At 69.4% G+C, this 109,375-nt stretch carries 107 protein-coding genes, 1 tRNA gene and 9 pseudogenes; 54 read left to right on the top strand and 63 right to left on the bottom strand.

The genetic code is table 11. From position 1 onward, the window contains the following. The 11 genes from ABT147_RS29345 to ABT147_RS29295 all read left to right on the top strand — a co-directional run. Nucleotides 1–1,436, top strand: a 1,436-nt coding sequence (locus tag ABT147_RS29345) for an aldehyde dehydrogenase family protein (protein ID WP_351411535.1), incomplete at its 5' end; no start/stop codon positions are given. Between the two features lie 41 nt (nucleotides 1,437–1,477). Then, complete coding sequence (locus ABT147_RS29340; RefSeq protein WP_351411533.1) at nucleotides 1,478–2,614, top strand: acyl-CoA dehydrogenase family protein; 1,137 nt, start codon at nucleotides 1,478–1,480, stop codon at nucleotides 2,612–2,614. A gap of 8 nt (nucleotides 2,615–2,622) precedes the next feature. Further along, nucleotides 2,623–3,921 (top strand): aspartate aminotransferase family protein, encoded by a 1,299-nt coding sequence (locus ABT147_RS29335; RefSeq protein WP_351411531.1) that lies wholly within the window; start codon nucleotides 2,623–2,625, stop codon nucleotides 3,919–3,921. After that, nucleotides 3,908–4,426, top strand: coding sequence for a type II toxin-antitoxin system RatA family toxin (locus ABT147_RS29330; RefSeq protein WP_351411529.1), 519 nt, complete (start codon nucleotides 3,908–3,910; stop codon nucleotides 4,424–4,426). Before ABT147_RS29335 ends, ABT147_RS29330 begins: the two co-directional genes overlap by 14 nt. Beyond that, a complete protein-coding gene (locus ABT147_RS29325; RefSeq protein WP_351411527.1) occupies nucleotides 4,426–4,917 on the top strand; it encodes a hypothetical protein in 492 nt (163 codons plus the stop codon). Before ABT147_RS29330 ends, ABT147_RS29325 begins: the two co-directional genes overlap by 1 nt. After that, the gene (locus ABT147_RS29320) at nucleotides 4,908–5,462 is read left to right on the top strand and encodes a flavin reductase family protein (RefSeq protein ID WP_351411525.1); all 555 of its coding nucleotides are present in this window, start codon (nucleotides 4,908–4,910) and stop codon (nucleotides 5,460–5,462) included. Before ABT147_RS29325 ends, ABT147_RS29320 begins: the two co-directional genes overlap by 10 nt. A gap of 12 nt (nucleotides 5,463–5,474) precedes the next feature. Then, the gene (locus ABT147_RS29315) at nucleotides 5,475–6,452 is read left to right on the top strand and encodes a VlmB-like protein (RefSeq protein ID WP_351411523.1); all 978 of its coding nucleotides are present in this window, start codon (nucleotides 5,475–5,477) and stop codon (nucleotides 6,450–6,452) included. Beyond that, entirely contained in the window at nucleotides 6,449–7,528 is a 1,080-nt protein-coding gene (locus ABT147_RS29310; RefSeq protein ID WP_351411521.1) for a fatty acid desaturase family protein, read from the top strand. Before ABT147_RS29315 ends, ABT147_RS29310 begins: the two co-directional genes overlap by 4 nt. Then, nucleotides 7,525–8,529 carry a beta-ketoacyl-ACP synthase III gene (locus ABT147_RS29305; protein WP_351411519.1) on the top strand — a complete coding sequence of 335 codons (1,005 nt, stop codon included), beginning with the start codon at nucleotides 7,525–7,527 and terminating at the stop codon, nucleotides 8,527–8,529. The genes ABT147_RS29310 and ABT147_RS29305 overlap by 4 nt, the downstream gene beginning before the upstream one ends. A 57-nt stretch (nucleotides 8,530–8,586) precedes the next feature. Next, a complete protein-coding gene (locus ABT147_RS29300) occupies nucleotides 8,587–8,829 on the top strand; it encodes an acyl carrier protein (protein WP_351411517.1) in 243 nt (80 codons plus the stop codon). After that, nucleotides 8,826–10,064 (top strand): beta-ketoacyl-[acyl-carrier-protein] synthase family protein, encoded by a 1,239-nt coding sequence (locus ABT147_RS29295; RefSeq protein ID WP_351411515.1) that lies wholly within the window; start codon nucleotides 8,826–8,828, stop codon nucleotides 10,062–10,064. The genes ABT147_RS29300 and ABT147_RS29295 overlap by 4 nt, the downstream gene beginning before the upstream one ends. A gap of 199 nt (nucleotides 10,065–10,263) precedes the next feature. On the opposite strand, the gene ABT147_RS29290 is transcribed toward ABT147_RS29295, so the two are convergent. From ABT147_RS29290 to ABT147_RS29260, 7 genes are all read right to left on the bottom strand, one after another. Then, nucleotides 10,264–11,379 carry a ferritin-like domain-containing protein gene (locus tag ABT147_RS29290; protein WP_502983182.1) on the bottom strand — a complete coding sequence of 372 codons (1,116 nt, stop codon included), beginning with the start codon at nucleotides 11,377–11,379 and terminating at the stop codon, nucleotides 10,264–10,266. A 45-nt stretch (nucleotides 11,380–11,424) separates the two neighbouring features. Then, a complete protein-coding gene (locus ABT147_RS29285; RefSeq protein WP_351411513.1) occupies nucleotides 11,425–12,363 on the bottom strand; it encodes a diacylglycerol/lipid kinase family protein in 939 nt (312 codons plus the stop codon). Between the two features lie 31 nt (nucleotides 12,364–12,394). Then, nucleotides 12,395–12,485 (bottom strand) — tRNA-Arg (locus ABT147_RS29280). Between the two features lie 327 nt (nucleotides 12,486–12,812). Next, complete coding sequence (locus tag ABT147_RS29275; protein WP_351411511.1) at nucleotides 12,813–15,215, bottom strand: Orn/Lys/Arg family decarboxylase; 2,403 nt, start codon at nucleotides 15,213–15,215, stop codon at nucleotides 12,813–12,815. Between the two features lie 358 nt (nucleotides 15,216–15,573). Continuing rightward, a complete protein-coding gene (locus ABT147_RS29270; RefSeq protein WP_351411509.1) occupies nucleotides 15,574–15,951 on the bottom strand; it encodes a hypothetical protein in 378 nt (125 codons plus the stop codon). Nucleotides 15,952–16,153: 202 nt separating this feature from the next. Beyond that, nucleotides 16,154–17,053 (bottom strand): helix-turn-helix domain-containing protein, encoded by a 900-nt coding sequence (locus tag ABT147_RS29265; RefSeq protein WP_351411507.1) that lies wholly within the window; start codon nucleotides 17,051–17,053, stop codon nucleotides 16,154–16,156. Continuing rightward, complete coding sequence (locus ABT147_RS29260) at nucleotides 17,050–17,856, bottom strand: helix-turn-helix domain-containing protein (protein WP_351411547.1); 807 nt, start codon at nucleotides 17,854–17,856, stop codon at nucleotides 17,050–17,052. The genes ABT147_RS29265 and ABT147_RS29260 overlap by 4 nt, the downstream gene beginning before the upstream one ends. Nucleotides 17,857–18,233: 377 nt before the next feature. Here ABT147_RS29260 and ABT147_RS29255 point away from each other — a divergent pair, with 377 nt between their 5' ends. After that, a complete protein-coding gene (locus ABT147_RS29255; protein WP_351411505.1) occupies nucleotides 18,234–18,659 on the top strand; it encodes a hypothetical protein in 426 nt (141 codons plus the stop codon). A 558-nt stretch (nucleotides 18,660–19,217) separates the two neighbouring features. Then, a complete protein-coding gene (locus ABT147_RS29250) occupies nucleotides 19,218–20,459 on the top strand; it encodes a GNAT family N-acetyltransferase (RefSeq protein ID WP_351411503.1) in 1,242 nt (413 codons plus the stop codon). 242 nt (nucleotides 20,460–20,701) lie between these two features. Here ABT147_RS29250 and ABT147_RS29245 read toward each other — a convergent pair whose 3' ends face one another. Further along, on the bottom strand, nucleotides 20,702–21,376 hold the full coding sequence (locus ABT147_RS29245) for a TetR/AcrR family transcriptional regulator (protein WP_351411501.1): 675 nt from the start codon (nucleotides 21,374–21,376) through the stop codon (nucleotides 20,702–20,704). A 115-nt stretch (nucleotides 21,377–21,491) separates the two neighbouring features. Here ABT147_RS29245 and ABT147_RS29240 point away from each other — a divergent pair, with 115 nt between their 5' ends. Together ABT147_RS29240 and ABT147_RS29235 are read left to right on the top strand one after the other, a co-directional pair. Continuing rightward, the gene (locus ABT147_RS29240) at nucleotides 21,492–22,523 is read left to right on the top strand and encodes an NAD(P)-dependent alcohol dehydrogenase (protein WP_351411499.1); all 1,032 of its coding nucleotides are present in this window, start codon (nucleotides 21,492–21,494) and stop codon (nucleotides 22,521–22,523) included. 158 nt (nucleotides 22,524–22,681) lie between these two features. Further along, nucleotides 22,682–23,284: a hypothetical protein gene (locus ABT147_RS29235; RefSeq protein ID WP_351411497.1), complete on the top strand. Its 603-nt coding sequence runs from the start codon at nucleotides 22,682–22,684 to the stop codon at nucleotides 23,282–23,284. A 678-nt stretch (nucleotides 23,285–23,962) separates the two neighbouring features. Here ABT147_RS29235 and ABT147_RS29230 read toward each other — a convergent pair. From ABT147_RS29230 to ABT147_RS29220, 3 genes and pseudogenes are all read right to left on the bottom strand, one after another. Further along, nucleotides 23,963–24,552 (bottom strand): annotated as a pseudogene (locus ABT147_RS29230) (transposase); the annotation flags it as partial. 857 nt (nucleotides 24,553–25,409) lie between these two features. Beyond that, complete coding sequence (locus tag ABT147_RS29225) at nucleotides 25,410–25,748, bottom strand: inner-membrane translocator (protein ID WP_351411495.1); 339 nt, start codon at nucleotides 25,746–25,748, stop codon at nucleotides 25,410–25,412. A gap of 222 nt (nucleotides 25,749–25,970) precedes the next feature. Continuing rightward, nucleotides 25,971–26,597 carry a TetR/AcrR family transcriptional regulator gene (locus tag ABT147_RS29220; RefSeq protein ID WP_351411493.1) on the bottom strand — a complete coding sequence of 209 codons (627 nt, stop codon included), beginning with the start codon at nucleotides 26,595–26,597 and terminating at the stop codon, nucleotides 25,971–25,973. 50 nt (nucleotides 26,598–26,647) lie between these two features. Between ABT147_RS29220 and ABT147_RS29215 the strand changes: the two genes are divergently transcribed. Continuing rightward, complete coding sequence (locus ABT147_RS29215; protein WP_351411491.1) at nucleotides 26,648–27,577, top strand: NADP-dependent oxidoreductase; 930 nt, start codon at nucleotides 26,648–26,650, stop codon at nucleotides 27,575–27,577. Between the two features lie 423 nt (nucleotides 27,578–28,000). Here ABT147_RS29215 and ABT147_RS29210 read toward each other — a convergent pair whose 3' ends face one another. Genes ABT147_RS29210 through ABT147_RS29195 form a run of 4 tightly spaced genes read right to left on the bottom strand, consistent with a single transcriptional unit; the run spans nucleotide 28,001 to nucleotide 30,718 of the window. Next, a complete protein-coding gene (locus tag ABT147_RS29210; RefSeq protein WP_351411489.1) occupies nucleotides 28,001–28,852 on the bottom strand; it encodes an ABC transporter permease in 852 nt (283 codons plus the stop codon). 11 nt (nucleotides 28,853–28,863) lie between these two features. After that, entirely contained in the window at nucleotides 28,864–29,835 is a 972-nt protein-coding gene (locus ABT147_RS29205) for an ABC transporter ATP-binding protein (RefSeq protein WP_351411487.1), read from the bottom strand. Then, on the bottom strand, nucleotides 29,832–30,185 hold the full coding sequence (locus ABT147_RS29200) for a transcriptional regulator (RefSeq protein ID WP_351411485.1): 354 nt from the start codon (nucleotides 30,183–30,185) through the stop codon (nucleotides 29,832–29,834). Before ABT147_RS29200 ends, ABT147_RS29205 begins: the two co-directional genes overlap by 4 nt. Further along, on the bottom strand, nucleotides 30,182–30,718 hold the full coding sequence (locus ABT147_RS29195) for a hypothetical protein (protein ID WP_351411483.1): 537 nt from the start codon (nucleotides 30,716–30,718) through the stop codon (nucleotides 30,182–30,184). The genes ABT147_RS29200 and ABT147_RS29195 overlap by 4 nt, the downstream gene beginning before the upstream one ends. A gap of 165 nt (nucleotides 30,719–30,883) precedes the next feature. Between ABT147_RS29195 and ABT147_RS29190 the strand changes: the two genes are divergently transcribed. Beyond that, nucleotides 30,884–31,048, top strand: coding sequence for a hypothetical protein (locus ABT147_RS29190; RefSeq protein ID WP_351411481.1), 165 nt, complete (start codon nucleotides 30,884–30,886; stop codon nucleotides 31,046–31,048). Between the two features lie 203 nt (nucleotides 31,049–31,251). Beyond that, the gene (locus ABT147_RS29185; RefSeq protein WP_351411479.1) at nucleotides 31,252–31,830 is read left to right on the top strand and encodes a hypothetical protein; all 579 of its coding nucleotides are present in this window, start codon (nucleotides 31,252–31,254) and stop codon (nucleotides 31,828–31,830) included. Nucleotides 31,831–32,029: 199 nt separating this feature from the next. On the opposite strand, the gene ABT147_RS29180 is transcribed toward ABT147_RS29185, so the two are convergent. Further along, a complete protein-coding gene (locus ABT147_RS29180) occupies nucleotides 32,030–32,335 on the bottom strand; it encodes a hypothetical protein (protein ID WP_351411477.1) in 306 nt (101 codons plus the stop codon). A 473-nt stretch (nucleotides 32,336–32,808) separates the two neighbouring features. Between ABT147_RS29180 and ABT147_RS29175 the strand changes: the two genes are divergently transcribed. Continuing rightward, nucleotides 32,809–33,396 carry a GNAT family N-acetyltransferase gene (locus ABT147_RS29175; protein ID WP_351411475.1) on the top strand — a complete coding sequence of 196 codons (588 nt, stop codon included), beginning with the start codon at nucleotides 32,809–32,811 and terminating at the stop codon, nucleotides 33,394–33,396. Nucleotides 33,397–33,569: 173 nt separating this feature from the next. Here the strand turns inward: ABT147_RS29175 and ABT147_RS29170 are convergent, their stop codons facing one another. Continuing rightward, nucleotides 33,570–34,346 (bottom strand): alpha/beta fold hydrolase, encoded by a 777-nt coding sequence (locus tag ABT147_RS29170; protein ID WP_351411473.1) that lies wholly within the window; start codon nucleotides 34,344–34,346, stop codon nucleotides 33,570–33,572. Nucleotides 34,347–34,401: 55 nt separating this feature from the next. Here ABT147_RS29170 and ABT147_RS29165 point away from each other — a divergent pair, with 55 nt between their 5' ends. Next, the gene (locus tag ABT147_RS29165; RefSeq protein WP_351411471.1) at nucleotides 34,402–35,301 is read left to right on the top strand and encodes a LysR family transcriptional regulator; all 900 of its coding nucleotides are present in this window, start codon (nucleotides 34,402–34,404) and stop codon (nucleotides 35,299–35,301) included. A 9-nt stretch (nucleotides 35,302–35,310) separates the two neighbouring features. Here ABT147_RS29165 and ABT147_RS29160 read toward each other — a convergent pair whose 3' ends face one another. Continuing rightward, entirely contained in the window at nucleotides 35,311–35,919 is a 609-nt protein-coding gene (locus ABT147_RS29160) for an NAD(P)-dependent oxidoreductase (protein ID WP_351411469.1), read from the bottom strand. An 845-nt stretch (nucleotides 35,920–36,764) separates the two neighbouring features. Here ABT147_RS29160 and ABT147_RS29155 point away from each other — a divergent pair. From ABT147_RS29155 to ABT147_RS47440, 4 genes and pseudogenes are all read left to right on the top strand, one after another. After that, nucleotides 36,765–37,670, top strand: coding sequence for an aminoglycoside phosphotransferase family protein (locus ABT147_RS29155; protein WP_351411545.1), 906 nt, complete (start codon nucleotides 36,765–36,767; stop codon nucleotides 37,668–37,670). 351 nt (nucleotides 37,671–38,021) lie between these two features. After that, nucleotides 38,022–38,276, top strand: a complete 255-nt coding sequence (locus ABT147_RS29150; RefSeq protein WP_351411467.1) for a hypothetical protein — start codon at nucleotides 38,022–38,024, stop codon at nucleotides 38,274–38,276. A gap of 276 nt (nucleotides 38,277–38,552) precedes the next feature. Beyond that, complete coding sequence (locus tag ABT147_RS29145) at nucleotides 38,553–38,909, top strand: hypothetical protein (RefSeq protein ID WP_351411465.1); 357 nt, start codon at nucleotides 38,553–38,555, stop codon at nucleotides 38,907–38,909. 116 nt (nucleotides 38,910–39,025) lie between these two features. Continuing rightward, nucleotides 39,026–39,169, top strand: a pseudogene (locus ABT147_RS47440) (telomere-protecting terminal protein Tpg); the annotation flags it as partial. A gap of 37 nt (nucleotides 39,170–39,206) precedes the next feature. Here the strand turns inward: ABT147_RS47440 and ABT147_RS29140 are convergent. The 3 genes from ABT147_RS29140 to ABT147_RS29130 all read right to left on the bottom strand — a co-directional run bounded on the left by ABT147_RS29140 (nucleotide 39,207) and on the right by ABT147_RS29130 (nucleotide 41,792). Next, nucleotides 39,207–40,097, bottom strand: coding sequence for a helix-turn-helix domain-containing protein (locus tag ABT147_RS29140; protein ID WP_502983181.1), 891 nt, complete (start codon nucleotides 40,095–40,097; stop codon nucleotides 39,207–39,209). Nucleotides 40,098–40,119: 22 nt separating this feature from the next. Then, the gene (locus tag ABT147_RS29135) at nucleotides 40,120–40,929 is read right to left on the bottom strand and encodes an alpha/beta fold hydrolase (RefSeq protein ID WP_351411463.1); all 810 of its coding nucleotides are present in this window, start codon (nucleotides 40,927–40,929) and stop codon (nucleotides 40,120–40,122) included. A 392-nt stretch (nucleotides 40,930–41,321) separates the two neighbouring features. Next, a complete protein-coding gene (locus ABT147_RS29130; RefSeq protein WP_351411461.1) occupies nucleotides 41,322–41,792 on the bottom strand; it encodes a Rossmann-fold NAD(P)-binding domain-containing protein in 471 nt (156 codons plus the stop codon). Nucleotides 41,793–41,808: 16 nt separating this feature from the next. On the opposite strand from ABT147_RS29130, the pseudogene ABT147_RS29125 reads away from it, so the two are divergent. Beyond that, a pseudogene (locus ABT147_RS29125) lies at nucleotides 41,809–41,856 on the top strand (hypothetical protein); the annotation flags it as partial. A 303-nt stretch (nucleotides 41,857–42,159) separates the two neighbouring features. Next, nucleotides 42,160–42,330 carry a hypothetical protein gene (locus ABT147_RS29120; RefSeq protein ID WP_351411553.1) on the top strand — a complete coding sequence of 57 codons (171 nt, stop codon included), beginning with the start codon at nucleotides 42,160–42,162 and terminating at the stop codon, nucleotides 42,328–42,330. A gap of 622 nt (nucleotides 42,331–42,952) precedes the next feature. Here the strand turns inward: ABT147_RS29120 and ABT147_RS29115 are convergent. Then, nucleotides 42,953–43,822 carry an AraC family transcriptional regulator gene (locus ABT147_RS29115; protein ID WP_351411459.1) on the bottom strand — a complete coding sequence of 290 codons (870 nt, stop codon included), beginning with the start codon at nucleotides 43,820–43,822 and terminating at the stop codon, nucleotides 42,953–42,955. 250 nt (nucleotides 43,823–44,072) lie between these two features. Here ABT147_RS29115 and ABT147_RS29110 point away from each other — a divergent pair, with 250 nt between their 5' ends. After that, nucleotides 44,073–44,588, top strand: coding sequence for a hypothetical protein (locus tag ABT147_RS29110; RefSeq protein WP_351411457.1), 516 nt, complete (start codon nucleotides 44,073–44,075; stop codon nucleotides 44,586–44,588). A gap of 360 nt (nucleotides 44,589–44,948) precedes the next feature. On the opposite strand, the gene ABT147_RS29105 is transcribed toward ABT147_RS29110, so the two are convergent. Then, nucleotides 44,949–45,887, bottom strand: coding sequence for an MBL fold metallo-hydrolase (locus ABT147_RS29105; RefSeq protein ID WP_351411455.1), 939 nt, complete (start codon nucleotides 45,885–45,887; stop codon nucleotides 44,949–44,951). Nucleotides 45,888–45,986: 99 nt separating this feature from the next. Between ABT147_RS29105 and ABT147_RS29100 the strand changes: the two genes are divergently transcribed. Beyond that, nucleotides 45,987–46,988 carry an AraC family transcriptional regulator gene (locus ABT147_RS29100; protein WP_351411453.1) on the top strand — a complete coding sequence of 334 codons (1,002 nt, stop codon included), beginning with the start codon at nucleotides 45,987–45,989 and terminating at the stop codon, nucleotides 46,986–46,988. A 557-nt stretch (nucleotides 46,989–47,545) separates the two neighbouring features. Here ABT147_RS29100 and ABT147_RS29095 read toward each other — a convergent pair. Beyond that, complete coding sequence (locus ABT147_RS29095; RefSeq protein WP_351411451.1) at nucleotides 47,546–47,920, bottom strand: MerR family transcriptional regulator; 375 nt, start codon at nucleotides 47,918–47,920, stop codon at nucleotides 47,546–47,548. A gap of 64 nt (nucleotides 47,921–47,984) precedes the next feature. Here ABT147_RS29095 and ABT147_RS29090 point away from each other — a divergent pair, with 64 nt between their 5' ends. Continuing rightward, a complete protein-coding gene (locus ABT147_RS29090) occupies nucleotides 47,985–48,674 on the top strand; it encodes an alpha/beta fold hydrolase (protein WP_351411449.1) in 690 nt (229 codons plus the stop codon). A gap of 215 nt (nucleotides 48,675–48,889) precedes the next feature. Here the strand turns inward: ABT147_RS29090 and ABT147_RS29085 are convergent, their stop codons facing one another. From ABT147_RS29085 to ABT147_RS29070, 4 genes are all read right to left on the bottom strand, one after another. Then, entirely contained in the window at nucleotides 48,890–49,240 is a 351-nt protein-coding gene (locus ABT147_RS29085) for an ANTAR domain-containing protein (protein ID WP_351411447.1), read from the bottom strand. 287 nt (nucleotides 49,241–49,527) lie between these two features. Then, nucleotides 49,528–49,989 carry a DUF2267 domain-containing protein gene (locus ABT147_RS29080; protein WP_351411445.1) on the bottom strand — a complete coding sequence of 154 codons (462 nt, stop codon included), beginning with the start codon at nucleotides 49,987–49,989 and terminating at the stop codon, nucleotides 49,528–49,530. Between the two features lie 57 nt (nucleotides 49,990–50,046). Beyond that, complete coding sequence (locus ABT147_RS29075) at nucleotides 50,047–50,442, bottom strand: DUF2267 domain-containing protein (RefSeq protein WP_351411443.1); 396 nt, start codon at nucleotides 50,440–50,442, stop codon at nucleotides 50,047–50,049. A 102-nt stretch (nucleotides 50,443–50,544) separates the two neighbouring features. Next, a complete protein-coding gene (locus tag ABT147_RS29070; protein WP_351411441.1) occupies nucleotides 50,545–50,976 on the bottom strand; it encodes an Hsp20/alpha crystallin family protein in 432 nt (143 codons plus the stop codon). A gap of 128 nt (nucleotides 50,977–51,104) precedes the next feature. Here ABT147_RS29070 and ABT147_RS29065 point away from each other — a divergent pair, with 128 nt between their 5' ends. Next, nucleotides 51,105–51,734, top strand: a complete 630-nt coding sequence (locus ABT147_RS29065; protein ID WP_351411439.1) for a type III effector protein — start codon at nucleotides 51,105–51,107, stop codon at nucleotides 51,732–51,734. A gap of 389 nt (nucleotides 51,735–52,123) precedes the next feature. Here ABT147_RS29065 and ABT147_RS29060 read toward each other — a convergent pair whose 3' ends face one another. Beyond that, nucleotides 52,124–52,411 (bottom strand): GNAT family N-acetyltransferase, encoded by a 288-nt coding sequence (locus ABT147_RS29060; protein WP_351411437.1) that lies wholly within the window; start codon nucleotides 52,409–52,411, stop codon nucleotides 52,124–52,126. Beyond that, complete coding sequence (locus ABT147_RS29055; RefSeq protein ID WP_351411435.1) at nucleotides 52,408–53,406, bottom strand: NADP-dependent oxidoreductase; 999 nt, start codon at nucleotides 53,404–53,406, stop codon at nucleotides 52,408–52,410. The genes ABT147_RS29060 and ABT147_RS29055 overlap by 4 nt, the downstream gene beginning before the upstream one ends. A gap of 122 nt (nucleotides 53,407–53,528) precedes the next feature. Here ABT147_RS29055 and ABT147_RS29050 point away from each other — a divergent pair, with 122 nt between their 5' ends. After that, nucleotides 53,529–54,404: a LysR family transcriptional regulator gene (locus tag ABT147_RS29050; protein ID WP_351411433.1), complete on the top strand. Its 876-nt coding sequence runs from the start codon at nucleotides 53,529–53,531 to the stop codon at nucleotides 54,402–54,404. A gap of 33 nt (nucleotides 54,405–54,437) precedes the next feature. On the opposite strand, the gene ABT147_RS47435 is transcribed toward ABT147_RS29050, so the two are convergent. From ABT147_RS47435 to ABT147_RS47430, 7 genes and pseudogenes are all read right to left on the bottom strand, one after another. Beyond that, nucleotides 54,438–54,614 (bottom strand): ABC transporter ATP-binding protein, encoded by a 177-nt coding sequence (locus ABT147_RS47435; RefSeq protein WP_502983180.1) that lies wholly within the window; start codon nucleotides 54,612–54,614, stop codon nucleotides 54,438–54,440. Between the two features lie 165 nt (nucleotides 54,615–54,779). Further along, nucleotides 54,780–55,307, bottom strand: a complete 528-nt coding sequence (locus ABT147_RS29045; RefSeq protein WP_351411431.1) for an ATP-binding cassette domain-containing protein — start codon at nucleotides 55,305–55,307, stop codon at nucleotides 54,780–54,782. Then, nucleotides 55,304–55,390 (bottom strand): ABC transporter ATP-binding protein, encoded by an 87-nt coding sequence (locus ABT147_RS29040; RefSeq protein ID WP_351411541.1) that lies wholly within the window; start codon nucleotides 55,388–55,390, stop codon nucleotides 55,304–55,306. Before ABT147_RS29040 ends, ABT147_RS29045 begins: the two co-directional genes overlap by 4 nt. Before the next feature lie 230 nt (nucleotides 55,391–55,620). Then, nucleotides 55,621–56,031 (bottom strand): nuclear transport factor 2 family protein, encoded by a 411-nt coding sequence (locus tag ABT147_RS29035; RefSeq protein WP_351411429.1) that lies wholly within the window; start codon nucleotides 56,029–56,031, stop codon nucleotides 55,621–55,623. A gap of 2 nt (nucleotides 56,032–56,033) precedes the next feature. Next, on the bottom strand, nucleotides 56,034–56,843 hold the full coding sequence (locus ABT147_RS29030; RefSeq protein WP_351411427.1) for an MBL fold metallo-hydrolase: 810 nt from the start codon (nucleotides 56,841–56,843) through the stop codon (nucleotides 56,034–56,036). A 185-nt stretch (nucleotides 56,844–57,028) separates the two neighbouring features. Further along, nucleotides 57,029–57,523, bottom strand: a complete 495-nt coding sequence (locus ABT147_RS29025) for a MarR family winged helix-turn-helix transcriptional regulator (RefSeq protein WP_351411426.1) — start codon at nucleotides 57,521–57,523, stop codon at nucleotides 57,029–57,031. Nucleotides 57,524–57,719: 196 nt separating this feature from the next. Beyond that, nucleotides 57,720–58,058: pseudogene (locus ABT147_RS47430) on the bottom strand (helix-turn-helix domain-containing protein); the annotation flags it as partial. Between the two features lie 21 nt (nucleotides 58,059–58,079). Here ABT147_RS47430 and ABT147_RS29010 point away from each other — a divergent pair. Beyond that, entirely contained in the window at nucleotides 58,080–58,910 is an 831-nt protein-coding gene (locus tag ABT147_RS29010) for a transglutaminase-like domain-containing protein (RefSeq protein ID WP_351411422.1), read from the top strand. Nucleotides 58,911–58,994: 84 nt separating this feature from the next. On the opposite strand, the gene ABT147_RS29005 is transcribed toward ABT147_RS29010, so the two are convergent. Beyond that, on the bottom strand, nucleotides 58,995–60,485 hold the full coding sequence (locus ABT147_RS29005; protein WP_351411420.1) for an alpha/beta hydrolase family protein: 1,491 nt from the start codon (nucleotides 60,483–60,485) through the stop codon (nucleotides 58,995–58,997). 287 nt (nucleotides 60,486–60,772) lie between these two features. Between ABT147_RS29005 and ABT147_RS29000 the strand changes: the two genes are divergently transcribed. Continuing rightward, entirely contained in the window at nucleotides 60,773–62,062 is a 1,290-nt protein-coding gene (locus ABT147_RS29000) for a sensor histidine kinase (protein WP_351411418.1), read from the top strand. Next, on the top strand, nucleotides 62,059–62,721 hold the full coding sequence (locus tag ABT147_RS28995; protein WP_351411416.1) for a response regulator: 663 nt from the start codon (nucleotides 62,059–62,061) through the stop codon (nucleotides 62,719–62,721). The genes ABT147_RS29000 and ABT147_RS28995 overlap by 4 nt, the downstream gene beginning before the upstream one ends. 435 nt (nucleotides 62,722–63,156) lie before the next feature. Here the strand turns inward: ABT147_RS28995 and ABT147_RS28990 are convergent, their stop codons facing one another. Further along, nucleotides 63,157–64,629 carry an aminotransferase class I/II-fold pyridoxal phosphate-dependent enzyme gene (locus ABT147_RS28990; protein ID WP_351411414.1) on the bottom strand — a complete coding sequence of 491 codons (1,473 nt, stop codon included), beginning with the start codon at nucleotides 64,627–64,629 and terminating at the stop codon, nucleotides 63,157–63,159. A 259-nt stretch (nucleotides 64,630–64,888) separates the two neighbouring features. Here ABT147_RS28990 and ABT147_RS28985 point away from each other — a divergent pair, with 259 nt between their 5' ends. Next, entirely contained in the window at nucleotides 64,889–65,335 is a 447-nt protein-coding gene (locus ABT147_RS28985) for a DUF6086 family protein (RefSeq protein ID WP_351411412.1), read from the top strand. Nucleotides 65,336–65,485: 150 nt separating this feature from the next. On the opposite strand, the gene ABT147_RS28980 is transcribed toward ABT147_RS28985, so the two are convergent. From ABT147_RS28980 to ABT147_RS28955, 5 genes and pseudogenes are all read right to left on the bottom strand, one after another. Beyond that, nucleotides 65,486–68,410, bottom strand: coding sequence for a tetratricopeptide repeat protein (locus ABT147_RS28980; protein ID WP_351411410.1), 2,925 nt, complete (start codon nucleotides 68,408–68,410; stop codon nucleotides 65,486–65,488). Nucleotides 68,411–68,601: 191 nt separating this feature from the next. After that, entirely contained in the window at nucleotides 68,602–68,787 is a 186-nt protein-coding gene (locus ABT147_RS28975) for a hypothetical protein (RefSeq protein ID WP_351411408.1), read from the bottom strand. A gap of 156 nt (nucleotides 68,788–68,943) precedes the next feature. Beyond that, nucleotides 68,944–72,308, bottom strand: a pseudogene (locus ABT147_RS47425) (RHS repeat-associated core domain-containing protein). Nucleotides 72,309–73,630: 1,322 nt separating this feature from the next. After that, nucleotides 73,631–73,939 carry a hypothetical protein gene (locus tag ABT147_RS28960; RefSeq protein ID WP_351411402.1) on the bottom strand — a complete coding sequence of 103 codons (309 nt, stop codon included), beginning with the start codon at nucleotides 73,937–73,939 and terminating at the stop codon, nucleotides 73,631–73,633. A gap of 228 nt (nucleotides 73,940–74,167) precedes the next feature. Then, complete coding sequence (locus ABT147_RS28955) at nucleotides 74,168–74,869, bottom strand: TetR/AcrR family transcriptional regulator (protein WP_351411399.1); 702 nt, start codon at nucleotides 74,867–74,869, stop codon at nucleotides 74,168–74,170. Between the two features lie 112 nt (nucleotides 74,870–74,981). Between ABT147_RS28955 and ABT147_RS28950 the strand changes: the two genes are divergently transcribed. The 5 genes from ABT147_RS28950 (at nucleotide 74,982) to ABT147_RS28925 (ending at nucleotide 80,667) form a co-directional block, all read left to right on the top strand. Beyond that, nucleotides 74,982–76,046 carry an FAD-dependent oxidoreductase gene (locus ABT147_RS28950; RefSeq protein ID WP_351411397.1) on the top strand — a complete coding sequence of 355 codons (1,065 nt, stop codon included), beginning with the start codon at nucleotides 74,982–74,984 and terminating at the stop codon, nucleotides 76,044–76,046. A gap of 113 nt (nucleotides 76,047–76,159) precedes the next feature. Continuing rightward, nucleotides 76,160–77,131 (top strand): GNAT family N-acetyltransferase, encoded by a 972-nt coding sequence (locus tag ABT147_RS28945; RefSeq protein WP_351411395.1) that lies wholly within the window; start codon nucleotides 76,160–76,162, stop codon nucleotides 77,129–77,131. A 140-nt stretch (nucleotides 77,132–77,271) separates the two neighbouring features. Continuing rightward, nucleotides 77,272–77,655 (top strand): ANTAR domain-containing protein, encoded by a 384-nt coding sequence (locus tag ABT147_RS28940; RefSeq protein ID WP_351411393.1) that lies wholly within the window; start codon nucleotides 77,272–77,274, stop codon nucleotides 77,653–77,655. Nucleotides 77,656–78,769: 1,114 nt separating this feature from the next. Continuing rightward, complete coding sequence (locus tag ABT147_RS28930) at nucleotides 78,770–79,411, top strand: RNA polymerase sigma factor (protein WP_502983179.1); 642 nt, start codon at nucleotides 78,770–78,772, stop codon at nucleotides 79,409–79,411. Then, nucleotides 79,408–80,667 carry a CU044_5270 family protein gene (locus ABT147_RS28925; RefSeq protein ID WP_351411390.1) on the top strand — a complete coding sequence of 420 codons (1,260 nt, stop codon included), beginning with the start codon at nucleotides 79,408–79,410 and terminating at the stop codon, nucleotides 80,665–80,667. Before ABT147_RS28930 ends, ABT147_RS28925 begins: the two co-directional genes overlap by 4 nt. A 70-nt stretch (nucleotides 80,668–80,737) precedes the next feature. Here the strand turns inward: ABT147_RS28925 and ABT147_RS28920 are convergent, their stop codons facing one another. The 3 genes from ABT147_RS28920 to ABT147_RS28910 form a co-directional block, all read right to left on the bottom strand. Beyond that, on the bottom strand, nucleotides 80,738–80,914 hold the full coding sequence (locus ABT147_RS28920) for a hypothetical protein (RefSeq protein WP_351411388.1): 177 nt from the start codon (nucleotides 80,912–80,914) through the stop codon (nucleotides 80,738–80,740). A 171-nt stretch (nucleotides 80,915–81,085) separates the two neighbouring features. After that, entirely contained in the window at nucleotides 81,086–82,204 is a 1,119-nt protein-coding gene (locus ABT147_RS28915; protein ID WP_351411386.1) for a fatty acid desaturase family protein, read from the bottom strand. Between the two features lie 7 nt (nucleotides 82,205–82,211). Continuing rightward, complete coding sequence (locus ABT147_RS28910; protein WP_351411384.1) at nucleotides 82,212–83,270, bottom strand: ferredoxin reductase; 1,059 nt, start codon at nucleotides 83,268–83,270, stop codon at nucleotides 82,212–82,214. Nucleotides 83,271–83,357: 87 nt separating this feature from the next. Between ABT147_RS28910 and ABT147_RS28905 the strand changes: the two genes are divergently transcribed. The 3 genes from ABT147_RS28905 (at nucleotide 83,358) to ABT147_RS28895 (ending at nucleotide 85,982) form a co-directional block, all read left to right on the top strand. Further along, a complete protein-coding gene (locus tag ABT147_RS28905) occupies nucleotides 83,358–84,497 on the top strand; it encodes a PucR family transcriptional regulator (protein WP_351411382.1) in 1,140 nt (379 codons plus the stop codon). Between the two features lie 395 nt (nucleotides 84,498–84,892). After that, complete coding sequence (locus ABT147_RS28900; protein WP_351411380.1) at nucleotides 84,893–85,231, top strand: thioredoxin family protein; 339 nt, start codon at nucleotides 84,893–84,895, stop codon at nucleotides 85,229–85,231. A gap of 466 nt (nucleotides 85,232–85,697) precedes the next feature. Beyond that, complete coding sequence (locus tag ABT147_RS28895; protein ID WP_351411551.1) at nucleotides 85,698–85,982, top strand: hypothetical protein; 285 nt, start codon at nucleotides 85,698–85,700, stop codon at nucleotides 85,980–85,982. Nucleotides 85,983–86,041: 59 nt separating this feature from the next. On the opposite strand, the gene ABT147_RS28890 is transcribed toward ABT147_RS28895, so the two are convergent. Continuing rightward, the gene (locus ABT147_RS28890) at nucleotides 86,042–86,881 is read right to left on the bottom strand and encodes a DUF2461 family protein (RefSeq protein ID WP_351411377.1); all 840 of its coding nucleotides are present in this window, start codon (nucleotides 86,879–86,881) and stop codon (nucleotides 86,042–86,044) included. A gap of 344 nt (nucleotides 86,882–87,225) precedes the next feature. Then, nucleotides 87,226–87,582 (bottom strand): hypothetical protein, encoded by a 357-nt coding sequence (locus ABT147_RS28885; protein ID WP_351411375.1) that lies wholly within the window; start codon nucleotides 87,580–87,582, stop codon nucleotides 87,226–87,228. A 200-nt stretch (nucleotides 87,583–87,782) separates the two neighbouring features. Here ABT147_RS28885 and ABT147_RS28880 point away from each other — a divergent pair. Further along, nucleotides 87,783–88,394 (top strand): annotated as a pseudogene (locus ABT147_RS28880) (transposase); the annotation flags it as partial. A gap of 151 nt (nucleotides 88,395–88,545) precedes the next feature. Here ABT147_RS28880 and ABT147_RS28875 read toward each other — a convergent pair. From ABT147_RS28875 to ABT147_RS28860, 4 genes are read right to left on the bottom strand one after another with little or no spacing between them, the layout of a single operon-like run. Then, nucleotides 88,546–89,160, bottom strand: coding sequence for a GTP-binding protein (locus ABT147_RS28875; RefSeq protein ID WP_351411373.1), 615 nt, complete (start codon nucleotides 89,158–89,160; stop codon nucleotides 88,546–88,548). Next, nucleotides 89,108–89,554, bottom strand: a complete 447-nt coding sequence (locus tag ABT147_RS28870; RefSeq protein WP_351411370.1) for a DUF742 domain-containing protein — start codon at nucleotides 89,552–89,554, stop codon at nucleotides 89,108–89,110. The genes ABT147_RS28875 and ABT147_RS28870 overlap by 53 nt, the downstream gene beginning before the upstream one ends. Before the next feature lie 30 nt (nucleotides 89,555–89,584). Then, nucleotides 89,585–90,061 (bottom strand): roadblock/LC7 domain-containing protein, encoded by a 477-nt coding sequence (locus tag ABT147_RS28865; protein ID WP_351411368.1) that lies wholly within the window; start codon nucleotides 90,059–90,061, stop codon nucleotides 89,585–89,587. Then, on the bottom strand, nucleotides 90,042–92,501 hold the full coding sequence (locus ABT147_RS28860) for a sensor histidine kinase (RefSeq protein ID WP_351411366.1): 2,460 nt from the start codon (nucleotides 92,499–92,501) through the stop codon (nucleotides 90,042–90,044). The genes ABT147_RS28865 and ABT147_RS28860 overlap by 20 nt, the downstream gene beginning before the upstream one ends. 416 nt (nucleotides 92,502–92,917) lie before the next feature. Between ABT147_RS28860 and ABT147_RS28855 the strand changes: the two genes are divergently transcribed. Continuing rightward, nucleotides 92,918–94,060, top strand: a complete 1,143-nt coding sequence (locus ABT147_RS28855) for a substrate-binding domain-containing protein (protein ID WP_351411363.1) — start codon at nucleotides 92,918–92,920, stop codon at nucleotides 94,058–94,060. 184 nt (nucleotides 94,061–94,244) lie between these two features. Here the strand turns inward: ABT147_RS28855 and ABT147_RS28850 are convergent. Then, nucleotides 94,245–94,693: pseudogene (locus ABT147_RS28850) on the bottom strand (DNA cytosine methyltransferase); the annotation flags it as partial. A gap of 509 nt (nucleotides 94,694–95,202) precedes the next feature. Between ABT147_RS28850 and ABT147_RS28845 the strand changes: the two are divergent. Together ABT147_RS28845 and ABT147_RS28840 are read left to right on the top strand one after the other, a co-directional pair. Then, on the top strand, nucleotides 95,203–96,294 hold the full coding sequence (locus ABT147_RS28845; RefSeq protein WP_351411361.1) for a DUF4241 domain-containing protein: 1,092 nt from the start codon (nucleotides 95,203–95,205) through the stop codon (nucleotides 96,292–96,294). Between the two features lie 498 nt (nucleotides 96,295–96,792). Then, nucleotides 96,793–97,140, top strand: coding sequence for a hypothetical protein (locus ABT147_RS28840; RefSeq protein ID WP_351411359.1), 348 nt, complete (start codon nucleotides 96,793–96,795; stop codon nucleotides 97,138–97,140). A 53-nt stretch (nucleotides 97,141–97,193) separates the two neighbouring features. Here ABT147_RS28840 and ABT147_RS28835 read toward each other — a convergent pair whose 3' ends face one another. Then, nucleotides 97,194–97,691 (bottom strand): nuclear transport factor 2 family protein, encoded by a 498-nt coding sequence (locus ABT147_RS28835; protein WP_351411357.1) that lies wholly within the window; start codon nucleotides 97,689–97,691, stop codon nucleotides 97,194–97,196. Between the two features lie 49 nt (nucleotides 97,692–97,740). On the opposite strand from ABT147_RS28835, the gene ABT147_RS28830 reads away from it, so the two are divergent. Next, nucleotides 97,741–98,310 carry a TetR/AcrR family transcriptional regulator gene (locus tag ABT147_RS28830; protein WP_351411355.1) on the top strand — a complete coding sequence of 190 codons (570 nt, stop codon included), beginning with the start codon at nucleotides 97,741–97,743 and terminating at the stop codon, nucleotides 98,308–98,310. On the opposite strand, the gene ABT147_RS28825 is transcribed toward ABT147_RS28830, so the two are convergent. The 5 genes and pseudogenes from ABT147_RS28825 to ABT147_RS28805 form a co-directional block, all read right to left on the bottom strand. After that, the gene (locus ABT147_RS28825; RefSeq protein WP_351411353.1) at nucleotides 98,243–98,797 is read right to left on the bottom strand and encodes a transposase; all 555 of its coding nucleotides are present in this window, start codon (nucleotides 98,795–98,797) and stop codon (nucleotides 98,243–98,245) included. The genes ABT147_RS28830 and ABT147_RS28825 overlap by 68 nt on opposite strands. A gap of 34 nt (nucleotides 98,798–98,831) precedes the next feature. After that, nucleotides 98,832–98,963 (bottom strand): annotated as a pseudogene (locus tag ABT147_RS28820) (transposase); the annotation flags it as partial. A 247-nt stretch (nucleotides 98,964–99,210) separates the two neighbouring features. Continuing rightward, nucleotides 99,211–99,714 carry an NUDIX domain-containing protein gene (locus ABT147_RS28815; protein ID WP_502983178.1) on the bottom strand — a complete coding sequence of 168 codons (504 nt, stop codon included), beginning with the start codon at nucleotides 99,712–99,714 and terminating at the stop codon, nucleotides 99,211–99,213. A 205-nt stretch (nucleotides 99,715–99,919) separates the two neighbouring features. After that, nucleotides 99,920–100,276 carry a hypothetical protein gene (locus ABT147_RS28810; protein ID WP_351411350.1) on the bottom strand — a complete coding sequence of 119 codons (357 nt, stop codon included), beginning with the start codon at nucleotides 100,274–100,276 and terminating at the stop codon, nucleotides 99,920–99,922. 303 nt (nucleotides 100,277–100,579) lie between these two features. Continuing rightward, nucleotides 100,580–101,146: a hypothetical protein gene (locus tag ABT147_RS28805; protein ID WP_351411349.1), complete on the bottom strand. Its 567-nt coding sequence runs from the start codon at nucleotides 101,144–101,146 to the stop codon at nucleotides 100,580–100,582. A gap of 544 nt (nucleotides 101,147–101,690) precedes the next feature. Between ABT147_RS28805 and ABT147_RS28800 the strand changes: the two are divergent. Next, nucleotides 101,691–101,916 (top strand): annotated as a pseudogene (locus tag ABT147_RS28800) (carbonic anhydrase); the annotation flags it as partial. A gap of 171 nt (nucleotides 101,917–102,087) precedes the next feature. On the opposite strand, the gene ABT147_RS28795 reads toward ABT147_RS28800, so the two are convergent. Further along, nucleotides 102,088–103,047: a helix-turn-helix domain-containing protein gene (locus tag ABT147_RS28795; RefSeq protein WP_351411346.1), complete on the bottom strand. Its 960-nt coding sequence runs from the start codon at nucleotides 103,045–103,047 to the stop codon at nucleotides 102,088–102,090. 236 nt (nucleotides 103,048–103,283) lie between these two features. Here ABT147_RS28795 and ABT147_RS28790 point away from each other — a divergent pair, with 236 nt between their 5' ends. From ABT147_RS28790 to ABT147_RS28775, 4 genes are all read left to right on the top strand, one after another. Then, complete coding sequence (locus tag ABT147_RS28790; protein WP_351411344.1) at nucleotides 103,284–104,129, top strand: SDR family oxidoreductase; 846 nt, start codon at nucleotides 103,284–103,286, stop codon at nucleotides 104,127–104,129. A gap of 75 nt (nucleotides 104,130–104,204) precedes the next feature. Next, complete coding sequence (locus ABT147_RS28785) at nucleotides 104,205–104,687, top strand: nitroreductase family deazaflavin-dependent oxidoreductase (RefSeq protein ID WP_351411341.1); 483 nt, start codon at nucleotides 104,205–104,207, stop codon at nucleotides 104,685–104,687. Nucleotides 104,688–105,050: 363 nt separating this feature from the next. After that, on the top strand, nucleotides 105,051–106,031 hold the full coding sequence (locus ABT147_RS28780; protein ID WP_351411339.1) for an aldo/keto reductase: 981 nt from the start codon (nucleotides 105,051–105,053) through the stop codon (nucleotides 106,029–106,031). A gap of 91 nt (nucleotides 106,032–106,122) precedes the next feature. Next, the gene (locus ABT147_RS28775) at nucleotides 106,123–106,662 is read left to right on the top strand and encodes an NAD(P)H-dependent oxidoreductase (RefSeq protein WP_351411337.1); all 540 of its coding nucleotides are present in this window, start codon (nucleotides 106,123–106,125) and stop codon (nucleotides 106,660–106,662) included. A gap of 271 nt (nucleotides 106,663–106,933) precedes the next feature. Here ABT147_RS28775 and ABT147_RS28770 read toward each other — a convergent pair whose 3' ends face one another. Both ABT147_RS28770 and ABT147_RS28765 read right to left on the bottom strand, forming a co-directional pair. Beyond that, a complete protein-coding gene (locus ABT147_RS28770) occupies nucleotides 106,934–107,131 on the bottom strand; it encodes a hypothetical protein (RefSeq protein ID WP_351411335.1) in 198 nt (65 codons plus the stop codon). Between the two features lie 399 nt (nucleotides 107,132–107,530). Then, complete coding sequence (locus ABT147_RS28765; RefSeq protein WP_351411333.1) at nucleotides 107,531–107,923, bottom strand: hypothetical protein; 393 nt, start codon at nucleotides 107,921–107,923, stop codon at nucleotides 107,531–107,533. 205 nt (nucleotides 107,924–108,128) lie between these two features. Here ABT147_RS28765 and ABT147_RS28760 point away from each other — a divergent pair, with 205 nt between their 5' ends. Next, nucleotides 108,129–108,575 carry a hypothetical protein gene (locus tag ABT147_RS28760; protein WP_351411331.1) on the top strand — a complete coding sequence of 149 codons (447 nt, stop codon included), beginning with the start codon at nucleotides 108,129–108,131 and terminating at the stop codon, nucleotides 108,573–108,575. Nucleotides 108,576–109,375 lie beyond the last annotated feature (800 nt).

Here is a 109,375-nt window from a genome sequence, read left to right as displayed (position 1 = left end):
CAAAGGCCCACCGGGCCACCGTGGAGCGGGCCGTCGAGGCCGCGGCCGCGGCCTCGACGGCCTGGGGCGCCATTCCCCCGCACACCCGCATCGACACGGTGGGCCGGCTGCTGCACGCACGCCTGTCCGAACACGCCGAGGACGTCGCCGCCATCCTGGTCGAGGAGGGCCACCCGCTGGCCCTCGCCCGCTGGCAGGTCTCCGGAATGCTGGAGTGCTTCGGCCCGGAGTCGATCAGTTTCTACCGCTCCCAGATGCTCCAGGAGTTCCACCGCGGAGAGCGGCGTCTCCAGGTGCGCAGGCAGCCCGACGGCGTCGTCTGCCTCAACCCGCCGCAGAACGCCCCCCTCTCCAGCGCCCTGCTCGGCGTGACGGCCCTGATGGGCGGCAACACGCTGGTGGTGCGCGCCCCGCGCAGCGCACCGCTCGGCGTCATGTACGTCATGCAGGAGATCGTGGCACCCGTCCTGGCGGAGGTCGGCGCGCCGCCCGGCACGCTGAACGTCGTCTGCGGCGACCCGGCGCCGATGCTCGGCTGCTGGCTCGCGCACCCCGCGGTGGACGACATCATCTACTTCGGCAGCAGCGTCAACGGCCTGAAGTTCGAGGCGCGGTGCATCGAGGCGGGCAAGAAGCCCATCCTTGAGCTGGCCGGCAACGACGTCGTCACCGTGTGGAAGGACGCCGACGTAGAACTCGCGGCCGAGGCCCTCACCGAGAGCTTCTACGGCTCCGGACAGCTGTGCATGATCCCCAACCAGGTGCTGGTGCACCCCGACGTGGCCGACGCGCTGGTGGCGTCCCTCATCCGGCAGATCGGCCACATCCGCCCCGGGCACGCGTGGGAACCCGATGTGCTGCTGACCCCCGTACTGCGCAACGAGAAGTTCTTCACCTGCCTCCAGGACGCCCGCGACAAGGGCGCCGAGGTGGTCTGCGGGGGCTACGCCATGCAACTCGACGAGACCCGCGACCCCAACGGCATCTTCCTCGAACCGACCGTCATCACGGTGCGCGGCGTCGAAGGCGCACGGGAACTCGACGCCGTACGGCACGAGACGTTCTTCCCGCTGCTGCCCCTGATCATCGCCGACCCCGCCCCGGACGCCGAACTCCTGGAGACGTTCATCGGGTTCGTGAACTCCAACCACTACGGGCTGCGCAACTCCCTGTGGGCCAAGGACCCCGACGTCGTCGACACGTTCGTCACCCGGGTGCGTACCGGCGGCCTGTTCAAGGTGAACGACTCGCACATCGGCTTCCTGCCCTATCTGCCCACGCACGGCGGCACCGGACTGACCGGAGGCGTCTTCGGCGAGGCCAACTACCCCATCCTGCGGACCTCGCATCTGCAGGGCGTGAGCATCAGCTCGGGATCCCGGCCGCAGGAAGCGGTCTTCGGGGCTTGGCAGAACCTGATCGACGAGCGCCCCTGAAGCGTCCGTTCGCACCCAGACGTCCACAAGGAGACGACGCCATGCGCTCATTGAACGCGGACCGGCGCATCTGCGAGGAGTTTCTGCCCGGCCTGCTGGGCGAACTCGACAAGGTTCCGCTGACCGACCTGGAAAAGCCCGGCAGCCCGGCCGTAGACCACTTCCGCGCGCACGGAGGCCCGGCGCTGGTCATCCCCAAGACCTATGCGGGAAGCGGGGCCACGCCCCTGCAGGCGGTGGCCGTCACCCGCGCGCTGGCCGCCGCCGCGCCCTCCCTCGCGGTCGCCACGACCATGCACCACTTCTCGGTGGCCACGCTGTTCTCGCTCGCCGACAGCCTGCAGAGCGGCGGCGTGGAGTGGGCCCTGCTGGAGGGCATCGTCGAACAGCGGCTCCTGGTGGCCTCCGGTTTCGCCGAGGGACGTCCGGGGCGCGGCATCCTCAGCCCCACGGTGGAGGCGCGGCCGGCCGAGAAGGGCTACCGCATCAACGGCTCCAAGAAGCCCTGCAGCCTCTCCCGCTCCATGGACCTGCTCACCGCGAGCGCGGCCCTGCCGAACGAGGACGGCACCAGCGACATGGCGGTGCTCCTGGTGCCCCGCCAGGTCGAGGGACTGACCGTGGAGCCGTTCTGGTCGAGCTGGGCCCTGGCCGGGGCCGAGAGCGACGAGGTACGCATGAAGGACGTCCTCGTCGACGAGCAGCAGGTCATGCGCACGGAACTCGGCGAAGCGGGCGAACTGGACGAACTCCAGACCGTGGGCTTCATCTGGTTCGAACTGCTCATCACCGCCTCGTACGTCGGCATGGCCGGCGCCCTGGTCGAACGGGTGCTGGCCCGGGGCCGCGGCACCAACACCGAACGGGCCGAACTGCTCACCCGGTACGAGACGGCCTCCCTCCTCACCGAGGGCACCGCCCGCATGATCATGGACGAGGCGGTGGGCAACCAGGGCCTCGGACGGGCTCTGGTGGCACGGTACGGGGCACAGGACGCGATCCGCGACGTCGTGGGCCGCGCCGTCGAACTGCTCGGCGGAATGGCCTTCATCGGCTCGGGCGACATCGCCTATCTGGCGGCCGCCTCGCACGGTCTGGCCTTCCACCCGCCCTCCCGCTCCGCCTTCACGGACCCCTTCCTGGACCACGTCGCCGGCCGGCCGCTGCGGCTGGCGTGAGGAGCGTCATGACCACCGTCACGCCTCAGCCGACACCCGGCCGCCGGGAGATCGACCGGCTGTACCGGACACGTCTGAGCAAGGGCCGGGCCACCCTCGGCGAACTGCTCGGCGGCGAACTGGAGACGGAGTCGCAGGGCGCCTGGGTCTCCACCGCGAGCGGCCGCAGACTGCTCAACTGCAGCGGCTACGGCGTCCTGCTGATGGGGGCCCGGCACCCCACCGTCGTACGCCACGTCACCGAACAGCTCAACCGGAACCCGGTGGCCACCCGGGTGCTGCTCGAACCCCAGGCGGCGCTGGCCGCCGACGCCCTGGTGGCCAGGGCCCCGGCCGGACTCGAACGGGTGCACTTCGCCTGCTCCGGTGCCGAGGCCGTGGAGGCGGCCATCAAACTCGCCCGCACCCGGGGCAAGGACCGGCTGATCGCCACCCTGGGCGGCTACCACGGCAAGACCATGGGCGCGCTCGGCCTCACCGGCAAAGAACTGTTCCGGGAGCCGTTCCGCCCACTGCTCTCCGGCATCAGCCATGTGCCCTACGGCGACACCGAGGCGCTGGCCGAGCAGCTCACGGCGGCACAAGGGCGCGGCTGTGTGGTGATCGAGCCGGTCCAGGGCGAGGCGGGTGTGGTCCTGCCGCCGCCCGGCTACCTGCGTACGGTCCAGGAGCTGTGCCGGGCCCACGACGCGCTCTTCGTCCTGGACGAGATCCAGACCGGACTGGGCAGGCTGGGCTCCTGGTGGGGCGCGGACGAGGAGCGGCTGACCCCGGACGTGCTGCTGTCCGGCAAGGCCCTGGGCGGCGGCGTCATGCCCGTCTCCGCGGTCCTCGCGACCCCGGAGGTGTTCGGCGCCTTCGACCGTGACCCGTACCTGCACACCTCGACCTTCTCGGGCATGCCGCTGGCGATGGCCGCCGTGCGCGGCGCGCTCGTCGCCATCGAGGAAGAGGACATGGTGACCCGGGCCCGCCGCCTGGGAGCGGAACTCCTCGACGGGATCGACCGGATCGCACGGGAGCACTTCGGCGATGTCGTCCGGGAGGTACGGGGCCGGGGCCTGCTCCTCGGCATCGAGTTCGCCGCACCCGGGCCGGCCGGTGACCTGCTGGTCGAACTGATCCAGCAGGGCGTGGTGGCGAACCACTCGCTCAACTCCCACCTGGTGCTGCGCCTGACCCCGCCCGCCGTCCTCAGCCCCTCGGAGGTGGAGTTCCTCCTTGCGGCGTTCGACCGTGCCTGCCGTGCGCAGGCAGCTCGCTATGTCCCGACTCTCGAAGGTGGCGCCGCCCATGCGCAGCGTTGACGTGACCATCGGTGTGCCCGACAGCACCGCGGACGCGGTGTACGACCGGGTGAAGGAGTTCGCCCGCTACCCGGATCTGGCGCCGGTGGTGCGCTCGGTCACCGTCCATGAGATCAGTGAGGTGGAGGAGACCAGCGACTGGGAGGTGTACTTCCGCAACGGCATCCTGCGCTGGACCGAGTCCGACCACCTCGACCGGCAGGCACTCACCATCACCTTCACCCAACTCGACGGGGACTTCGAGTCGTTCGCGGGCACCTGGCGGATCACGGTCGCGCGGGACGAGGTGCGGGTCGGCTTCAGTGCGGAGTTCGACTTCGGCATCCCCAGCCTCGCGGGCATCCTGGACCCGGTCGCCGAGCGGGTCATCAAGGAGACCATCGCCCGGGTGGTGCTCGGCCTGTTCCCCGCCGGCTCGGTGGTGGGCGACGAGGCACTGGCCCGCGCCGTCGCCGCCCGGCCGGCCGAGCCGCTGCCTCCCGTCCCCGCGACACAGGCCGGCTGATGGACACCAAGAACCTGTTCATGACACCCGCGACCGCCCGGCTCGTACGGGCGGAGTACGGCCTCGGCCTCCTCGTCGCCACGGTGCTCTTCCTCACCCACCTCTCCGAGGTGCGATGGCTGCCCGCCGTGATCCTGTTCGTCTACATCGACCTCATCGGCTACCTCCCGGGAGCCATTCAGTACCGGCGCCACAAGGGCCGGCTCCACAAGACCTACTACGTCCTCTACAACGTCATGCACTCCCTGGTCACCCAGGGCCTGGTGACGCTGGGCTGGATCTGGCTGTACGGCTTCGAGTGGGCGCTGCTCGCCCTGCCCATCCACCTCTTCGGCGACCGGGCGCTGTTCGGCAACTACCTCAAACCGTTCGGCCTGCACTTCGAGCCGCAGACGCACCAGTCCTACCGTCGTTTCCGCAGCGAGTACGAAGCCGCGGGAACGGCCGCCGAACCGGACCCGAAGCGCCTGGGCTCGCTGTCATGGCCCTAGCCACCCGACGCCCCACCGCGACGGCCCAGGCGGGAACCGACGCCGGCCTCGTCACGGCCATGCGCCACTTCGTCACCGGCGTCACGGTGCTCACCTGCGGGGTGGGCGACACCGCCGAGGGCGTGACGGTCAGCACCTTCGGCACCGTTCCGGGGAACCCCCCGATGGCCTGTGTGGCCCTGCGCGGCGGCAGCCGCGGGCTGCGCGCGATGACGAACAGCAGGCTCTTCGTCGCCAACGGCCTCGCGGCCGGGCAGGAGGCGCTGGCCCGGCACTTCGCCCGGCGCGGCCGGCCCAGCGGCCTGGCCCAGCTGCCCCCGGAGGCCTGGCTCGGCGACGCCGCCGGCGAGGTGCCGCGCCTCAGGGGCGCCGTGGTGTGGCTGGAGTGCCGGACGGAGCGCACGGTCCCGTTCGGCGATCACGAACTGGTGGTCGCACGCGTCGTCTCGGCGGTCCACAGCGGGGGCGCCCCGCTGGTCAACTTCGCCGGTGAGCTGTCCTCCGGCCCGTCCACGCCCACCTTTCGCCACACGGAAAGGGATTGAAAGGGAATCCTCATGACGACATCCACGACCGCGACGACAGCCATTCCCGTAGAAGCCGACTGGGACCGGGCCCCCTCACTTCTGGACGGCGCGGAGAAACTCGAACTCACCCCGGCCGTCTGCGATCTGCGGTACTGGCTCAACGCCGTACCGAACGGCACCCTGCGCGGCAACATCCTCGGCCACGCGGCGGACGTACGACCGCTGGACGTGGTCACCCGGCCCGGCCCCCTGAACAGCGCGCTCACCCAGGAACTGGCCTACCGCTCCGTCGCCGAGGAGAAGGCGACCCGGGCCATCGGCTACCTGACGGCGCTGGCACCCGACAACGACACCATGGAGTTCTACGCCACCCAGCTGATCGACGAAGCCCGGCACGCCATGGTGTTCCGCAGCCACCTGCTCGAACTCGGTGTACCCGAGACGGAGTTGTTCGCGACGGTGGCGCGTGTGGCCGCCGTCGACCAGGAGCGGATCCTCGTACCCCTGGAGAACCTCGGGCTCCGGGTGCTGCGCGACGAGCGAGACTTCATCGGCGGCGTCCTGGTCCTGACCGTCCTGGTCGAGGGTGTCCTGGCACCCGCCGCCGAACTGAGCGAACGCAAATGGCGGGTCTTCGACCCGGCCGCCGCCGACATCGAACGCGGCGCCGGGATCGACGAGATCCGGCATCTGACCGTCGGCAGCGCCATCGTCCGTGACCATCTGCGCGCACACCCGCAGGACAAGGAACGCCTCCTGGAGCTGATCCAGGAGGGCTACGCCCTGTGGGACAAGCTGCCCACCACGGAGCAGCTGATGCGCCGCGAGGAGCTCTTCCAGCAGGGCGTCGAGCAGCACCGTGACCTGCTCGGCGACTACGAGATCTGGCCCGGCCGCCGCCTGGCCGACACGACCGCCGAGGAACGGCTGGAGACCGGACACGAATGGGCCGCGCACATGCAGCGCACCAGGCTGGTCCACATGGGCCTCGAGGAGGCGGTGGTATGAGCGCCCTGGACGAGACCCCCGGCTCTCGGGACGTGGGAGCGGCGCACACCGCCAGCCTGCAGGAGATCACTCGACTGGTACGGCAGGCCGGCTTCATGGACGCCCAGCCCGTCTACTACACGGTCAAGATCGTGACGAACCTGGTGCTCCTGGCAGCGGTCTGGACCCTGTTCGCGCTGGTCGGCGACAGCTGGTGGCAGCTGGCCGTGGCCGTCCTCCTCGCGGTCTGCTTCGGCCAGACGGACCTGATCGGGCACGACGCCGGCCACCGCCAGATCTTCCGCACCCGACGGCCCGGCGACGTGATCGGCTACACCCATGGCAACCTGCTCACGGGTGTGAGCTTCGGCTGGTGGGTCGCCCACCACACCAAACACCACAACTTCCCCAACCACCTCTCGCTGGACCCGGACATACTGCGGCGACAGGTGATCTTCGACGCCAAGGACCGGACGAAACGCACCGGATCCGTCGGCCGCTTCGTCGTCCGGCACCAGGCATGGATGTTCTACGTCCTGATCCTGATGGAAGGCCTGCGTCTGCACGCGTCCGGCTATGTGGCGGCCCGCAAGGGAGCGCTCAAACGGTACGTGATCCTCGACCTGAGCCTGCTGACGCTGCACCTGGCGGCCTATCTGACTGTCGTCCTCACGGTCCTCTCGCCCGGTATCGCCATCGGGTTCATCGTCGTCCACCAGGCCGTGTTCGGCTTCTACATGGGGCTGATGTTCGCGCCCAACCACAAGGGACTGCCCGTACGCGACGGAGAGGAGGAGGATCTGGACTGGCTCACCCGCCAGGTGGTCACCTCCCGCAACCTGGTGCCCAACCGGATCACGGACTTCTTCTACGGCGGGCTCAACTACCAGATCGAACACCATCTGTTCCCGTCCATGCCCCGCCGGAACCTGCGCCGCGCCCAGCCCCTGATCAAGGACTACCTGGTGCGCAACGGGCTGCCGTACGCGGAGGAACGGCTGCTGCGTTCCTACCTGAACGTGGCCGACTACCTCGGCGAGGTCAGCCAGGAAGTGGCCACACTGGAGCGGGACGCGTCGGTCCCGGGAGCACGGTGAGCGCCGACGCCGCGGTGCTGTGCGGTCTCGGCACCTGGCTTCCGCCGCACGCGGTGACCAACGACGACCTGGCCCGGGAACTGGACACCTCCGACGCATGGATCCGCAGCCGTACGGGAATCGGCACCCGCCATGTCGCCGACCCGTCCGCGGCCACCTCGGACCTCGCGGTGGAGGCCGGCCGGCGCGCACTGAAGTCCGCCGGGCGGGAGAGCGTGGACGCCGTCGTGCTGGCCACCACCACACCGGACCACCCCTGCCCGGCCACCGCACCGCTGGTGGCGGCGCAGCTCGGCCTCGGCACCGTGGCGGCCTTCGACGTCGGCGCGGTCTGCACCGGCTTCCTGTACGCCCTGGCCACCGGCGCCGGACTGATCGCCGCGGGCACGGCGGGCAGCGTGCTCGTCATCGGCGCGGACATGTACTCCAGCATCCTCGACCCGGCCGACCGCTCCACCCGCTCCATCTTCGGCGACGGCGCCGGCGCCGTGGTGCTGCGGGCCGGCGACGCCGAGGAGCCCGGCGCCCTGGGCACGCCGGTGCTCGGCAGCGACGGCACCGGCAGCGAACTCATCATCGTCCGCTCGGGCGGCTCCCGCGAACCGCTGCGCACGTCGGCCGAGGGCGGGGGAGACCCGTACTTCCGGATGGCGGGCAAGTCCGTCTTCCGCAACGCAGTGGAGCGGATGGCCGACGCCTCCCTGACCGCGGCGCGGCGAGCCGGCTGGCAGGTGGACGACATCGACCGGCTCGTCGCGCACCAGGCCAACCTCCGGATCCTGCACGCCGTCGCGGACCGGATGCGGCTGTCGCGCGACCGGTGCCCCGTCCACCTCGACCAGGTCGGCAACACCGCCGCCGCCTCCGTCCCGCTGGCCCTCGCGCACGCCGTGGGCACCGGCGGGCTGACGCCGGGACACCGCGTCGTGCTCACGGCGTTCGGCGGCGGCCTCACCTGGGGCGCCTGCGCCGTCCGGTGGCCCGCGATCACCCCGGCGTGAGCACACCCGCCCCCGCCTACCACCGTTCACCCGCACCCACCTGTTGAGGAGCACGACATGAGCAGCACGTACGACCGTCTCGTGGGCCTGCTGGCCAAGGGCTTCGGCATCGACGCCGACGAGGTCTCGCCCGGGAACACCTTCGAGGAACTGGAACTGGACTCCCTGGCGCTCGTGGAGCTGACGCTGGCCGCCCAGGAGGAGTTCGGCATCACCCTCACCGACGACGATCTGCACGCGAGGAGTTCGCTGACGGAGGCGGCCGACGTGCTCGACGCCAAGCAGGTGACGGTTCGATGACCGCGGCCGATGGCCGGTTCGACGCGGCGGTCACGGGCATCGGCATGGTGACCCCCGCCGGCCTCGGGACCGCCGCCTCCTGGGACCGTGTCAAGAGCGCGACCGGCACCGCCGCGCAGCGGGTCCCCGCCCTGGCCGGCATCCCCGCCGACATCGGCTGCTGCATACCCGACTTCGACCCGGCGGCCGCCGTCGGCAAGCGCAAGGCCTGGCGGCTGGACCGCAGCAGCCAGTTCGCCGTCGCCGCGGCGACCGAGGCCCTGGCCGACGCGGGCCTCGACCCGGAGACCTGGGACGGCGCCCGCGTGGGCGTGGTGCTCGGCAGCGGCATCGGCGGGGCCGCGGCCTGGGAGAAACAGCACCACGTCCTGCTGGAGCAGGGGTCACGGAAGGTGTCCGCCCTGCTCATCCCCATGCTCGCGGTCAACATGTCGGCCGGCTACATCGCCATGGAGTTCGGCGCCCGCGGGCCCAACTTCGTCACGGCCACGGCCTGCGCCTCGGGCGCGACCGCCGTGGGCGCGGCCCGTGAACTGCTGCGCAGCGGGCGGTGCGACGTGGTGATCACGGGCGGCACCGAGGCATGCCTCATTCCCTCGATCATCTCCGGCTTCCAGCAGATGGGCGCCCTCTCCGAGCGTCGTGACCGACCCACCGCGGCCTCCCGCCCGTTCGACGTGGACCGGGACGGATTCGTACCCGCGGAGGGCGCCGCCGTCCTGGTCCTGGAGCGCCCCGAGAGCGCGCGGGCCCGTGGGGCGCACGTCCGCGCCCACATCAGCGGATACGGGGCCTCGGCCGACGCCTACAACGCCACCGCCCCGGAACCCCAGGGCGCCGGCGCGGAGTTGGCGCTGCGCGCGGCCCTCGACGACGCGGGGGTCGACCCGGGTTCCGTGGACCATGTCAACGCGCACGGCACCTCCACCCCGCTCAACGACCTGATGGAGGCCCGGCTGATCCGCCGGGTCCTCGGCGACCGGCCCGCGGTGACCTCCGTGAAGGGGGTGACGGGTCACTCGCTGGGGGCCTCGGGCGCGATCGAGGTGGCGATCGCGGCCCTCACTGTGGAGAACGGACTCATACCGCCGACCGCGAACCTGGACAGCCAGGACCCGGAGATCGACCTGGACGTCGTCGCCAAGGAGGCACGGCCCGCCGACGTGGAGGTCGCCGTCAGCAACTCCTTCGGATTCGGCGGTCAGAACGCCGTGTTGCTGCTGACCCGCCCCTGAGTCCGGATGCCGCCGAGCCGCCGTACGGTCCTTCCGTGCGGCGGCTCTTCGCGTGCCGCCGCGCACGGGTCGGCGCGACACACACGAACGACTCCGCCGACCCCGGGGGAGCGGGGCCGGCGGAGTCGCCCACCGTCCGTGCCGTACGGCCTTTGTCGTACGCCGTTCGTGCCGAGAGTCGTTCGTGTCGTGCGTGGCCTCAGCCGTCGTCGCCCGCCGGGAGCTGTCCCTCGGCGATGGCGTGATGGACCTCCCGCTGCCGCTCCTCCAGCTCGCGCCGCTCGGCGTCCAGCGCCTCGGCCTGAGCCTCGTCGGCAGCCATCAGCTTGAGCAGGTCACGGTCGGCCATCTCCAGCACGCCCATGTCGGCGTACGCCTGCTGGACCTTGGGCCCCCACAGGCCGATGTCCTTCACACAGGGCACGATCCGGGTGAAGAGCCGGGAGCGGAAGGCCCGCATACGGGGCCCCCGGTTCATGTACTCCATGCACTCCTTCATGTCGAAGCCGAGCGTCTCCCACACCTCCTGCATACGCAGCCGGTCCCGCATGAGGTAGCAGCCCTCGACGATGAAGTCCTCGCGATCCGCTATCTCCTGGCTGGTGAGCTCCTTGTAGTAGTCGCGCAGCGCGAGACGCCCGAAGGCCACGTGCCGTGCCTCGTCCTGCATGATGTAGGAGAGGATCTGCTTCGGCAGCGGTTTGTCCGTCTTGTCGCGCAGAATGCCGAAGGCCGCGAGGGCGAGACCCTCGATGAGCACCTGCATACCGAGATAGGGCATGTCCCAGCGGGAGTCGTTCAGCGCCTCGCCCAGCAGGGACTTCAGATGCGGGCTGATCGGATAGGTCATACCGATCTTGTCGTGTACGAAGCGGGTGAACAACTCCGCGTGCCGGGCCTCGTCCATGACCTGCGTGGCCGCGTAGAACTTGGAGTCGATGTCCGGCACCGACTCCACGATCCGGGCGGAGCAGATCATCGCGCCCTGTTCGCCGTGCAGGAACTGACTGAACTCCCACGCGGCCATGTGCTGCCGCAGCTCCTGCTTCTCACGTGTGTTCAGCCGGGAGTACTGCCGCGATCCGTAGAGGGCGAGGGTGTTCTCCGGGGTGCCCAGCACGTCGAAGGGATCCACTTCGAGAGACCAGTCGATCCGTTTCGTACTGTCCCACTGTTTGTCCTTGCCCTTCTGGTAGAGGTTCAGCAATCGCTCTCGATCGGTGTCGTACTCCCAGGTGAAGGTGTTCCGTCCCTGCATCGGGAACGACCAGGAGGTGCTGGTGTCCCCGTGCGGGGTGTTGACGGTTCCGCTCATGAGCAGTCCAGTCCCCTCAGCGTGGTGCGGATGGTGGCTCTGCGGTCACGAAGACTCGGGCGGGGAGAGGACCGGCAGCACCGCCGGAAGGACGTCCAGCGTGTAGCGTGCGCGTCCGCGCCGGACCTCCCCGTCCCACTCGAAGGTGAGAGGGGCGCCGTCGACGCGCTCGATCCGGATACGCCGACCGCGCCGGTAGATCACCTCGGGCCGTTCGAGATGCCGTCCCTCACGGGTCAGCCCGGGCAGCTCACGTGGGTCGAGGCCGCCGGTGACCACACAGACGTCCAGCAGGCCGTCGTCCAGTACGGAGCGCGGCAGCAGCAGGAACCCGCCGCCGCGGTAGCGACCCCCGCCGACGTTGGCGAGGATCACGCTGCCTTCGTGGATCACCTCACCGTCCACGACGACGCGCGCCGGGTGCGGTGCGAAGTCGCGCAGGGTGGCGGCGACCGCGGCCTGGTAGCGGGCACGGCCGGTGAGCTCGGTGAGCCCCGAGGCTGTCTCCAGCGCCTCCGCCACGAGCCCCGAACAGGCGCCCAGCAGCACGGTGTCCCGTGTCTCCTCGACGCGTGCCATGTCCACCCGCCGGATCCGTGGCCGCCGTGTGCCGAGGGCGAGGGCGAGCGACTCGTGCCAGGGGCGGTCCTGCCAGATCTCCTTGTAGAAGGAGTTGCCCGTGCCGGCCGGGACGCACAGCAGGGCCGGGCCGTCGCGTTCCGGCTCGGCCTCCCGGGCGGCCACCAGGCCGTCCGCCACCTCGCTCGCGGTGCCGTCGCCGCCGACCGCGAGTACGGCGTCCGCACCGTCCCGTGCGGCCTTCGCGGCGAGCGTCCGGGCGTGCCCCGGGTACGCGGTCCGCACCACGCTCACTTCCCCGACGCGCTGCCGGCACGCGCCGACGATCTCCGCGACCGGAAGTGAACCGGCGCCGCCCGCCCGGCCGTTCGCCACGATCACCGCGGTGCCTGCCCAGTGGCTCATGCTGTGGCTTCCTTGGTCCGAAGCTGATGGGCGGAGAGAGCAGGATTCGAACCTGCGTGGGGCGTGAACCCCTGACCGGAGAAGAACTCCGGTCCCCATTGGGCCGCTATGGGTACCTCTCCCTGCCGGCCTCCGAGGCCGACAGGAAGACAGTGCCAGCCATGGCTTGCAGACGGCTGAAACGGGTGTCTCAGCGACGGTGAGCCGACCGGGTTCACACGTCGAGCAGGTCCCGCGTCCGCACCGGGCCGCCCGACTCGAAGGACCGGTTCGCGGCCAGACCCGTGACCAGTGAGCGCGCCCCGGACGCGCACCAGCCGATCCGGCCTCGGCCTGGGCAAGAACGCAACGTCTGCCGTCTTCCCGGGCAGCGGCCACAGCCGCCCCGAGGACCACTGAGGCCGACCCCCTTGGGGCGCCGGCCTCAACCGTGCTGAGATCACCCGTTGTCAGGACCGCTCATGGGTTTCCTGCGGGTGCATGCGCTGGGCCGGTGCGACGGCACGGGGTTCCTGCGCGGCGGCACTTGCTCGGTCGTCGGTTGTCGGTCGTAGGCATTCGATGAGGTAGTCGCCGGTGTCGGGATCGAGGGTCACGCCATGGGTTTCGCTGCGGAATCCGGGGAAGCGGCGGTCGAAGGATTCGAGAGCGGTGAGATAGCGCAGCAGCGGGCCTTCAGGGGCCCCGACGCTCTCGCCGGGCATGAGGACGGGGATGCCGGGCGGGGTGACGGTGATCATGGCAGCGGCCACCTGGCCCGCCGCATCGGCCAACCGTACGCGGTGGGTGCCACCGCGAATCAGGCGCTGGTAACACAGCTGCGGTGGAGCGACCGGCTCCGGCAGCTGCTGGAAGGCAGTGTCCAGCAGATCGACGAGGCGGACCGAGCGCAGATGGTCGTGCATGTCCTGGCACAGCTCGCGCAGGGTTCGGCCGACGTATCGCCCGGGGTGCTCGGCGACCAGTGCGGGCAGGACCTGGTCGAGCGGGGCGTCCTGATCGTAGAGGGCCTTGAAGTCCATCAGGGCGTCGAGGAGGGTGCCCCATTTGCCCTTGGTGATGCCCATGGAGAACAGGACGAGCGTCGTATAGCTGTCGGTCTTCTCCACGACGATGTGACGGGTGGCCAGATACGCGGTGAGCACACGTGCCGGGATGCCCCACTCACCGGTCGATCCGGTCGCGTCGATGCCCGGGCAGGTCAGGGTGACTTTGATCGGGTCGAGCATGCAGTAGCCGTCGGTCAGTCCCGGGAAGCCGTGCCAGGCCGCGCCGGGTTCCAGATGCCAGCATGACGGTTCGGTGCGCAGCAGGTCGGCCGGGGCCTCGTCGAACGGCATTCGGATGCCGGTGGCCGGGTCGGTGACCGTCTCGGGTTGCCACACACCGAAGAACCACGGCGGTCGATCGCCGGCCTCCTCGATACGGCGCCGGATGCGGACCATCTCCTGGCGGAAGCGAACCGCCTCGGTCACGGCCTCGTCGATCAACCAGCGGCCTTGAGGTCCGTCCATCATCGCCGTGGCCACGTCCAGCGAGGCGATCATCGGATAGAGCGGGGAGGTGGTGCCGTGCATCATCAGCGCCTCGTTGAACCGGTCGTGTTCGACGGGCGCCCGTGGGGCGGGTTTGACGTGGACCATGGCGCTCTGCGAGAGCGCGGCCAGCAGTTTGTGGGTGGACTGCGTCGCGAAGACCGTCGGCCGGTCCGGGCCGGGGAACGTGTCCTCGTCCACCGACATGCCGTACCGGCCCGCGTAGAGCGGGTGGAAGCGGGCGTAGGCGAACCATGCCTCGTCGAAGTGCAGCCGGGGTGTGCTGGGGGCGAACGCTTCGGCGGCCGTGGGGGCGTCGTAACACAGTCCGTCGTAGGTGGAGTTGGTGAAGACGGCGTACTGAGGGCGGAGCGACACGGCATCCTGGGACAGCGGGTTGGCGGCGATCCGGGCGGCGACGGAGTCCGCCGCGAGTTCCGCCGGGGGGAGCGGTCCGGCCAGGCCGTAGCCGTTGCGGGTGGGGATCAGATAGACCGGGCGGGCGCCGGAGACGACGAGGCCGTGCAGCACCGACTTGTGGCAGTTACGGTCCACGAGTGCGATCTCGTCGCGGGTGACACTGAAGTGGCCGACCACGCGATTGCAGGTGGAATCCCCGTGCAGCACGAAGTAGGTGAGGCCGGAGCCGAAGACACGGGCGGCGTTGCGCTCCGCTTCGCCGATGGGGCCGGTGTGTTCGAACAGCGAGCCGAGTTCCCCCACGGAGATCGACAGGTCGCTGCGCAACAGCCGTTCGCCGAAGTAGTCGTGGAAGGCCCGGCCCGCAGGTGACTTCAGCAGGGCGACACCGCCGGAGTGGGCCGGGGTGTGCCAGGAGTACTCGTGCGCGTCGTCGAAGCGGCGCAGCGCCCGGAAGAAGGGCGGCAGGACGGCCTCCTGGTAGGCGCGCGCGGCGGTGGTGATCCGGCCCGCGATGAATCCTGGAGTGTCCTCGAGCGGCCACACATAGCCCACGACCGACTCCGACACCCACAGCGGCAGGTCCTGCAGGCCGTCCTCGGACATGACCAGGAAGACCGGCAGTTTCTGAAACCGCCGGCCGATGGAGTGCAGCACCGCGGCGCCCCCTGGCTCGCCGCCCGCGCCTCCCTGGCCCGGAAGTTCCCAGGCGACCAGTGCCGCGGTCAGCCCCGCCTCCGTCCGCAGCACAGCCTCGGCGTCCGCGACGTCTTCCGCCCATCGGACGTCGAACCCCCGCTTCTCGATCGCCTCACCGATGCGCACCAACTGCTTGGCACCGGCACCCTCATCGTGGGGACGTTCCCGTACCGCGACCAAAATCCTGCTGTCCGCCATGAGACCCCTCCCGGCGGCCGACGCCGCCCCGCCCAGTCTCCGAGCGGACCGCCTCAACCCGCAGCTTCACAGCCGTAAACCACCCGCAGGACGGAACAACCCAGCTTCCAGCGACCCGCATCGGCCGGCTCGGCGCCAAGCCCGTCGCGGCGGGCACACTGGCGTCTCCGTACGGGATCCGCACCCGCGAGCGCCGGGAACTGGTGGGCGAGCGAGTCGCATCGCTCGGCAGGGCGAGGGCAGGCGGGAGGAGTTGCGCCCTTCGTGAAGCGGCGGGGAGCGCCCGGCCTCGGACATTCAGGCTGAAGCATGTCCCTGCTCCGGAATCCGGAGCAGGGACAGGCTCACTTCGCTGATGTCAGCAGGTGATGTACTTGATCGCGAGGCCCGTCAGGTGCTGCCCGGAAGGAGCGTCGATGTTGACGGGGGAGGAGTCGCCCCTGGGGCCGGCCCAGTCGCTGTCGAGCTTCCATCCCGCGCTCGTGGTCACCTGGACGAACGGACACCTGCCGTCGGCGTTCGTGTCGGTCACGGTCCCCCGGACCGCTATCGCATTGCCGGCGCCGTTGTTGTAGCACCACTTGCCCGCAGCACGCCCCTGGCCGCTGGAGACTGACCAGTTGGAATTACAGACGAGCGCCTCTGGCCCCGTCGATGCCGCGCTCGCCGTCCCCGTGAAGGCCGCAGAGGCCAGCAGAACGGCGGGACCGAGCATCGCCAGACATTTGATGCGCATGTGTGCCGTACCTTCCCGTAGTGGTCTGGTTGTCATGCGCATTCTTGGCTGTGGGTGTTCAGGTGTATATGCGACTGCCTCGATTGGCTCGAAACGCGTGTCGGAGCGGTTTCCAGCGCTGCAACATCCCCATAGGAGCCGCAGATTCGCCCGAAAGGATCAGGCTCTCCGCAGTGAGGACCCCGTAAGCGCGAGGCGGCACTCAGGCCGGTGTCGCGGAAAAGCAGCGCCGTTCGTCCTCGCGTACCAGACAAGCCTGTACGCGGCTCAGGATGACGTCGGCCGCGGCGATCATCGGGCTCGACACGGAGCCCACCTCGTCGAACTTGTCCTGTACGACGACCTGGTGAACGTGGCTCCCCGGCACGACGATCTCCAGCCGATCGCCCGTCACACCCCGGTCGACGCGGGCCCACACCGTCTCGCACACCTCGGAGCGGCGGATCTTGACGACCGTGCCCGCGAACCGGCGCTCTCCCAGCTCGACGGGCGGTGTCCTGGCCGTGGAGCAGTCCTGATCCTCGGGGTTCTTTCCGGTGCAGGAGGCCGCGTGGCAGCCGATGCTCGGGACGGCGAAGTCCGTCGTCGAGGCACGGTCTCCAGCTGGGTCATCTCCGGTGGGGGACAGGGCGATCAGCAGCCCGGCGGCCAGTGCGGACAGTGAGCCGAGGATGCCGACGTAGAGCCAGGGGATGCGCGGACTGGTTCGTTCCGTGTCGGTGAGCGGGGCCCCCTCGCTTGCCGATACGCCCTCCGACGTAGCCCTCGCTGTGTCGTGGCGGTGTGCGCTCTTTTCCCCGTTCTGCGTGCTACGGCCCGCGCGACCGCTCCATGCCGCCTCCGCCAGCTCCCACAGGGCGACGGGGCGTTGCGGTTCCTTCCCGGCCAAGGCGCACAACTGCTCAACCGCGTGCCGGGGCGGCATCGCCCTCGCGTTGAGGTACCGGTCCCATGAGGACTTGCTGTAGGGAGTCCTGTCTGCCAGACGTGCCAGGCTCAGTCCCGTAACGGCGCGCAGCTCACGCAGCGTCGCGGCGAGCCGGACACACTCCGCGGGCGCTTTCCACTCTCCGTCCAGCCCTCGGGTGCCCTGCTCGCTCATGTGCGCAGCACCTTCCAGGTGTCCGGGCCGATGATCCCGTCCACGGCGATGCGCCCCCGGTCCTGCAGACGCCGCACCGCACGTTCCGTGGTCTTGCCGAGGGAACCGTCGACGACCCCGGGCGCGATGCCGTGGTGGGCCAGCAGGCACTGCGCCTCCACCACCGACCAGCGGGAGGCGTCCCGTTGGATCAGCTCCGTGCGTGTGCGGCTGTAGCCGGCGTACAGCAGAGCGTCGTCGGAGTCCCGCTTGACCTCACAGGCGTACTCCTTGCCCGGCTCGTAGACGAACTCCCCCAGCGTCGGGTGCACCGGCCCTGTGTACGGCTTCCCGTTCCCACCGCTCGCTGCGGGCCGTGTCATGTTCTCCCAGGGTGCGAGAAGCATCAGGCCGATCATCATCACCAGGGCCGTGGTGACGCTGGAGAGCATGATCGCCAGCCACGGCACAGGCGGGCGCGGGCCGGTGGTGTACGTGCCTCGTGCGCCCGGCGAACCTGCCGCTTCGGCAGGGGCCGACGGCCCTGACGTCTCCGGGCCCTCTTCCCGCGCCGCCGCCAGCTCCCGCAGCTCCAAGAGGGGCGCGGGACGCACGTCGCATGTGCGCGCGAGCGATTCGACGGCCTCCTGGGGAGGCGTCGCCCTGCCGTTGAGATAGCGGTCCCAGGAGGACTTGCTGAATCCCGTCCTGGAGGCCAGGGCCGCGATGCTCAGTCCGCTGCGGTCCTTGTGCTCGCGCAGCAGCACGACGAGTTGCCGTAACTGCGGATCGAGTGACTCGGGTAAGTCCTTCCAACGAGACATATCCACCCCCGTGAGTCTCTGAAACTGCCGTCAGCATGCCAGAGCCGATGTGTCGTGAGCACGGCGTACACGCCCACGTCGCAGACCCCGCCGCGCCGCCTTCCCGCCTCTCCAGACCCTCGCCGTTCCGATGGAGCCCCACCCCCCGGCGTCCCGCTCCGACCTCACCCGAGACATCACCTCCGCAGGTCAACGCGTATCGCATCCCGTGATCACCCCACCTGCTCCATCGCTCTGGCGAGCGGGCTCCGGCACAGCACATCCTCTGGTGGACGCGGCAAGCGGCCCGGGCCATCCCGTACGGCCAACCGCGCTCACACGACCATCGACACGCCTTGAGGCACCCGCGCTTCAGGCACACACGGGGAAGGACCACCATGACCCTCCGCAAGCGATTCGTCGCCGTCGCCATGACCGGAGCGCTCGCCGGCGGCGGCCTGGTCGCCGTCACCACCAGCGCCAACGCGGCCGGACAGGGCGAACTCGCGGCCCGATCCTGCTACGGCAACGCCAAGAGCTACACCAAGAAGGAGGACTTCCACCTGGTTCCGCTCCCGAGCCAGACGCCGGAATACTTCACGACCACGAGCGACTGCGCCGACATCAACATCAGGACCAACAGCAACCGCTACGTCAAGGTCTGCTTCTACAAGAGCAACGGCGACCTCAACTACTGCCAGGACGACTACAAGTACGCCGAGAAGGACACGTGGAAGGTGATCGCCACCGACGTCAACAACGGCGTCAAGTTCCGCTTCCACTTCAAGATCACTGCCACTGCCACCGGCGAGTACGCGGCCTGAGCAACTCCTCGGCGTACAGATGGGCCGTCGGCCTCATCCGCTGACCCCGCCAAGGTCTTGATGCCGGACACCGGCCGGCGTCCGGCATCAAGACCTTCCGCGTGCTCCCCTTGGAGGCCATCCTGCCGGGCCGGCTCTCCATGCCGCACTGCAAGGACCCGGCAGTCCCTGCCGGGTCCTTTCTGCCGGGTCCTTCCTGCCCAGTCGTCCCTGCCAGGTCGCCGTCGGGAAGCGTCAAGTCGCATCGGACGCCGGACGCCGGACGTCTGCGGGACTGCGGGGCTGCCAGTGGGCCGGCCACCTGGCGGAACACCGTCTCCACACTCTCCCCAACTCTCCGCAGCACCTCTTCTCCGGGCCATGGTGGGCCCATAGCGGGCGAGGCGGGCGAGGACCATTCATCACTCGACGGCGTGCACGTGCACCGCAGGGCGGCGGCCGTCGCTGCCGACCGCGGGGTCCGGTCGTAATTCGTTTGCCCCGGCCATGAGTTGACGCTGCACTGTGGCCAGACACCACGAGTCGTGGTGCCGGTATCCCGAGGAGGCAGCGGCAGCAATGGAGATCCGTTCAACGACCGAGAAGGATCTCGACGTCTTCGTCGACACAGTCCATGCCGCGTTCGGGCGCTTCCCGGAAACCCCGGTCGAGGGCGGCGGGCTCTGGTGGTCGGCGCTCGAAATGGACCGCTGCATGCTCGCCCTGACGGCGGACGGGCGGCCGGTCGGTACCGCCGCCACGTACTCCTTCGAGCTCACCCTGCCCGGTGAGACCCTCGTCCCGGCCCCCGGGGTGACCGCCGTCGGCGTCTTGCCCTCGCACCGGCGCCAGGGCGTGCTCAGCGCGATGATGCGGCGTCAGCTCACCGAGCTGCGGGCCCGCGGGGAGCTCCTTTCCGTGCTGCTGGCCTCCGAGGCCACGATCTACGGCAGGTTCGGCTACGGACCGGCCACCTACACGGGGCAGCTGAAGGTGCCGCGCCACAGGGCCGCCTTCGCCCGCCCCCGGGCGCGGGGAACAGCCGAAGCCCGGGCGCGCGGAACGGCTGACGCCCGGGCGGCCGGCTCGGTCGAAGTGCTGCGTCGGGCCGAGTGCGGCGAGATCCTGGAAGAGGTCTACGACCGGTACCGCCGCGCCCAGCCCGGCGCGCTGTCCCGGCCGCACCGCTGGTGGGCCGTGCGCGCGGGGCAGCCCCCGATCTCGCCGGCACCGCGCTACATCGCCGTCCACCGGGACTCCGACGGCGTCCCGGACGGGTACGCCAGCTACTCGATCGAGTCCGGCACCCTGACGGTCGACGAGACCATCGCCACCGACGACGCCGTCTTCACGGCCCTGGCCCGGTTCGTACTCGACCACGACCTGGTTTCTCAGGTCGTGTTCAACCACGTCCCGCCCGAGCACCCGCTGCGCCGGCAGCTCGCGGACTTCCGCGCCGGCGAGGTGAGCGGCGACACGGACTGGCTCTGGGTGCGACTGCTGGACGTCCCGCGCGCGTTGACCGCGCGCGGCTGGTTCACGGACGGCGAACTCGTCCTCGACATCGACGACCCGTTCCTCGGCGAACACGACCGCTACCTGCTGACCATCCGGGACGGCAAGGCCGACTGCGTCCCCACGGACCGGAAGCCCGATCTGTCCCTGGACATCGGCGACCTGGGATCGCTCTATCTCGGCGGCACCACCCCGAGCACGCTCGTCCGTGCCGGACACATCCGGGCCCACCACCCAGGCGCGGCCCCCCTCGCCGACGCACTCTTCCGCGCCGATCGCTCCCCGCACTGCCTGCACTGGTTCTGAGCCGGGAACTGTCAGTGGAGTTTCAGTGGAGCTTGTGGCCGGGCTGCTGCGCAACATAACGCGGAAGGCACTTCTTGTCGGTAGGGCAAGGCAGTCTGTGCCAAGAAGAGCTCCAAGGGTGACCGCACCTACTCGATCGGTGCGATCTGTATCTGGAAGAAGGGGTCCAGCACCCGCACTTTGACGCTCGTCGCCGCCGCATGAGCTACAAGAAGGGTGCTTCCGAGGCGGATCCCGGCTCGTCAGCCTGCCGCCAGCTGCAGGCCGTCGAGGATGAGGTCCAGTCCGAAGGTGAACTCGTCGCTGTAGGCGTATCCGGGGCGCATGACGTGGGCGGTCGCGATCTCGGTCAGGTACGGATACTGGCCGTCGCCGAATCCGCTCATGATGGACTCCGCCAGCTCGGCGGTCTCCTGCGGGGTGTCGAAGGGCAGGGTCTTCTCCTGCAGGGCGAACCCGTAGATGTAGCTGTCGAGTACGGAGACGGCGTGGGCGGTCAGGGCGAGGGAGAACCCGCCCTGGCGCAGGCAGCCGAGGACGGCGTCGTGATGGCGCAAGGTGGCCGGGCCCGGCGTGGACCGTGACTCCATCAGCCCGATCGCCCAGCGGTGGCGGGACAGCGCGAGGCGCATGGAGAGGGCCCGCTGCCGCATGGCCGGTCGCCAGCCGTCACCCGGTGCGGGCACATCGATCTCCTCGAACACCAGGTCGACCATGCCGTCGATCAGGTCTCCCTTGTTGGCCACGTGGTTGTACAGGGACATGGCCTCGACCCCGACGGCCTCGCCGAGCTTGCGCATGCTGAGCGTCTCCATGCCGCCGGCGTCGGCGAGTTCGACGGCGGCATGCAGCACCCGCCGACGGGTGAGCGTCTCGCGGGCCGGCTGCCGGACGGTACGTCGGGTCACGGTGGACATCTCTTCCTCTCGGGGCTTCCCAGCATTGACGAGCTTACGCCGTAAGTGTTGTACTTACGGCGTAAGTCTTGCTTACGCCGTAAGCATGCGGGAGACGGAAGCGGGAGCAATGACGATGCGGAACACGAGCAGGCCGGTCGCCACCACCGGTGAGACCCGGACGATGGCGGCAGTCGTACAGGAGCGGTACGGAGCCGAGCCGGAGGCCGTGCTGCGTACGGCGCGGCTCGCCCGGCCCCGCATCGGGCCGGCCGAGGTGTTGATCCGTGTGCGGGCCTCCAGCGTGGACCGGGGCACCTGGCACATGATGGCCGGTCTGCCGTACGCGGTCCGGCCCGTGAGCGGGCTGCGCGGGCCGAGGCTCCCCAACCCCGGCCGTAACGTCGCCGGTGTCGTGGAGGCGGTCGGCCCGGAAGTGAACGGGTTCGCGCCCGGCGACGAGGTCTACGGCACGGCGGTGGCCGCGTTCGCCGAGTACGCCGCGACCCGCCCCGACAGGATCGCTCCCAAGCCGCCCGGACTCACCTTCGAGGAGGCGGCGACGGTTCCCGTCAGCGCGCTCACCGCACTCCAGGCGGTTCGCGACAAGGCCGAGGTCCAGGAGGGCCAGCAGATCCTGATCACTGGAGCCGCCGGCGGTGTGGGCACCTTCGCGGTCCAACTCGCCCACGCCTTCGGCGCCCGGGTCACGGCCGTCGCGAGCACACCCAAGCTCGCCGCGGTACGAGCATTGGGCGCCGACGAGGTGATCGACTACACGCGCGAGGACTTCCTGGCCGGCCCGCGCCGCTACGACGCCATCATCGACATCGCGGGCAACCGCGCCCTGCGGGATCTGCGCCGCGCCCTCACACCCCGAGGCACGCTGGTCATCACCGGCGGGGAGACGAACGGCCGCTGGCTCGGCGGCACCGACCGGCAGCTCCGCGCACAGCTCCTGTCCCCGTTCACCGGGCAAAAGCTGGGAACCTTCATCTCCTCCGAGCACGCCGATGGGCTGCGCGACCTCACCGCTCTCATCGACGCGGGCACGCTCAGGCCCGTCGTGGATCACGTCTACCCGCTCGCGGAGACTGCGGCAGCCGTACGACACCTACTCGCCGGCCGCGCCACGGGCAAGCTGGCACTCGCCCTGCCCGCCGAGTGACGCCCGGTCCTGTGGGTGAGAGCGGGGTGAAGCGCGGGGCCGTGAACGAGGTACGCCCTGCTTGCCGAAGCTGCTGCTGACGCCGCTCACCGACCGCGGCGGAAGCGGCTATCTTCGTCGGCATGTCCGTCGATTTCGTGGGAACGATGCACGCTCCCGTGCCCCTGGACGCCCTCGTCGCCACGGCCCGGGAGACGTTGGCGCGATTGCTCGGCCTGCGGGCGATCCCCGTGATCGACGTGATCGCCGACCGCACGTTCGATCAGGGACACCCTGTTGATCCGGGACGGCGCCTCGGTGCTCAGGAGCTCGGAGCCATGGTGGTCGGCGAGCGCGTTCAAGGTCCGTCCGGCGAGGGTCCGGACGAGCGTGACGTCGACTTCTATGCCGCCGGATCGAGGGACATGGTCCGACTGATGATGTTCGACCCACACGAACATCTGGACCACGAAGCTCCGCATGCGCAGCGCGAACCGGTCGAGGCGGTGTTCAGCCCCACACGGACGTGCGTCGGCGTCGTGACCGCGGCGGCCCTCGCCCTGGCCGCCGCCGGCCTCGGTGACGGCGAGTTCATCGACACCGAGGTCCCCTTGCTGCAGAAGCCCGAGCGGGACCCCGTCCGCATGATCGAGCTCACGCGACTGCCCGACCGGGGCGACGATTTCGCCGCACGGTGTGAGCGCTTCATGCGCCAATTCGCCCGCCTGAACGGCTGGCCCCGGCACGTGCAACTACCACCCGGTCCGGAAACCGCCGACTGACACCGCTGGACGCGCGCCCAGCAGCCCGAAGCCCAGCCCAGCCCAGCGGCGATGTGTTCGGTGACGGCGGAGGAGCCCTCTCCATCTGTGAAACGGCTCTGGGTATCACATCGGGCGACAACTATGCCGACCAGCCCTGCGGAGACGCCGACCCCCAAGCGGGGACCGGAGCAGCTGGTACCAGTCGGTGTACCTCGTGCTCTCCTGGGAGGGCCTGAAGGTCTGTTGGGTCGCGCACTCTCTCCACGCCGAAGGTGTGGAGAGGGGCCGGCGCCAGGAGTCGAAGAGTCTCAGCGTCAGGCTCTCAGCAGGGGATCCGCCATCGGTGACATCCCATCAGAGCGCGAAGCCCGCCTTGAGGCACCCGGAGTGGGGAGAACGCCGCGCGGTGTGGTGCGTGCCGGGGCGCCTGCGGAGCTGACGTATCCCCGGCGAGCCAGCCGAACGTACAGGGCGCGATGCCCGTCGGGGGGACGAACAGCAAGCCAGAGTGGCGAGTCCCGCGCAGGTTGCCACCCAGCAGTCGGACTGGGTGGCGAAATGGAATCGCCCTGGGACAGCAGCGGTTCGTAGGCACAACGAGCGTCCACCGCCGCGCCGGCTGCCGCGGTCACCGTTCACACCACGTGCCGACCCGCCGTGGCCGGGGAGCCGGGCAGCGGGAGTGTCCGGTCGCTCCGCAGGGCGAGCCACGGCGTGATGGACCGCGTCGGTGATGGTCATCCCGACCGAATAGGACAGCCACCGGCCTCGCGCGGTGAGCCGGTCCAGGAACTCGTGGGCGCCGCCTGCGGAGTCGGTTCGGATCAGGGTGCCAGGACCATTACCCCGTCGATGTCCACGATCACCTGCCCGTTCGCGCGGGGCATCGGCGCCGGCCAACCCCCACACCCGCTCGCGGACTTCGGCCCTGGCCCGGCGGATCGCGGTCAGTGCGCGGGACCGGCTCCGGCCAGGGTGTGCACCAGTCAGGAGACAGCGGCATCGGTGGCCACCTGCCCGAACAGGCCGGGCTCGGCTCGCAGTACAGCTACGTCCGCCCGACAATCCCCGCCCGTCGCCACCGCCAGCGCGAGGTCCAGCGGCACCTTGTCCGGGTCGTGCACCGCCCGGGACGTGCGCCACGGCGCCGGCGCCGCCGATATCGCCGTGTCCACTCCCGTCTTGCGGAGCGTTTCCTTCAGCAGTACCTCACCAGCATGCGCGATCACCCTGCCCCCGTTGCCCTGGACGCGGACAAGAGGGTACGACCCGATTCGCTTGCTCACCTGGAGAGTGCCACTTCCGTGCAGCTGACAGGACCCTGGACAAGTCCCATCGTTGCAGTTCGGTGGCACTCTCCATCTACTTGATCAAGGGTCGGACAACCTTGGTCCCGGCAGCGTGTCACTCGGTGAGGTGTCTGGGCTGCGGCGACCAGGACAGCGGCAACGGGATCTCGTCGTCGTGGTCGATTAGCAGCGGGAAGCGGTCGTGCCACCACCTGCCTTGCGTCGACGACCCGCTGGTCTGAGGGCCCCGCGGTTTGATCAGCCCTGTCGCCGCGAGATACCGGGCATCCCACCTCTCGATCACGGGCTGACACTGCGCACGCAGCATGGGAGTGAGCAGAGGCAGTGCCTCATCCAGCCAATCACGGCAGCTGAGACCGCTGTGGTACTCCCAAATCCATGTCGTATCGAAGCCTGCCTCAACGCCGACGACGAAATCCTGCCAGGACCTCATCTGACAGAAGAGAGTCGGGGAGCAACCGAACGAGCCTGCAAGCAGCCGTTGGGCACGATCGGCGGACGCATAGTCCTCGGCCCTGAGTAGAGAGACGTCCACACTGCGCAGCGTTGCAGACGCATCCCCCCGCGTCACGGAGTTTCGTCTCGTCCACCATCGGCCCACTCTGCACCCACGAGGTGCTGAGTAAGAAACGACAGCCACCGGAAAGCAGAAGCGCATCGTGCCTGGTGAACGGCGGACGTCAGTCCCTCAGCTACAAACGTCCTGCACCCCTCGTGAAAGCCCGAGGCTGACCGGCATCCCCGTCAGCGGAACACCAATCGTCTGAAGCAGCCCGCTGCGCTCTCACCTTCCCCGACACCGGTCAGTCGTTCTCGGGCGTCCTACGCCTGCGTCAGGGCCAGTACCTCAGCGTGTGGACTGTCAGAAGAACGCAGAGCGTCAGCTGCACCGTCCCGATGACTCGGTGCCCGATCCACACCAGTACGACGGCCGTTACGCCGACCGCGAGGGTCAGAGCGCCGAATCCCAGCACGGGTGCCCAGTCCAGGGGCGGCGCGCTGGTCGCTGTCTGTCCGGGGGCGGTGCCCATCCGGCCCCATCCCCGTGCGGCGAGCACGATGGCGACCAGCAGCCCGGCCGCCACGTCCGCCACCAGTACGAGAAGCAGGAGACAACCTGCGGTGAGGGGATCCTCCGTGCTGGAGGGCTGTTTGTCGGCAAGTTCGGGCATGGCTCAACGATCGCGCGGAATCCACCCTTCCGAACGCTCCGTCGCCGACTCGCAACCCAGGCGTACTCCGCTCTTCATGGGGTGAGTGTGGCCAGGGCTCGCGCCGCGCGGCCTTGACTTCATCGCCTTCGTCCGGCCGGACCGCCCGATGTCCGCCATCGGAGGGTGACGACGGTGTGGGGGTGCCTGTCCCGGCCGGTTTGCCCGCTGCCGGATGCGGAGTTACGTCACCACCGTCAGTGGAAGCCGGACCGGCGGGGGCAGCGGCGGGATGGCCGGCTGGGTTCGCATGCCTTGGATCAGCAACGCGGCGAAGCGCCGGGAGGCGGCTACGGCGGCGGTGGGCGAGGTGGTCCGGATGCCACTGTTGGCCATGAGCACCATGATCAGGTCGTCCGGGACGAAGTCCGGGCGCAGTCCGCCCGCGGCCTTGGCCCGGCGGGCGAGTTCCGCGAACTTCCCCCATGCCTGCTCCCGGTTCGCGGCGAAGTCGATCGCGCGGGGGAAGGCCGAGACGAGCGCGGCGGTGAAGCCCCGGTCCTGTGCGTGCAGTTCGCACACCTTCTCGACCACCAGGCAGAAGCCGCGCCACGGGTCCGGATCGGCCAGCCCCTCGTCGACGAGGGAGGTGCACGCCCTCATCTGCTCGCCGAAAGCCTCGGTGACCAGCGCCTCCTTGGTCGGGAAGTGCCGGTACAGGGTCGCGGGCCCGACGTCCGCGCGCCGCGCGATCTCGCGCATCGCCACGTCCAGCCCCCGCTCGGCGAACGTCGTGCGGGCCACGGCGAGGATGCGCTCGCGGTTGTCCCGGGCGTCGGAGCGCAGGGAGTGAGGCAAACGGGTCGTCACCGCTCTCACTTTAGCCAAACGGACGGGGTGTTCCGTTAGCGTCCGACGCCATGAGAGCACTGACATTCGCCGAGTACGGCCCCACAAGTGTCCTGAAGGTCGCCGACGTACCGGAACCGCACCCGGGACCGGGCCGGATCCGGGTGGCCGTGCGCGCGTCGGGTGTCGCTCCCGCCGACTGCTCCCTCCGGTCGGGCCGGTTCCGCGACCTGATGCCGCTGCCTCTGCCCCACGTGCTCGGCATGGACGCCGCAGGTGTGGTCGACGAGGTCGGCCCGGGGGTCACCGGTGTCCGGCCGGGTGACGCGGTCTTCGGCATCGTCGATCTGGCCGTGCTCGGGGGTGCGAACGCCGAGTACGCCGTCCTGGCAGCCTGGGCGTTGAAGCCGGACGCGCTGAGCTGGGAGCAGGCCGGTGGCGCGGCCGGGAACGTCGAGACCGCCACGCGTACCCTCGACCGGCTGAAGGTCACCGCCGGCACGACCCTGCTGATCGAGGGGGCGGCCGGCGGGGTCGGCACGGTCGCCGTCCAGCTCGCGGTCGCCCGTGGCGCGACCGTCATCGGTACGGCCGGTGCCCGCAACCACGAGTTCGTCGCGGGGCTGGGGGCGATACCGACCACCTACGGGCCCGGGCTGGGCGAACGGGTCACCGCCCTGGCGCCGGACGGCATCGACGTCGTCCTGGACTGCGCCGGATCCGGCTCGCTGCCTGATCTGGTGAAGCTCGCCGGAAGCCCGGACCGGGTGGTGACCATCGCCGACCGGAACGCCGCGCAGTACGGGGTCCACCTGTCGGCCTCGGCGGGCCCCGAAGCGGACCCGCAGGCGCTCGAAGGCCTCGCCGTGGCTGCCGACCTCGCCCAGCAGGGCCGCTTGACCGTGCCGCTCGCGGCCGCCTTCAGCATCGAGAGCGCGGCCGCGGCACACCAGTTGAGCGAGACCGGCCACGCAAGAGGAAAGATCGTACTCACCCTGTAGCGCTGCCTCAGGCATGGTTCGCCCTGCCTCTGTCGGGAGAGGCCTGCCTGGTCCGGCGGCACAGGCTCGGCGATGGCCAGGCGGGAGGGAGGGAGGGAGGAGAGGCCGAGAGGTGGTGGTCGGCGGTTGGGAGGCGATGACGCGGTGGCGTTCGTGGGTGGTGGAGTCGGGCGAGGACGTCCAGCACGCGCGTGGTGACAGGCCCACGGCTGTCATGTCAACTCCGAAGGCCAGTAACCCCGTTGAGAGGCGAACGAGTATCCGACCGTCATGCGTGCCTACTTCGGTGACCGCGCCCTGACCCAGTGGTGGCGTCACCGGTCGCCGACGGGAGCGAGGTCCGCGTTACGACGTCGGGACCGGACCGGGGCCGGGGCCGGCGGGCAGGCGGCCCCGGCCCCGACCCCGGTCCGTGTAGGCCGTCTACGCCCCCAGCGCGCCGCTCTGCTCCGCCTTGCGGTGGCGTGCGGCGAGGCGGGAGCCGGACTCGCGGCGGGCGGCGCGGCGCAGGAGGGGTACGGCGAGGAGGAATCCGAGGACCGCCCAGGCGGTCAGGACCAGAGCGACCAGGGGCAGTTCCCAGGAGCCGGCCGGCTCGGCGGCGCGTGCCGAGTCCGGGAGCAGCGCCGAACGCAGGCCCTGCGCCATCCACTTGAGGGGGAAGACCGCGGCCACGTGCTGGACCGGCACGGGCAGCGAGGTGATCGGGAACGCCACCCCGGAGGTGAGCAGCAGCCCCATCGTCGGCAGCATGATCAACGCCAGTGCTTCGCGAGGGTTGGGCAGTATGGCGCCTATGGCCGCGCCGAGCGGGACGACGGCGAGCAGTCCGAGCGTGGTGACCCACAGCAGCGTCAGCCAGGCGCCCGGTCCGTGCGGCAACGGCCCGTCCACCAGCAGCGCCGCGGCCACCAGGAGCAGGGCCAGGGTGCCGACCGCCAAGGCGACGATCAGCAGGCACTTGGCGACGAGGTAGGCCGGTATCCCGCCGGGCGTGGCGCGCAGCCGCAGCAGGGTGCCTTCCTCCCGCTCGGTCACGAGGATCTGGGGGAGGCTGATCAGCCCGACCTGGAACAGCAGGTAGGCGGCGAACCCCGCCAGCACCAGATGGGTCATCGGGGTTCGGGTGCCGGGCACGTCGTCGCCGAGGTAGGCGGCGACGAGCAGCGCGACGACCACGTTGGTCAGATGGCCGGACATCTCCTTGCCGTTGCGCAGGAGGTGCCGCAGTTCGATTCCGCCGCGATGGAGCCCGGCACGCCAGCTGTTCGTCATGTGTGTCCCCCTCATGCGGCCTGTCCTTCCTCGTTCCCGTCCCCGTCCCCGTCCTCGTTCCCGTTCCCGTCCCCGTCCCCGTCCCCGTCCCCGTCCCCGTCCCCGTCCGTGCCGGCGGCGTCCCGGTGCACCATGTGGAGGTAGGTGTCCTCCAGCGTCGGTCGGCGGACTTCCAGGCCGGTGATCGGGCCGTCCGCGTGCTGGTGGAGTTCCCACACGAGTCGTGAGGGGTCCTCGGTGCGTTCGCGGCGGGGTGTCCCGTCGTCGGCGGTCCAGCGGACCTCGGCCTGGGCGGCGGCTCGCCGGGCCAGTTCGGCGGGCGTGCCACAGGCCCGGATCCGGCCGCCGACCAGCATGGCTATCCGGTCGGCGAGCCGCTCTGCCTCCACCAGGTCGTGCGTGGTGAGCAGGACGGTGACGCCCTCGTCGCGGGCCAGCCGTTCGACCAGGACATGGAAGTCGTGCCGCGCCTGCGGGTCGAAGCCGGTGGTCGGCTCGTCCAGGAAGAGGAGTTCGGGGCGGCCGACGATGCCGAGCGCGACGTCGAGGCGCCGGCGCTGGCCGCCGGACAGCCGGTCCACCCGTTGGCCGGCCTGGTCGGTGAGGCCGACCAGGGCCAGCAGGTCGGCCGGGTCGCGCGGGTCCGGGTAGTACATCGCGAAGTGCCTCAGCAACTCGCCGACCCGCCAGCGGCGGTGGTCGCGCCAGGACTGCAGGACGAGACCGATCCGGGCCCGCCACGCGTCGTCACCCCGCTCCGGGTCCACGCCGAGAACGCTCACTTCTCCGCCGGAACGCCGCCGGAAGCCCTCCAGGATCTCGACGGTGGTGGTCTTCCCGGCGCCGTTGGGCCCGAGCAGCGCGAAGACCTCGCCACGGTGGATGTCCAGGTCGACGCCGTGCAGGATGTCGACGGCGCCGTACGCCATCGTCACCTCGCGCGCGTGGACGACAGGCTGGGCGGAGGTGTGCTGCGGTGTCATCGTCCTGCCCCCGAGTGCTGCTGCCGCACGGGTTTGGGGTCGTCCGCCGCAGGGACAGCGGCCCTCTCGACGATCGCCCGGAGCGCCGCGACATGCCCCTCGAAAGCGGTGCGGCCGAGGTCCGTCAGCCGCACCCTGGTACGCCGCTTGCGGCCGCCGCCCTCTTTGTGGAGCTCCAGATATCCGGCCTCCTCCAGGGTGTGGAGCTGCTTGGAGAGCGCGGAGTCGCTGAGCGAGAGGCTGTCACGGACGAACGCGAAGTCCGCCCATTCCGTGGCGGCGAGCAGTGCGACCACCGACAGCCGGGTGGCGGGATGGATCAGTTCGTCGAAACCGGCGGGGGTGCTCATCGGCCCGCCCCCGCGCCCGCTGCTCCCGCATCCGCCGTGCCCGGGTCCGCCGTCTGCGCGCCGCGATCCCGTGCCGACCTGGCCGCCCAGCGACTCGTCGGCCCCACGAACAGCGCGAACACCGCCGCCGAGACGGTGGCCTGGAGCAGGCTGCCGGACATCGGCTCCAGGGAATCGAGCAGACGGCCGGTCAGCACGGTCGTCGTGCCGGTCACCACCGCCCCCGCGACGAAGGTGCCCACCATCCGCGGGGTGCAGCGGGTGTGGTGCAGACGCACCCGGCTGCGGCGGTTGTGGAGCACGCCCAGCACACCCAGCACCGCGACGTACGCCGCGACGGTCAGCCCCACACCCCACCCGGGCAGGTCCAGGCCCAGCACGGCCAGGAACAGCCACATCAGCGCGGCCGTGCCCCAGAGGACTCCCGAGCCGCCCACGGCGGACCGCTCGACCTCGTCGTACACCCGCTCCTGCGGCACCCGAATCCGCTGCAGATCCCGCCACGCCTGCTCGGCGTCCACCGACGTACTCACGGCCCACGTTCTCCCGTCCCCGGTTTTACTTTCCTGCAAGGAAAGTTATCTTTGACTTTCCTAATAGGCAAGTCAGCAGTTCTCCGGTGTGCGCACGGACAGGGACGCCCGTGTGTGCACTGACGGGTACGGCCGTGCGTATCGACGGGAACGGGAGGAGGGCTCATGCAGAAGGGCCTACTCATCGTCGACAACCTGTTGCCGCTGATGTTCGACGACGCGTCAGGGGCGATCGCGGGGGCCGACGCCCTCTTGCACCCTGGGCTGCGCGAGACCGTGCTGGAGAGGCTCGTCGCGCGGGTGCGCGTGGCGCTGGTGGACGGCACGTAGGCCGATGCCCGTACGACGGCGGCGATCGGCCTGTTCTCCGCGACCGCGACCGCCGTCACCAGCTGAGCGGGCGTCGTCGGTCCCGCAACGCTCCCGTGGGCTTGTCTGCTTGTACGGCGGCGGAGGGGCATCCCTCACCTGCAAGGGCTGTAGCCACAGCGGCGGGACCTTTGGCGCGGGTGGGGTGAGACGCTGTCGCCGTGATGGAACGGAAGACTTTCCAGACGCATGTGCGCCAGGCCGCCACCGGCATCCTGGAGCGAGTCCCCGAGTGGCTGAAGCGTGAGATATACGTCCTGGCCTTCAATGTCTGGCGCATCGATGCCGACAACCGTCACCCGTATGTGGACATCGGCTACAACACGGAGAGCCAGTACGAGGATGAGATGCGCCGGGACTCCGATCCCTGGGAGGCGCGCTGGAGTTATGCCTGCTGGATCCTTGAGGGCTTCGACAAGCTCGGCAACGTTCCTGAGGACCCGGTTGGGGCACCGCTCTTCGAAGAGGAGGCCAGGAACCTCGGCCTCTGGTACGACGGTGAGTTCGATCTCGGTCGGATGCTGGATGACGACGAGCTTCGCGCCAAGTCCGGCCTCCTCGAACTCCACTTCCACGACGCCGTGATCGACCTCGCCCGTTACCTCCACGCGAGCGGCACCATCGAGAGGATCTTCGGCCGCCCCCTGCCCGTGGTCGTGTTCGACATGGACTGCCCAGGCTGGGAGGAGGAGGCCACCAAAGCCGCCAACCCGGCCGAGCTGATCGAGGATTTCTCGGCGTGAATCCGGTCTCCGACACACATAGTCATGTCGGAGGCCGTGTTGCTTGATCATAGCCACGCAAGCCGAGGTCGACTTTGCCGACATCTGGGTCCGCCTGGCCGCTGAGGCCGTGCCATCTGTACGAGCTGCGGCTGTCGTGCTTCGGCAAGGTCGTTCACCGCGTCTGTCGCGTCTGCCGAATCTATGGCGCCGGCCAGGCTCACTCCCGGCTGCACGCCTCACTCTTCGCCGCCGACTGGGCCGATCTCGGCATGGCGTCGAGGCTGTTGGCGGCTCCGTGAACCCAGCACCTCTGCTCGCGGGTTGTGGGGACGATTCCCAGCAGCCGTCGGCCATGGCCACCGTTTTCTTGATGCCGTCCGCGCATGCCGATGACCACCAGGACGGCGGACTTGGCTTCGTCCAGGCGTATGCGCAGGTGGATGTCACCAACCCAGACGAAGACGCAGTCGGTGCCGGTGTCGGACCGATCACGCGCCCGGAAGGCGGCGTGGTCGGCTGGCACTGCGTGGTCAGCCGGGGTGACGGTGGCCGACGAGAACCCGGCGGGGGAGCCGCGGAATTGTTCCAGCGGGCACGAACTTTCCGGAGGACAGGCCGTGCAGGTAGACCCTGCTCCTGGGCCAACTCGGCAACACAGACGTTGACTTCTGCTTCCAGAGCGGCGGCCAGCATCCCCCTTTGCCCCTCCCGGACGATCTCATCCAGCAGAGAGCCGTCTCGCGTGGCACCGTCCTCGTTACCACGGTGAGCACAGGGCGTGCCTTCCCGACCGACGCTGCAACGTCGGCCTTGCTCGGTGACCCATCGATCGATCCCCCGGGCTGTGGGTGCCGTTCATGTCTGGGTCGTCGGTGGGCAGGCCGAGCAGTCGTGCCGTGCACGATCCGCTGGTAGGTGGAGCCTCGGCCGTGAGGATCAAACCGGCATCGGATATTCGGTGTTCTGCCCGTCACATGAGGACGCAGGATGGTGCGCATGACTTTGGCCACCCCCATACTGCGCACCGCTCGCCTGCGACTGCGCCCCTTCGCCGACGCCGACGCGGACCAGCTCTTCGCCCTGCACAGCAGCACTTACGTGATGCGCTACTGGGACTCCCCGCCGTGGAATGAACGGGCCCGCGCCGAACGCTTCATCAACATGTGCCGGGAGATGGCGGACGAAGGCACCGGGGCCCGGGTGGCCGTCGACCGCGCTTCTGACGGGGCCTTCGTCGGCTGGTGCGGTCTGACCGGATGGAACCCGGAGTACCGCAGCGCGTCGTTGGGCTACGTCCTCGACGAAGCGATGTGGGGACACGGCTACGCGACGGAGGCCGCGCACGCCTTGCTGCGGTGGGCATTCGACACACTGCCGCTGAATCGAGTGCAGGCCGAGACCGATACGCGCAACGTGGCATCTGCCAGGGTCCTGGAGAAGATCGGATTCATGCGTGAAGGGACGTTGCGGGAGGACTGCGTCGTGAACGGCGAAGTATCCGACTCGTGGGTGTTCGGGTTGATCAGACGGGAATGGCGGCCGGCGTCCGTGCGGACCCCAACCCGCGAAGAGCGGCGTCACTGACTTCGGCTCGTCAGGGTGAGTCTCCGTGAAGTCCCAGCCTGGCAAACCCCGCCGAGGGGGCCCTCCACCGGCTCGAGGCCCTCGTATGCAAACCGACTCAAACGCCCTAAGCGCCGGCCCGAACTCTCGACGGCTTCATAGCGGGCACTGGCCTGGCTCTCGACGAGCCGGCGTCACCCTGTCGAGCCGCAGTCGGCAAAGAACTTGTGGACGCGGGAGACGAACCATTCGGGTTGTGCCAGGTGCGGATAGTGCGTGCGGTTCGGTGTCTGCTCGGTCACGGCGCCGGGGATGCGGTCGGCGAGCCAGTCGGCGTAGTCACTACCGGGGTCCGTGCCATGTAAAGACAGGTACGGGAGACCATGCGGGAGCGTCGTGGTCCGTCGAGACCACGCCGCCAGGGTGTCGGCGTCCCAATCAAGCAACGGGGTCCAAAGACCGCTGAACACGTCCTGGTCGAGGGTGCGGCGGCGCTCGATGTCGGCCACGAGCGCAGGGTCCAACTCACCGTACAGCGAGGCGAAAACCGTACGAACGAAGTCCGCGAAGCCCTCTCCCCGCACAGCTATGGCTATCTCCGCGGGCAGCGGGCCGACCCGCAGCGACTGGTCGACGTTGACCACTCCACGGGTCGGATGACGAGCTGCGTAGGCAGTCGCGATCACCCCACCGAGGGAATGGCCGACGATGAACGGGGGCTGGCCCCCAGTCAGATCCTCGCCCAGCGACTCGATCAGATGGTGGATGTCCTCCACCGACTCGTCGATCCCGAACGGCGAGGTCCGAGGCGAGTCCCCGTGGCCGCGCAGGTCGACGCACAGCACGCGGAAGTGCTGCTGCAGGCGGACAGGGGCCCAGAAGCTTCGGTTCTCGGTGATGCCGTGGACTGCCACGAGTAGCGGTCCCGTGCCGGTGAGGTCGTGGGCGAGCTGATTGTGTTCCTGGCTCATGGGATGCTCCCGAAGTTGAATGAAGCGGATCTATGTATCGCTAAGATTTACTTCTATGCAATTGGACTTGAATCTGCTGACCGTGCTGGACGCCCTGCTCGAGGAGGGCAGCGTGATGGGCGCAGCCGAGCGGCTGCACCTGTCCTCGCCGGCGGTCAGCCGGACCCTCGGCCGACTTCGCGCCGTCACCGGGGACGACATCCTGGTGCGCACCGGCCACTCGATGGTTCCCACGCCGTACGCGGTGTCGGTTCGGGAGGACGTGCACCGGCTGGTCAGGCAGGCGCACGAAGTGCTCTCGCCGGTCCGTGAGTTGGACCTGGCAGAGCTGGAGCGCACCTTCACGATCCAGTGTCACGACGCGGTGGCCGCGTCACTGGTACCGGTACTGGTGGGGAGGATCCAGCAGCGGGCTTCCGGGGTGCAGTTGCGGGTGCTGGCGGAGAACTCCGTCGACACCGACGACCTTCGGCACGGCCGCGTCGATCTGGAACTCGGTGGCGGCAGGCCCGGTCTGCCCGAGTTCCGGTCCGAACCGCTCGGTGACGATCGGCTCGTCGTGGCGATGCGCGCGGACCACCCTTGTGCCGACGGACTCGACCTGGCCTCCTACGGGGCGCAGCCGCATGTGGTGATCTCCCGGCGTGGCCGCCTCACCGCGCCGATCGACGACGTGCTGGCCGCCGAGGGCCTGCGGCGCCGGGTGGTCGCGGCGGTGGCGACGGTGTCCACCGCCCTGCAGATCGCCGCCCGTGGCGATGCGCTGGTCACCTGCACGGCGATCCACAGCCGCCCGCTCATCGAGGCGTTCGGGCTGCTCGTCCGGCCGTTGCCCATCGAGTCACCGACGGCGACGATCAACTGCAACTGGCATCAGCGCTACGACTCCGATCCCGCCCACGCTTGGCTCCGCGAACAGGTCCGGGAGTCGCTCGAAGAGATCACCGCCTGCTGACCACTGCTCCTACTCCGCCAACGGCAGGGCCACGGCACCGGGAAAACCAGGAGCCTCGGCCTCGTCGAGCATCGCCGCGGCGACGGTCTCCCGGCTGACCTTCGCACCGAGGTCGAAAAGGGGCGCGGAATCCAGGCCGACCGTGCGCCGACGGGGGCTTTCCGGCCCGTCGGCGAGCATCCCGGCGTGGAAGACCGTGCCGCCGGCCGCGAGAACGGTGTTGTCGGCGTCGACCTTGTCCGCGAGCCGGTCGCCCAGCACCTTGGCGAGCACCCCCGCGCCTTCCCCCGCCACTTCGGCCGAGCTGCCCGTGCCGTAGGCGCCGAGCCAGATGACGCGCCGTGGGCCGGCGGCGAGGACGGCCCGGGCGCCGGTCAGGAGAATCCCTGCCCGATCCGTGCCGAGCGCGGAAAGGACTACGGAACCCTCGTCCACGACGGCGGCGATACTGGCCGCGTCGTTCACGTCGCCCGCCACTTTGCGCAGGCTCGGGGAGTCGCGCACGGCGATCCGCTCGGGATCACGCGCGATGGCGGTCACGGTGTGGCCACGTCGCAGCGCCTGTCGGGTGAGGGCGATTCCGGTCTGGCCGGAGGCCGCGAGGACGGTGAGGTTCATGCCGAGAACGTTAGGAAGTCCCTCACTCAACATCAAATGCAAGTATCTGACTTGATGAATTACTCAGACGCAATCGCTTCGGAGGTGAGGGGCGGAGTGTGCCCCACAGGCTCCCGCGCGGGAGCCTGTGCGGCATTCGGCATGTGCGGCGTGTCGGCGTGCGCTGCGATTCAAAATGCGTGTGCGTAAATCCCTCATTGCTCAAAGGGCATTTGAAGCGATCAGTGACTGTTCGTAGTGTCGAGACGTGCCTCCGGACGTGCCTCCGGGCGCACCCCGCTGATGAAGTAAGCCCTTGCCTACCGCATCGGTACTCACTGTCGAGCCGAGTCGAGCCGTCGGCGCCGGAATCGTCCTGTGGGCCAACGCACTACGGGAGTTCGACCACCTCGGCATCGGCCCCGCAATCCGCGACATTGGGCGCCGCGGGTTCGGCGGTGGCCGTCGGTACTGCATCCGTTAGACCTCGCAACCCCCGCAACCCTCGCAACCCTCGCAACCCCCGCAACCCCCGCAACCCTCGCAACCCTCGCAACCCCCGCAACCCTCGCAACCCCCGCAACCCCCGGGACCGCCGGTCGCCGACCGGCGACCCGCTCCCGCTTCCACGCCGTGATCATCGGCTCGACCAACGCCCCTTGCTCATCCGCCGAGTCGCTCGGATACGACTCTCGCTCCATGCAACGAAAGGTCGCTCTTTATGTTTTCTAGGTATTCCTCGACCGTCATAGCCTGACCCGCTGTGGCATTGAGGGGCACCGCACCACGTGCCGGACTTCCAGCAGGCAACGTTGCGCGACCGAAAACGGGTTGCGGCTGAAGATCGTGACGCGGATGCTTCCACCATGAAGATGCACGCCAACCAGCTGACGGTGTCACCTGAGACGGTGCGCATGTTGGTGGAGCGGCAGTTTCCTGAATGGCGGAGCCTGCCGGTCAGGGGCGTCGCGTCGCAGGGTACGGTCAACGCCATCTTCCGTATTGGCGATCGGTTCACAGCCCGATTCCCTCTGGAGTCCGCAGAGGTCGAGTCGACGCGGCGCTGGCTGGAGTCCGAAGCCGAAGCGGCTCGCGAGCTGGCGGGTCGCACTCGTTTCCCCACGCCCGAGCCGGTCGCGCTGGGTGAACCTGGGGCAGGGTACCCGCTTCCGTGGTCGGTGCAGACGTGGCTGCCTGGTGTCGTGGCCGCCCACGAGGACCCAGGCGAATCATCTGGATTCGCCCGTGACTTGGCCGATCTCATCGGCGATCTGCGCGCGATCGACACGCGGGGCCGCACGTTCGCCGGTACGGGTCGGGGAGGCGACCTGCTGTCCCATGACGCGTGGATGGAGACCTGTTTCAGACATAGTGAGCAACTCCTGGACGTCCCTCGGCTGCGCCGTATCTGGGCGACTTTGCGTGATCTGCCGCGAGGTGCGGCGAAGGACGCCATGGCTCATTGCGATCTGATTCCTGGCAACGTGATCGTGTCCGCCGGCAGGCTCGCGGGGATTCTCGACGTCGGCGGCTTCGGCCCGGCTGACCCTTCGCTGGATCTTGTGAGTGCGTGGCATCTGCTCGAGGCCGGGCCACGGCAGGTGCTCCGTGATCACCTGGGCAGCGACGACCTTGAATGGGAGCGGGGCAAGGCGTGGGCTTTCGTTCAAGCGATGGGGTTGGTCTGGTACTACGTCAAGAGCAACCCGCCCATGAGCCGGATGGGGCAACGGTCGTTGGAACGTATCCTGGCGGACAAACCGCTCGCCTGACGTGAAGCGACTGCTGGTCACGGGTGAGGAATCTCGACGATGTTCCCGCCGAAGGTGAGGCGGTCGAGGACGGTTCACCGACAGAGCGGCAAGCCCTCCTTGATACGCCGTTCGGAGCGAAGCGGGCCCGATGGCAGCGACCGGAGCGGCGGACTCTTCCCCCCTGCTGGCTGGTCTTCACCGACGTCGGGCTGGCCAACAGCGCTTTCCCTGGCACCGTAGCGAGGTACGAGGTACTGATATGCGCCGCACCCTTCCCACACCCCTGCTGACGGTGGCCCTGACCGGAGCTCCTCACTCGGCCCGGACACACCATGCACCGAAGCCGACGCGGACTCGCAGGTCTCCGTCGTGTGGCAGCCCGCCGACTTCGGCGGCCGGGACGCGGCGACGATCCGGCTGTGTGTGGACGGCGCCTGCGAGGAGCGGACAGCGGGCAGCCCCGGCGACCCGTTCGCCCCGCTGGCGGTCCGACTCCCTGACGACATCGGTGCGACCACCGTGCCTGTACGGCTCACCGTGACCGTGGTGAAAGGCGGCGACAAGGTCGTCGGGATGGGGCCTCAGACCAAGCTCAATCCAGAGTCTGATCGGACGGAGCCGTGAGAAGCGGGCTCATCGGCTGCGGAGGCTCTCTGGACGCCCGGGCGCCTGTAGTTGTGATCGGCACAGCGGGAGCCGCTTGCCTGTTGGGTGCGATAGTGCTGCTGCTGCGGCGCGTCTGCGGCGCGTCTGCGGCCAGTGGTCGGCGGGCCCGGGCACCGCCCCTCCTGGCCGTATTGGGCGACACACGAACCCAGACGATCCGTGCCCAGATGCCCCGAGGCTTGCTCCGGAAGCTGAGCTGTGGCTGACTGACAACGGCGGCAAGGGGGAGTGAGCATGGGTAACTGGGTCGTGATCGCGCAGTATTCCTACAGCGACGCGTACAGGACCGAGTTCATCTGCCGTGGGCAGGAGACGAAGGACCAGGCGCTGAAGGCGCTCCGTGCTGCTCTCCACACGTATGTGCCGAGCAAGAACATCATCGAGAAGCGGCGTCAGGTGTACCGCTTCGCCGACCAGGAGTCGTACCTGGTGGTGATCAAAGGCAAGCTGACGGAGTGGGAGTGCACCTTGCGCGTCATGGAGTTGGTCTCGGACTCGGCCGATCCGGCCGTGGCCGAGCGGGCGCGGATGGAGGACGGAGCGGAATACGTGGCTGACGGGCCGCAGGACCGGATCCCGCCCGGCTATTGAGCGGCGGGCCTAATTCCGCTTCGGCAGTCGCTGTGCGGAAGCCGCGGTCTCGTGTTGTGCCGGGTCAACTGAGGTGCTCAAGCGGCCAACCAGCACTGCGCCTCGCCAACTACGCCGACATCGCCGCGAAGATCGATGTAGCGGTCCTGCGGTCCTGGCAGCAACCAGGTCCGCAAGCGCCGTCGGCGCCAGGCCGCGCCACCACCGGCGGCATCACCGTGGAGCCCCGCGCCCGGTTCGGCCGCACCGCGCCCATCGGCTGTCGATGCCGGTGTGGTTCGTGGATTCTGTCCCCCCTCACATCGCGTGGACTCGACGAAGCGCAGATGGTGGCGGTGGTGGGTGGATGGGCGTGGTTGGCCATGCGGTGTCGTCGATGGCGAGCCATGGCGCGGCGGCTATTGCGGTGGGTGTCACCCCGGTGAACGCCTTGACTTCGCGGTTGAGGTGGGACTGGTCGGCGTAGCCGCTGGTGGCCGCTACCTGAGCGGTGGGGGTGCCGGCTGCGAGGAGGTGGGCGGCGTGGTCGAAGCGCACCAGCTGGGCGGCGCGTTTGGGGGTGAGGCCGGTCTGGGAGCGGAAGCGGGACCACAGGTGCTTACGGCTCCATCCCATCTCGTTCGCCAGGCTGTCGACCCGTACCTGTCCCCGGCTGGTGAGCATCCGCCGCCAGACGGCAGTGATGTGGGGATCGAGCGGTGGGCGGGTGTCCAGCCGTCGGCGGAGGACGTCCGCCGCGATCGTGAACCGTTCGTCCCACGACGTGGCGGCGCGCAGTCTGTCCTCGGTTCGTCCGGCGTCGCGACCCCAGACGTCTTGCAGGGAGACCACCGTCCCGACGAGGTCGGTCGCTGCGCCGAGCACCGAGGCCGCCACGACCGGCGACAGCCGAATCTGGAGGCACGGGCCTGCCTCGGCCGTCCGGCCGCTGATGCGGAGGTTGCCCGGGAGCAGCCCGACGGCCACGCTGCCGCGTTCGCGCCGGCCGTGGGCGTCGTAGGCGAGGCACCCGCCTTTGCTCAGGTCCATGAACAGGGTGACCGATGGGTGCGCGACCATGACGATGTCCACGAGCGCCGGGAGGCGTGGACCGAACCCGGCCATGCTGATCCCGGGCAGTCGTTGTGACTGACGCGGGATCGCGACCTCCATCGACGTCCAGTCAGGTGGTGACTCTGTGGCCCGCACCGCACCAGGGTAGCGATCGGTGTCAGCGGTCTGCAGCCGCGAAGTCGAGCAGCAGCTTGGCGGTCGTCTCCGGCGCTTCGAGCATGGGGAGGTGTCCGACGTCGGGCAGTTGCTCGACGCGCGCGTTCGGCACGGTGTCGTATTGGTGTGCCGAAGACGGATCCCAGCGGCGGTCGGCAGCACCGAAGATCACCAGGACCGGGACGTCGAGGTCGGTGAGGCGGTCGGGCACGCTCCGTTCGGTGATGTACGCGGTGTTTCGACGCAGTACTGTCCTCAACGTGCGATAGCCGATGCCCCGGACTTCGGCGACGAGGCTGTCCGGGACGTCCACCGGGCGGTTGCATACGGCGGTCACCCCCTTGCGGAGCATCGCGTCCGAGCGGATCGGCCACAGGAGCGGGCCCAGCGGCGGGGCGATCAGCATCCGTAGGAGAGCGGGCTGTGGGAGGAGCGCGTCGCAACTCGGGCCGCTGCTGATCAGCGCGAGCGAGCCAACCAGGTCAGGGCGCTGTTCGGCCAGCGCGGTGGCGATGTATCCACCGCTGGAGTGCCCGGCCACGGTGATCGTACGGAGCCCGAGCCCGTCGAGCACCGCGGCCAAGCGGCCCGCCTGCGCGGGCACGTCGTACGACGGCGCGGGCGGGGACTGGCCGTGACCCGGGAGGTCGACTCGGATGACGTGATGCTGTTCGGCGAGGGCCGGTACCACCGGGCTCCAGGAGCCGCCCGAGAATCCCGATCCATGGATGAGCACCAGCGGCGGCGCCTGCCGCGGGCCGTAGTGGACCACATGCATCCCGTGCGAGTGCGTGACGTCGTCATGTTTCATGCACGGGACGATGCCTGCGCTGTCCGCTGTCGGTCTTGTACGAATGTCGTCGCGAGGGAGACGCTCGCCGGACACCTCCGTCTCCACGGTGAGCGGGACTTCCACCACCGCAGTGGCAGCCTGGCGCCTTCGGTGACCTGATGCGTATCCCTCGGTGAGGCCCGGCAGTTCAGCGAGACCCCGAGGGTCTTGACGAAGCCGGTGCTCACGTCGTGCGTCCATTCCCCGCCGTGCTGCGCAGCCAGTCTCGCCTTGGGGATGAAGGTCTTGCTGAGGCCGCCGGCCAGGGCGACCGCGGTCAACAGTCCGGCGGCGATTCACAGAGTGAGGTTCATGGGGGGGCTCCCCGTCGTGTGTGGGGTGAACGCGGTGTCGCTGGAATGGGCGGCGGATCAGCCGGCGAAGGCGGGTGCGTTGTCGTGTGCCCAGTCGGCGAAGGTGCGCGCGGGCCGGCCCAGCAGGTCTTCCACGGTGCTGGTGGTGGGTCCTGGGCGGTGGGCGTAGTCGGCCAGGGAGCCGAGCAGGCGGTCGGGGACCTCCTCGGGCAGCCCTTGCGCGAGCATTCCTTGGCGTACGAGCTCCGGCGGGAGCTCCTGGAAGGACAGCGCCCGGCCGAGGGCGGCGCCGATGACACGCACCTTCTCGAACTGGTCCAGTGACTGCGGTCCGGTCAGCGTGTGGATCGACCCCGGGGGAAGGCCGCCGCACAGGGCGCGTACGGCGACCGCCGCGATGTCGGTTTCATGGATGGGCGAGGTGGTGGCCCGGCCGTACGCACCGCGCACCACGTCACCGGACCTGATCTGCGGCGCCCAGGCCAGGGCGTTGGCCGCGAAGTCGGCCAGGCGCAGGCTCGGCCCCACCGCCGAACGGCTTCATGTGTCCCAGGCCCGCGTCAGCCAGGCCGTCCGCAGACAAGAACGCGGCCTCGGCGTAGCCATGTTCGACCGCACCAGCCGACGCGTGGCCCTGGCCCCGGTCGGCCGACGCCTGCGTGAAGACCTTCAGCGGCCCTCGAGCTCCTCCACGCTGGACTCGCCCGCGCCCAAGCAGCCGGGCCGGGCGCCCCCCGGACCCTGCGGCTGGGCGTCTTCGGCCACGCCGGACACGAACTACGCCCCCTCGTCGACGCGTTCCGCACCCGCTACCCCGGCAGCGACATCGAGTTCCGCGAAATCAACGGCCACGACGCGTTCACCGCCCTGCGCACCGGAGAGCACGACGCGCACCGTGCTGTGGCTGTCCGTCGCCGAACCGGACCTCACCGTCGGCCCCACCGTGCTCACCGGAGGCCGCGTGCTGGCCGTGGCCGAGGACCATCCGCTCGCCGAACGCGGCACCGCGTCCCTGGAAGACCTCGCCGACAACCACGTCGTCGACCTCGGCGCGCACCACCGCTGACAGCCCCACCATCCGCGCACTGGCCCACACCGCCGCCGACCTCGGCCCGATCACACTGTGACAGCGACCGAGCCGAGGGGTTTCTCATCTCCTTGTCCAGTTCTCGACCGGCGCTGACGAGTTGGGCCGCCACGGACGACCGGACCAGGACGTCTCGTCGCGGTGTCTGATTGCCCGAGGGGCTCGCCGGTGAAGCCGTCCGGCCAGCGAAAGGCCGAATGGGAACCTACAGCCCGTCAGAGGGGGCGCCGTAGTAGTTCCTCTCGGGCAGGGCAGGGCAGGGCAGGGCATCGCGTCGGTGAGGGAGGCGATTTCGACGTGGCGCCGGGGCGGTCTTCGGGGGCCAGCGCGGGTCGCGCGGATCACGTACTGCGTCTGGCTCGGCGCGTACTGGTAATGCGGTGCCATGGACGGCCCGCGCCTGCGAGACCACCGCGACGGCCGGCGCTACCGGCTCAGCATGCGCCGGCCGCCGCGCGCCACCGGCATCGAGATGGCTCATCTCCCGACACCGGTCAGTGCAGGGCGGCGCGGCGATTCAGCTGCCGTCGAACGTCACCCGTACGGAGATCCGGCTGACCCGTCGCGTCGACAGCAACCGCGGTGGGTGGTCGCGAGCGTGTTATGTCGGTTCGACGGGAAGCCACAGCTCGCAGGTCGCGGTGCTGAAGTCGTCCGTGCGGTCGAGGATCGCGACGATGGAGGGGCCCGGACGCAGCCGCCACGGGTTGGAGGGGAACCACTCGGTGGCGGTGGCCGCCCAGGTCGTCTGCAGGGCCTGTGGATGCGGTCCGCTGGTACGGAAGACCGCCCACCTCCCGGCCGTCACCTCGATGGCGTCGAGCCCGTCCGGGACGGGCGTGTCCCGTGTGAGCGCGACTCCGTGCAGATAGGTCAGTTCGCTGCCCTCCCTGCCGTCGGGATCGAGGTCGTCGCTGACCTGCAGCAAGCCCTCGGGTTCGGTGTCGCCGAGGGCCTTGAGCCGCAGATGCTCCTCTTGTGGCAGTGCGGCGATGTGGTCCTGGATGTGCGGGTTGACGCCCTGGTGGATCAGCGGAACCCGGGTGGCGTGTCCGACCAGCCGGAATGCGGGGCGGTCGACGAGGCGGGTGTCCATGGGAATGCTCCCTTCGACGGTCAGGCGGAACCTGATCTGTGGTTGTGTACGCAAGGGGCCTCCGTCACGGCGCACATCGCCGGGGCCGGCACCGTGAACCGCCCTGAACGCGCGTCCGAACGCCTCGCTCGAGCCGTATCCGTGCCGGACGGCGATGCTCAGCAGATCGCCCTCGCCCCGGACGACGTCGGCGGCGGCCACGGTCATGCGCCGCCGCCGCACATACTCCGACAGCGGCATACCGGCCAGCGACGAGAACATCCGACGCAGGTGGTACTCGGTCGTGCCGAGCGCCCCGGCCAACCCGCCGACGTCGAGCTCCTCGGACAGGTGCTCCTCGACGAGATCGACGAGTTGGTTGAGTGCCGAGATCATGAGGCCTCCCTTTTCGACTCCAACCCTGGCAGCAGACGCCCCGGCCGGGCCCGATCGCTGCGATCCGATCCGATCTGGTCATGCACCTGGACTGGCACGGAGCGGACCGAGGGCGAAGGGGCCGACGATCTAATGGGCGGTAGCTGAGCTCGGTGAAGGACCTTCTCGATGTCGATCGCGCCGGTCCACACGCTCACCACCTCCCCGCTCCGCTCGGCACCCAGCTTGCGAACGGCGTTCCGTCCTGTCAGTGAGTACTTGCAGCGAGCCGGGCCTGGCCACCAGTTCGGGGCCTGGCCATCTGGTCAGCGCTGCGGGCCACACCGTGGCCTGCGCGGTGATGACAGGGGGACGCACCTTCAATCTGGATGCGTTCCTGGACGGTTTCGAGGAGGCGGCAGACCGGCTCGGGAGTCTGCGTGAGCGAGGTCTGCCCCTCGTGGTCGTTGTCGAGCGCGACCTCGACAGTTGGTTCTTCCCTACGGCCGGCATCAACGAGGTGCTCGATACGCTGCTGCACGGCGACGCGCCCAGGGAGCTGTACCAAGACCCGCACCAGGGCCCTTGGTCGCCCCGTGGCGACGAGCGGCCGGAGCGAAGGCTGGCGGACGCCCACCCCCACATCAGTGCGCTCGCGGTGGTGGTCCAGAACAGCCACGACGGCCCGTGGATTCAGGACCGGGGCGATCCCCCGCAGGCAAGCAGCCCGGCCAACGGCACCAGCCGGCGTCACCCTGGCGGAGAGGCTCCGATGACAGATCACTGAGAGGCGCGCGAGTACAGGGGCCACGGGTGTCCTTGCAGTGGGATGCGTCCGACAGCGAAGGGCGTCACGGCCAGGTCGTGCTCCGGGGTCCGACGGTTCCGGGCGTCTGGCGGGTGATGGCCGACCCAACGCCGTTCCACCGTTACTTCACGGTCATCGGCACGATCGCCGCACCGACGAGGGCGGGGCCGGGGCAAGCCGTCCGCGTCCCGCGCGTCGACTTCGTACGAAGGCCGCACAGGTGAGGGCAAGAAGTGCAAGAAGTGCGCCGTGCGCGTCAATGGTCACGTGTTGTGTCGGGTCTGGTCGAGCACGGTCGACCAGACCCGACACCTCGTTGGGGCAGCGGGCTCCACAGGATCAGGAGGCCGGTTGTCCTTTGAGCGGGTGGGTTGTCGCCCAGGGGCCGAGGGTGAACCCGTCGGCCTTCTTGCGGACTTCCACGGCGCCGGTGCCGCCGAAGTGTGCCGGGATGAGGAGCTCCCGTTGTTCGGCTGCCCGCGCGAGAATCCGGCGGCGGCTGGCCACCGCTTGTCGCGGGTCGAGGCAGGCGTTGCTGTTGCAGCAGGGATGGAGGATCTGTACCGGGCTGTGCAGTAGATCTCCCGCGAAGACCGCCCGGTCGCTCCCGGACGCGAGGCGCAGTACGGACGAACCGGGGGTGTGGCCGGGCGCGGACTCCAGGGTGAGGTGTTCGTCGATGTGGTGGGCCCCTTCCCACAGGACGGCCTGTCCGGCCCGGTGGACGGGCGCGATGCTGTCCTCGTAGATCAGGCGATCGACCTCCTGGCGGCCGTTTCCATAGGCGTTGTCCGGGCCGTAGTGGAAGTCGTCGGCGGCCGGAATGAGGTACTGGGCATGGGGAAACGTCGGTACCCATTGGCCGTCGGCGTCGACGGTGTTCCAGCCGACGTGATCGACGTGGAGGTGGGTGTTGACGACGACGTCGACATCCTCCGGGCGGACGCCGGCCTGCGCGAGAAGGCCGAGGAAGTCACCCTGCCGCCGGTGGAACGGAGCCATGCCCGGCCGCTCCCGCCCGTTGCCCACTGCGGTGTCGACCAGGACGGTCCGCCCAGCGCTGCGCAGCACCCACGTCTGCAGTGCCAGTACTGCCAGGTCGCCTTCCGGCTGCCAGTGGTCCGGCGCCAGCCAGTTCTCGTTGCTCTTCCACACCTCGGTGTCGACTCCCGGGAACATCCCTGAGGTGGGTGCGAAGGGCTCGTGCCACTCGACGATCCTGATGACCTCGACGTCCCCCAGCACCATGGTCTGCACACGCTCGTTCTCTTCAGCCATGAATCGACCTTAGGAAGGACTGTTGAGTGTCTCAATGCGCCTTCGTCTCACCCGAATACGAATCCAGCTCATCGACCAGACGGACGATACCCTGGGTGGGTGGACGTGGTGAGCGACGCGATCTCCGCCGTACGTCTTGGGCACCCCTCGTCCAACAGGGTTCGGGCGAGCGGGCGTTGGTGTGTGCGGCTGGACCCGTACGAGGGCGCGGGTTTCCACGTCGTGCTGAAGGGCGGCTGCGTACTGCTGCCCGACGGCGGTGATCCGGTCTCCCTCGGCGTGGGGGACGCGGTGTTGCTGCCTCACGGCACGGGCCATGTGATCGCCGATTCCTCGCAGGACGTGGCGGTCGCGGTCGAGCGGGCGGTGCCATTCGAGGGATGGAATGAGGCGGCGGCGCCGCAGGCCGGGTCGCCGTCTCGGGCCGGCGAGACGGAGATGCTCTGCGGCAAGTACCGGCTCGACTGCAGCCGTATCCACCCGCTCATGACCGAGCTGCCCGAGGTCGTCCACTTGCCCCACGAGGTGGGGCGCCACCTCGAACTCCGGGCCGCGATCGACCTGCTCGCCGGTGAGCTCGACGAGCGACAGCCCGGTTCCTGCGTCGCGCTGACGAGCCTGCTCGACCTCCTCCTCGTCTACATGATTCGCTCCTGGATGGCCGAAGCCACCAGCGGCGCCTGGCCACGCGTACTGGGCGACCCGGTGACGTCCGCGGCTTTGCGCGCGCTGCACGCGGACCCCGGCGCGCCGTGGAGCAACGACCGCCTGGCGGCGGAGGCTGGGGTCTCCCGTCCCACATTGGCGCGCCGGTTCACCACTCTGGTCGGGCGCCCTCCGATGGCGTACCTCACGTGGTGGCGCCTGATCCTTGCCGCCGCCCGGCTCCGTGACACCTCGGACACCCTCGCCGTCATCGCGGCCCGGGTCGGCTATGGCAGTCCGTATGCGCTCTCGCACGCCTTCGAAAGGGAGTTCGGCACGACACCGGGGCGGTACCGGGCCAAGGTCGCCGACCGGTCCACCGGCCCATCCGCCTCTCGCCACGAGCCCTCGACCGACGTGAAGCGACGTGCCCTCACGGACTCGGCCAGGCAATGACTGAGAACACCGGCGCAGGCCACGCAGCGGTGCATTCGTGCGGCGGTGTTGCGCTGCGTGCATGTGTGGGCGATGAGTTCGCGTAGGGGGAGGTGTTTGGGAGGGAGTGGTCGTCGGCGCCGGGTTCGGGGCCGACGGCCTTGGTGGGGGGCGGGGCATCGTGCGCCTTCAGGTATTCGACGCACCAACCAGTGATCCGCCAGCCGAGCGTTCGATCGGGCGGCGTCCAGGAACCGTCAGGGTCCTTCAGTGTGGCGAACCGCCCCGCGACCGGCCCAGCCCGTGATCCGACATTCACCTCCCACGTGATCAGCCCGGCCGCGCCAGCCCTCGCCACACCAACGTCAGAAGCCGGGCCCAGTCGTTTCTCGCTGCTGCCGACGTCGGAACAGTCCGTACACGGTCTGCCAGGGACTGCTCCCGCCCGCCAAGTCCCGCAAGGGAATCACCGGTCAGCGCCCGCCATCACGCACCGTCGAGCAGCCGCCGACGATTCAGCGACCTACGGATCACATCTGCGGCAAGCGGCAACGTGCCAGCACCGACCACTGCTCCCGTCAGCGAGCGCCGGTACGCCCCTGCCGCGCCTCGGTCGCGTCACGGAACGCGGCCAGCGCCGCCCGGCGGCGGCGAAGTTCCGAGATGTCGGCGTCGATCCGTTTCAGGTGGGCGGTCATCGTTTGCAGCACCTCTGGGCAGGGCTCGATGCCAGGGCCGTTCCCCGTGGCACACGGCAGCATCCCGCGGATGGCCTCGGTGGTCAGCCCAGCCGCCAGCATGCCCCGGATGCGTGCGACGACGTAGGGGGCGTCGGGCGCGTAGACGCGGTATCCGCTCCGGTCGCGTTCGGGGCGCAGCAGCCCCTGCTCTTCGTAGTACCGCAGCAGCCTGGCCGCCACCCCGGTCCGCCGTGACAGTTCGCCTATCAGCACCGACTCTCCTCACCACGCCTTGGACTTGACCTTCACACCGGTGTGATGGGTCAACGTACGAGGCATGAGCGATTCATTCCCCACCCTCGCCACCACCGTCACCGGAACCGGCCCGGGCCTGCTGCTCGCCCATGGCGCCACCGGCAGCATCGAGGGCAACTTCGCGCCGGTTCTGCGCACCCTCGCTGCCGCCCGTACCGTCGTCGCCCCGGACTACCCCGGGTCGGGTCAGACCCCGGTCGCCCATGCCCCATTGGACCTCGATGAGCTCACGGACTCGGTCGTCGATTCCGCCGTACGACGCGGAGTCGGGCGGTTCGCGGTGCTCGGCTTCTCGCTCGGCACGCTGGTGGCGGTGCGCGCTGCCGTACGCCATCCCGAGCGGGTGACCGCGCTCGTACTGACCGCCGGGTTCGCCCGACCCGACGACCATCTGCTGGGCCTCCTCCCTGACTGGCGGGCCGAGGTGCCTGCCGCACTCCACCCGCACATCGACTTGATCCCTTCCCTCGACACCACCGGTGACCTGGCCGAGGTCGCCGTCCCCACGCTGGTCGTCGCGACGACGGCTGACAGCATGGTCCCGCACGCCCATTCCCGTGCCTTGGCGGCCGGGATCCGGGGCGCGCGGTACACGGAGATCGACAGCGACCACGTGGTCATGGTCGAGCGACCGGAGGAGTGGCTGACACCGGTCCTCGGCTTTCTCGACTCCCTTTCCCCTGCGGACGAGAGGGAGGGAGCGGGGGAGTGAAGCCGTAGGTCGTCCTCCTAGCGGGTTGACGAGGCGACCGGGGAACGCAAGCGGTTTGCCTCGGCGATCCTGCCGCCGAAGTGCCGCAGATCCCCGAAGATCAGCGAGCCTGACCGGGGCCGACTACATCTACGTCTCGGCCGAGGGCATCCGTCTGCGCATCCGCCTGGCCTCCTTGGTCGAGGCCGGGCGATCGACATCGATGCCGCAGGCTCTCATCTCTCCTGGGACGGGCGGTCTGGGGCGCCACGCCGTCGCCAGCGGTGCAGAGCGGCCTGCAATTCCTGATGGATCCGCAGCGACATCGGCTTGCCCAGAGCCCAGCCGGTGACCTCGTCGGCGACGGTGTGCAGCTTGAGGTTGGAGTTCTGCGACACTTCGCGCAGCACGTTCCAGCCGTCGGCAGCCGGCACCCGGTGCACCGCGATGAGCACACCGATCGCCTGATCGATCGCGGCGTGTGAGTCGACCGCCTGGCGTAGCTGGGCGTTCTCCTCTTCCAGCCGTGCGGTCTTCGCACCGAGCCCCTGATCATCAGGGGCGGACCGTTCGTGTGGTGCATGCATGGCGATCCTCGGAATGCCGGAGACGGGGCGTTCGCACGTCTGCCCCGCTCGAACCGCACCAGACACCCGTACCAGACCCGTACCAGACCCGTACGCCTGCGTCCTCGCAGCCGATGCCGACGGCGTCCCTTCGCCGCCGCGGCGGCGAAGGGACCGCAGGGGCTGCTGTCCCAACCCATGCCCGGGTGGCCGCCCGGGCCTCTTCCACACTCGCCCGCTGCGGGTTGACGAACCGTGCACGCGCCGCCGTCTCCGACGCTCCCTGGCGCCGGAAGGGGACGGCTCGTCTACGCGGCCGGGGTGAGTTCGGCGCGGCCGAACAGCAGGGCGTAGCCGGTGGGCAGTTGGTGGAGGATGCGGGTGACGAGGTCGGGGCCTGCGTGGGCGGCGACGGCGGAGAAGACGGAGCCGGTGTCCCAGCGGGTGGTGGCCAGGGAGGCGCCGGAGCGGGCGGCGAGGTCCTTGACGAAGGCCCATCCGGTCAGCGGCTCTGTGTCGGGGATCTGTTCGGTGAGGACACGTGCGGCCTCCAGCGGCAGGCGGGCGGCCAGATCGACGCGTTCGTCGCCGGTGAGCTGGCGTCCCAGGCCCGAAAGGACCAGGCGGACGGCTTCATCGGCTCGCTCACGGGTGGGGTAGGCGCCTTCGTAGCGGACCTTCTCCAGCATCTGCTCGTACGCCGTCGAGTACGAGTACGAGTACGAGTACGAGTGCTGGTGCTCAAGCGGTGCGCGCACGTCGGTGATCACTGCGGTGCATGCCTTTCATGGGAGTCAGGGTGCCGGTGTGCGGCACCGAGGTAGGGGTCAGGTGGGCTGGGGGCGGCCGAAGAGGAGGTCGTAGCCGGCGGGGAGCTGGAGCAGGATCTGCCCCAGCATGTCCTCGCCGGCGGTGTCGGCGACCGTGGACAGCACGGCGCTGACGTCCCAGGTGGCGGTCTGCTCGGTGGCGCCCTCGATCCAGGCCGCGGTCGCCCGGACGAACCGCTCCGGCGGCAGGGGCTCGGCGCTCTGCAGCGGGTTGAGCAGGATCAGGGCGTAGTCCTCGGGCAGCCGTGCCGCGAGCTGCGCGCGGACTTCGCCGACGAGGTGCGCGCCGAGCAGGGCGAGCACCACACGGGCCGCGCGATCGGCTTCCTCCGGAGTGTCGTACTCACCGCGTTCCTTCACATGGTCGAGGAATGCTTCGCGTCGCAGAGTCATCTCGGCCGCCACCCCTCATTGTTGCTTCGGACTGCCCACGGGGGTGCGGAGGGCGGGGCGAGGGGGACCGGGTGCCCGTCCTCCGCACCTGTCCGGCCGGTGTCAGCCGGAGATCTCCTTGTGGCCGGATCCGACGCCGATGGAGACCTTGCGGGGCTTGGCGCGCTCGGCGATCGGGATCCGCAGCGTGAGCACGCCTGCGTCGTAGTCGGCCTTGATGTGCTCGGTGTCGAGGGTGTCGGCGAGCACGATCTGGCGGGAGAACACGCCCAGCGGCCGCTCGGACAGTTCCATCTGCACGTCGTCGGCCTTCGCCACCGGCCGCCGCTCGGCCTTGACGGTGAGCATGTTGCGTTCGACGTCGATGTCGATCGCGTCCGCGGTGACGCCGGGAAGGTCGAAGGCGACCACGTACTCGTCGCCCTCGCGGTAGGCGTCCATCGGCATCGCCGACGGCTTCGACCAGGTACCCGGGCCCATCAGCTGCTGCGCCAGCCGGTCCAGCTCACGGAAGGGGTCAGTGCGCATCAACATCGTGAAAACACCTCCAGCAGGTTCAGGCAGTTACTGCCAATGCGCCTCACTGACACCGTTGTAACATGTCATCCAATGGATGACAAACACGATGTCGTCAGCATGATGACGACGCGAGGGAGGTGCCCGTGACCCCGGCCGACCAGCCGTCCCCGGCCAGCGCCGACACCCACGGCCCGGCGTCGTTCCTCGCCGCCGTGGCGGCCCTTCACGCCATGGACGACGCCCTGCGCGCCGCCCGGCACGACGCCCCGAACGCTCCCGACACCGGGCCGGGCCCGGAGCAGGCACTGGCCTCGCTGATGCTGTTGCGGCAGCTTCGCGAGCAGCTCGCCGGATGGGAGACCGGCCTGATCGAAACCGCCCGCGACGCGGGAGCCAGCTGGGCCGACCTCGCCCGCCCCCTCGGCGTCGCCAGCCGCCAGGCCGCCGAGCGCCGCTATCTGCGCGGCCGCCCCGGCCCGGCCGGTACCACCGGCGAACAGCGCGTGACGGCCACCCGCCAGGCCCGGGCCGCCGAACGGAGCACCGCCACCCGGGCCCGCCGCAACGCCGCCGACCTGCGCCGCCTCGCCGGCCAGATCACCGCCCTCACCGACCTTCCCCCCGCCGCCCGTCGCCCTGTGGGCGAGCTCCACGCGGCCCTCGCCAACGACGACCCCGCCGACCTCATCGCCCCCCTGACCGCCACCCGACCCCACCTGGCCGCCTCCCACCCCGACCTCGCCGCCCGGCTCGACACCTTCACCACCCCGTAGTACGAGTCCGCGATCCAGCCGCCCGCCGGCGACGCCGGCGACGGGCAGGTGCAGCCCGGCTTGCGGCCGCACGTGTCCGTCTCGCCCGCGGCCGGTCCGACGGGGCGGCCGGGGTTTGTGCGGTGGGCGCGTAGCAGCCAGCCCTTGCCCTGCCTTGCGTTGGGGCACTCCAGGCACCTGCCTCCGCGCGGCTCGGCCCGGTTGCCCAGTCGTGCAGCGTGCGCCGCTCCGTGGACACGCAGGACGATCCGGTCCCTGTGCCGGCCAGCCCGAGGACGAGACGGTGGCACAGGAGGGGCAGGAAGCGGCCGATCGCGTGGGAGGCGGGTGGGTGGCCGGACTGGGAACGAGGCAGGCCCGATGATCAGGGTTCACTCCGAACCGTTGTCTCAGGGCCTCGTACACGCCGACGCGGCGCCCTCGTGCCGGTACCAGACGGTGTCCAGCTCACGGCCGTCCGGCAGGGTGTGGCGGGCCGGGCCGGGGGCCGGGACGAAGTCGGCGCGTTCCAGGGCGCGGTGGCAGGCGAGGTTCGCCGTCGCCGTGCCCGCCCGTACCGTCGGCAGACCGGCATGGCCATGGGCGAACTCCGCGCCCGCCAGAAACAGTCCAGCGCCGAGGCCCTCGTTTAGGGCGTGGGCGTACTTCGCCACCGTCTGCTGGAGTTCGGCGATCACGAGACCACCGTCAGCACGATCTTGCCTTGGAGGTGGCCCTGCGCGGCTCGCGTGTGTGCGTTGCCCGCTTCGGGCAGCGGGTAGGTGCTGTCCACCCCGACCTGGAGCTTGCCCTGGTCGAACAGGCGCCCGATCTCGGCGAGCTGGGGACCGTGGGAACGCACCTGAATGTTCGAGACCGTGATGCCCAGCCTCGCCGTCTCTTCCGGGTCGTACTCGGCGAAGAACACCGGAAGCATGGTGCCGCCGCGCTTGAGCACGGTCAGAAAGCGTGAGCTGTCCGGGCCACCGACGGTGTCGATCACCAGGTCCACACCGCTGACCACGTCCGCGGCCCGCGTCCTGGTGTAGTCGATGAACTCATCGGCGCCGAGCTCGCTCAGGAACCGCTCGTGCCGGCCCGAGGCCACCGCGATGACGTGTGCCCCCTTCCATTTCGCCAGCTGCACCGCGAAGTGGCCCACTCCACCGGCGGCCCCGTTGACCAGCACGGTCATCCCTGGCGTGATCGGCACCGGCCGGTGCACCTGGCCGGTGAAAGGAGAGGGCACGTCGTGGCCGAGATCAACCAGGTACTGCCAGGCCGTGAGCACGGCCATCGGCGCCCCGGCCGCCCGCACATGGTCGATACCGGCCGGCTTGTGAGCCAGGTCCGACGCCGGCGCGGCCACGTACTCGGCGTACGTCCGGCCGTCGAATCCGGGGAACCGCAGCATGCCGAAGACCTCGTCACCGACGGCGAATCCCAGCACGTCCGGAGCGACCGCCTGGACCACACCCGACATGTCCGTTCCGGGGATCAGCGGGAACTCCAGCGCCGGCCTCATCTCGGCCGGCATGACCTTCATCCCCTCACGCAGGTACCAGTCCGGCGGGTTGACGCCCACCGCGTGCACCCGGACGAGCACCTCGCCCGGGCCGATCTCGGGAACCGGCACCTCGTCATACCGCAAAACTTCCGGCCCGCCCGCTTCATGAAACTGGATCGCCTTCATCGCGCCTGTCGCTTTCCTGAGGAATCGTTGCTCCTTCAGTCAAGGCCCAGGACGGCACGGCCGTCCAAGACCGGTTCGGCAACCTGATCATTCCGAAACGGCATGACGCGTACGGTGGAAGGGTGAACGATCTCGGACAGGACCTGGAACTGCGGCTGGTGCGCTACTTCACCGTGGTGGCGGCGCATCAGCACTTCGGCCGGGCCGCCGCCGAGCTGCACGTGGCCCAGCCGGCGCTGAGCCGCCAGATCCAACGGCTCGAGAAGTACCTCGGCGTACGGCTGCTGGACCGCGTCCCCCAGGGCACCCGGCTCACTGCGGCCGGCCAGAAGTTCCTCCCTCGGGCCCAAGCCCTGCTGCAGGCCGCCCGCCAGGCCGAGTCGGCCGTGCGCGCACAAGCCGAGACCGAACGAATCGCCATCGGCTACGTCGAAGACCTGGTGATCACCGCCGCCGTACGGGAACTGCGCCGTCGTCATCCGGACGCCGAGATCGCCACCCGGTACCTGAGCTGCCGCGACGTCGGGGCGCTGTCCGACAAGCGCGTCGACGCCCTGATCGCGCGGGCCCCGCTGCCGTTCGCCGCCGACGATGTGCTCACCACCCCGCTGTACGAGGAGCCTCGGATGCTCGCGGTCCCGCGCGGCCATCCCTTGGCCGACCGCGCGTCGGTGACCGCGGAAGAACTGGCCGGCGAGGAGGCGGCGCCGTGCGCGTTCGAGACCGCGGACTGGACTTCCTACCGGATCCTCGGGGCCGGTGTGCCGCCGATCGAGAGCTACGAGGACAAGCTCGAACTCGTCGCGAGCGGCAGGGCGATCGCCGTGCTACCGGTCGGTGATCGGCGTAGCTCACTACGTCCCGACCTCGTCACCGTCCCGATCGAGGACGCTCCCCCCAGCCAGGTCGTCCTGGTCAGCCGCAAGGGCGACCAGAATCCGATGATCAGGAATCTCCGGCTGGCTGCCAAGACCTTCCTGACCGCCCCGGCAGCCTGACCAGCGGGGCGCGGGTGTCGTCGTCGACGACGGTCAAGGTGAGTTGGAACGGGAAGCCCGTCTTGTTCTCACGCCCGTGTCCACGGCCAACCGCCGCTCACGACGCTTGCGTTGGTCTATCGGGTCGGGGACGGGTGCGGCTGCCACCAGGCGCTGGGTGTACTCGTGCCGTGGCCGGTCGCACACGTCGACGCTGCTTCCCTCCTCCACGATGCGCCCGTGTTGCAGGACCAGGGTGCGGGCGGCGAACTCCTTGACGACGGCGAGGTCGTGCGTGATGAACAGATAGGCGCAGCCGAGGGTGTCCTGGAGTTCGGTGAGGAGGTTCAGCGTGGCGGCCTGGGTGGTGACGTCCAGGGCACTGGTCGGCTCGTCTCAGATGATGAGCCGGGGCTTGCGGGCCACCGCCCGGGCGTTGGCGATGCGTTGACGCTGACCTCCGCTGAACTGTGCCGGATACCGGTCGGCCGCGTCCTCGGGCAGCCCGACGCGGCGCAGCAACGCGCCGATGTGCTCACGGACCTCATGGGGCGCGCGGGACGAACCGACGAGCAGGGGCTCGGCCAGTGTCCGGCCCACGGGCAGCGCGGGGTTGAGCGACCCGTAGGGGTTCTGGAAGATCGCCTGGAGGTCGGAGGCCAGCAGTCGGCGGGCCCGGCCGGTGAGGCGGGTGACGTCCCGCCCGCGGAGCAGGACGCGCCCGCCGCTGACCGGGGTCAAGCCGAGTACCGCCCTGCCGATGGTGGTCTTGCCCGAGCCGGACTCGCCCACGAGGGCGACCGTCTCGCCGTGACCGACCTCGAACGACACGTCCTCGATCACGGTGGTCGGGGGCTTGCGGAAGCCACGGCCCGGATAGCGGACGGCGAGGCTCTCGATCTGGAGTACGGGGGTTCCGGTCACGCGATCCTGCCCTCGGTGCGAGCGATGCTGGGGGTGCTCTCGATGAGCTTCTTCGTGTACGGGTGCCGGGGCCGGTAGAAGATTGTCCGTCGTCGACGCGCTCGATCAGCGCGAGCCGTCGGCCCGCCCCATCGAGGACCCGCTGCGGATCGAGGTACGGGAGTCCTCCTGAGGCGAGGCCCGCGGCAGCCGATGCCGATGCCGTGGCCGTTGCCGTTGCCTGCGGAAGCCGAAGCCGACCGTCCGGGGAGCCGAGGCCGGGGGCTGTGGAGGCGTGCCCCGGTGACTCGCTCCCGGAACCGGTCGGGCTCGGTCAGGTGGTCATGGCCTCCCGGACGAGGGCGGTGTCGACGAACTGTTCGAAGCGGACGATGAGGCCGCCGCGTACGACGAAGTGGTGGGCGACACGGACGTTCATCGGCTTGCCGGTGGCCTTGTGTACGGCTGTATATCGGGCGAGGACGACGACGTTCTCGCCGTCGACGACATAGGTGTCGTCGTGGGCGGTCCAGCCGTCCCAGTCCTGGCCGAGCTTCTCCATGACGTGGGAGGTGACCCCGTCGGGTGTGCGGTAGGTGCCGGCGAGGGGGAAGCCCGCCATCTCCGTCCACTCCACATCGGGGGCAAGGGTGGCGCGCAGGGCCGTCAGATCGCCCGCCGCGGAGGCGAGGTACTGACGCCGTACGACGTCGGCGGGCGCGGTGGAGGTGGCGAACTCGCTCATGCTCAGCCCCACTTCATCTCACCCTTGGCGACCTTCGCGCCGATCTGGGCGGCGATCCGCATCCCGTTGTCCGGGTAGCGCGCGACGAGCGCCTCGGTGAGGGAGGCGCCGTCGGCGGCCTTGTCCAGTTCCTCCTCGAAGGCGAGCAGGTACTCGCGGGTGGCGGTGATGGCGGAGGCGTCGGCCGGAGTGCCGGGCAGGCGGTGGCCGGGGGCGACCAGGTCCGGCCGGAGCGCGGCCATCTCGTCCAGCAGGTCGATCCAGGACGCGCGGTCGCCCGGGGTGGGGGTGTCGGCGACCCAGACGTGCTCCTGCTGGAAGAGCAGGACGCCACCGAGGAGGGCGCGGTGGTCGGCCTGCCAGAGGTAGTGGCGGTCGGGCAGACCGGCCGGGCCGCCACGCAGCTCGAATCGGTGGCCCTCCAGGGTCAGGGCATCGCCGGTCAGCGGGGCGAGGTCGACCAGACGGGTGGGCAGGTTCGGGCCGAGCGCGGCCCAGGCCTTGAGCTTGCCCTCGTAGGAGTGCGCGATGTGCTCGATGACGAGCGGGGTGGCCACGAACCTCGCCTCGGGGAAGGCGTCGGCGATCACTTCGGCGCCGAAGTAGAAGTCGGGGTCGCCGTGGGAGACGAAGACGGTCGTCAGCGTCTTGCCGGAGTCGAGGATCTCGGCGGCCAGCCGGTGACCGTCGGCGCGGGTGAAGCCGGCGTCGACCAGCAGCGCCTCGTTCTCGCCGGTGACGAGGGTGGCGGTCTTGTTCTTGACACCGGCAGGGAAGTCGAGGTCGAGGACCTTGAAGGAGAGGGCGCTCACGGGGACTCCTTGAGGGGGAGGGAGTGGGAGTGGGTCAAGAGGTTCGGGCAGGCGTGGGATCGTCCACCCGGGGACCGATCATCTGACAGAACAGTAACTGACTCGTCAGATATTTCGCGAGATGCGTGTGAGGCGGGGCACAGGCCGTGGTGAAAGCCCGCGCCGCTGGAGCGTCGGCGTCCGGGTCAGGGCAGTCGGGGCAGCACGTCCCGAGCCGTGTGGCTGAGGATGCGAAGGTCCTCCGCGAACCGCTCGCGGTCCGCCGCCGGCAGGGGGGCGACGAAGTGCTCCTTGATGTTCTCCACATGGACCCGGGCGGCGCGCACCGTCGTCTCCTCGCCGAGCGGGGTCAGCCGGACCAGCTTTCCGCGCCGGTCGGTGGGGGACTCCACCCGGGTCACCAGCCCGGCCGCCTCCATACGGTCCACGAGCCGGGTGACGCCGCCCGTGGTGAGGACCTGCTCCTGGGCGATGGTCCGCATGGCCAGTCCCGGCTCGCCCGCCCGCCCGAGGATCAGCAACACCTCGAACACCAGATGGCTGATGCCGCACTCGACTTCGAGGGCCCGCCCGAGGATGTACTCCAGCCGGTTGGCCGCACCCTGCAGCCGCCCGAACGCGAGGACGAGTTCGTGGTCGGCGGCCTCCTTGGCCGTACTGATGCCTGCCTGCTCGCTCACGGCCACGCCGCCCCTCTCCCGGTCCCGACTGCCACCGTACCGATCATGCCTCGGGTGAACGGGTGGCAGTCGCACCGGCCTCGGGCCGCCGCTACGCCCCGGGGTGCAGCCCGAGCCGGCCGGGTGTGGGATCGCCCCGGCTTTCCGTAGACCTGCGCTGACTGCGAACCACGTTTCTGTCGCTGCTCGTCACGCACGCGTCTGCCCGCCCCGCCGACTGCAGGGCATCGGTCCACAACGTGCGGCGTCGCCAGACGGCAATGACGGTGGCCTTCATCGTGGTCTGCTTCTTCTTCCCCGAGAGGAACGCGCGCCGGTCATCGCGTCCGGTCGGGGGTCGGCGGACCTGGATCTCCGTGGCGTCCAGGCGGCGCGGCTCGATGCCCTCGGCCCGGGCGTGGGCGAACACATCCGTCGGCGTCCGAAGACGCAGGCCGGGACGGCCTGGGACCGTGCATCCTCGCTCCGCCAGGAGCGTGCGTACTTCTGCGACCGCGCGGGTGACGGTGGAGCGGTCGACGCCGAACAGCAGTCCCGCCCCTTACGATGCCCGGCTATGACCGATGACGTGCTCAACTACTCTCGACCTGGGCTCTTCACGGGCCTGGAATCGGCCCAGCTCCGGCTCATTGAGGGGATGCCGGAGGATCCCGTGGGCGTCTGTGCCGCCGTGCAGGGTCTGGTCATCCAGCCTGCGGACGCTGCGGAGTTAGGGGTTCCCGCAGGCCGGATTGCCGAGAAGAACATCAGGCCGGTCGGCAAGCTGATCACTGCCTTGACCGCTTTGGACCCAGCGCCGCTTCACCAGCCCCGAACGCCCGAGACCCGGGTGATCGGCACCTGCCGTCACTTCGCCACGATCGCCTGCGCGATCTTGCGGGCGCGGGGCATCGCCTCCCGAGCCCGGTGTGGTTTCGGCACGTACTTCCTCAAGGGTCGCGGCGTCGATCACTGGATCACCGAGTACTGGGACGAAGACCGGAACCGCTGGGTGAGGGTCGACACCGAGCACCTCGGCAAGAACTACGTCGACCACCCCGACGACCTCGCCCCGGGTGAATTCCTCACCGGGGGCGAAGCATGGCTCCACTATCGCAACAAGTCGATCGACCCGGCCCTGTTCGGGGTGGCCGGCACCGATCACGCCTGGGGACCACATGAGATCAGCGGCAACGCCGTCCGCGACCTCGCCGCGCTCTGCAAGCAGGAGACACTCAACTGGGACGAGTGGGGCCGCATGACCGCGGCCTATGAAGGCGAGACCGGTCCCGATTACGACCAGCTGATCGACGCGGTCGCCGACACCTGCGCCGAGGACGATCCGCTCGCCTTGACCCGTCTGTTCGCCCATGAGGATCTTGCACTTCCGCAGCGCTTGCTCGTTTGAACAACAGCGCCTCGGGACGCCGAGATGCTCACCGCGTTGAGCGCCCACGGAGGCATGTGCCGTCGGCTGCCGCCGCACAGCTCATCAGCGGCTGTTGCCCGGCTGGTAGACGCTGAGGTTGCCGTGGGTCGACAGAGCGTCGGCCAGGTCACCGGGTTTGTGCCGCAGCGTGGCGTCCAGGAAGGCGAGAGTGGCTGCGGCGGTGACGCGGGGGCTTTCGGTGCGGCCCAGGGAGCCGACCAGCGAGGGCACAGGCGGCAGGTACAGGGGGGCGTCCGTGAAAGTGAGGTGTGCGGCGCCGGGGACGGTGAGCCGGTAGCTGGTCGCGGTGCTGAGCTTGAGGACCTTGGTGAGGCGGGGCATGTAGCGCGGGTCGGTGTCCGGGGTGATGGCTTGGGTGAGCGCGAGCGCCGGCTGGTGGTAGGGGCGCGGATCGGGGTCGCGGGGGTAGCCGTCCAGATCGATGACGGCGTCGAACCGGCGGTCCTGGCGGGCCGCCTGCAGGGCGGCGCCGCCACCCAGGGAGTGGCCGGTCACCGCCACCCGGCCGGTGTCCAGCCGTCCGGTCAGCGGGCCGGCGATCTCACCTCGGTCCAGATGGCCCAGCTGGGTGAGGACGAAGCTGAGGTCGGCGGCCCGAACTCCCGTTGTTTCGGCGGCTCGTTCGTCGTCTTCGTCGTCGTCTCCGGTGGAGGCGATCTTGGTGTTGATCGTCCGGCCGTCGGTGAGGACGACGGCGGCGGAGTCGTACGGGTGGTCGAGGGCGGCGACCACGTAGCCGTCGCCGGCCAGTTCCTCCGCCCAGGCGGTGTTCTGGGTGCGTACTCCACCCAGCCCGGGAGAGAACAGCACGACCGGGAACCGTCCGCCGTCGCGCGCCACCGGGGCGTCGAAGACCGCATGACTGTGGGCACGAGGGACACCGTCGACCAGGAAACCGGGGAGGCCGGTATAGCGGGCGAGGGCTTGGGAGACGGTGCGCGCCTCGTGCTCCGTGCGGCCGAGGTACTGGGCCCGCCGCGCGCCGGCGGGGCTCTTTCGCGCGGGGTACCAGAGCTGGACCACGACCGTGCGCCGGTCGTCAGGGTCGGCGGTGGCGGTCTCGGGACGGTTCGGGTCGGTCCACTGCAGCACACGGGTGCCGACCGCGAAGTCGCCGGACGGCTCGGTGAACACCGGTACGGGAAAGGCCCAGGCGGCCGCCGGGCCCGTGGCGATCAGGCCGACGCAGGCCGCCGATCCCGGCAACGCCAGCCACCATCGGGCCCGCCGCGTCGGCCGGCCGGTACGGCGTCGCAGCAGGGGAGAGAGGGCGAACGGCAACGCGAAGGCGGCGCCCGCCAGTACCGGCAGCATCTGCCAGCGGATCCCCACCACGCTCAGCGCGATCGCGGACAGCACGAACACCGCTCCCGCAGCGATCGTGACGCGTGGGCGGACGGCGGCGGGAAGCCAGCGTGCCACCACCAGTGCGACGGCACCGAGCAGGGCAAGGATTTCCAGGGGGGACATGTGCGGTCCCGTGATGATGTGGGTCACCTGGCCATCGTCGGAGCGGGGTACGCGCTGCCACATCGGTCTCGGGGCGCCATCGTGTGCGACCACAGTCGCAATCCGAGGTACGCCCATGTGAGCGGCCTTGCGACCGTGGGGGGTAGCCGGGCTCCTCCTGTGGTCGTACTTCCGCGCTGTGCCATCAGACGGTGGACTCATGTGCTTCGCGGGCCCGCGGCCTACCGTTACAGGGCCGCGGTACACGCCGGGGAGCGCGGGTCCGCTCCCCGTGTCCGATCCCGCTCCGGCTGTACGTGGTGGCGGCCCCGGCTGGGGCCACGATGACGCTGAATCGACAGGGACGTGTGATGACCGAGGCGGCCGCAGAGCCCGGCGACGCCCACCCGGTGCGCCACCGGGACCGGGTGCGGCGGGTGTGGACGGCCGTACGGCTGACTGGGTACGCCGACCTGGCCTCCGCACGAGCGGCGCGGCCGATGAGAGCCGCCCGGCGCTGGGGCTCTCGGCAGCCGCCCATGGTGTGGGACTCGCTGTTGCCGGCGCTGCTCCTGCTCAACATCCTGACCACGCGCGCGCCGCAGGAGCTTCCGATGGCCGTGGCCCTCACCGCGGCCCTCTCGCTGCCCCTCGTGTGGCGGCGCCGGGCCCCGCTCACGGTGTTCGGCGCCGTGGCAGCCACGGCCTTCGTCCAGTGGCTGACGGGCGTCCAACTGCCTGCGGACATCGCCTTGCTGGTGGCTCTCTACACAGTGGCCGCGCACTCGGGCCGGCGCAGCACGCTGGTCGCCGGTGCCGTCGTGGAGGGCGGGGCCCTGCTGGCCTGTCTGCGCTGGGCGACGGACGGCGCGTTCCTGACCCCCTTCGTCGCGGTGACCGCGATGGTCGTCGCCGCCGCCGTCCTGGGGGTGAATGTGCGGACCACGCGCGCCTACCTCGCGGCCCTTCAGGAACGGGCCGTACGACTGGAGCGACAGCAGGACCAGCAGGCGCGACTGGCCGTCGCCGAGGAGAGGACACGTATCACCCGGGAGATGCACGACATCGTCACCCACAACCTGTCCGTCATGGTCGCGCTCACCGACGCCGCCGTCTACGCGCAGCGCCGGTCGCCCGACAAGGCCACCGCCGCGATGCTCCAGATCTCCGAGACGGGCCGGCAGGCCCTGACCGACATGCGGCGCTCGTTGGGCGTCCTGCGGACCGACGAACCGGACGCGGAGCGCCATCCGCTGCCCGGCATCGCACAACTGGCCGCCCTCGCCGACCAGATGTGCGCCGCCGGGCTGCCGACCCGCGTCGAGGTCCAGGGCGCCCCCACGCACATCCCCGCCACCGCACAACTGACCGTCTACCGCCTGGTACAGGAAGCCTTGACCAACACCCTCAAGCACACACCCTCCGGCACCCACGCGAAGGTACGGATCCAGTGCTCGACCGAGACCGTCGCGGTGGACGTCACCGACAGCGGCCCCCGTCCGCCACGGTCCGGCGCCACCCCGTCCGGCCACGGCATCCCCGGCATGCGCGAGCGCGCGGCCGCCTACGGGGGGACGTTGCGGGCCGGGCCGCTCCCGGGCGGCGGCTGGGGAGTCCACACCCGCCTCCAACTCCGCGGCAGCGGAGCGGCGTCCGCATGACGATCCGCATCCTGATCGCCGACGACGAAGCCCTGCTCCGTATGGCCTTCAGCACGGTCCTGGAGACCCAGCCCGACATGGCCCCGGTCGGCGAAGCCGCCGACGGAATCCAGGCCGTACGCCTCGCCCGGGACCTGCGCCCCGACGTCGTCCTCATGGACGTCCGGATGCCCGGGACCGACGGGATCGAGGCGACCCGGCAGGTCATCGGGATCTCCCCGCGGAGCAGGGTACTGATCCTGACCACCTTCGACCTCGACGAATACGCCTTCACCGCACTCAACGCCGGAGCCTCGGGCTTCCTGCTGAAGAACACCAGGCCCGAGGAACTGCTCACCGCGATACGCAGCGTGGCCGCGGGCGACGCGGTGGTCTCCCCGCGGATCACCCGCCGCCTGCTGGAGAACTTCCGCCCGCACATCCCCGACGGCAGCAGCGCCGAGCACGACGAGCGGCTGAGCCGGCTCAGCGCCCGTGAGCGTGAGGTGCTCATCCAGGTGGGCCGTGGTCTGTCCAACGCCGAGATCGCGGCCGCCCTGTACCTCGCGGAGGCGACCGTGAAGTCCCATCTGGGGCGAATCCTGCACAAGCTCGAACTCCGCGACCGGATCCAGGCCGTGATCTTCGCCCACGAAAGCCGCCTCATCCACCCGGCATGAGAGCGGCAGGGAGCGCATCGACACCGAGTTCGCCAAGCCGATCGGCACCCTGGCAGGTACCCGATCTGATCAGCATCGTCCGACGGTGCGCGTCAGGCTCAGCGGGCGGCACCTTCGCCCCTGAAGGCCTCGAATCGCGGTCTGTCAGAAGTTCTGCCGGCAACACCGGTTTCCTGGTCCGTTCCTACTCGGAGCCAGGCTCTGACGCGCGCGCTGGGCCGGTTCCCAGCCGAGCCAGTTCGCGCGCAGCGGGGTGGCGTCGGCGTACAGGCGGCGGATCGATCGGCACGTGAGGACACAGGATCGATTACCGGGGCGCGCTGACTGGCCCGGCCTCCGCCACAGCGGCGGAAGCGCTCGCAGCGTAGGGCGGGATGGGGAGCCGCCGGAGGCCGACGCGTACAACCCCTGTGCATCGCCGGGTGCCGGGCGCTGTCAGTCCTCCTCGACGACCCGTACCGTCTTCAGTCGCCGGTCGGCCGCGTCCGGCAGGAACATGCCCGCCTCGACTCCTGTGACCAGGTAGTCCAGCACCGGCTCGGTCAGTCGTTCGCCGGGCAGGACCACGGGGATACCGGGTGGGTAGGGAGTGATCATCTCGGCGGCGATCCTGCCGACGGCCTCGGCGGTGGGGACCTTCGCATGGTGCGCGAAGTAGGCGTCCCGGGGCAGGCGGGCCTGCTCCATCCGCAGATCGGCCGGGGACGGGACGGCGACCTGAGGGGCGTCCCGCAGTTCGGTGGCGTGGTCGGCCAGATCGCGCAGGGCGGTGAGGAGACGAGTGGTGGTCTGTTCGTCGTCGGCATGGGTGAGTTGTGCGCTCACGCGCCGGTGGTCGAACAGGTGGGCGTCGATGTGATGGTGGGTTCGCAGCCAGTCGGCGGCGCGGTAGCCGCTGGTGCCCAGTTCGCTGATGTCCATGACGACGGGGAGGGGGTCGAAGTCGTCGGCGAGGCCGGGGCCGCAGAAGTCCTTCGCGTCGTGGACGTGAAAGCCGTGGATCGTCTCGATGGCCGTGCGGGTGCGCGCGGCCAACTTCAGGGCTTGGCCGATGAGTTCGTGACCGTACTGAACCATCTGCCGGCGCCACGCGTCGATGCCGGCGTAGAGCAGGACGTTCGGGCTGGTGGTGCCGAGAAGGTCGGCCCGCGAGGCCAGTTCGGCAGGGTCGATGAGGTCGCCCTGCAGGTGGAACACCGAACCCTGTTCCAGGCCGCTGCCCATCTTGTGGATGCTGGTCACACAGATGTCGGCGCCCGCGTCCATCGCCCACGACGGCAGGTCGTCGTGGAAGGGCAGGTGCGCACCCCACGCCTCGTCCACGATGAGCGGCCTGCCGCGCCGGTGACAGACATCGGCGATTCCCGCGAGGTCGGCCGCGGATCCGTACGGGGTCGGGCTGGTCACCAGAGCCCCGTCGGCATCGGGATGCTCTGTGAACGCCTTCTCGTAGGCGGCCGCCGACGGAGGATGGGCGAGGTGCCGGGAGGTGTCCCACTGGGGTTCCACCCACACCGGCTCCACGCCCGACAGGATGAGTCCGGCGACCACCGACTTGTGCGCGTCCCGTCCGACGAGGAGCCGATGGCCCGGGCAGGCCACCGCCAGCATGGCGGCCTTCACAGACAGCGAACTGCCGCACGTCGAGAAGAACGTGTGGTCCGCGTGCACCGCGTCGGCCATGAGGTGCTCGGCTCGCGCCAGTACACCGCCCCGGGCGAGCCGGTCGTCCAGGCCGCCGTTGGCCAGGACGTCGCCGAAGAAGACGGCGTCGCCCAGAACCGCACGAGCGCGTGGGTCCGCGCCACGCGCCTGTTTGTGCCCCGGGGGCGTGAACCCCAACTCGTCCGCGTTCCCGTATCGGACGAGCGCTTCGAGAATCGGGGCCTCATCGTGGTTCGTACCCATGGGGCCCCGGGTTCCCCGCATCCTGGCCCGCACGCCATCCGAGCCCCAGCTCACGGAAGGGCACAACGGCCGTGCGCCAACGGTGGATTGTCCGGGGAACTCGGGAACTCGTCCTCATGGCCCCGCGCGGGGCGGCGGTCAGTTAGGCCCATGCCAAACCAACGAGCCCTGGACCTCCGAGGCACCGTTCTACCCAGGTGCCTCCCATCCGCCCGATCTCCTACCCTGTGCCGGGGCGGCTGAGCAAGGGGGACCGGCGATGAGCATGTACTTCGACATCGGTGACGAGACGCTGTGGAACCCGTCGAACGGTGCCGGCCGCCTCTTCCTACGGCAGGTCGAGGTCTTCGAGGCCGAGCTCAAGCTGGCCTCGGGAATCGGCCAGGGCAAGTATGGGGGCGACCCGGACACACTCGAGGTCGATCCGGCCGTGTACGCGGAGTTCGTACGCGGCCTGGTCGCCTGGCACTGCCGGACACGGCAGACCGTGATCCTCGCGCTCTCCGAGGGGTTCGTGGCGACGGCGGTCGCGCTCGCGCGGCGCGCGGGAATCGAGGTGGAGATGCCCGAACCAGGGACTGGCCATGTGTGTGGTGGCGTCCAGCGCGACGTGCAAGTCCCCACCAATCCCCGGACCGCGTCAGCCACCGTCGTCACCACGCTGGACACGCGGGCACGGGAGATGGACCGCTGGATGGCCCGCTGAGCCGGCCCCTCAGGCGCGCCCGAAGTCCGGGCAGTCGAGCTTCTTCGCCGAACTCGGACAACAGCGCCGCACCGTCGCCACCAAGGTCATCGGTCAGGTGATCGATGCCACAGTTCCTGACCCCGGCCCTCTGTCACGTCTCTTCCCGGGTCAGTCCGGTTCTCTGTCCGTGGGAGGGGGCCAGGGATCCACGACACGCAGGAGGGGCGAGAGCAGGCTCAGCGAATAGGCGGTCCGTTGGGAGTCCGCGCCTTCGGGCGGGTCGGTCAGCGCGGTGGCGGCGCGGCGCAGCAGGCGCAGTGCGCCGGTCACCAGCCGGGGGCTGGGGCGCAGTGCGAGGACGGAGCCCGCTTGGCGGGCCAGATGCGGCCACTGGATCTGGTGGGTGAGGAGCGCCGCGAGCCTGATCGCGGCCGTGACGGGGCCGCGGTTGGTCGGAAGATGTTCCCGTAGCAGGCCGACACACGGCCGGGCCAGCTCGCTCTCGGCGTCGGCGATGGCGAACTGGACGGTGAAGGCTCGGGCGATGTCGTCGACGGCCTCGTCGTACCGGCCCGTGTACACGCGGACCACGCCGCGGCCCGCCAGCGCCCACGGCCATCGCGGGGCACCGGAGAGGGCCTGGCAGAAGTCCTGTTCCGCTTCGGCCAGCCGCCCTGCCTCCCACCGCAGCCAACCGCGCATCGCGAAGGCCAGCTCCTGCGCGTCGTCGAAGGAGACGGCACGATCGAGGTCGGACAGGGCTTCGGCATCGCGCCCAAGACCGTGCAGGGCCCAGGCGCGGAGTGTGTACGGCCAGCCGCGGCCGCGCGGACCGTGTTCATCCGGGTCGGCCAGGCTCTGGTCGGCCTGCTGGAAGGCCTCCGCGTGCCGCCCGAGGGCTAGGAGCAGGTCGGCCAGATGGACGCGGTACCAACTCGATTCGGAGTCCAGGTCGGCGGCCCGCGCGGCGTCGCGGACTGCTTCGTCCCACCGTTCCAGCCGCCACAGGCATCGCGACCGCTCCGCGTAGGCCCAGGTGTAGTACGGATCGATGGCGAGCGCACGGTCCAGATTCTCCAGCGCCTCGTCGTAGCGCTCCTGAAAGCGGTAGAGCTCGGCGCGGCTGGCCAGCGCCCATTCCTGTTCGGGGTCGAGGTCGACGGCCTGGTCGAAATCAGCGAGCGCTTGCGTCCGGTGCCCGGCTCTCAGGTGGATACGTCCCCGGACGACGTAGGTCCAGGCCCCATCGGGCTGGGCACGGATCGCCCGGTCCAGGTCGGCGAGGGCGTCCTCGACGTTCCCCATCGCCTCGTGGGTGAAGGCACGCTCCACCAGGGCGTCACCGTGCTGCGGCTCCAGAAGCAGTGCGGCGGTGAGATCGGCGAGCGCCGCCTCGTACCGTTCGGCACGCCGGTGGAGACGCCCCCGGACGACCCGGGCACGCAGCGGTCCCGCGGTGCCCCATCCGGAGTGAGCGAGGAGCGCGTCGAGGACGGCCATGACGGTCAGGGCGTCGTCCCGGGCTGCGGCGGTCAGCCGTTGCCCCCAGGCCGTCAGGCTCTCGTCCGCGGTGTCCGTCCCGGCCTGCGCGAGCAACTGTGCCCAGCGCCGTGCCGTGCCGGCTCCGTGCTCGCAGGCATGGACGGCCTCCATGAGCGCCTCGGGCAGGGCACGGCGCGGATCGGCGCACAGGCGGTGGTAGGTCTCGTTCGACCGATGCTCGCGCCATGCCGCGTCCCCCCAGAGCTCCGGGGCCGGTACGACCTCCTCACGTTCCGCCCGCCAACCGCGGAAGGTCTCCGCGAGCAGGTCGTGCGCGGCATGCCAGCGGGCGGGGGACTGGATGCGCTGCAGCCGCAGCATGGGGGCGCGTACGACCTCGTGATACCGGCATCGTCCGGCCTGGTCGGTGACGAAGGCGAGTCGGCGCACCCACGCGTACTGCTCGGCTGCCCCCGCAGGGGCGAGGGCACGGTAGACGTCCTCGTCGAACTGCAGAGGCAGGGCCAGGGCCAGGGCGGCGGCCCGCCGTGCCGGGTCCGTCTCCCACTTCAAGAACCGCTCCACCGCCGTACCCGATGGATCGCCCACGGTCCGGGCCGAGTCGGGCCGGGCCTGCGCCAGGGTGTGCACCAGTACGGGGAGCCTGCCGGACAGACTCAGCACCACCTCGACGACCCGCTCGTCGGTGACACCCCGCAGCGCCAGCAGCGCCCGCGCCTCCTGCTCCGTGAACACCTCCAGCGGCACCTCCGTGACCAGGTCGAGCCAGTCGCCCCAACTCCGGGCATCCAGACGGCCCTGCCCGGACAGCACGATCTGTACGTTGGCCGGCAGTACGCCGTGCGCCTCGCCGAACGCGATGTCACGCAGCCACTCGTCGAGCACCGGGCCCGTTCGCTCGTACACGTCGAAGAACAGCACCACCAAGGGCCGCCGCCGCGCCACCTCGGCCAGGTCCTGAAGGAACACCGGGGTCAGACCGCGCACCGGGTCCATGACGAGTTGTACGTCGTCGTGGGATCGCAACCGCGCGCCGAGCGCGGCCCGCAACCGGTCCGCGCCCTGGGCGACCTGCTGCGGATCCACGGCGCCGGCGAGCGCCCCGACGACCGGCACCATCTGCAGGCCGGCCAGACCCACCTGCGCGGCGACCGCCCCCGGGAGCGAGGCCGTGGGCGGCTGCGCCGTGCTGCCGTCGTCCGCGGCCGCCTGCGTGTCCCGTGCCGACTGCGCCTCATGGCTGCGCTGGCGGAACGTGGCCAGCAGTCTGTCGAACCGGCGCAGCTCCAACCCCTGGCGGCCCAGCCGCTCTCCGACCGCCTCCATCGCCTCCACGGCACTGTGCACACCGTCGTCGAGGTACACCGTCGTCGCGCCGTGATCGCGGGCGACCGCCTCCCACTGCCGCAGCAGCGAGGTCTTGCCCACACCGGCGTTGCCGCGCACATGGAAGAGGAACTGGTAGTCGTCGCTCTCCGGATCCCGGGCGAGGTTCTCCCGGAACGCGTTCATCTCCCCGCGGCGCCCCACGAAGCCGCTCCGGCGCCGACGCCGGATCAACTCCTGCCGCGCCGGACGCTGGTCTGCCATCCCGCACCCCCGCCGCCAGTATGGCAAAGGGTCCCCTGGCCCGGAACCGGGTCACGATCGCCCGGCCCGAGCCGTCCTTCGACGGAACGAACATCCCAACTTTCGGCAGCGGCAAGCAAGTTGACGAGGCCGGCCCGCGTTCTGCCAGGTGCATTTCGTTGTTGGCCAGGCGTCGAACCCGAAGCGTCGTGTCAGGAGCGAGTCTTCCGATGGGCCAGGAAGGCGAAGACCGCCAGAATCACTCCGCCCGCTACTGCGATCACTCCGAGCACGATCGGCACGGTGTCGCCCGTGACTGTTCCTGCGATGCACGCACATATTCCGCCGATGATCGAAATCGCGGAAAAGGTTCGCACTCCCTTGATCGCATCACTCATCGACGCGTCCCTCCCTCGCATCCCAGCGCTCCTTCCGAAATTCGCGGGCGACTGTCGGGTCGGTCGGGAATCAATTCCCGACCCAATCCCGGCCCAATCCCGACCCAACAGTCATATGCAGTGGCCGTATACCCCTGTTCGGCTATTCCGTGCGCGTCACCCGTAGGTGAGGATGTCCGCTCCGTAGTATCCAGCGGTACCTCCAAGCGCGCAGCTGGTGACCACGGCAGTACCAGCGCCTACGGCACTGCCGACTCCCGCGCCGACCACACCGCCGACCGCGGCGGCGTAGGTGATGACTCCGGTTTCCGCCGCGGCTCCGACTCCCGCCAGGCAACCCGTGACGACGCCGAAAACATCGCTGCCCTTGTCGAGCAGGTCGGAGAAGCTGAACAGCCCGGTGGGGTCGCTGTTGTTGATGGGGTCTCCGGCCGCGTACAGGTAGGGGTTCTTCTCCTGCCCCGACGGGTCGGGCTGGGTGAAGCGGCCGACTTGGGGGTCGTAGTAACGGGCGCCCATCTTGTACAGGCCCGTCGGGTCCAGGTAGGCGCCGCTGTAGCGGAACGGCTGGGGCGCCGCCTCCGTGGGCGTCGCTCGCGGCAGACCGGCCGGGCCGTAGGAGTAGGTGTGGGTGCGCTTGCCCGAGTCATCGACCAGGCCCAGGACATTGCCGGTGGCGTCGGTGAGGTAGTAGTAGGACTTCCCCCCGGTCGTCATGGAGTTCAAGGTGCCCGTCGGCTCGCGGACGAATCCGGTTTCGACGTCGTTCGTCGTCGTGGACGCGAGTCCCAGCGCGGTGTGGTGGAACCAGGTCGAACCCAGCTTCGTGCGCTCGGAGTTGTCGGTGCCCGCGTGCACCAGGTCGTAGGCCGTGCCGCCGACCGTGATGCCGGACAGCTGGCTGTGGTCCGTCCACGTCTCGTTCGTGCGCGCGCTCGCGGCGACCCGTCCGCCGGCGGTCTCGTTGCCGACCTTGTCGTACGACCACGGCGTCGCCGAGCCCGTCAGACCGGTCAGCTGGGAGGCGTCGTTGTAGGTGAACACCGCGCTGCCCGGGCAGGTGGAGGCGCTGCCGTCCTGGGAGGTGAGGTTGCCGGCCTTGTCGAAGCAGTACAGCCAGGATGCCGTCCGCGTGCCCGCCGCATCGGCCTCCAGCGCGTAGGACAGACGGTCCTGGGAGTCGTAGGTGTAGGTGGTCCTGCGCCCGGTGGCGTTGTCGGTGCGGGTGCGGATCTTGGTGGTGTCCTTGCCCGCGTTGGTGTAGCTGTAGGCGAGGTTGGTCAGGACCGTGGTCCCGGACACGGACTTGACGGTCTCGGGACGGCCGTTCTTGTCGATGCCGACGGACTGGGTGGTGCCGCCGGGGTAGACGGTCTTGGTGCGCCTGTCGTTGTTGTCGTAGTCGAAGTCGGTCTTCTTGCCGGCCGGGTCGGTCAGGTGGTCCAGGCGGCCCGCGGCGTCCCAGGTGTAGTCCGTCCTGCCGGTCGGGTCGGTGTAGTGGTCGACGTCGCCGCCCGGGGTGTAGGCGAGCGCGGTCTGAGCGCCGTTCTGCAGGGTGCGGACCTTCTCCCGGTTGAGCCTGTCGTAGTCCCACTTCGTGGTGCCGGAGGCGTCCGTACGGGACTTGAGGTTGCCGTCGCCGTCGTAGGAGTAGGTGACGGTGACATTGGTGGAGGACACCGTCTTCACGCGGTCGCGGGTGTCGTAGCCGTACACCGTCTTGATGCCGCGTCCGTCCGTCGCCGTCTCCACCCGGCCCAGCGCGTCATAGGTGTACGTGGTGGCGCCCAGCGGCGCGGGCGGGGTGACCTTCTTCAGATTGCCCTGCGCGTCGTAGGTGAAGGAGGTGACCTTGCCGTTGCCGTCCTTGGCCGTGCAGCGCTGGCCCTCGAAGCCGTCACAGGTCGGGGTGGCCTTGTTGTACGTGTACTCACGGGTCGCGCCCGCGGTGCCGGAGGTGGTCACCGACATCGTGTTGCCGTTGGCGTCGTACTTGAAGGAGTCCTTGCGACCGTCCGCGCTGGTGAAGTCGTTGGGCAGGTCGGTGCCCGCGATCGTCTGGTACGCCGTCACCGACGCCGTCGCCCCCAGGGGGAGCTTGGCTTGGCCGAATTGGCGTTGTTGCGGGCGTCCCAGCCGTACGTGGTGGTGCTGCCGCCGGTGCCGTCCGCGCCCGTACCCATGGCGTCCGTGGCCGTTTGCAGCAGATGGTTGGTGTACTTGCTGTGGCGGGAGTGCTGGAGCGGGTCGGTGACCTTGGTGACCTCACCGTCCCCGTTGTGCGTGTGGACCGTCCTGTCGCCGTCGGGGTCGGTGACCGTGGTCGTGCCCTCCGCCGAGGGGGTGGTGGCCGAGTAGTCGAAGCGCCAGGTCGGTCCTGTGTGACCGCTGCCGGTGGACTCGGTGGCGCGTTGCATGGAAGTGACGCGGTTCTGGCCGTCGTAGGTGAACAGGGTGACCGTGCCCTCGGCGGTGGTCACCTTCGTCACGCGGCCGTCGCCGTCGTACTCGTACATCGTGGCCTTGCCGGCGGTGTCGGTCGTCTTCGCCAGGTTGCCGTGCGCATCGAGGTCGAACACGGCGGTACGGCCGGTGTGGTCCTTGGCCTGCCACTGGTCGGCGTACGTCTTGGCCAGTTCGATCCACCGGCCGGACCGGGTCTCGGTCAGCTTGAAGCCCTTGTGCGCGTCGCCCTCGCCGTGCTGGTCGACGGTGATGGCACCCTTGTTCTTGTCCTCCACCTTCAGCAGCGTGCCGTTCGCGTCGTAGGTGTCGCGGCTGCCGGACTTGCGGTCGGTGAGGGTGTAGGTGCCGTCGCTGTTCTTCCTCAGGTCCTTCGAGTAGCCGGTCGGGGTGGTGTAACCGCCGGTGCTGGTCTGCTTGAAGCGCAACGTGTCGCCGGTGGCGTCGAAGACGTCCACGCCACCGTCGTGGACCTGGAGATAACGCTCGTACGCCTGCCACCAGCGCTGGGAAACCTTGCCCCACGGCGCTTCCAGTGAGTTGTACGTCCGGGTCAGCTGGAGTTTCTGGCCGACGCCGGCGATGTCGAAGTCCGTGGCGGCCAGCATCAGGTTGCCGTTGGACAGGTTCGTCCGCGCGACCAGGGAGTCGCTGAGGCGGGTGTCGAGGAGGCGGTGCCAGGGCACTTGGCCCTGACCCTCGGGCACGTACGGAGTCGCGTCGGGAGCGGCAGCGGCAGCGGCGCTGGTCCGGGCTGTATCCGTCTTCCCGGCGGAGCGGGCCTTCTGCGTGGAGCGCCAGGCGGTCACCTCGGACGACGGCTCGGTCTCGGCCCGGGAGGCCGGGGCCTTCGTCACGCCGGTCGGCGTGGCCGGCGCCTCGACCTTCGTCGGCTTCGTCCACGGGCTTTCGGGCTTGGGCAGTTCGGGTTCGGGAGCGGCTGCCAGAACGGGAGCGGCGGCCACGACCAATGCCGCCGTGGTGATGGCGGCGGCGAGAGCGATTCTTGGTGATCTCCGGGCACGCCGAGACGGCGTGCGTAGGGCACGCGAGTGCATCAGCTTCCCCCACAGGATTCGACCAGTGACCCCAGCGGTCACGGGTGCCGCACAAGCTGTCATAGGAAACACACAAACCGGTGCGGCGTTCCCCTGAAATCGCTTCCTATGCGGGCAGGAATCAGTCCTACCTCTTGAGGCTGTTGAACCGGGCAAATCCTTCCACGCCGTCACGGTGCGGGCCTTCATACGGGAGTTCAGCCGAGAGCGCGCGCCGGCCCTGGTTCCGCCCGGCTGCAACGAGGACCAAGACCCCTGCGCACAGGCCTCAACCGCCCCTCGCCACCGAGAAGATGTGTTTTGCATGCGTGCGGAACTGTGAGTCCGGGCACTGTCTGAACAGGTTCGCGACCGGAGCGAGGATCGCGTCTCAGGTGAGCAGTTCGAAGAGGTACAGCCCCTGCTCGCCTCCTACGGCACATTCGTGTTCCGCTCCCACGCACATGAGTACATCTCCCCTTCGGCTCGTACCATGACCGCAATGCCTCCTCCCGCGACAGGGCATCTCCGTTGTACGGCTGGGGTGTTGAGCGCCGAGCGGGTGCGGGTGCGGGCGCGGCAGGATGCCATCATGCACAACCTCGCCCTCGCCCGCGTGACCAGTCACGCCAACAGGCCGGCTCAGGCTGGCCTACCAGCGGCGTTCTGCAACACGCATGGGCCCCGACTCGCGGACTCGGCCCCATGGTTTGAAGACCGAGAGCACTGTGGCAAAGCTCAGGAGCGCCAGGGCGGAGGCTCCGGGGAACGAGACGAACCAGATGTCCTGCAACGGTTGCTCGCCCGTGGCGAGTTCGGTGATGGGGCCCAGGAAAGCCGGCATCATCGCGCAGGCGGACGACGTTGAGGACCAGCTTCACAGCGACCCACCAGAAGCGTACGAGGCCCCACTTGGTCGCCAACCCCAGCAGGAAGCCGGTGATCAGGCAGATCGTCCCTGTTATGAGGGCCGACAGTAGGAGGGGGACGACGAAGAAGTCCGCGAGTGCGCGGTATACGGCGGTGCGGTCGTCGCCCGCGCGTACCCAGCCGATCGCCACCAGGACGATGGAGATGACATCGATGCCGATCCAGGCTCCCGCCGAGACGACATGCGTGACCAGGATGCTCTTGCGCAGCCGGGCCGGGATGGTCCAACGGGCCCGCTTGGGCCGTTGCGGTGAGGTGGTTCGGGCTGTGGAGAGCGTGGTCATGGCCGTCCTGCCTGGTCCGTGGATCGTCTCGGGTACGGGGCAGCAGTCGGAGCCTGTGACGGGGCTCGTGCTGCGTGGATGACATGCTGTGAGGCTGTTCGGGCTGTTCCTCCGGTGCGCTACGGACCGTCACTTCGGTCTCGCGTGCCACAGCCAGTCGGGCCGGTCGTACATCGGCTCGAAGCCGGCGCGTACCAGGTTGCGCAGGGACGGGTTGTGTTCACCGGGGCCCTCCACGCCGGTCTCGGCGACGATCCATCGGCAGCCCTCGGCTGGGGCCGCGCGGAGGCGGGCGGCGAGCAGCGCGGACTGGGCGCCACGGCCTCGCGCGTCCGGGAGCGTGGCTCCGGCGAACATGTGGGCGCACGCGCCGTTGCGGACTTCCCTTCGCGCCCGGCGCGACGGCGCGCTGCTCGGGGCGCCGGTGACCTCGACCACTGTGTGGTCGTCCGGCAGCACTCGGCGCCCGAGGTCGCTGCCGGGCTGGGCTTCTGGTCACTTCGTCCGCGAGAAGCGCACGACACTCCTGCGTGTCAACGGCGCCCGATGGTGCCCCGGACGAGTGCACAGGGAGTCACGCAGAAGGCGCCGATGTCGCAGCGACGATCATGGTGAGGAACGGCGGCGCGGCTGAACAACCGACACCGCACCGACTGAAGCGCGGGATCACGCGGGTGGTAGTGGGTCTGCGGTCGCGTTCAGGCCGGTCAGGAGCAGGTCGAGGCCGGTGGTGAACTGGTCGCGGTCGTCGTGGTCGCGTAGTTCCGTGGTGGTGCGCGTCAGGAAGGGGTAGTCGGCGGGGTCGAGTTTTTCCCAGTGTTCGGCGGTCTGGGCGAGGAAGGCGTCGCGGCTGGTGGTCTTGTCGGCGGCGGTGCGTGGGGCGACGATCTGGGCGCTGACGCCGGTGATGTAGTAGGAGATCGCGGTGGAGACCGCGAAATGCCGTGCGGCGGGCAGCCCGGTTCGTGCGGTCAGTGTGCCGATGCGGTCGAGCAGGTGCAGTGCGTTCGCCAGCGTGGGCGGCGCGTTGACGTGGGACGCTGCCCACGGGTGCCGGTCAAGGGTGTCGAAGACGGCGATGGCGAGCGCGCGCAGCTCGGCGCCGGCGCCGTCCTCGGAACGGGGGGCCGCTGTGAGGGCCTGGCCGAGCACCTGATCGGCGGCCAGGGCGACGAGCTCGTCCTTGTTCGCCACGTGCCAGTACAGCGCGCCCAGGCCGGTGTTCAGCTGTTTGGCCAGCAGTCGGAAGGTGAGTCCCCGCTCGCCGAGTTCGTCCAGCAGCGCGACGGCCGCGCTGACGATGATCTCTCGCGAGAGGGCATCGGCACGCCCTTTCCCATCGGGTGCTCTTCCTCGTGTCCGTGGCATGACCTCATTTTGGCACACCGTGGATCCGTGTTCCATATTGCTTATGGAACACGGATCCATATTAGTGTCCGGCAGGCGCCCGGCGCTCCGCCCGCACGGGAACGAGGAAGTCGTGAAGACCCGCCACCACTCGATCGCCATCGTCGGCGCCGGCCTCGGCGGCCTGACTCTCGCCCGGGTCCTGTACGTCCATGGCATCCCCGCAACGGTCTACGAGGCCGACCCCTCGGCCGAGTCCCGCGCGCAGGGCGGCCAGCTCGACATCCACCAGGACGACGGACAGCGAGCCCTCGCAGAGGCCGGTCTCACCGACGAGTTCCGCGCGATCATCCCCGAAGGCGCCGAGGCGTCGCGCGTGCTCGACCAGCACGGCAAGGTGCTGTTCGACGCCCCCGACGACGGCATGGCGCGGCGTCCTGAGGTGCTCCGAGGAGATCTGCGTCGGATACTGCTCGACTCCCTGCCCGACCAGACGGTCCAGCGGGGGCACAAGGTCACTGGTGTCCGGCCCCTCGGCGACGGACGGCACGAGCTGACGTTCGCCGACGGCTCGGCCGTGACCAGCAGTCTCCTCGTCGGTGCCGACGGCGCCTGGTCGAGGATCCGTCCGCTGCTCTCCGACGCCGAACCCGAGTACATCGGCACGACCTTCATCGAGACCTACCTGTACGACGTCGACGAGCGGCACACCGCGACCGCCGACATCGACTTCGCTGATGCCGCCGCCGTGACCGCTCGGGTCGCGGCCGAGTTCGACGGGTGGACTCCGGAGCTCATGGCGCTGATCACCGACGGCGAGACCGCTCCGGTCGCACGCATGATCCACACTCTCCCGGACGGACACCGATGGGACCGCGTGCCCGGGGTGACGCTCCTCGGCGATGCCGCGCACCTGATGCCGCCCTCGGGCGACGGCGCGAACCTGGCCATGCTCGACGGCACCGAACTCACCCAGGCGATCGCCGCACACCCCGACGACATCGAAGCGGCACTCACCGCCTACGAAGAGGCGCTGTTCCCCCGCAGCGAGTCTTTCTACGCCGACGCCCACGACATCCTGGACCTTTGCCTCGGCGACCGCGCACCGTTCGGACTCATCGACCTCCTCAACGGCGGCCCCCAGGGTCAGGACGGGTCACAGGGGCAGCCCCTGAGCCACACCGCCGACGGATCCTGAGCGATCGCGAGGACCGGCTTGCTCCTCGATCCTCGGGGGTGTCGCCGGACCGTTCGCCTCGCCTGAGGCGCACCTCCGTGGTGCGATGGAACGGGGGTAGCGAGGAGAGAGCGATGGTCCTACCAGCAGCGGAGCGCAAGAGTGGCGCGGCCCCGGTATCAGTCCGCCCGCTGGATGAGGCGGACCTGGATCGGGCCGATGAGATCTGCAGGGTCGCCTTCGGGACCTTCCTGGGAGCACCTGATCCGTTCGGGACCGTCGACTACGTCCGCACCCGCTGGGCGGCCGATCCACAGGCGGCGTTCGCGGCGACGGTCGAGGGCGAAGTGGTCGGATCGAATTTCGCCGCCAACTGGGGCAGCGTCGGGTTCTTCGGACCGCTGACCGTACGTCCGGATCTGTGGGACCAGGGCATCGGCAGACGCCTGATGGATCCGGTCATCGACTGCTTCGACGCCTGGGGGAATCGCCACCTCGGCCTGTTCACCTTCGCTCACAGTCCCAAGCATCTTGAGCTCTACCGCCGGTACGGTTTCTGGCCCCGATTCCTCACAGCCATCATGAAGAAGCAGGTCACAGACGGTGCCGCAGTCCCCGGCCGGGTGCTCTACGGGGAACTGCCCGCCGCCCAGCGGTCCGAAGCGCTGAGCCTGTGTCGCGCACTGACCGGAGCCGTGTACGAGGGCCTGAGCCTGGAACGCGAGATCGTGGCCGCGCACGCGCAGGGACTCGGTGACACCATCCTGCTCCATGGCGCCGGCTCCGAGCTCGACGGCCTGGCCGTCTGCCACTGCGGAGCCGGGTCGGAGGCTGGCACGGACGTGTGCTTCGTCAAATTCGGCGCCGTACGTCCTGGTCCGGAGGCCGCCGACCGGTTCGAGCGACTGCTCGACGCGTGCGAGCGGTTGGCCGCCGAGCGCGGCCTGGGACAACTGGACGCCGGCATGAACCTGAGCCGCCCCGATGCCTACCGGCGCATGATCGACCGCGGCTTCCGTACCTGGTTGCAGGGCGTGACCATGCACAGGCCCAACGAACCCGGGTACAACCACCCTGACGCGTATGTGATCGACGACTGGAGGTGACCAACCACCGCGCTCGGCCCGCCAGGAGGAGGCCCGGTCCTGTCAGAACTCGTGCATTTTCCGAGCCAGTTCCGACGGCAAGACACAGCCACTCGCAGTAACCCGACCCGCAACTGGTCGCCGCCGACCAGCCCGGCACGGTGCGCCTGCCCGGCACGGTGCGCCTGCCCGCGCCAGTCAGCGGGGTCTGGCAGACAGCCTCTTGGGCTCTTCGCCGCCGAGACGCCACAGCGGCCGGTCTTGAGCAGGAGAATGCCCAGCTGCGGCAGGCGGTCGACTCCCGCGCGACGGTCGACCAGGCCATCGGTGTCCTCACGGCCTACCAGATCCCGCCGACCGCCGGATTCGAGGTGCTGCGCGAGCTGGCTGCTGGTGGGTGGTCGTCGGGGTGGCGTTTTTCCCCGTCGCCAACTGCGCGGCTACGAACTGGTCGGCATCCTCGGCGTCCTGCTGTGCCTTCATCAGCGGCTTGCGACAGAAGCCCGCGGCCGCGCGCCGGGCCGGTGCGCTCGGACGCAAGGTGAAGGTCAGCGCGGCCGAGCTCGTCTTCCGGCCGCAGCCGACCCTGCAACTGCTGTGGACGCTCGGGGATGAGGAGAGGCGGAAGGCGATCGAGGCCGCGCACGAGCGGCCATCGCCGTGGTGCTCGCGTGGTTCGAGGACGACGTCGCCGTCCGTCATCCGGTACGGCGCGCAGGGCATCCACCGGACCCGCCCCACGCACGGCCTGGGCGCTGCCCGACCTTCACCGCCACCGCCTCTGCGCGGCCGTCGTCGACCGCCTCGCCTTCGGCGTCCCCATCATCGAAACCGGCACCGGCTCCTATCCCCTCGCCACCACCCGAGCCCAAGCCGAACAGCCGGCCGCCGGTGACCGCTTGATCTTCGGACCGACGCCACCTACCGTCGGACGGTCACCGGTCCTCCCACCTGGAAGTGCCCATGCCTCGCCGGTCACCGGGCGAGATCAGAACCGAGCGACCCCGTCGTAGGGGCGCCGGAAGTCGGCAGGTCATCCCTGGTTTGTCCGCTGCGGCGAACCGGCAGATCGCACAGTTCGAAGTTCGGTGCAGGTTGCCTCCCGGACACGTCGCCCACGCTTTCCGGGCATGGGCCCTGGCGCTTCACCCATGGCCGGACCACGGCCCCAACCGCGGGTGGGGAACCACCCTCTGGAGGGACACGCACGCGCGAACACTGCTGCAAGGCGCAGCCTCAGCGATGGACCGCAGGGCACGCCGTGAACTTCTCGGAGCGGTTGCTCCCCTGGACGACCGCTTCTTGACACGGACCCTGCCTGATCCGTACTCACCGCCCACAGATCCCTGGTGGAAGCGCCGCCTCGCGGAGTGATCCTCCAGACGCTTCGGGCACACAGGCTGCCGAGGCATCGCTGATTCTCATCAACCGTCCGGTTGAAAGGGGCGGGCGCAAGGCCGCGTGCATCGCGATCGCCGCGTTCGCCTGCCGGCTGTTCAACCACTACGGCGTCAGCATCTTCGTCGGCGGCAGGCACTCCTACGCGGACGTCGGCTGACCATGGGGTGGCCTCTCGTACAACTTCCGTACACCGAAGGCCGGTTCTCTTGTGACGTGGGTCATGGGAACCGGCCTTCGGCGTGTGGACAGGGGGAGGACGTGGAGACGAATGACGGGGACACGGGGGACCGGAGTGCCTTGCGCGCCCGGATCAGAGACGGGGACGCGGGGGCCTTCGGGGAGGTCTTCGACGCGTACGCGCGGTCCGTCTACAACCACGCCTTCCGGCTGACGGGGGACTGGTCGACGGCCGAGGACATCGTGTCGCTGACCTTTCTGGAGGCGTGGCGACTGCGGGGGCGGCTGGACGCGGAGGGGGGTTCACCGCGGCCGTGGCTGCTCGGCATCGCGACGAACGTGGCCCGCAACACCCGCCGGGCCGGGCGGCGCCACGCCGCGGCGGTCGCGCGCCTGCCGAGGCCCGAGTGCGTGCGGGACTTCGCCGACGAGGTCGCCGGGCACCTCGACGACCAGGCGTATCTACGGGCCGTACGTACGGCGGTGGACCGGCTGCGGCGGCCCGAGCGCGAGGTCCTCGCACTGTGCGCCTGGGGCGGCCTCGACTACGCGGCGGCCGCCGAGGCCCTCGGCATCCCCGTCGGCACCGTACGCTCCCGCCTCTCCCGGGCCCGCGCGAAACTCACCGCGCAACTCGGGGCGCGGGAACCCGACGGCGCCAGCGGACAGACAACAGGCGGCCACACCCCCGTGGCCGGCCCCATCCAGGAGGGGAACCCGTGAACGACAACCCGTCCCCCCGGGACGAGCCACCCACGAAGGGCACGACGCCCACCGGGGGTGTGCCGCCCACGGCAGCCGCCGCGTCCGCCGGGGCCGTGCCGTCCACGCAAGGGTCGGCGTCCGCCGAGGCCGCTCCGTCCTCCCCGGCTGCTCCGTCCTCCGAGACCGCTGCGTCCTCCGAGGCCGGCCGGTCCGCCGGTGAGGGCGTGCCGGCTGCTGTGGAGCGGGAGCTTCCGGCGGGGCGGCGGCGGGTGTTGAGAGAGCATCTGATGCGGGAGATCGAGAGGGAGGCCGAGGTTCCGCTCGTGCGGCGGCCGGTGTGGCGTCGGCCCGCGCTCGTCGTGCCCGCCGTGGCCGCCGTGCTGACCGCCGCGATCGTGCTGGGGGCGTCGGTGACGCGGCAGGCGGCCCAGCCGCCGACGACCCACGCGGACAGCACGGACGGCGGCGGGAAGAGCGACACGGACGCCACGCGGAGCGACCGGAGTGCCGCCGCGCTGCTGGAGCGGATCGCGAAGGGGGCCGGGAAGCGGACGCTGCCCCCGGTGCGGAACGACCAGTTCGTCTACACCGAGCGGGACGACTACCACTGGAAGGTCGACCCCGGGAAGCCCGCCACCGGCTGTCCCATGACCAGCGAGGGGCACCCCTTCGGCATACGCGAGGTCTGGTGGTCGGTCGACGGGCAGCACGTCGGACTGTCCCGGGAGCACAAGGACGGCGGCAAGGTGGTCGAACGGTCCGTCGCCAAGCAGTTGCCCGCCAAGAACGGAGTCGCCTACTTCCGGGAGGCGGAGAGCGAACTGCCGACGGACGCCGACGCGATGTACCGCTACCTGTACGGGCTGAAGGACGACGCGGCGCGACCGTCCGGTGCGAAGGCCGCCGACCGGAACGCCTTCGAAAAGGCGTCCGCGCTGCTCAGCGAGCAGTTGCTGCCGCCGAAAGTCGAGGCCGCGCTGTACCTGGCGCTCGCCCGGATTCCTGGGCTCGTCGTGTACGAGGGGGCCGTGGACGGGGCGGGCCGTAAAGGGGTCTCCGTGAGCCTTGAGGGCAGCTGGCCCGGGGACTACGGACAGGGGCCCACCCGTCACGAACTCCTCTTCGACACCCGGACCTTGTACTTCCTGGCCCGGAACTCCGTCAACGTCGACCCTCCGGCCAACGCCTGCCAGGTCCTCGAACCCGGTGACCTCGTCTCGTCCGTGGCGATCCTCGACCGCGGAGTGGTCGACCGCACCGGTGAGCGACCCTAGGGCCGGCCGCACGAGTGCGCGCACGGGCGCGGCCGGGGCAACGGCGCCACCGTGCTCAGGCGCGGTGCCGTCATCCGCCGTCGCGCAGCGCCTTGTCGATCTCGCTCAGCGCGCCGGTCAGCTGGGCGTGGTCGTCGGCCGTCAGGGGCCGCGAAGAACCGCTCCACCCCGCGTGCGTGGACGGCCTCGCCGCGCGCAGGAGCGGCGGGGCGCTTGTCGGGAGTCGTGTGCTGAGTTCCCGACGCACGTCAGGGCAGCGCATCCGGATCCCGGGCTGCTCGGCTGCTCGGATCCCGGGCTGCCCGGGACCCGTGTCGTACGGCCTCAAGGACGCCGCCGCCCACCGTCCGCGACGAATCTGACCGAAACCTGCGGCGCCGCCACTACGGCCGAGGATCTGAACCGGTACCACCGTCGATCAGGCCGCGACGAGTTCCTGCTCGCGGTCGGGTGTCTTGGCCTCGGGCTTCCTGTTCGGCAGCGAGAGCCGGAAGACCTTGTGCCACGCGGAGAACACCTGCTTGGGCAGCGGTCCGGTGACGTACTCCAGCTCGTACTTCTCGAACAGTGCGCGCACCTTCACCGCGACCTCGGCGTACCGGTTGCTCGGCAGGTCCGGGAAGAGGTGGTGCTCGATCTGGTGGGAGAGGTTGCCGGTCATGAAGTGCATCGCCCTGCTGCCGCTGATGTTCGCCGAGCCCATCATCTGGCGCAGGTACCACTGGCCGCGTGTCTCGCCCTTGATGGAGCGGCGCTCGAAGACCTGCACGCCCTCGGGGAAGTGCCCGCACATGATCACCGAGTGGGTCCAGATGTTGCGGACCAGGTTCGCGGTGAACGTGGCGGCGAGCGTGGTGAGGAACGACGGGCCCGACAGCAGCGGGTGGATCACGTAGTCCTTCAGCACCTGCTTGCGGATCTTGCGGCCCACGGCCCTGGCCCGGGCGCGGAACTCCGGGTTGTTGCGGCGGCGCTTGTGCAGGTTCTTGCCGAGCTCCAGGTCATAGGCTGCGATGCCGTACTCGAAGAAGCAGGCGTTGAGGAAGTTCCACAGCGGCTGGCCGAGGTGGAACGGGTGCCACTTCTGGTCCTCGTCGACGCGCATGATGCCGTAGCCGAGGTCGTTGTCCTTGCCGATCACGTTGGTGTACGTGTGGTGCAGCTCGTTGTGCGAGTGCTTCCACTGGTCGGCCGGCGAGACGTGGTCCCACTCCCAGGTGGTGGAGTGGATCTTCGGGTCGCGCATCCAGTCCCACTGGCCGTGCAGGATGTTGTGGCCGATCTCCATGTTGTCCATGATCTTCGCCACGGACAGGCCGGCGGTGCCGATGATCCACGCGGGCGGGAAGAACGAGAACAGCAGCACGCCCCGGCTGGCCAGCTCCAGCTTGCGCTGCGCCGAGATGACCTTGCGGATGTAGGCGGCGTCCTTCTCGCCGCGGTCGGCGATCACCTCGTCGCGGATCGCGTCCAGCTCGCGGCCGAGTTCCTCGATCTGCTCGGCGGTCAGGTGGGCGGTGGGGTCGATGGCGGTCAAGGTGCTCCTACCGTTCGATGTCGCAGGGGCCCGCCGCGGCGGACACGCAGGTCTGGATGAGGACGCCCGGCTCGGCCTCGGTGATCTCGCCGGTGCGCAGGTCGCGGACGGCGCCCGCCTTGAGCGGTGTGACGCAGCCGAAGCAGATGCCCATGCGGCATCCGGAGGGCATGAGCACGCCGGCCTCCTCGCCGATGTCCAGCAACGGCGTGGCGCCGTCCGCGTCGACTGTCTTGCCGGTGGCGCTGAACGTGACCTCCCCACCGCCGTCGCCGGGGACGGCGATGGCGGGGCGGAAGCGTTCGGTGTGCAGGCGCTTGTGTACGCCGTGTTCGCTCCAGTGCGCTTCGGCGGCGTCGAGCAGGCCGGCGGGCCCGCAGGCCCAGGTCTCGCGCTCGGCCCAGTCGGGCACGAGTTCGTCGAGACGGGCGATGTCGAGCTTGCCGTCGGTGTCGGTGTGCACCTCGGTGAGCCGCAGCTTGTTGTCCGCGACGAGGTCGTGCAGTTCGTCGCGGAAGATCACGTCCTGCGGCCGTGGCGCGCAGTGGACCATGACGACGTCGTCGAAGTCGGTGTCGCGCAGCATGCCCATCACGGGCGTGATGCCGCTGCCGGCCGTCAGGTAGAGCACCTTGGCGGGCTTGGCCTGCGGCAGCACGAAGTCACCGGTCGCCTGGTCGAGCTGGATCAGCGTGCCCGGTTTCGCCCTGCGGACCAGGTGGTTGCTGACCTTGCCGTCCGGAATCGCCTTCACGGTGACCGTGACGCGGCCGTCCTGGCGGTTGGTCGGCGAGGTGAGGGAGTAGGCACGCCACAGGCGCACCCCGTCGACGTCGACCCCGATCCGCACGTACTGACCGGCCGTGTGGCCGCGCCAGCCCCGTCCCGGCCTGATCACGATGGTCGCGGCGTCACCCGTCTCGGGGTGCACGGCCTCGATGCGCCCCCGCAGGTCGGCGCCCGCACGCAGCGGGCTGACCAGGTCGAGGTAGTCCGACGGCAGCAGCGGCGTCGTGACCATCTCCAGCAGTTTCCACGCCCTGGTGCGGAGGGCTGTACTCGTCATGACTCCAGCTTGCTGTGCCTCAGGGCGTAAAGTCCTGACCGCAGGACGTGAATCTGACCGGCTGAATTGTTCGCAGGGAATAGAAACGTGAGCCATGCAATCCGGAGGGCCAGCGAACTGGCCCTGGACGAGAAGACGGTCACCGCACTTCGGGCCGCGCTGAGGACCACCGCCGACGAGGTCGTCCAGGCGATCATCGACGAGGTCCCTTCCTACGCCAATGCCCTCTCGGGCCGCATGGGCGGCACCATCCGCCGGGCCGTCCGCACCGCCCTGGGGCACTATCTGGACCTCGCGAGCGGGAACGCCACGGGCGGCGACGCCGGTGACGCGGCCTACGAGCTGGGCCGCGGCGAGGTCCGCGACGGCCGTTCGATGGACGCCCTGCTCAGCGCCTACCGCGTCGGCGCCCGCGTGGCCTGGCGATGCCTGGCCGCCGGCGCCGTACCCGCGGGTCTGCCCGCCGCCGAGGTCGCCAAGTTCGCCGAGCTGACCTTCGCCTACATCGACGAGCTCTCCGCCGCGAGCGCCGCGGGCCACGCCGACGAACTCGCCGCCCGGGGCCGGGCCCAAGAACGCCATCTGGAACACCTGGCCCGCGACCTCCTCGCCGGCGTGAACCCGGACACGCTGCTGGCCTCCGTCCAACGGGCCGGGTGGCAGCCCCCGCTTTCACTGACGGCGGTCCTGCTGCCCGCCGCCCAGGCCCGGCCCGCCTACCGCACGCTCGACCCGAGCACTCTCGTCCTGGACGATCTGCCGGACGCCACCGGCGCGCTGCTCGTCCCCGACGCCGACCGATCACATCTCCTGCGGCAGCTGACCGACCGCACCGCCGTGGTCGGCCCGGCCCGCCCGTGGACCCGTGCGTCCGCCTCGTACGCACGAGCCCTACGCGCGCGCTCCCTCTCCTCCGACATCCGCGACACCGAGGACCACCTGCCCGAGCTGGTGCTGAGCGCCGACGCGGACGCGTACGCCGACCTGCGTGCCCGAGCCCTCGCACCGCTGCGGACCCTGCCTGCCGCGACCGCACAGCGGCTGGAGGAGACGCTGCGGGCATGGCTGCTGCACCAGGGCAGACGGGACGAGGTGGCGGCGGCGTTGTTCGTCCATCCCCAGACCGTCCGGTACCGGATGTCGCAACTGCGGGAACTGTTCCCGGATCTCGCGACGCCGCACCGGGTCCTCGAACTGACGCTGGCGGTCGGTCTCCGGGCCGACTGACGCGTACGTCGACCGTCCACGACCCGTCCGCGAGCGGTCCAGGAGTCATGCCTCGTTCTCGGTGCCATCAGCTGGCTCATACGGCCCGGGAAGAGCGGTATGAGCCGGGCTGAGACCGGGGGTGGCGTGAAGAGGTGATGTGAAGACCGGACAAGGCTCTGGGGAAGCCCGATTCCGTCGGGGCGCTGTCCCGGAGGAGCGGGGTGGCGGATACGGCTCGACCGGATCCGGTGGACAATGCGCACCGGCCCGCTCGCGCCGGGGACCGCCGTGCTTCTGCGACGGCCCCGTGCCTTCCTTCCGACCGGTCAAACGGACGACCGACCGGGCCGACCTGGCACATTGCGCGAGGGATGATGTGGACGGAATGACGGAACGTGAGGTCAGGAGCTTCCATGACGATTCGGGTTCACCGACCCCGTGAGGACGCGGAGTTCAATTTCATCCTCGGGATGAGCAAGGTTCCGGTCCTCGCATACTTCACCGGGACATGGCCCAAGGCCATCGAGGCCTGCCGGGCGATGGACCTCGTCGTGGGTGGCATCGCCGACGACTACACGGGCCGCCTGACGGCCGTCCGCGCCGACATCACACGGTGTCCGGCCGCAACCGAGCGATACGGGATCACCGGAGCCCCGTCCTACGTCCTGCTGAAGGAGGGAGAGACGGTGGCGCACGGCACGGGGCCTACGACCATCGCCGAGGTACGGAAGTTCCTGGACGCCCACCTCTGAGCGGCCGCCGCGGCACGTGGCCGCGACGCCCGTCACGTCTCGTCCATGGGAGCCGCGCCGCCTGAGAAACCTTGGGGCTGAGACACCCCCACAGGTCACACAACGCCGTCCAGCGCGGTCGCGTCCGGCAGCTGCACGGCCCGGCCACGACCTCGTGGCCGGCTGCTCCATCCCCGTCACCGCCGACACCACCTGCCGGCACCCCAGCAAGATCCGGCACCTGCTCCGCACCTGGAACAGCCGAAGCACCAGCCACCCGTAACCCTCCGGGCCCCCGCGCCGTGAGGCACCGGTCGCTCGCGCCGTGCCGATGCGAATGCCGGCTCCTACGCCGGTGGTCTCTGTAGGGTCTCGCGCTTCGCTGCATATGCCGAGGCTGTGACCTGCGACTTCTCGCGGTGTCTCACGCTGCTTCATCCGCGGTTATCTCGGCTCTCGGTGCATCCCCGCCAGGTTTACTGAGGCCGTGCCGGACGGGCAGATCGCTGACCTGCGGTGTCTCACGGCCCGCTATCGCCCGGGACGGCGGTGCCGTACGGCGGGAAACGCGGGGGATCGTTCTGCCGCCGGATGTTCGACCGGGGGCATCGCCCCGGTCCGTGCCTGCATTCCCAAACTCCTGCCGGATGTGCTCTCCGGCGCCATCGGTCCGGGGCCGGTCTTCGACCGTGCCGTCCCCCTGGCCGAGGTGCCGCACGGTTATCGGGCGATGGACGACCGGTCGGCGCTGAAGGTGCGCATCACCTTCTGAGCGCGGGGGCCGGTGGCACGGGTGTGGTTCCTCCCGTGCCGCGCGGCGCCCTTGTGATGTCAGGCGGTGCGCTTCACGTGGCGGACCAGCCACATCAGCAGGGCGTCCAGGTCGGCGGCGGCCGAGAGGACCCGGTCGACCGCCTCGGGGGTGTGCAGCCACTCCTCGCAGCCGAGGGGGCGGGCGGCGATCAGCGAACGGTGGCGCAGCAGGTTCGTACGGGAGTGGTCCGTCGGATAGCCGCGCGGGGGGCGTTTCATCACGTCCCCGGAGATGTCGTAGCCCTTCCTCCGCACGTCCTCGACGATGGCGGACAGTTCGCGGCCACTCCCCTCGGAGGCCACGGCTTTGCGGAACATGTCCACCTGGCCGGGATCGGGGTACCACCAGGCGCCCTGGATCCGCAAGCCGTCCAGGTCGAACCGGAGACTGATCTCGATCTTACGGCCGAGCCGGATCACCGCGCCCTGGTGCTGCCACCACCAGGAGTCGGTGCGGTAGTGCCAGACGGAGAAGTCCTCGTACCGGGGATCGGCGTCCGCGACCTCGTTGAGCAGGGCGATCATCGGCTGCCGGACCAGGCGTTCGCGGTCCGCGCGATAGCGCTCGCGGGTCGCGTGGGTCGGTTCGCCCTGGAGCTGCCACAACACGTCCATGGCCTGCTCCGGCCAGCCGGTGAACTGTCCGCGCATGCGCGGAGGATAGCTCACCCATGATCCGCGCGCGGAGAGTGAGACGGGCAGGGAGGCGTAACCCCAGACAAGGTGGGAGGTGCTGCGGCGGGGCTCGTCGGCCAGTTCGATGTGCCGTGCGCGGTGGGCGAGTTCGTCGAGGAACACGGCGAGTGCAGTCGATATGAAGCGGGCGGTGAGATTGTGCAGCCGAACTTGAGATCCCACAGTCTCGGGGCCCACCACGGAGGACCGTCATGCCCCATGCCCCATGCCCTGTGGTCCGGTGCCCTCTCGTTCGGCCTGGTCACTTCTCTGAATTCCTCTGAACCAAGGCGGGTGCCCGTGATCACGTGACGGGACGATCAGTGCTGAGGGGAGCGCCGGAATGGGGCCGGGGAACGGTTGCGAACGGTGCGGGTGTCGAGACCGCATCCGGCACAGAGTCCCCGTCGCCGTGCGGCCGGCGTCAGGACAAGTCGTCTTGTGAGGCAGTGAGCCTTCTCAACGTGACCACCGATCAGGTGACGGCTTCGGCGCCCCCTGGCAATAGGCACTCGCCGAGGAGACAGTCAGTTGAAAGCGTCAGTCATGCAGTCCACCCAACAGTCGGCGGCATCAAAGCGCTGGCGGAGGGCGGCAGCTGCCTCTTCGTGCTCCACGAAGTGCCCGTAGTGCTGGCACGCCACCCTGGTCACGTCCCCGACCGTGACGATGGCCGGTTCGCCGCGTGCGGCCCGGCGGCGTGCATCGGCGATCGCCATGTCCGCAGAACGCAGCAGGCTTCTGGAACGGTCCTGGATCACGGCCGCCTGGGCCCGTTTCGCCGAGAGGGGGCGCAGGACACGTCCCCTCCAGACGTAGCCGGCGGCGACAAGGATGAGACCGAGCGCTACGAACAGGAGTCCGCCGGGGTCGTGAGGTCGCATCTATCCAGTCTTCACCACTCGCGTGGTGATCGTCATGCCCGCGCCGGCGTGACGCTGCCGATTTTCGGAACGACTTGGTGTCAGTGCCGATTTCAGCACGGCCACCGATCGGGTGGCGTCGCCGGGATGCGCAACGCACGAGGCTCCCGTGCCGTTGGGGGAGGTGTTCGAAGTTTCAACCCACAGGCGCAGGAGCCGCGTTGGTTCCCTATTCTGCCGCACTCGACCTGCCCCACGCCCTGGTCGAGTGGGTCACCATGCTCATCGTCACCCGCGAGGGTGACCGACGATGCAAACTCCCGCCGCACCAGCGTGCGCTCGTCGCCCTGTCGTACTTGCGTAAGCACGACACGCTTGCCCAGATCGCCGTCGGCTTCGGTATCTCGGTGGGCACCGCTCACGCTTGCACCACCTCGGTAATCAGCCTGCTCGCTGACCGTGCACCGGGCCTGCTCAAGGTGGTGCGCGAGACCGATCCCGACTACGTCCTGCTCGACGGCACTCTCGCGGAGTGCGACCGCCTGGGCGACGGCCGGGCCGACTACTCTGCCAAGCACCGCCGACATGGTGTGAACGTGCAGTTGGTGACCGATCCGGATGGCCGGCTGCTGTGGATCTCGCCCGCATTGCCCGGCCGCGCGCACGACCTGACCGCGGCCCGCACCCACCAGATCATCCGGATCTGCGAACGCCAGGGCGTCTCGGTCCTCGCAGACCGCGCCTACATGGGAGCTGGCCCGTGGGTGACAACGCCCCTCAGACGCCCGCCGGGCCGTGACCTCACGCCAACCCAGCAAACCGTCAACCGAGCCTGGAGAGGCAGCGCTGAAAATTAGGAATCAGTGGCTCCTGGGGCCGTCCTGCGTCAGGCCGCCTCCGGCGACCATGGCCTCGCCGAGTGGTGTTCCCCGTACCCGATGGACGTGGTTTCCGTTCCAGAGCCGTTGGTGTCCTCGTTGGCGGTCAGGTCGCCGCGGCCGATTCGGCGCGGGAGAGGGCGACGTCGAGTACGACCAGGAGTGCGTCACGGACGGAGCCCGTCTTGCGTGCGTCGAAGACGATCAGGGGGGTGTGTTCGGCGATGTCCAGTGCCCACCGCACTTCGTCCAGGTCGTGTTCGACCTCTCCGTCGAAGGCGTTGACGGCGACGGCGAAGGGGATGCGCTTGTGTTCGAAGTAGTCGACGGCGGCGTAGCAGTCGTCGAGGCGTCGGGTGTCCACGATGACCAGGGCTCCGAGGGCGCCTTCGACCACGTCGTCCCACATGAAGCCGAACCGGTCCTGGCCCGGTGTTCCGAACAGGTACAGCTTCAGGGTCGGGTCGAGGGTGAGGCAGCCGAAGTCCAGGGCGACGGTGGTGGTCGTCTTGCCGGGGGTGTGGGTGAGATCGTCCACGCCGGCCGCGACTTCGGTGATGGCGGCTTCTGTGGTGAGCGGTCGTATCTCGGAGATCGATCCCACGGTGGTGGTCTTGCCGACCCCGAAGCCGCCGGCGATGACGAGCTTGACCGGCAGCGGCGGCTGCTCAGCCGCTGTCGCGGAGTGTGCCCCGTGAGTCGGGGACGGCACGGAGACCATTGATAACCCTTCGCAGTACGGAGATGTCCTGGGCGGTCCGGGCGCCCGGCACGTGGACCGCCAGGTGCCCGGCGGCACACAGGTCTTCGGCGAGCACCCGGACCACGTTGAGGTGCAGTCGCAGGCGGGCCGCCAGTTCCGCCACGGACTGCGGTCGTCGGCAGGCGGCGACGATGTCGTGGTGTTCGAGGGCGAGCGTGCCGAGGACGGAGAGCCCGGCCGAGGTCGCCACGATCTGGGTCTCGATCGGGATCGGTGCGGCTGCGCCGCTCCCCGAGACCCGGCCGGCGGTCAGCAGGAACGGCCGGACCGCGGGGGCGCGGCCGACCGGCTCCGGCGAGTCGCCCCGCGTGTCCGCTGCTGCTTCATGTGGTTCTTGTCCACCGACGGCCATGACGGCGACCTCCTGCCTTGCGGGGACGGGTCAGCCGGCCGGTGTGGAGCCGACAGTGTTCTTCAGCTCCATCACCAGTTGAGGGGTGAGTGCGGCGCCGGCGCGGTTGGCGAAGAGGGTCATCTCGTAGGCGATGTTGCCGAGTTTCGCCTCCTTGGAGGCGACCACACCGAGTACGGCGCCGTTGCCGATGGCCGAGACCAGTACGTGGCCGCCCTCCAGGTCGATGATGACCTTGTTGAGACCGCCCAGGCTGTAGTTGCCCGAGACGCCTGCGGCGAGACTCGTGATGCCGGACACGATCGCGGCAAGCCGCTCGGAGTCGGCCCTGTCGCGTAGCTGGGAGACGGCGATCAGCAGGCCGTCGGACGACACCGCGATGGCGTCGACGACCCCGGCGGTGTCCGTGGCGAAGCGGTCGAGCAGCCAGGTGAAGTCGGCCGCCGCGGTTCGCAGGTCGTTGGGCTTCGCCTCTTCGGGGGTGCTGTCACCTGTCGACGTGGTCACTGCCCGTCTCCTTCTGGCCTTCTGGGGTTTCTGGAGTGTCTGGTGTTGCGGTGGTGCCGGATCCGTCCGGGGGAGAGGCAGCGTCCAGTTCCGCCCTGCGTACGGCGGCCTCGAACTCGTCCAGTTCCGAGCGGACGGCGTCCGCGTCGAGAGGCTGTCGCACCGATGGGATGTTCCGGTCGGCTGCTGGGGTGGTCACGGTGAGCGTCGCGCCCCGGACCCGTCGTCGTAGTGGCCGGGTGGTTGTCGGCGAAGGCCCCTCCGTAGTGGTGGTCGTCCCCGTGGTGAGGCGGGGCGGGACGCGTTGGGGCAGGTCACTGTGTGGTGACACGATGGTCGGCCGTCGCTCGGGAATGGTCGCGGTAGCCGGTTCGGCGGGCACGGCATCCGTCCTCTCGCGCCTCGTCGTGCCTGTTTCCGTGGTCCCGGTCGGGCTCGTGGCAGCGGGCGGCGTGTCGTCCACGGGGCTCAGCGCCAGCAGGAGCACGGAGGGGATCCAGACGGTGCTGGTGACACCGCCGCCCGGCGTACGGCTCAGGGTTACGCGAAGGCCGAGGTGGCGGGCGAGGCTGCCGACCACGAAGAGGCCGAGCACCTTGGTCGGCACGAGATCGAGCCGTTCCCGGCGGATCAGGCGGGCGTTCTCCTCGGCGAGGCGTTCCGCACTCATTCCGAGGCCGTGGTCGATGACCTCGATCAGTGCCCCGCCGTCCTTGGTTACATCCGTACCGGGCCGCACGACCACCTCGACGGGAGTGTCGGACGGGGAGAACGAGACAGCGTTCTCCAGCAGTTCGGCGAGCAACAGCGTCAGGTCGCCGATGATGTCGGGCCCCACGGTGATGTCCGTCTCGGACCGCAGGGACACCCGTTGGTATCCCTCGATGCGGCCGAGACCGGAACGTATGACGTCGACCAGAGTGGTCGGCCGGGCCTCGACATCGGTCTCCCGGATTCCGGCGAGCAGCATCAGGCTGTCGGCGTTCCGCTGGAGTCGTACGGCGATGTGGTCGATGCGGTAGAGCCGGTCGAGGAGGTCGGGGTCGGTCTCCTCGCGTTCCACGGCATCGATCAGCGACAGCTGGCGGGTGGTCAGATTACTGACCCGGCGCCCCACGTTCCCGAACATCTCGGCGACGTTGCGTCGGCTCAGCACTTGCCTCTCCAGCAGTGCGGCGCCGGTGACCTGCACATGATTGAAGGCCTCCGCCAGCTCCCCGATCTCGTCGCGGACCGGGACCGCAATCGCCTGCGGTTGGAACGGGGCGTCGTCGGCGGACTCGTCGTCCGCGACCCGGGCAAGCTCCTCGTCGACGGCCTCGACCACCTGCTGGGCGGAGCCGGTCAGGGCCAGGAGGGGGCGGATGACCGAGCGCCGGACCAGGACACAGAAGGCCAGCCACGCGGCGAAGCCGAGCAGGGCCACACCGAGCATCAGCCATGCCTTGTACAGGGCGTTCACGGACAGGGAATCAGCCTGAGCGGCGATCTGCCGGATCAGCGTCCGGGTGATGCCGAGGCGGGTGTCGGCCTGCCGCTCTCCGGCGGCGATCTTCTCGCTCAGCTCCCGTGTGGTCTGCGACTGCAGGGAGCCGGGATCGATCTGGAGTTCCGCGAACTGGGACGTGACATCGTACTGTTCGGCGCTCCGCTCGATGCCGCCCATGCGCAGGACCTGCTCCGGCGTGGCGATACGGCTGAAGCGGTCCGACTGGTAGGTGAAGAGCTCGTGGGCGCCGACCGCGCGCGTGTACTCGGTGAGCGCGTTCGCGTCACGGGTCTGTGCGGAGAACACGGCGCTCTCGAAAGCCGCGTGAGCCGCGTCCGTGCGCAGTACGGCGTCCAGCAGATTGGTGACCGAGGACTGCGAGGTCGTGGAGAAGCGGTCGAGTCCGATGCCGTCGATGAGGTAGCCGACCGCGGCCGCGTAGGCGGGGTCGATGTTGGCGGCGGGGACATAGTCCCGGCCGAGCTTCTCCCGCAGGGCGTCAAGACTGGCGATGTACTCAAGTGCCTGTGTTTCGTCGGCCGGCAGGCTCGATCCGAACGCGGACCGCACGGCGGCGACCCGCGCATCGGTGGCCTGCTGTGCCTCGCGGTAGGCGGTGGTCGACGGCTGGGCGGCTCCGGGACGGCCCGCCTCGTACTGCACGGACAGCAGGAGTGCCAGCCGGTGTTCGGCCTGTACGTCGTTGATGAGCGTCGCGACCTGCTCACTGTCGCGCACGAGTTCGGCGATTCGGTCGGCGTCGCGGGCCTGCTCGATCTGGGCTGTGACGCCGATGCCGAGCAGGACGCCGACGACAGCGACGGGCGCGATGACGAGCACGTTGAGTTTCCGCCGGAACGGCCACCGGGCGAGAACGGATACCGCCCTCCGGCGGAACGGAGGAGTCCGGTCCCTGCGTCCGGGCGGCGGCTCCACTGTGTTCGTGGGCACGCTGGCCTCCTTCGATGTTCGGGTGAGTGGCGACCGCAGAGTCGTTGCCGCAGAAGCGTCAACGACCGGGAATGGGCCCGACGCTCGCACGGTGTCGCCGGCTTGCGCGATCGGACAGCTGACTTGAACGACAGGATCGCGTCATGTGTCCGGATCCGGTCGGTCGGAGACTATCGCCTGTGTGATCGCTTTGAGCCTGTGCGTAATCAAGAATTGATTACGAATTGTTCGCACGCGCCTACTGAGCGGTGCCGCCACCGTGGAGGGACCGGTCGGGGCCCTGCTACATTCCCACCGCGACAACCCGCCGGGCCGCAGCCCGAGGTGCTGCCGCCGTTGCGATTCCGGCCGCCTGCCGGCTCGTTCTCCTCCCCCCACGCAATCCGTACCCCCTCGTGTCCAGTTGAGGAGACCCCGTGCATCCCACCCGCAAAGCGGCCGCGGCAGCCGTCACGTTCCTGGCCGTGACCACCGCAGTCGCCGGCTGCGACAGCGGTACGACCACCAACGCGTCCACCGTCGGTTCGCGGGAACCGGGTTGTCCCGCTGTCCTCGCCGAGGCGAGACAGGCCGTCAAGGAGGCCGAGGACATCAACGCCCCCTGGGGCGGTCCCACCACCGGACCCGAGGCCGTCTCCGGCAAGACCATCGCGTATGTCGCGCAGACCATGACCAACCCCGGTGTCTCCGGAGTCGCCAAGGGCGTTCAGGAAGCGGCGAAGGTCATCGGCTGGGACGTCCGCACCATCGACGGGCAGGGCACGCCCGCCGGTATCCGGGCGGCCTTCACCGAGGCCATCGCCCTGAAGCCCTCCGGCATCGTCATCGGCGGCTTCGACCCCACGTCCGTGACCAAGCAGGTCGAGCAGGCGGACGCCGCGGGCATCCCGCTGATCGGCTGGCACGCCACCGCCGCCCCTGGTCCCAGCGCGGACCCGAAGCTCTTCAGCAACGTCACCACCAAGGTCGAAGAAGTCGCGGAGATCAGCGCCGACTGGATCATCGCCCGCTCCAACGGGCGTGCGGGCGTGGTGCTGTTCACCGACGCCTCGATACCGTTCGCCAAGCGGAAGTCCGATCTGATCAAGAAGAAGCTCGCCACCTGCTCCGATGTCGAGCTGCTGAGCTACGAGGACATTCCCATCCCGGAAGCCAACAGCCGAACCGTCGACAAGGTCTCCTCCCTCCAGACCCGCTTCGGCGACAGATGGACCTACTCCGCCGCCATCAACGACCTGTACTTCGACCACGCGGCACCAGCGCTGCGCGCCGCCGGCCACAAGGGCGGCGGCGCTCCGTTCAACATCGGTGCCGGCGACGGGGACCCGTCAGCCTTCGAGCGGATCAACGGCAAGCAGTTCCAGTCCGCCACCGTGCCCGAGCCCCTGTCCGAACAGGGGTGGCAGATCATCGACGAGTTCAACCGCGCGTTCGCGGGCAAGCCGGCCAGTGGATATGTCGCTCCTGTCCACATCACCACCGCGGACAACAGCGGTGGCGCGCTGTCCTGGGACTCGGAAGGCTACCGTCAGGCCTACCGCAAGATCTGGGACAAATAAGGACCGGCAAACGGGTCGGGGGGCGGGGCGACACAGTGCGCGTGAAGACCGGCAGCAGGACTCAGCGGACGAATACGAGGGCGCCTTTCGCATCGCGGGCGGCGACTACGAGGTCCGCATCGCGGCATACGCCCTCGACGAGGACGGCCCGACCCAGACCATCGAGCTCGCACCACCTTCACTTCTGGGGGACGGCGTAGTCGGCGGTGTTGAGGATGCCGGTCCACACGGAGAACCCCAGCCGGGCAGGACGGCGGTGTACTGCCGCCACGGGGGCAACACGTCGGGGACGTCCTCCATGACCGCCCATTCCGGCTCGCCCACCGTGTTGAGGGCGTGCAGGCAGCACATTGGCTCGGCCGTGAGGAGGGAGCGCTGGTCCGCGCAGGCTGCGAGCAGTCGCTCGCGGGTGTCGCGTCGGGCGGTGAGGCCGGCGATGTCCTGGTGGACGAGGGGAGGGTCGACCAGCCCGAGGCGCTTGCCTGCCATGTTCCATGCCTGACATGGAGGCGAAGCGATCAGCGCGAGGACCCCGCCGGAGAAGATCCACGCCGGGTGGGCGGCGACATCGGTCCGGATCGTCAACTGTCCCGTCCTCGCACGGGTCTTGCAGGCCCACTCGTCCCAGTCCAGCCCGACGTCCCGTGCGCGGAGGACGGTGAGGGGGTGGCTCCAGCCGCCGGGCCGGTTGTGACCGTCCGTCGCTGTGTCCCGCGCAGGTCATGTCGCTTTACGCGAGGGTCGAGGGTCCTCGCCGTGTCGCGTTGGAGCGAGGCACGTTGTCCCTTCGCCCTGCACGGCAGGTTCGGGTTCGACCACAGGGGCCTCTCGTGGAGGGGGCGTTGGTGGCCTCTCACCCGGCCCATGTCGTCGGTGACCTCAGGTTGCTGGTCTCTCACCATCCGATGTGTCACACCTCAGTGGCAGACTGGCGGCACAACGAAGCCCGGAAGGGCAGGGCGATGCGGCAGGGTCACCCGTCGGGCGCCACTGCTCGGGGGCGGCTGGTGCCACGGGGGAGAGCGGCTGTGATCTTCGACAGTCTTGATGTGTCGTACGGCGAAATGTGGGGTTCCCACCAGGGAATGACCCATCCGGACCCGATGTCGCGCGCGCTCGCGGCACGCAGACATGCTGCCGGGATGGAGTACGCGGTTCTGCTGTCCGCGCGGGAGCGACCGCTGGCACTGGTCGAAAGATGGCCGCGCGGGATGTGGCGGGTGTATCTGTACGACGACAGGTCCTGGCGCATGCAGATGATCGACCTCAAGCCGCACGGCACGGGGATGTTGTTGGCTCGCTGGAACATCCGATGGCAGTTCTCCAACGAGCAGGAGTACTCGTCCGGGAAGTGGGATGTCCAGGAGACCACGACCATCTCGGCCGACGGGCAGGTCGAGGTAAAGTCCGAGTTCGCCGGGCGGAGGGGAGCGTCGACGGAGCCACTGCACGCTCGAACTTCCGGCCCGTCGAGCGTCCCCGTGCGGCGGTTCCCGGCGCCCGTCGAGGACTTCCTCTGCCCGGTACCGGAATTCGGCGACTGGCAGGTGTTCGCGCCGTTCCTCGCCCAGCAGGGCCACGAGCCCGGCACGACCGTAGTCCTGAACGACGTGTCGGTGGACGAAGGATCGGGACCGCTGCGAGCCACCGGAATCGAGCAACTGTTCAGTCCGGGTGCGTGCGACACTCCGGATGGGCCGGCCGTCGTCGAGCCCGTTGACGCCGGCCTGCTGCGGATCACGTCAGGGCAGCTGGTGGTCTCGGACCCAGGCTGGATCGAAGAGACCCCGCGGACCGTCGCTGTGCCACCGGGCGAGTTCCCGGTCACGCTGTCGCTGTTGCGCACGACAGGCGGGGCCGGTGTCGCCGCGGCCAGGGTGACGTTCCTGGACCTCCCGCCCCGGGAGTGGGAAATGGCCCTCCGGCCCGACGAGGACCTGGGGCTGCTCGGTGAGGGCCAGTTCTACGGGGTCGGCGTGGATACCGGCACAGTGGCTTTCATGGATGCGACTCGGACGGTGATCGAAGAGCAGCTGGACGAGGACCTGTTCATGCCCCTCGACAGCCATTTCACCGTCGAACTCCCCGGCACGGAGCCCGAGCCGAACCTCATCGCCTTCCGTGCCGGCCGGGGCGACGGGTCCTACCCCGTCTGGATCGGCCGCACCGAATGCGGACAGGTTGGTTGCGTCGTAGTCGACTTCCAGCTCCATTCCGCCGACGGGGGAGAGTAAGGAGCCGCCGACCATGGGTGCGAGGCCCGCACTGCCGAGACTGGGACCGTGACCGTGGCGAACCTCCAGAGCGCACACGGCGATTGAGAAGCTCGACAACTCGATCACCGACTTCGGCCTGGTGGACGCCTTCCCGGCGGACGTCAAGGAAGCTCGCCAGTGGTACTACGCGTCGATGCGCATGGGCGACAGGGCCACCGACTCAATGCGCTGGCATGGTGGGCCAACAAGTCCAGCAGGGCGTGTATCCCGCGCAGATACGCAGAAGTTCCCGCACGCGGGACTCCAGCAGTCCCTGCGGGACCTGGAGGCCGCATACCGGAACTTCTTCGACGGGATGAAGGGCAGGCGCCCCCGGATGGAAGATCACCATCGGCGGGGACCTGTCCTTGCCGAAGATCGGGGACGTGCGGGTGAAGTGGTCCCACAGCCTTCCCTCGGACCCTCCACGGTGACCGTGATCAAAGACGCGGCCGGAAGGTGCTCGCGAGCTTTGTTGTGGAGACCGAGTCCGTCACGTCGGCCGAGAGCGATCAGGCCGTCGGCATCGACATCGACCTGGGACTGGGACTGGGACTGGGACTGGGGCATTTTGCCGTCTTGTCCGACGGCGCGAAGATCGACGCGCCTCATTTCCTGCCGCCTCGTTTCCTGCGCCGGGCCGAGAAGAAGCTCAGGCCGCGCACAGTAGGCCCTCAGCCGCAAGTCGACGGGGCCGTCCTCGACCGGACATCAACGCGGCGATCAACGTCGCCAAGGCCGCCGGACTGGCGGTGGCGGCCTGTCGAGCGCAGGCAAGGCCGGTACTCGTACCGGCCCAGCGCGCTGAAGCAGGAACCCACCTAGACGGTCAGCCGACCGTGGTAGGAATCCCGGGCCTTCGGGCCGGGGAGCGGACGTCAATGGAGCGGGATGTCGATCCCGTATTCGTCCACGGGACGGGGGCCGTGTACGCGCCTGTCGGCTTCGGAGATGGTGATGTCGTTGATGCTCGCCTCGCGGCGCCGCATGAGGCCGCGCTCGTCGAACTCCCACAGTTCATTGCCGTAACTGCGCCACCACTGACCTTCCGTGTCGTGCCACTCGTACTGGAAGCGGACGGCGATCCGGTTCTCGTGGAACGACCAGAGGCTCTTGCGTAGCGCGTAGTCCAGTTCGCGCTCCCACTTCCGTGTCAGGAAGGCGACGATCTCCTCGCGGCCGGTGACGAACGTGTCCCGGTTCCGCCATGTCGAGTCCGCTGTGTAGGCCAGTGCCACCCGCTGGGGGTCGCGGGTGTTCCATGCGTCCTCGGCGGCCTGGACCTTCTGCAGGGCGGTCTCCCGGGTGAACGGGGGATAGGGCGGGCGATCTTCCGGCACGGTGGCCTCCTCGTATCGGGAACGTACGTTCTCCATCGGTGGGACTAAGATAGGGAACGGTCGTTCTCAACGTCAAGGAGGCCTGATGCCGGCGCCGATCACCGAGGAACAGAACCGCCTGGACCGTGAAGTGCTGCTCGACGCGGCGGAGGGGCTCTTCTACGAGCGAGGCATCCAGGCGGTCGGAATGGACGAGGTGCGCGCGGCATCAGGTCTGCCGCTGAAACGGATCTACCGGTTCTTCGCGGCAAAGGAGGATCTCGTCGTGGCGATGCTGAAACGGCGCGACCAGCGGTGGAGAGGAGACCTGACCGCGCACGTGGAACAACAGGCCCCGGATCCCCGCGAGCGCGTACTCGCCGTGTTCGACTGGCTTGCCGAGTGGTTCGCACAGCCCGGTTTCCGCGGATGCGCCTGGGTCAACGCCCACGGCGAACTCGGCTCGTCGTCCGAAGCGGTGCTGGCCGAAGTCCGGTCACACAAGCGGGCGTTCCACGACCAGATCGCCATGTGGGTCCACGCCACGGGGGTGCCGGTGGTCGAACCGGTCTTCCTCCTCGCCGAAGGAGCCATCGTGACGGCCGGCATCAGTGGCGACCCGGCCCCGGCCCGTCATGCCCGCGCGGCTGTCGCGACGTTGCTCGGGACACCTTGATCTGATGATGTTGCGTTGGCGGTAGACCCTGCTGGTCGAACGTCGGTGGCCGCCCGCCGCGAGGTCCGCGGTTGTGCCGGTGTCGCTGCTGGTCGGTCTTCTCCGGGATGGTCTGCACGATGCCGCGTTTGCGCAGGTAGGCGCGGGAGCCGCGGGAGCTGTAGGCCTTGTCCGCGAAGACCTGGTCAGGTCTGCGGCGTGGCCGGCCCGGGCCGGTGCGAGGGAGACGGATACGCTCCAGAAGTGGTCGCGCGCAGATGCTGTCGTGACGTTGGCCGGGTGTCACCAGGACTGCGAGCGGGCGCCCCTTGCCGTCGCAGGCGAGATGGATTTTGGTTGTCAGTCCGCCTCGGGATCGGCCGAGGGCGTGATCGTCCGGTTCGTCCGGCCTGTTGATCCCCCTTGTGGGCCGGTGGCGGCGTGTGGGTGGGCGCGGACGATGGTGGAGTCTGGACGAGCCGGTCGATGTCGCCAGCCGCGTCCGCACAGGCTTGGATCTGCTGCAGAGCTCGCGTGAACACGCCGTCCAGGGCGTAGCGGCGGAAGCGGGTGCAGACGGTCTGCCATGGGCCGTAGCGTTCCGGCAGGTCACGCCAGGAGATCCCGGTTCGGATCTCGTAAACCATCCCGTTGATGACCTGCCGGTCCGACACTCACGGCCGGCCCGTCGCGGCCCACGGCATCAGTGGAGCGAGTAACTCCCCCTCCTGATCGGTGAGTTCATGACGACATAGCACCCCACCATGATCCACCACTCGATGATCTTTGAAGACGGACCCTAGTTGTCGTCAACCGGCACCCTGACCAGAGAGTTTCGCGACCGCTGTGTACGGCAACGGTCGTCGGATTCGTATCGTTCTCGGCGTCTACCGCGCTTATTGCAAGCAAGGGCGCGCAAGGTCAGGACTGCGCGGTCCGGAACGCGAGATACCGGTTGAAGGCTTCGTGGCTGTCGGGGGTGAAGCGCCACTCCAGCAGGGCCGACCGCAGCTCCGGCTCCGTCAGCCAGCCATGCCAGGCGACCTCATCGGGATCGGGGACCACGGCATCCGGCACCGCGGCTTCGTGCACGCCGAGCCAGTGAGGGCTCAACCCGCTGCGGTTGAGGAACGTGAACAGCAAGCGCGGCAGCACACGAATGCCCAGCTCTTCGGCCAGCTCCCGCGCGGCGGCCTGCTCATAGGACTCACCGACATCCACGGCGCCACCGACCACGACCTCGTGGAGCCCGGGGAAGCGCGACAACTGCTCCGACCGCCGGTGGACAAGGATCCGCCCACGCTCATCACGACACACCGTCACGGCGACCCGGTGCAGCCACCCCTCCCGGATGGCCTGCCGGCGACTGACCACCACCCCCAGCACACGATCGTGATCGTCGACACGCTCCACCGGTTCATCCACGACGCACACCCTGGCAGAGCCCACCGACAACGCCGCTTCCCGGCGACCCGTGGCGGGCGTCCCGAGAGCACCTGCACCAGGAGGTCGGACGCGGATGACGACAGCTGTCGTGCACATACGACACCTGTCGTGACCTGTCGTGCTCAGGCCTTCGGCGAGAACGTTGTCGCGGCGATCCGCACCATGCCGGGCGCCGGTGCACCCGTCAGTCCTGGCCTTGAGCTTCATCAGCCCTGAACTGTGAGCCGATGTTGTTCCACATGAAGCCGTCCTTCCAGCCCGCCTTACCGGCGGCCCAGCCGAGCATGGCAGTCAGGGCCTTCTCCTGGGAGATGGTCCGGGTCTGATAGTGCTCGGCTGCTACGCCGTCCCGGAATTCGAGTTGGTACGTGTTGTCGTCACGCAGCAGCACCTGGACATACCAGCTACCCTCCAGGCCCTCCTCCGCGCGCTCCAGGACCAGATGCGCGTTTCCGCGCTGGAGGTTGGCCAGCATCCTGCCTATCGCCGGCTTCGAGGGCCTCTTGCTCACTCGCCCCGCCTCGTCAGTTGCAATCAGCATGACTTGATCCTCCAGCACGGCTCTGACATCGCCCCGGTGACCTCATGACCGGGGTCCTTGGCATCATCTCGGCATGAGTCCCGCTCTTCCTGGCACGTCCGAGCCGTCGACACCTGTCAGCTCCGAGTTCTGGCAAGACTCGGTGGCCTTGCGGTGAGACCCTGGGGGTGCTCTGCGGGATGAGGGTGCGATGGCGCCACCGAAGTCCAAGGTCGATCTGTACACGGTGATCCGCCGTGATGCCCGGGCGGCGCAAGACGCGGCCACCAGCGGACGGGACTTGCCCGTGACGGGTTGCGCCCCTCACCCGCGCGTGCGGCGCCGGTAGTAGTGCACGGTCACCACACCCAGCAGCGGCCCCCAGGCGACCACAGGCAGATAGCAGGCGGTCAGGAGCCAGTTGCCCCACGTCGTGATGTCCATCTGAGCGTGCAGGGTCGTCCAGACAAGCAATACTCCGTAGACGCTGCAGGCGAGTGCGCCAAACGCCGCCGGGATAACCGCAGCACGTACCGGGACCGGACGGCCTCCGAGATACGGCAGCCAACGCGGCCACACTTCTCCCCACGGCCGCACCAAGCCGAGTGTCAGCCAGGCCAGACCTTCTTGGGCCAGCGACAGCAAAGGCAGCACCAGCAGGCCCCAGCCGGGCAGGAGCATGGCATCGTACTCGGACTGTCCGAGTCCAAGCGGAACACCCAGCACGGCGGCGAGGCGCCACACAGCCGATGGCAGAGACACCCAGACGACCGCGGCCGCCGCGCGTCGCGCCCAGGCCGGGACGTCCGGGACCGTCCGATCCGGTGCGCGGTTGGGTAAGGACTTTCCTTCGGCCTGCGCGTTGTCGGAGAAGGGAACAGTGGTGGGCATGCGGCATGCTCCTTGATCAGCGATGTCGTGTGATGCCCTTGATGCTTTCGCAGGCCCCGCCGCCCGGCGTCCGGCCACGGCATGAACCCCATCAGCCACACGACGGAACCATATTGCCGCCGTATCAGCCCCGAGGCGTACCCGCCGCCACAGCCAGGCAGTGCTACGCGGACCAGAGAGCGATTCCTGCGATGTTGAGCGCCACGTCGCGGCCGCATGAAGGGCCCTCGACAGCAGCGTTGCCGGTCCTCATCGACATTTGCGAGCCGTGTGATCGCTAAGTGCTGCCCAGAACCGTCGACAGACGTTGCTCGCTCCCACGTACAAGCCACCGGCCGCTACTGCCAGTGCTGTGGTGCCCGAAACGCCACCGGCCCCGGCAGCTGGAACTGGAACTGGAAGAGGAGAACCGGCGCAAGCTCGCTCTGGATAGCCGCCCGGTCATCGATTTTCCCATCGGCACACACGGCTCTGCCTCCCGTCAGTGTGGTCCTCTCCATGCGGGTTTCCGGCGACGGCTGGTGTCGGATCGTAGGGTGCGGCCATGACCGACACCCAGAGCCCGACGGTCCAGTGACGCCTTCGAGCTGCTGCTGGCCGGTAACCAGCGCTTCATCACGGGCCATCCTGAGCACCCCAACCAGGACGCCATCCGCCGCGCCGAGACCGCGCCAGCCCAGCGGCCCTTCGCCGTGCTGTTCGGGTGCTCCGACTCCCGGCCGGCCGCGGAGATCATCTTCGACCAGGGGCTGGGGGATCTGTTCGTGTTATGGCGGGGGTTGGCAGTTGTCCGTTTGTCCGCAGTGCCACGAGCTGGGGTGCAACGTCACCCCAGCGGTCTCGCGTAGACGGCTGTGCCGTTCCTGACCTTGATGTCTCGGTGGCGGATGCTGCCGTTGCTCCGCAAAAGATGCCGCAGATCGACTCGCGTGGCTCGTCGGTCAGTCGGGTGTCTCGCCCGAGTCGGCGGGCTGGGAGTCGTTGGTCGGCTCGGATCGCTCGATGCCGTCGTCGGTCGCGGCCCAGCTGGCCAGCAGGTTCAGGGCGTCCTGCGAGGGTGAGTGAGGCTCGGCGGTGTAGGTGAGGAGGAACTGGCTGGGGCCGTCGGGGAGTGGGAAGGTCTCGAAGGGCAGGTCGAGGTCGCCGACGACCGGGTGGTGCAGGAGCTTCACGCCCGTGGTGTGCATCCGGACATTGTGAGCCGCCCAGCGGTGACGGAATTCCGCGCTGCGGGTGGACAGCTCCCCGATCAGGTCCGTCAGCCGCCGGTCGTAGAGATCGCGGCCTGCCTCGGCGCGCAGCATGGCGACCGTGTCGCCTGCGACTTCGTCCCAGTGGCGGAAGAACTCGGTCGCGTGCGGGCTGAGAAAGACGAACCGAGCGTTGTTCGGCGGCCGTACCGGGTCGGCGTAGATGGGGGAGAACAGGGCGCGCCCGAGGTGGTTGGCGGCCAGGATGTCCCCGCGTCCGCTGAGGATGAACGCGGGTGTGCCTCTCATCGAGTCGAGGACGCGCTGCACGGTGGGCCGCACGCGCAGCTGGGCCGGTCGGCGGCGTGGCGGGCGGGTCGTGCCGGCGCCGCGCAGGAGGTCGAGCAGGTGGATGCGTTCGGCCTCGTCGAGCTGAAGTGCCTGTGCGATGCCTTCGATGACGCTCTCGGAGACGCCGGTGGCGTTGCCGCGCTCCAGCCGGGTGTAGTACTCGCTGGAGATGCCCGCGAGGAGGGCGACCTCCTCACGGCGCAGCCCGGTGACCCGTCGGCGCTCTCCACCGTAGGCCGGCAGTCCGGCCTGCTCGGGGGTGACCCTGGCCCGTCGCGTGCCCAGGAATTCCCGGATCTCCGCACGGAAATCGTCGCGGATGTCGCGGTTGCTGCCTTGTGGGTCGTTTCTGCCTGCCATGCGCTTCACTCTACGAGCGCATCCGCCGGGTTGGGGGTCCCTGTCAGTGACCCCCTCAAGAGGGACTCCCACACTCCCGTGACAAGCGGTTTTGTTGGTGGTGCACCGCTCACGACGGTGTGAACCACCCGGACAGACGGCGCTCGTGCCGCCGGTCCCAGCCCCCTCCACGGCGCTGTATGCCTCACCCCCGCACACAGCGGGTGCCGGAGCCCGGCGCCTGAAAGGAAGCCCCCATGAGCAAGGTCATTCTCGTCACTGGTGCCGGACGCGGTCTGGGCACGGACATCGCCCGCGAGGCCCTCGCCGCCGGCCACCGGGTCGTCGCCACCGGCCGCCGTCCCGAGGAGGTCGAGAAGACCCTGGGCGGGCCGCAGGACAATCTGCTGGTCACGAGGCTCGATGTGACCAGCAGCGAGGATGCCGAGGCCGCCGCGCAGGCCGCCGTCGACCGCTTTGGCCGCATCGACGTCCTGATCAACAACGCCGGGAACCTGTTCACCGGCTACTTCGAGGAGATCTCGCCCGCGCAGATGCGCCGGCAGTTCGAGACGAACCTCTTCGGCCCGATGAACGTCACCCGCGCCGTCCTGCCCGTCATGCGCAAGCAGCGCGCCGGCCACGTCATCACCATCACCTCGACCGCCGGGCTGGTCGGCATGGAGTTCACCTCCGCCTACGCCGCCTCCAAGTTCGCCGAAGAGGGCTGGATGGAGTCCCTGCGCTACGACGTCGAGCCCTACAACATCCACACCACGATCGTGGAGCCCGGCTACTTCCGCACCGAACTCCTCGTGGACGGCTCCACCACCTGGCCCGAGCTGTCCATCGACGACTACGCCCCGCGCACCGCCCCCAGGATCGAGGGCATGAAGAGCATGAACGGCAAGCAGCCCGGCGACCCCGCCAAGCTCGCCCGCTCCCTGCTCACCATCGCCGGCCAGGACAAGCCCCTGCAGCGCTTCGTCGCCGGTGCGGACGCCATCGAGGCCGCCGAGGCCAAGGCAAAGGAACTCCTCGCCCAGGCCGAGGCATCCCGCGAGCTGGGCGACAGCCTGGCCTACGACGACGCCCACGCCTGAGCACCACGCCCCGCACCCCGGCCAGGACGGAGGACCGGGCCGGGTGTGCGTTTCGACAGCACGGAGAGAGTCGACATGCCCCTCAAAGGCGAGTACGAGCCGAGCAAGGCGCAGTTTGTGCGTGACCAGGTGGAGCTGTACGAAAGCTCCGGCGGTACGCAGGGAACGACGCTGAGTGTCCTGGTCGCACGGGAGGAGGACGAGAGGCTCCGGGACCTGCCCGTCGTCATCCTGACCACCCTGGGCGCGAAGAGCGGCAAGATCCGCAAGACCCCGGTCATGCGGGTGGAGCACGACGGCGTCTACGCCGTCATCGCCTCCATGGCAGGAGCCCCCAAGCACCCGGTCTGGTACCACAACGCGGTGGCCGACCCCCGAGTCGAGCTTCAGGACGGCCCGGTGCGCCAGGACATGCTGGCACGCGAGGTGACCGGGGACGAGAAGGCCCTGTGGTGGGCCCGAGCCGTCGAAGCGTTCCCCGACTACGCCGAGTACCAGAAGAACACGGAACGTGAGATCCCGGTCCTCGTTCTGGAGCCGGCGGCCCACGAGCACTGACCCGGCGCAGCCGGTTCAGCCGCGGATCCCGCGCAGCCTGGCCCTGGCAACACCAGCGTCGGACCCCACCTGACAGCGGCCGGCTCGAATCCTCCTGGTCGGCCCACCCGGCCACCCGGACGAAGCCCATCACCGGCGACCGCGGCATCGATGTCCTCGGCAGCCGGACCTACGACGACACCCACGCCTGAGCACCATGCCCGGCCGAGGCCGGCAGCCGCCGGGTGCACCTACGGCACTGACCCGCTACCCGCAACGGCACCCGCGCCAGCAGCGTGCGGACCACCGAAGCACGGTCCGCCGGCTGGTGCCGCACCCCATTGATCACACCGACCTGACAGCCGTCACGAAAAGGAGTACCTGATGAAGCACGTGTCACTGGGCGGGCTCGATGTCTCCCGCATCGGCCTGGGAGCCATGACCATGGCCGGCATGTACACCACGGGCGGGGAGCTCGATGACGCCGAGTCGATCCGCACCATCCACCGGGCGCTCGACCTCGGGGTCACCCACATCGACACCGCCGAGATCTACGGCCCCTTCCACAGCGAGGAAATCGTCGGCAAGGCCATCAAGGGCCGCCGCGACGACGTCGTGGTGGCGACGAAGTTCGGTCTCGTCTCCCACACCGGCGACGGCCCCGGCGTCATCGACAGCAGCCCCGGCAACGTGAAGGCCGCGGTCGAAGGCTCGCTCAAGCGGCTCGGCACCGACCACATCGACCTCTACTACCAGCACCGCGTCGACCCGAACACGCCAATCGAGGAGACCGTCGGCGCGCTGGCCGAGCTGGTCGCCGAAGGCAAGGTGCGCCACATCGGCCTCTCGGAAGCCGGACCCGAGACGATCCGCCGGGCGCACGCCGTGTATCCGGTGTCCGCGCTGCAGACCGAATACTCCCTGTGGACCCGCGATGTCGAGGCCGAGATCCTCCCGCTGCTGCGCGAGCTCGGCATCGGATTCGTCCCCTACTCCCCGCTCGGCCACGGCCTGCTGACCGGACAGATCCGCACCGTCGACGACTTCGCCGACGACGACTGGCGCAAGACCAACCCGCGCTTCACCGGCGAGAACTTCCAGCGCAACCTGCGCATCGTCGACGAAGTACAGGCCATCGGCGCCGAGATCGGAGCCACCCCGGCCCAGACCGCACTGGCCTGGCTGCTGGACCGCGGCGACGACATCGCCCCCATACCCGGAACCCGCCGGGTCGCACGCGTCGAAGAGAACACCGCCGCCGACGGCATCGAACTCAGCGCCGCTCAGCTCGACCGCCTGAACAACCTCACACCGGCCGCGGGCGAACGCCACGACGAGGCCAATATGGCCACCATCGACCGGTGATCTGACGCCCCCGCGACGTACTGATCCGTCGCACCCGACCAACCCGCATCCGTTCACCCATTTCACTGATCACTGAAGAGGCTTTCTCATCATGTCCAAGGTTCTCCTTGTCGTAGGCCACCCCGACCTGTCCCAGTCGAAGGCCAACAAGGCTCTGGTGGACGCCGTCCGCGAGCTGGCCCATGTCACCGTGCACGACCTCTACACCACCTACCCCGACTTCCAGATCGACGTCGACGCCGAGCAGGCACTGCTGGCCGACCACGACGTGATCGTCTTCCAGCACCCGGTGTTCTGGTACAACACCACCCCTCTGCTCAAGCAATGGCAGGACAAGGTCTTCACTCTCGGCTGGGCCTTCACCATGGACGGCTCGCCCTCCCAGCTGGCCAGCAAGAAGGCCGTCGTCGCCGTCACCACCGGCGTCCCCGCCGACCACTACACCCCCGAAGGCGCGAACCAGACCACCCTTGAGACCCTCCTGAGCAACTGGCACGCGACCCTGCGGCTTTGCCAGTTCGACATCCAGCCGATGGTCAAGCTGTACGGCACCGCCTTCGGCCTCTCCGACGAAGACCTGAACACCGCCGCCAAGCAGTACAAGGAACTGCTCGCCTCCTTCGCCGCCTGACCGCACTCCCACATGGACGGCCGCCTCTCCGCAGCCCGTCAGTAAATCCAACAACCCCAGTTACACCGCTCGTTTGACAGACCCGTATGCCGGCGTCGAAGAGGGCGAGACCGAGGGTGGCGAGCAGCCTGTTGCCGAGGTCGATGCCGAGGAGGGCGATACCGCGGCCCGGCGGAGCCCTCTCGTCACGATGAAGTGGCCGCGGAGTTACTCGCGATTCCGCAGGAGCTGCAGAAGGCGAGACCGGACCGGACGTGCGGCGCGACCGCGGCTACAGGCGCTGGGCGAGGGTCTCGCGGTAGGCCAGGGGAACGGTCGCCCGGTACAGGTTGCCCTGCGTCTCTTCCCCGTCGGCGGTGTCCTCGCCCAGGCGGGAGTGCACTACGTGGTCGGCCTGGTCCAGGACGTCGGGCCAGACTCCGGCGTACGTTCTCTCTTCGGGGCCACTCTGGTCAGGGGCGTCAGCCACAGGTCGGCGTGCGACGGGAGCAGTTGCTCGGCCGACCGGTAGTCCAGGACGGATCCGCAGGACAGGCGCAGGCCGTCGGTGTCGGCGGCGGTGCCGGGCCACCAGGGAAGGGCCTCGGAGTGGGCGGGGCACAGGAGTGCGAGCCAGGTCGGCGACTCCCCTGGCGAGGCGGAGGGCCCTGCCGCAGCGTGGTCGCGGTGGCGAGGCAATCCAGTTCCCGGCGGCGCCCGGTGAGCTGTCGGCCGGCGGCGAGTTGGTTGGTCGGACGGCACCTTGGGCTCCTCGGCGGCTGGACCTGCCGTCGCCGACCGGAACCCTCGCCCGTCCGGCCCTGTTCAGAAGCACGCGCCGCTCCCTCCCCGGCGTCGGCACTGCGCTGTGCGCTGGCGCTCAAATGTGTCACAGGACCCAGGATTCAGGCAGTTCCAGCAAAGGGTCGCCCTCGATCAGCCGCGGTCGCCGGGAGTGCCATCGGGCATCGTCTGCCTGGCCGTTCAGGGGCACGGTAGCCAGTTGGAAGCGGGCATCCAGGGCGTCGAGCTCCGCTTGCCGCGCGGCCCGAATCCTGTCGGTGAATACGGGCCATGCCTCCGCGAGCCAGCGACGGCAGCGAAGCCTGTCCGCGTACTCCCAGATGAGTTCGGCGTCGAACCCCTCCTCGGTATCCTCTACCAGCGCCTCCCATGCCTCCATCATGGCGTTGAGCGAAACCATCCCGTACCGCGGCGCCAAGCCTCGGCTTGCCCGGTGCACCGACTCGTAGTCAGCTGCGCTGAGCGCCTCCACGTCCATGAACACAGCCTGCCAGCTGTGACAGCCGGGTGGATGCGTCCCCCAACCGGTGAAAGCGCCGTGGCCGGGATGGCGACCCCGCCGAGATGCAACAGCCCGGATCACGGCAGTGGAAGCAACCGGGCAAGAGGAGAATGGTTGTAGCTGATTGACGAGAACGGGTGCTGCTCAAACCCGGTGACGGAGAGCAAGTTTGGAGGGCGTGGTGGGGACGATCCTCAAGGGCATGAGCCGCGTTCGGTGGCATGAGTTGACGCACGCGTACGGATCTGCAGAAGGCGTTCCGGGCCGACTGTCTCGGGTGGCGTGGGGTGACGCCCGGACAGGCACTGACGCGCTGAGTGACCTCGGTCTGTGGCTCGGTGAGCTGGCTGTCTTTGATGCGACTGTCGCGGCGGTTCCGTTCCTGTGGGATCTTGCAGTGACCGAGGCCGTCACCTGCCGGCCTGGGGTGATCGAACTGCTCCAGTCGATCCTCGAACACAATGCTTCGCAGATCGAGGTGCAGCACGCAGCTCACCTTGCCGTGCTGGACGGCGCGAGCACGGCGAACCTGCTGGCCTGTGATGGAGATGCCGCGGTACGGGCAGCGGCAAGCGAACTGACGATGGCGATCGATAGCCATGTCTGTGACTCCTGCCGCCCGGCCTGACGACTGGCTTCTCGACCTCCAACGGCATGTGAGGACCCAGCGGCCGAAGGCCGCCTGGGTCCTGTTGATCGGCTGGAAGACACCCGCAGTAGTGCGCTTCCACGGCCGAAGCGGACCCGGGCACCGAAAGCGTCCTCATTACCGCGACCGCGGCGCCCCGGGCGGATGGGGCAGATCGACCGACCTCGCCAGATCGCACCGGGGCGTCGCCGTCACTTTCCTTGGAGATGCTGGACGAGCATCCAGGTGGTGAGCGCAAGGAACACCACGCCGATGAGGCGACCAACCTGACTTGCACCAGGCCTGCGAGCAGGAAGAAGCACAGCATGACGGTGGCCAATGGGTCCTCCCAGGTGCCAGGCACTGCGCGTCTGAGGTGTGGTCAGTTGCGGACCGTCCGTGTACCCCATGCTGCCGCGAGCATCACCCCCGATGTGTCTCCTCGCTGGGGAGCAGCGGATGAAGTCTGGCCACTGGCACCACTGCAACGTGTCCAATCGGGACGGCACATCCATGTACACACGCCGACACATGTCCGCCCGAGCATCCGCCGAATCTGGGCGTAGGGGATGCTAGGAAATTGCCCGAGGGGACACTCACCAGCACAGCGAGCACGGATGACCGCTCTTCGGGAACGCGTGCACGACCGGCGGCTGAAAACGGCAGCGTGGTTCTCAGCTCAGTGATCTCCCGACAGGAGGCGAGCTAGGCCGTGTTTTAGAAGTCGCTGACCTGCTTGGTTGACCGTCCGGGGAAGTCGCGGGCGGCCATCCAGATGGTGAGGTCGCGGGCGATGTCGT

Origin of the sequence: Streptomyces sp. NPDC001868, from assembly GCF_040297125.1 — a bacterium.
GTDB lineage: Bacteria > Actinomycetota > Actinomycetes > Streptomycetales > Streptomycetaceae > Streptomyces.
This window is presented reverse-complemented; position numbering and strand designations above follow the sequence as displayed.

Coding starts and splice junctions, on each gene's coding strand:
- ABT147_RS29035 (WP_351411429.1), bottom strand. CDS start 56,031: ATGAGCGAGTTCGCCACCTCCACCGCGCCCGCCGACGTCGTACGGCGT.
- ABT147_RS29275 (WP_351411511.1), bottom strand. CDS start 15,215: ATGGCGGACAGCAGGATTTTGGTCGCGGTACGGGAACGTCCCCACGAT.
- ABT147_RS29105 (WP_351411455.1), bottom strand. CDS start 45,887: ATGGCTGAAGAGAACGAGCGTGTGCAGACCATGGTGCTGGGGGACGTC.
- ABT147_RS29155 (WP_351411545.1), top strand. CDS start 36,765: ATGAAGATGCACGCCAACCAGCTGACGGTGTCACCTGAGACGGTGCGC.
- ABT147_RS28875 (WP_351411373.1), bottom strand. CDS start 89,160: ATGGTCTCCGTGCCGTCCCCGACTCACGGGGCACACTCCGCGACAGCG.
- ABT147_RS29075 (WP_351411443.1), bottom strand. CDS start 50,442: ATGACTCTGCGACGCGAAGCATTCCTCGACCATGTGAAGGAACGCGGT.
- ABT147_RS29335 (WP_351411531.1), top strand. CDS start 2,623: ATGACCACCGTCACGCCTCAGCCGACACCCGGCCGCCGGGAGATCGAC.
- ABT147_RS29160 (WP_351411469.1), bottom strand. CDS start 35,919: ATGAACCTCACCGTCCTCGCGGCCTCCGGCCAGACCGGAATCGCCCTC.
- ABT147_RS28830 (WP_351411355.1), top strand. CDS start 97,741: ATGCCGGCGCCGATCACCGAGGAACAGAACCGCCTGGACCGTGAAGTG.
- ABT147_RS29200 (WP_351411485.1), bottom strand. CDS start 30,185: ATGAGCACCCCCGCCGGTTTCGACGAACTGATCCATCCCGCCACCCGG.
- ABT147_RS28785 (WP_351411341.1), top strand. CDS start 104,205: ATGCCCCTCAAAGGCGAGTACGAGCCGAGCAAGGCGCAGTTTGTGCGT.
- ABT147_RS29175 (WP_351411475.1), top strand. CDS start 32,809: ATGACTTTGGCCACCCCCATACTGCGCACCGCTCGCCTGCGACTGCGC.
- ABT147_RS28795 (WP_351411346.1), bottom strand. CDS start 103,047: ATGGCAGGCAGAAACGACCCACAAGGCAGCAACCGCGACATCCGCGAC.
- ABT147_RS28945 (WP_351411395.1), top strand. CDS start 76,160: ATGGTCCTACCAGCAGCGGAGCGCAAGAGTGGCGCGGCCCCGGTATCA.
- ABT147_RS28805 (WP_351411349.1), bottom strand. CDS start 101,146: ATGCCCACCACTGTTCCCTTCTCCGACAACGCGCAGGCCGAAGGAAAG.
- ABT147_RS28980 (WP_351411410.1), bottom strand. CDS start 68,410: ATGGCAGACCAGCGTCCGGCGCGGCAGGAGTTGATCCGGCGTCGGCGC.
- ABT147_RS29215 (WP_351411491.1), top strand. CDS start 26,648: ATGAGAGCACTGACATTCGCCGAGTACGGCCCCACAAGTGTCCTGAAG.
- ABT147_RS29090 (WP_351411449.1), top strand. CDS start 47,985: ATGAGCGATTCATTCCCCACCCTCGCCACCACCGTCACCGGAACCGGC.
- ABT147_RS29185 (WP_351411479.1), top strand. CDS start 31,252: ATGGAACGGAAGACTTTCCAGACGCATGTGCGCCAGGCCGCCACCGGC.
- ABT147_RS28790 (WP_351411344.1), top strand. CDS start 103,284: ATGAGCAAGGTCATTCTCGTCACTGGTGCCGGACGCGGTCTGGGCACG.
- ABT147_RS29290 (WP_502983182.1), bottom strand. CDS start 11,379: ATGAGCGGAACCGTCAACACCCCGCACGGGGACACCAGCACCTCCTGG.
- ABT147_RS28990 (WP_351411414.1), bottom strand. CDS start 64,629: ATGGGTACGAACCACGATGAGGCCCCGATTCTCGAAGCGCTCGTCCGA.
- ABT147_RS29070 (WP_351411441.1), bottom strand. CDS start 50,976: ATGTTGATGCGCACTGACCCCTTCCGTGAGCTGGACCGGCTGGCGCAG.
- ABT147_RS29265 (WP_351411507.1), bottom strand. CDS start 17,053: ATGAGCGAGCAGGGCACCCGAGGGCTGGACGGAGAGTGGAAAGCGCCC.
- ABT147_RS29240 (WP_351411499.1), top strand. CDS start 21,492: ATGCGGAACACGAGCAGGCCGGTCGCCACCACCGGTGAGACCCGGACG.
- ABT147_RS28870 (WP_351411370.1), bottom strand. CDS start 89,554: ATGGCCGTCGGTGGACAAGAACCACATGAAGCAGCAGCGGACACGCGG.
- ABT147_RS28845 (WP_351411361.1), top strand. CDS start 95,203: ATGGAGTACGCGGTTCTGCTGTCCGCGCGGGAGCGACCGCTGGCACTG.
- ABT147_RS28835 (WP_351411357.1), bottom strand. CDS start 97,691: ATGGAGAACGTACGTTCCCGATACGAGGAGGCCACCGTGCCGGAAGAT.
- ABT147_RS29245 (WP_351411501.1), bottom strand. CDS start 21,376: ATGTCCACCGTGACCCGACGTACCGTCCGGCAGCCGGCCCGCGAGACG.
- ABT147_RS29285 (WP_351411513.1), bottom strand. CDS start 12,363: ATGAGCCACTGGGCAGGCACCGCGGTGATCGTGGCGAACGGCCGGGCG.
- ABT147_RS29085 (WP_351411447.1), bottom strand. CDS start 49,240: ATGCATGCACCACACGAACGGTCCGCCCCTGATGATCAGGGGCTCGGT.
- ABT147_RS29055 (WP_351411435.1), bottom strand. CDS start 53,406: ATGAAGGCGATCCAGTTTCATGAAGCGGGCGGGCCGGAAGTTTTGCGG.
- ABT147_RS29210 (WP_351411489.1), bottom strand. CDS start 28,852: ATGACGAACAGCTGGCGTGCCGGGCTCCATCGCGGCGGAATCGAACTG.
- ABT147_RS29165 (WP_351411471.1), top strand. CDS start 34,402: ATGCAATTGGACTTGAATCTGCTGACCGTGCTGGACGCCCTGCTCGAG.
- ABT147_RS29320 (WP_351411525.1), top strand. CDS start 4,908: ATGGCCCTAGCCACCCGACGCCCCACCGCGACGGCCCAGGCGGGAACC.
- ABT147_RS28900 (WP_351411380.1), top strand. CDS start 84,893: ATGACGATTCGGGTTCACCGACCCCGTGAGGACGCGGAGTTCAATTTC.
- ABT147_RS28975 (WP_351411408.1), bottom strand. CDS start 68,787: ATGAGTGATGCGATCAAGGGAGTGCGAACCTTTTCCGCGATTTCGATC.
- ABT147_RS29300 (WP_351411517.1), top strand. CDS start 8,587: ATGAGCAGCACGTACGACCGTCTCGTGGGCCTGCTGGCCAAGGGCTTC.
- ABT147_RS29260 (WP_351411547.1), bottom strand. CDS start 17,856: ATGTCTCGTTGGAAGGACTTACCCGAGTCACTCGATCCGCAGTTACGG.
- ABT147_RS29315 (WP_351411523.1), top strand. CDS start 5,475: ATGACGACATCCACGACCGCGACGACAGCCATTCCCGTAGAAGCCGAC.
- ABT147_RS29340 (WP_351411533.1), top strand. CDS start 1,478: ATGCGCTCATTGAACGCGGACCGGCGCATCTGCGAGGAGTTTCTGCCC.
- ABT147_RS28810 (WP_351411350.1), bottom strand. CDS start 100,276: ATGCTGATTGCAACTGACGAGGCGGGGCGAGTGAGCAAGAGGCCCTCG.
- ABT147_RS29330 (WP_351411529.1), top strand. CDS start 3,908: ATGCGCAGCGTTGACGTGACCATCGGTGTGCCCGACAGCACCGCGGAC.
- ABT147_RS29170 (WP_351411473.1), bottom strand. CDS start 34,346: ATGAGCCAGGAACACAATCAGCTCGCCCACGACCTCACCGGCACGGGA.
- ABT147_RS29190 (WP_351411481.1), top strand. CDS start 30,884: ATGCAGAAGGGCCTACTCATCGTCGACAACCTGTTGCCGCTGATGTTC.
- ABT147_RS29010 (WP_351411422.1), top strand. CDS start 58,080: ATGACCGATGACGTGCTCAACTACTCTCGACCTGGGCTCTTCACGGGC.
- ABT147_RS29205 (WP_351411487.1), bottom strand. CDS start 29,835: ATGACACCGCAGCACACCTCCGCCCAGCCTGTCGTCCACGCGCGCGAG.
- ABT147_RS29115 (WP_351411459.1), bottom strand. CDS start 43,822: ATGATCTCGGCACTCAACCAACTCGTCGATCTCGTCGAGGAGCACCTG.
- ABT147_RS29000 (WP_351411418.1), top strand. CDS start 60,773: ATGACCGAGGCGGCCGCAGAGCCCGGCGACGCCCACCCGGTGCGCCAC.
- ABT147_RS28955 (WP_351411399.1), bottom strand. CDS start 74,869: ATGCCACGGACACGAGGAAGAGCACCCGATGGGAAAGGGCGTGCCGAT.
- ABT147_RS29145 (WP_351411465.1), top strand. CDS start 38,553: ATGGGTAACTGGGTCGTGATCGCGCAGTATTCCTACAGCGACGCGTAC.
- ABT147_RS29310 (WP_351411521.1), top strand. CDS start 6,449: ATGAGCGCCCTGGACGAGACCCCCGGCTCTCGGGACGTGGGAGCGGCG.
- ABT147_RS28885 (WP_351411375.1), bottom strand. CDS start 87,582: ATGCGACCTCACGACCCCGGCGGACTCCTGTTCGTAGCGCTCGGTCTC.
- ABT147_RS28985 (WP_351411412.1), top strand. CDS start 64,889: ATGAGCATGTACTTCGACATCGGTGACGAGACGCTGTGGAACCCGTCG.
- ABT147_RS29225 (WP_351411495.1), bottom strand. CDS start 25,748: ATGCCCGAACTTGCCGACAAACAGCCCTCCAGCACGGAGGATCCCCTC.
- ABT147_RS28910 (WP_351411384.1), bottom strand. CDS start 83,270: ATGACGAGTACAGCCCTCCGCACCAGGGCGTGGAAACTGCTGGAGATG.
- ABT147_RS29005 (WP_351411420.1), bottom strand. CDS start 60,485: ATGTGGCAGCGCGTACCCCGCTCCGACGATGGCCAGGTGACCCACATC.
- ABT147_RS28995 (WP_351411416.1), top strand. CDS start 62,059: ATGACGATCCGCATCCTGATCGCCGACGACGAAGCCCTGCTCCGTATG.
- ABT147_RS29325 (WP_351411527.1), top strand. CDS start 4,426: ATGGACACCAAGAACCTGTTCATGACACCCGCGACCGCCCGGCTCGTA.
- ABT147_RS28765 (WP_351411333.1), bottom strand. CDS start 107,923: ATGGACGTGGAGGCGCTCAGCGCAGCTGACTACGAGTCGGTGCACCGG.
- ABT147_RS28780 (WP_351411339.1), top strand. CDS start 105,051: ATGAAGCACGTGTCACTGGGCGGGCTCGATGTCTCCCGCATCGGCCTG.
- ABT147_RS29135 (WP_351411463.1), bottom strand. CDS start 40,929: ATGAAACATGACGACGTCACGCACTCGCACGGGATGCATGTGGTCCAC.
- ABT147_RS29255 (WP_351411505.1), top strand. CDS start 18,234: ATGACCCTCCGCAAGCGATTCGTCGCCGTCGCCATGACCGGAGCGCTC.
- ABT147_RS28775 (WP_351411337.1), top strand. CDS start 106,123: ATGTCCAAGGTTCTCCTTGTCGTAGGCCACCCCGACCTGTCCCAGTCG.
- ABT147_RS29270 (WP_351411509.1), bottom strand. CDS start 15,951: ATGCGCATCAAATGTCTGGCGATGCTCGGTCCCGCCGTTCTGCTGGCC.
- ABT147_RS29295 (WP_351411515.1), top strand. CDS start 8,826: ATGACCGCGGCCGATGGCCGGTTCGACGCGGCGGTCACGGGCATCGGC.
- ABT147_RS29250 (WP_351411503.1), top strand. CDS start 19,218: ATGGAGATCCGTTCAACGACCGAGAAGGATCTCGACGTCTTCGTCGAC.